We start from the raw sequence: 115,343 nt of genomic DNA, 5'->3' as shown, positions 1-115,343 counted from the left end.
TAATAAAAAAACGGCTAACAATTTAGCCGTTTATGATTGAAAATTAAACGTTGTCGATTTGACCTAAAAGTGAACGTAAACGATCTTGGAAATTTTGTTGCTCCACTTTTAATTGTTCATACTCATTGCGTAATGTTTCGTTTTCTTGTCTTGCTGTATCGTTTTTACCTTTTAATTCTTCAACTTCTAATTGAAGTAATTGAATAGTTTCAACAGCTTGTTTGATTTTTTCTTCTAATTGGTCTAAAACCGATAATGACATAATAAATTCCCTCTAAATGATGTAAAACTTGTAAAGATTATACTCTAAATCAGACCTTATTTTCATAAAAAAGTTTGGTTATTTATGAATTTTTATGCAAATGATGATTTTTTAGTAACGCAGGCTTCCCGTTACTGTTAAAATATAATCTCTCTTCTTTTAAAGTTTTTCTTTCAAGAAACTAAGGAACAAAAATGAAACGAACTCTTTCTTTTGAATTTTCTCGTGTAACAGAAGCTGCTGCACTTGCAGCTTATTCTTGGCTTGGGCGTGGTAATAAAAATGCGGCGGATGAAGCGGCTGTTAAAGCAATGCGTTTTATGCTAAACCAGATGGAAATACGCGGAGAAGTTGTTATTGGCGAGGGCGAAATTGATGAAGCTCCAATGTTGTATATTGGTGAAAAAATCGGTTTATCTCGTCTGGAAGATGAAGAAATCAGTATAGCAGTTGATCCGATTGATGGAACGCGTATTACCGCGATGGGGCAATCAAATGCACTGTCGGTACTTGCTGCAGGGGGGAAAGAAACATTCTTAAAAGCTCCTGATATGTATATGGAAAAGCTGGTTGTCGGTCCTGAATGCAAAGGAATGATTGATTTAAACCTACCGCTTGAGCAAAATCTTCGCCGTGTAGCCTCTAAAAAAGGCAAATTACTTTCTCAATTAACGATTGCTATTTTAGCGAAACCTCGCCACGAACAAATCATTGCTGATGTACAAAAACTTGGTGTAAGGGTTATAGCTATTCCAGATGGCGATGTGGCAGCAGCAGTACAGTGTTGTTTACCAGATGGTGAATTAGATCTGCTTTATGGTATTGGCGGAGCACCGGAAGGCGTTGTTGCCGGTGCAGCAATTCGAGCCTTAGGTGGCGATATGAATGTAAAACTCATTCCCCGTAACCAAGTAAAAGGTAATAGTCCGGAGCATTTAACCGCGACGGAAAAAGAGCTTTCTCGTTGTAAAGAGATGAATGTACCGATTAATACGGTGCTGAAATTAGAAGATTTAGTGCGTGATGATAATATTGTTTTTGTCGCAACAGGTATTACATCAGGCGATTTATTGAAGGGAATTAAGCGTAGAGGCAATATTGCTAGCACAGAAACCCTATTAATTCGCGGTAAATCACGAACTATCCGTAGAATCCAATCTGACCATTACGTTGATCGTAAAGATAATGAGCTACTTTCATTAATGGATTTATAATTTCCCTCATAAAATCGGGCAATACGCTCGATTTTTTTATGTTTTTCCAATACGTTGTAACGCTTATTCAGACTGATGGGTATTGATTGCACATAAATTAAATCCTAATGTTTCTGCAACCACACAAATTGTCTGAAATTTCACTTGGCTCGGGTCTTTAAATAAACGTTTAAGAGTAGAGCTTGAAACGCCTGTTTGCATCTCAAGCGTAGTAAGTTCGATCCCCAATAATTTCCTTTGTGCATTTAATTGTTTTCCAAAATGCTCCAAGTCATTAATTTTATTCTTCTCAAGTAATTTCTGTTCTTCTTGCTCCTGCTTTAACGCCTGTTTTCTGAGTTGATTTAACTGGTTAATCTGATTTTGTAATTCTACTGAAAGTTTCATAGTTATCTCTATAGTTCATATTAGGTCTTTTCTGATCTTATTATAAATAAAATGGATTGAAAAAGGTCTTTTTATTGTGTTAAAGGTTATATTTAATCTTAAATTATTTTTGAGAGACATTCAATATATCAAATATAAGCTTTAATTGATTTAAGCCAGGTTAAAAATATGGGATTATTTGTGTTAAAATAGCTGTACTAAAATGAAATAAAGAGAGGAATTTATGGATCTCGCTTATTTGGCAAAAATGCCGCAAGAGGAATTTACCGCACGCCGTGAACGTGTATTTGAGCAAATGCAGGATAACTCAGCATTATTGATTTTTACCGAGTCAGAAAAACGTCGTAACAATGATTGTGATTATTTATTCAGACCCGATAGCTACTTCTGGTATCTCAGTGGATTTGCTGAGCCTCAATCAGCCATATTATTGATTAAACAAGCAGATAAAACAGAAAGCATTATTTTTGTTCGGAAAAAAGCCCCTTTAATGGAAACCTGGAATGGGAAGCGATTAGGCATTGAAAATGCTCCTAAAACGTTACAGTTTCACGAAGCTTTTGATGTTGAGGAAATAAACTCCGTTCTTGCAAAAAAATTAGCAAATTTGACCGCTTGTTATTATGCAAGGGGCTTGCAGGAATGGGGCGATAACATTCTTTTTTCTACATTTGATGAAATGAACGCAAATCGTCAAAAAACACCTACTACATTGATTGATTGGCAGCCGATGTTATCTGAAATGCGATTAATTAAGTCAGAACTCGAAATTGCACTTATTCAACAGGCTTGCCATATTTCTTCGATGGCACATATCCGAGCAATGAAACAAACTCGTCCAAATCGTTATGAGTTAGAAATTGAGGGGGAAATGCAGCACGAATTTACCCGCTTTGGAGCAAGATTTCCTGCCTATAATTTTATTGTAGCAGGCGGAGAGAATGCTTGCATTTTGCACTATAATGAAAATGACCAAGTGTTAAATGATGGTGATTTATTACTGATTGATGCAGGTGCGGAATTTGCTTATTACGCCGGCGATATCACCCGAACGTTTCCGATTAACGGCAAATTTTCCAAGCCACAAAAAGAACTGTATGAATTAACACTTACGATGATAAAAGAAGCAACAAAGCTACTTGTGCCGGATAGTTCTATTAAGGCAGCTAATGATAAAGCAGTGCAAATTCTCACAGAAGGTTTGGTTCGTTTAGGTATTTTGACTGGAAATGTGGACGAATTGATTGAGCAAAAGGCATATCGTCAATTTTATATGCACGGCTTAGGGCATTGGTTAGGATTAGATGTGCACGATGTTGGCGATTATGGCACAGAGCGGGATCGTCCATTACAAATTGGTATGGTGCTGACAGTTGAGCCGGGTATCTATATTCCGAAAGAAGCAGATGTACCGGAGCAATATAAAGGCATTGGAATCCGTATTGAAGATAACCTGCTGATTACCGATTATGGTAATAAAAATTTAACCAGTGGTTGCCCGAAAGAAATTGCTGATATTGAGCAGTTGATGCAATCGGCACAATAAATTTGCAATTTTTTGTAAAGAAATGACCGCTTGCTTTGATATTTTTCTGAATTTCGCTTAAGCTAACTCAACCAAACACAGTGTTTGGGGTTAGCACATTAAGGAGTAATATATGTATTTTGAAATTTATCAAGATGCTAAAGGCGAATACCGCTGGCGTTTAAAAGCAGGTAACCACGAAGTAGTTGCAACAGGCGAAGCGTATAAAACCAAACAAAGTTGCCAAAAAGGTATCGAAGCAGTTAAAAAAGTAACCGCAGAAACAGAAGTTAAAGATTTAACTAAAGCTGAAGCATAATAAATAAAGCCCTGATATTTTGAATATTAGGGCTTTGTTATTTATGCAAAAAATATGACTAATTATTCAATTTAATAGTTGCGGATTTTTCTAAAAAAGCTAATATAGTGGCTACTATTACGAGGAAAATTATGCACAACACAGAATTAGCTTTAGCCCAGTGGTTTAGACAATCTACGCCCTACGTTAATATGCACAGGGGGAAAACCTTTGTGATTATGCTTGATGGCGATGTTATCGAAAGCCCAAATTTTATCAATATTATCAATGATATTAGCTTATTGCATAGCTTGAATATCAAATTAGTGATTGTGTTTGGGGCAAGACCGCAAATTAATCAGCTCTTAACCCAAAATAATATTGAGCCTGAGTATTACAATAATATCCGAATCACAAATCCGCAATCGCTAGAGTATGTTAAACAAGCGGTAGGGAAAGTGCATTACGACTTATTTGCCCGCCTTTCGTTGCGTTTACCGCATTCCGAAGTGATTAATGTAGTGAGCGGTAATATGATCTTGGCTCAGCCAATTGGCGTAGTTGATGGGGTAGATTATGCCTTAAGTGGCAAAATTCGTCGCATTAATGTGGAGAGCATCAAACAGCAGCTTGCTCAAAATTCAATCGTATTACTTGGACCTATAGCCCCTTCTGTAACAGGAGAGATGTTTAATTTACCGTTTGAAGATATTGCCACTCAAGTTGCAATTAAACTTCGTGCCGATAAATTAATCGGTTTTTGTGAAGAGCAGGGTATTTTAGATGAAGCAGGCAATGTCATTTCGGATATCTTGCCACAAGATGCACAAAAGGTACTGAACAATTTAATCGAGCAAGGGCAGTATCATACAGCAAAAGCCCGTTTTTTACAGGCAGCGATCAGTGTTTGTCGAGAGGGGGTAAAACGTTCCCATTTACTGAGCTATAAAGAAGATGGCTCACTACTGCAAGAGTTATTCTCTCGTGATGGTATCGGTACACAGTTCTCAATGGAAAGCTCGGAAAATATTCGCATTGCTACTGCAAGAGATATTCCGGGATTACTGGATTTAATTCGCCCACTTGAACAACAGGGCATTCTGGTTAAACGCTCTCGTGAACAGCTAGAAATGGAAATTGCTAACTATACCATTATTGAGCGGGATGGCGTAGTGATTGCGTGTGCGGCATTGAATGTCTATTCGGAAGAAAAAATGGCAGAAATGGCTTGCGTGGCGGTTCACCCGGATTATCGAGATTCCTCAAGAGGCGATATTTTATTGGAGAATATCCGCAAAAGAGCAGAGCAGTTAGGAATGGAAAAACTCTTTGTGCTTACCACTCGAACTACACAATGGTTTCAAGAACGTGGTTTTAGATTAGCAGATGCTCAAGATTTACCTCGTTATAAGCGAGAAAATTATAACTATCAACGCAGATCAAAAGTGTTGATATTGCCACTCTAAGATAAGAAAATCCCTTTATCTTTCAATAAAGGGATTTTGCAATTTTCAGCGGAAATTTAACCGCTTACAGGGCGTTTTTATCGCCACGAGAGAGGCTAATTACCCCGGAACGAACGATTTCAACGATTGAGGTTTCTTCTTTCACAGCCTCAATAAATGCGTTAAGTTTTTCACTCGAACCTGAGAGCTGAATGGTGTAAAGTTTCGGGGTTAAATCCACGATTTGTCCACGATAAATATCCACCATACGTTTTAATTCATCACGAGATGAACCTGTTGCACGTACTTTCACTAATAACACTTCACGCTCAACGTGTTCATAAGCACTTAAATTACTTACTTTAAACACATCAACTAATTTGTGTAATTGTTTTTCGATTTGCTCTAGTACTTTTTCTTCGCCTTGTGCCACAATCGTCATTCGTGAAAGGCTTGAGTCATCGGTTGGAGCAACAGTTAAACTTTCAATGTTAAAGCCACGTTGTGAGAACAGGGCAACCACACGAGATAACGCACCTGATTCATTCTCTAATAATACTGCTAATGTTCTACGCATTTGTTCTCTCCGTTTTACTTAACATCATTTCATTCATTGCACCGCCACGAATTTGCATTGGATAAACGTGTTCTGTTTCATCAATCAAAATATCTACAAAGACCAATTTATCTTTAATGCTAAAGGCTTGAGTTAATTTTTCTTCCAATTCAGACGGGTGATCAATTTGAATACCAACGTGTCCATAAGCTTCCGCTAATTTAGCGAAATTTGGTAGAGAATTCATATACACCTGTGAATGACGACCTGAATAGATAATATCTTGCCACTGTTTTACCATACCTAAGAAACGGTTGTTTAAGCTGATAATAACAACAGGGGTGTCGTACTGTTTAGCAGTTGAAAGCTCTTGAATATTCATCTGAATACTGCCATCGCCCGTTACACAAATAACCGTTGCCTCCGGGTGAGCAAATTTAACGCCCATTGCAGCCGGTAAGCCAAAGCCCATTGTACCTGCACCACCTGAGTTAATCCAACGGCGTGGTTTATCAAAGCCATAATGAAGTGCAGCAAACATTTGGTGCTGACCGACATCTGATGCAACATAGGCTTCACCATTAGTAAGTTTGTGGATCATTTTAATGACTTGTTGTGGTTTAATTACCTCTGAGCTTTCTTCAAAAGATAAGCAGTTACGAGCTTTCCATTCATCAATTTGTTGCCACCAAGCGGTCAAATCTGTCTGACTTTTTACAAGATTTTCATCATCTAATAATGATAAAAATTCATCAACTACATTTTTTGCACTGCCTACAATCGGAATATAAGCCGGTACGGTTTTTGAAATAGAGGCTGGGTCAATATCAACGTGAATTACTTTCGCATTAGGACAGTATTTGGCTAAATTATTTGTTGTACGATCATCAAAACGTACACCAATACCTAAAATTAAATCACTTTCGTGCATTGCATTGTTTGCTTCATAAGTACCGTGCATACCGAGCATTCCTAAGAATTGTCTATCAGAAGCAGGGTAAGCACCTAACCCCATTAATGAGGTTGTAACCGGAAGATTTAGTTTTTGAGCAAACTCTGTAACTTCTGCAGAGCATTCTGCATTAATTACACCACCACCAATGTAGAGAATAGGCTTTTTCGCAACCAATAAGGCTTTCAATGCTTTTTTGATTTGCCCTTTATGACCTTGTACTGTTGGATTGTATGAACGCATTGATACTGATTTCGGATACTCATACGGATATTTATTTAATGGGTTTACCATATCTTTCGGAATATCAATCACAACAGGACCGGGACGACCGGTTGAAGCAATGTAGAATGCTTTTTTGATGATATGAGGAATATCTTCCGTATTTTTTACCAAGAAGCTATGCTTTACTACAGGGCGAGAGATACCAATCATATCGCACTCTTGGAAAGCATCGCTCCCAATAAGGTTAGATGGAACTTGCCCTGATAGGATTACCATTGGGATAGAATCAGTATAAGCGGTTAAAATACCTGTAATGGTATTGGTTGCTCCCGGTCCTGAAGTAACCAGCACGCACCCCACTTTACCGGTAGAACGAGCATAGCCGTCTGCCATATGTACAGCAGCTTGCTCGTGGCGGACTAAAACGTGGTTTAAGCCAAGTGTATGAATGGCATCATAAATATCAAGTACAGAGCCACCCGGATAACCGAAAACGTATTCAACGCCTTCATCTTTAAGGGACTGTACCACCATTTCTGCACCAGAAAGTTTTTTCATTAAATCCTCCAACCAAAAATCGCATTAAGTTGGTTCGATTCTGCAGGATTTTTTTATAGCTGTCCAGCTATGTCTTTAACAAGAATTCTGGTTTTATCTGCTTTTTAAGCTAATAAAATCGGATTTTTATAAAGATAAAATTAGATAATAGTGGCATTATGATTTTATATGCTATATTTTATGCTTTTATCAAAATTTAAAACTTTATTACCAAAAACAATCATTTGAACAAAAAATGCTCATTAAAATAATTTAAAATTTGCAAAAAAGTAATGAAATATGACCGCTTGTAAGGTTAGGCTTCTTCAAGTAATGTTAGTTTTTCATTCGCATCGGTTGTAATCTTAGCGATAGCGTTGCGATAAGTTATTTCTAAAGTTTCTCGGCTGGTCGCAATTACACCTTGATCACTCAAAAAGCCATCTTTGACATCATAAACCCAGCCGTGTAATGAGAGCGATTTTCCTCTTTCCCACGCGGATTTGATAATAGAAGATTGTCCTAAATTATAAACTTGCTCTGCTACGTTCAATCGAGTTAGTACATTTGATCTCTCTTCATAAGGCAATTTACCTAATAAATGGCTATGTTTAAACCAAATATCTCGAATGTGGAGTAACCAGTTATTAATTAAACCAAGATCATTTTGTGCCATTGCAGCATTAATACCACCGCAATTGGTATGACCGCAGATGATAATATGTTCAATTTCTAGCACATCTACTGCATATTGTACGACGGATAAACAGTTTAAATCGGTATGAATAACCATATTCGCTACATTTCTATGCACAAATAATTCACCCGGTTCTAAACCTGTTAGTTTTTCAGCAGGAACACGGCTATCCGAGCAACCAATCCATAAATAGGTCGGCTTTTGGTGCTCGGCTAATTTTTTGAAATAATCGGATTGTTCGTCCTTCATCTGAGTTGCCCAAGCGTGGTTATTCGCAAACAGACGTTCAATTTTCTCCATAAATTCTCCTCTTTACTCTCTATGTTTTATCCGACTAAGATTATATGATTAAATTAAAAAGTAGGATAGGCAAAAATAAAAATGCCCTTTGCGTGAAAGGGCATTTATTAATCAATAATAAGTGAATTATTGTGTTGCTTGAATAGCGGTTAATGCGATTGTATAAACAATGTCATCAACTAAAGCCCCACGAGATAAGTCATTTACAGGCTTACGCATACCTTGTAGCATTGGACCGATAGAAACTAAATCGGCAGAACGTTGTACTGCTTTATAAGTGGTATTACCAGTATTTAAGTCTGGGAACACAAATACCGTTGCTTTACCTGCTACCGGCGAATTTGGTGCTTTAGAACGAGCAACATCTTCCATAATAGCCGCATCATATTGTAATGGACCATCAATGATTAAGTCCGGGCGTTTTTCCTTAGCAATACGAGTAGCTTCTTTCACTTTCTCAACATCGGCTCCCGAACCGGAAGTACCTGTTGAGTAAGAGATCATTGCAACACGAGGATCAATACCAAATGCTTTTGCTGATTCTGCTGATTGGATTGCAATTTCAGCTAATTGTTCAGCGGTTGGATCCGGGTTTACCGCACAGTCGCCATATACCAATACTTGATCAGGTAATAGCATAAAGAAGATTGAAGAAACAATTGAGCTACCCGGTGCAGTTTTAATAATCTGCATTGGTGGACGAATAGTATTGGCGGTTGTATTTACAGCACCTGATACTAAACCATCAACTTCACCGGCTTCAAGCATCATTGTACCTAATACAACATTGTCTAATAATTGCTCACGAGCAACGACTTCTGTCATACCTTTTGCTTTACGCAGTTCAACTAAACGATCAACATAGTTTTCACGAATAGTTGCAGGATCGATAATCGTAATACCTTTGCCTAATACCACACCTTGAGCTTCAGCAACACGTTCTACCTCTGTAGGTGGTGCGAGTAGTACACATTCTGCAATACCACGTTCAGCACACAATGCAGCAGCTTTTACTGTACGAGGCTCATCACCTTCCGGTAATACAATACGTTTTTTCGCTTGACGGGCATATTCTGTTAATTGATAACGGAATGCAGCAGGGGATAGACGACGAGTACGAGTACCGGCTTTAGACATTTCATCAATGAAGTTCACATTAAATTGGCTTGCCATATACTCTTTGATCGCAGCAATACGCTCTTTATCATCTACAGGTACTTCTAAGCTGAAACTTTGTAAGCTCAATGCAGTTTGCCACGTATTTCCTTCAATACGGAATACAGGAACGCCTGTTTCAAAAGCTTGTTGGCAAAGTTTAGCAATTGTACTATCAATTTTGTAACCGCCGGTTAATAAAATTGCACCAATTTTCACACCATTCATTACGGCAAGTGAAGCAGCAACTAATACTTCCGGACGATCAGCAGAAGTTACTAATAAACTCCCTGCTTTAAAGTGATCCACCATATGTGGCAAGCTGCGAGCACAGAAAGTTACACCACGAATACGGCGAGTTTTAAGTTCACCTTCATTAATAATTGAAGCACCTAAATGTTTAGCTACATCAATAGCACGAGTCGCAATCAGCTCTGCTTTCCAACTAATACAACCTAATAGTTCAATTGGGCTTTTCGCAAAAAGATTTTCTACTTCAGAAACATTATTATTAGAATGTTGGAATGAATCGAAGATTTCAGTTAAATCAGGGCGAGTTCTACCGGAATCATCAACAGGAGCATTGAATTTATTAATAATGACACCTAATAAATTCGGATTGTGGCGACCACCAAACTGTGAAGCAGCAGCTTCAATACGTTCTTTCAATTGAGCCGGTGTATCTGAAGCCGGAGCTGCAACTAAGATAATTTCAGCATCAAGTGATTGTGCAATCTCATAGTTAATGCTATTTGCATAAGAATTTTTACGGGTTGGAATTAAACCTTCAATAATGATAATTTCATTATTTTTAGACAGTTTTTGATGACGTTCTACCACTTTTTCCAATAACACATCTGTTTGGTTCTGACCAATCAATGCTTCTGCTTCGCTTAGCATAAATGGCTCACCAACTTCAGTAGTTTGGTCTGCACGAATAATTGTAGTTGAGCGGTCTAAAGTATCTTCGCCACTAATAGGCTGAGCAATAGGTTTTAAGAAACCAACTTTAGAGCCTTTTTGTTCTAATGCGTGGACTAAACCCAAGCTGACGCTGGTTAAGCCGACACCTGTTGAAATAGGAATAAGAATAATTGTTCTAGACATAATTATTTCCAATTAGAAAGTGAAAGGGCAGAAACTCTGCCCCTGTATCATTATAATGCTAATTTAGCGGTATCTTGTGCAATTACTAACTCTTCGTTAGTTGGGATTACTACAGCTTTAAACGTTGAGTCATCAGTTGTAATTACACCGTCTTTACCAAAGCGAGCAGCTAGGTTACGCTCATTATCTAATTTAATACCAAATAATTTTAAGTGATTTAACGTTAATTCACGCACTAAGCCTGAATTTTCACCGATACCACCTGTGAATGCGATAGCATCTAAGTGATCTGCACCTAAAATTGCCATATATGAACCAATGTATTTCGCTAAACGGTAGCTATAAACATCTAAAGCACGTTTTGCTTCAGGTTTAGATTCATCATTATAGTTATCTTCAGAATAACGGCAGTCGCTAGTTACATCTGTTAAGCCCAAAAGACCTGATTTTTTCACTAGAGTATCGTCAATCTCTTTCATTGACATACCTAAGTTATTGTATAAGAAGGTGATAATTGCCGGGTCAAGATCACCTGAACGGGTACCCATCACTAAACCTTCTAATGGTGTTAAACCCATTGATGTATCAATACATTTACCGTTACGTACAACAGAAACTGAACCACCATTACCTAAGTGGCAAATAATGGTGTTAGTTTGCTCAACCGATTTACCCGCAAGTGCAGCCACTTGAGAAGTAAGATAGAAATGACTTGTACCGTGAAAACCGTAACGACGAATACCGTGTTCTTTATAGAATTTATATGGAAGAGCATATAAGAATGCGTGTTCAGGCATCGTTTGGTGGAATGCTGTATCAAAAACAGCTACGTTTTTATCTTTTAATTCTGGGAAAATATTGAACGCTTCTTTGATACCGATTAAATGAGCAGGGTTATGTAACGGAGCGAATTGAACGGCTTCTTCAATACCTTTAATCACTTCATCTGTAATCACAACAGAAGATGTAAATTTCTCACCACCGTGAACAATACGATGACCGATAGCACCAATATTTGCTTTTAATTCATCAGACAATAATTTTTCAGCAATAAATGTAAGTGCTTCGCTATGTGCCGCACCTGCACCTAAATCGGCATTACCTTTCTCTCCATTTAACTTCCATTTGATACGTGCATCTTCTAAATGAAAAGCTTCCGCAAGACCTGATAATTTTTCATCACCGGTTTTAGGATCTAAAATAGCGAATTTAAGAGATGAACTACCGCAGTTAAGGATTAAGATTAAGTTTTTAGACATGGTCAAATTACCTTATTTTATGAAATGACTTTGAATAGCATACAAATTTTATCTGTATATTCAGGTACAAAGGATACACCTTTCAGCCATTAAAATAAATCCTTGAAGTTAAAGAAAGGTAAAAATATGATTAAAATTTGATATAACAGGGTATAAATGCGAAAAAACATAGCAAACAAGCGGTTATTTTTCTAAAATATTTTGCAATTTTGTTGTTCTATTTCATCTGGAGATTTTTTATGCTAAATAGAAGAAAATTTATTCAACTCGGTGCAAGTGCAATGCTTATTTTAGGTACTCAACCGTCGGCTTTTGCTAAAAATGCTCAAAATAAAGCTGCATTGCGTGTAATTGCTACAACCGATATTCACAGTTTCTTAACCGATTTTGACTATTATAAAGATGCCCCAACCGATAAATTTGGTTTCACTCGTGCTGCAACTTTAATTAAGCAAGCCAGAGAAGAAGTGAAAAATAGTGTACTGGTGGATAATGGCGATTTAATTCAAGGCAATCCGATTGCAGATTACCAATCCACCAAAGGTTCAAAAGAGGGCAGAGCAGAGCCTTCAATTATGGCATTAAATGCGATGCAATATGATGCAGGGACGCTCGGTAATCACGAATTTAACTATGGTTTAGCTTATTTAGATGATGCTATCAAACAAGCTAAATTCCCCATTGTGAATGCTAATATTGTAAAACCGGGTACAGACGATCCATTCTTCAAACCTTATGATATTCAAGAGAAAAAAGTCATTGATGAAAACGGCAAAGAACAAACCGTCAAAATCGGCTATATCGGTTTTGTACCACCACAAGTAATGGTTTGGGATAAGGCAAATCTTGAAGGTAAAGTTGAAGCACGAGACATTGTTAAAACCGCACAAAAATATATTCCACTTATCAAGGAAGCGGGGGCAGATGTGATTATTGCTCTAGCTCACACAGGTCCATCTGATGAACCTTATCAAGAGGGTGCGGAAAACTCAGCTTTTTATCTTGCTGATGTAAAAGGTATTGATGCAGTAATTTTCGGACATTCACACCGTTTATTCCCAAATAAAGAATTTGCACAATCGCCAAATGCAGATATTGAAAAAGGCACAATGAAAAATGTTCCTCAAAGTATGGCAGGTTATTGGGCAAATAATATCAGTGTGATTGATTTAAGTTTAGCCCAACATAATGGCAAATGGGGCGTGGTGGACGGCAGAGCAGAGTTGCGTCCAATTTATGATGCCGAAGCGAAAAAAGCAAAAGTTGAAAACCACCCGGAAATTGCGGCATTATTAAAAGAAACACACGAAGAAACGCGTAAATTTGTGGCTCAACCGATTGGTAAAGCAACAGATAATATGTACAGCTATCTTGCGTTAGTTCAAGATGACCCAACCATTCAAATTGTAAACCAAGCACAAAAAGCCTATGTGGAAAACGTAGTTAAAGGCTTGCCCGAACTTGCAGGTATTCCTATTTTAAGTGCCGGAGCACCATTTAAAGCGGGTGGTCGTAAAAATGATCCTACAGGCTATACTGAAGTAGATAAAGGCGAATTAACGTTCCGTAATGCGGCAGATTTATACCTTTATCCAAACACATTAGTGGTGGTTAAAGCAAGCGGTGCAGAGCTGAAAGAGTGGTTAGAATGCAGTGCAGGAATGTTCAAACAAATTGATACAACGAGTGATAAACCACAATCTTTACTTGATTGGACGGGCTTTCGCACCTATAACTTTGATGTGATTGATGGCGTAAATTATCAATTTGACTTAACCCAACCGGCTCGCTATGACGGCGATTGTAAGTTAATCAATGAAAACGCACACCGTGTAGTAAATTTCACTTTTGACGGTAAACCTGTTGAACCAAACCAAGAGTTTTTGATTGCAACGAACAACTACCGAGCTTATGGTGCTAAATTCCCGGGAACCGGCGATAAACATATTGTTTTTGCTGCACCTGATGAAAATCGCCAAGTGTTAGCGAATTATATTGCCTCAGAAAGTAAAGCTCACGGACAAGTCAGTCCAAAAGCGGATAACAACTGGAGAATCGCACCAATTAACGCAACGGTAAAACTGGATATTCGTTTTGAAACATCGCCAACGGAAAAAGCAAAAACTTTTATAAAAGAGAATGCACAATATCCGATGGAATATATTGAAAACGATGAAACAGGCTTTGCGGTGTATCGTATTGATTTAACTAAGTAAATAGTAAATAACAAGCGGTTGAATTTTATAGAAATTTTGCAAAAAATTTAAAAAATTCAACCTCTTGCTTTAGCTAAAACTGAGCAGAAATATTTTGACGGATTTCATCAAAATTTGTTTCTTTAACCAATTTACCGTTTTCAAAAACCAGCTCTAAAAGATCATCAGAAAAATCATCAAGAGCAGTTAAGCCATCAACATAGCTATCTAAAGTAATTACTTTTACTCGACCTTTTTGCGATTTTTTCAAACCATCATCAGTTTTTGGGGCTTTGAAAATGGCTTTCTCAACGCCATTAATTGTGATAGAAGTAGCTTTAATCGCAAAACCAAGCGTATCTCTTGTATTGCGTTGATAGGTTTGAGCCCCTACACCAAACACAATATTACTGGATGCGAAGCCTTTTGTTTCTAATCCTTCCAAAATTTTAACCATTTTTTCATAGGTTACGCCATCGCCATAAATAGCTCCAATATGCGGATTAAGTACTTTATAGCCTTTGTTATTGATTGTTCCACCAAAAATATCCCATAAACATTCAATTAATCCTTTACGTTCGTAGTCGGTTTCGGCTGTAACATCGCCACAAATAATGGCAAAGAAATCACCACTATCAGGACGAATAACAATTTTTGCCGATTCCGGGCGAGCGAGAATTTCTTCTTTGAGCAATGGTAAATTTACCGTGATGTTATGCCAAAAATCGGTGGTATCTGCCACAATAGAGAGCATATTATTGGGGTATTTACCCATTAAATAGCGGAATGTTGGTAATTCATCAACACCGTGCGAACTCATTACAGAATGCTCGGAAGCAGGAATGGACGTTCCGATAAGATTTTTTGAACCATAGTAGGCTTCAACAAATGAAATGGCGGGGATTGTATCTGTGCCTAAAAATGAGGTTAAATGCCCGGCTCCTGAGCTTTCAGCTGATTCTAACGAACTCATTCCACGCATTGAAAAATCGTGAGATTGGAAGGGGAGATGACTATTATTATCGCAAGTTTGCTCAGAAAATTGCATTAATGTTTTACGATAAGCAAAAGCAATAGATGCCGATGTTATCGGCTGCCATAGAGAAACATTAATCAATGTTTCCAAATAATTAGTGAGCCAAAAGAAATCAGGATGTGTGTTTTCGATAGTCATCATCGGCACTTTGATTGCAACCGATTTACCTTCAGGAATGGCTTTAATTCTAATCGGTAAATAGCCTAATTGATGTAATTGTGCAATATGTTCGCCGGAATCTTCAATTTGTAAGGTATCTGCAATAAATCTCGTATATTCAGTAACAACGTCAAATTCTGAGCGAGAGAAAAAGTTATCATTAAAATAATGGATTAAATATTTTACAATAAATGCTTGGAAACCAAATGAAACAATACGATGAAGAAAAGGTGCTTTTGCATTACTACGAGGCGTAAAGGTACTGTATAAAAATTGAGAGCCTTCCGGATATTGTATTCTGTGGGAAGTTTTATAAAAATCACACAATAATGATGGGATTGCAGTAGATTTGATTTTTTTATCTAATATGCTGTTCATTTAGTAAAGTCCTTATCTCATTTTAAGTTGCTAAAGCCTAACATAACTTGGTTGAAAATGGAAAGTATTTGTTACAAAAATGGCATAAATAAGTCATAAATCAAAATAATTTCCCAACACAAAAATTCGCATAACGTATATTATGTTAAATAAAGTATTAAAATAATGAATTTTATAAATCCAAAACATTTTCCTTTCAAATATCTATTCATACATTCAAAAAAACAAACGGTCATCTCTTTTGCAAAAAACACAAAAAATCTGACCGCTTGTATTATGTTAAATAAAGTATTAAAATAATGAATTTTATAAATCCAAAACATTTTCCTTTCAAATATCTATTCATACATTCAAAAAAACAAACGGTCATCTCTTTTGCAAAAAACACAAAAAATCTGACCGCTTGTAAGTTTAGGATGAACAACTACTTCAACTGTTTAAAGGCTTGTAGTAAATCCGCTTTAATATCTTCCACGTGTTCCAAACCGACTGAGAAACGTAACAAGGTATTAGTGATACCACGAGCGATACGTTCAGCTTCCGGAATATCCATATGGGTTTGGGTTGCTGGGTAAGTGATAAAACTTTCTGCTCCGCCTAAACTTTCTGCAAAGGTAATCAAGTTAATCGCTTTAAGGAATTTAGGTACCCACTCTTCTTTTTGCAGACGGAACGACACCATTCCGCTTTTGCCTGAATAAAGCACACTGTCAATTTCCGGCTGCTCTGCTAAAAATTTAGCAATTTCAGTGGCATTATATTGATGGCGTTCCATACGCAATGCTAAGGTTTTCATACCACGCACGGCAAGATAAGAATCAAATGGCGAAAGCACCGCACCGGCACAGTTTTGGAAATAGAATAAACGTTCGCTTAAATTTTGCCCGTTTACTTTAGTGGCTTCTGAATCTTTCGCCACAATTAAACCGGCTAAAACATCATTATGCCCGGATAAATATTTGGTCGCACTATGAATCACAATATCGGCACCGTGTTCAATCGGGCGGAATAATGCCGGCGTTAAGAAGGTATTATCCACAATCAGCATTAAATTGTGTTTTTTCGCAATTTTAGAAATTGCTGCAACATCACACTCTTCCATTAATGGATTGGACGGTGTTTCCACAAAAATCGCTTTGGTATTAGGGGTAATTGCTGCCTCAATCGCTGCTAAATCTGCGGTATTCACATACACAGGCTTTAAAGTGCCGTGATTTTTGTGGCTGAAATCGAATAAACGGTAAGAACCACCGTAAACATCACTTGAAATAATCCACTCATCAGGTGCTTTAAATAGCGACATCACTAACTGAATTGCAGCCATACCGGATGCCATCGCAAAGCCTGCATCGCCGCCTTCTAAATCGGCAATCCCCTGCTCTAGCACGGCACGGGTTGGGTTTTTGGTGCGGGTGTAATCCCAGCCTGTTGATTCGCCTAAGCCATCACGACCATAAGCGGTAGAAAGAATAATCGGCATTGCCACCGCTCCAGTGCGAGGGTCGGTGCGGTTGCCAATTTGAACTAAAGTGGTTTCGATGTTGTTGAATTTTGTCATTGTTATTATCCTTCATTTACATTTTATAGATTATTGAGATCTAACACGTCTGTCATATCAAACAGACCGTTTTGTTTGGTGTTTAACCATTTTGCTGCACGCACCGCACCGTTAGCAAAGGTCATTCGGCTTGAGGCTTTATGAGCAATTTCCACACGTTCGCCTTCATCTGCAAACCAAACAGAATGCTCGCCGATCACATCACCGGCACGAATGGTGGCAAAGCCGATTTCATCACGCTTACGTTCTCCTGTAATACCGTTACGCTCAAATACGCCGTGCGTTTTTAAATCACGACCGAGCGTTTTCGCAATATGTTCGCCCATTGATAACGCTGTGCCTGATGGTGCATCCACTTTGTGGCGATGGTGAGCTTCAATGACTTCGATATCGCAATAATCGCCCATCACTTTTGCCGCTTTTTCTAACAGTTTAAATACTAAATTTACTCCTACGCTGTAGTTGGATGCAAACACAATGCCGATTTTTTCAGCGGCAGCTTGAATCGCCGCTTTACCCGCATCATCAAAACCTGTGGTACCAATTACTATTTTCTTATTATTTTCCACACAGATAGCGATATGCTCTAACGTACCTTCCGGACGAGTGAAATCAATTAATAGGTCGAATTTATCGGCGTTTTTTGCCACATCATCTGACACCACAACACCTAAGCTGCCAATGCCGACTAATTCTCCGGCATCCGCTCCAACTAACGATGAACCCTTACGCTCAAACGCTGCACCTAGCTCTACCCCTTCAGCATTTTGCACTGCAGTGATAAGATTACGCCCCATTCTGCCGCCGGCACCGACAATTCCGATTCTTAATGTCATATTCTTTCCTTTTTGTTGTGTTTATTGGTTACAAGCGGTCTGATTTTACAAGAATTTTGCAAAATTTTGTGAAAATTTTACCGCTTGTGAGTTTATTTTTCCGATTTCCCCATCACAGCAATATGCACCGTGATTTCTTCACGATCGTGATAGAGATGTTTAGCTTGAATTTTGAACCAAAACCCTTGTTTTTCCAACTCTTCTTCTAAGTATTGCAAACAAAGTTGCACCTCTTGATAGCGTTTTTTCATTGGCAGTTTTAGGTTGAAAATCGTTTCTCGACACCAACCGTTAATCAGCCATTTCGCCATTAATTTGGCGATACGCATTGGTTGCTCCACCATATCGCATACGAGCCAATCAATTTGTTTACGTTTGGGTGGTTGGAATTTAAAACCATCTTCTGGGCAATGTTCAATTCGTCCTGTTTCGTGCAGGCTTGCTGCCATTTTGCCGTGATCGACCGCATATACAAACACCCCACGTTTGACTAATTGATAAGTCCAACCGCCCGGACAAGCTCCTAAATCCACGCCTGTCATCGTATCATTAAAACGTTTTTTCTCTTCCGCTTGTGGAATAAAAGTTAAAATCGCCTCTTCTAATTTTAAGGTTGAACGGCTTGGGGCTTCCGCAGGGAATTTTAAACGTGGAATCCCCATAAAAAACGGTGATTTATTGTGATTATAAGCGTAGCCCACATAGCACGCTCCGGAACGCACAAACAAAATGTGCAAGCTCACACTGCCCTTTGCATTTTCTGTTTTGGTTAGCCAACCTTGTTTTTTCAATGCAGAACGTAGAGGCACGGTAAATTTACGACAGAACGTTAATAATTCTTTTGCCTCATTGGTGTCGGGCGTTTCCACAAAAATCTCAGAACTGTTTCGAGGATTTAACTCTGTATATTGGTTTAAAATCGGTGAAATTCGGTCATTTTCAGGTAAATTTTGTAACAAATCCCCAACTACAACCATTTGGCGAACAAAAATGAGTTGTTCAAATTTTAGCTCTCGAGCTAAGCGGTCAGCATCGCCATTCTGATAACACTCAAAAATTACATAACCACTATTTTCTTTAAGATTAGCAAAGCCAAAAACGCCAAGTTGGGCGGCTTTGTCGCTGATCTCCCCTGCTACTTCTTTTTCAAAACCGGCACGGCAATAAAGGGCTAATTTATTAAACATTTTTACTTCTCACACTCACATAAATTAACGCAGCCCAGCCAAGCATAAAGCATAGCCCACCAATCGGTGTCAGCCAATGAATCGTTGGCACATCTAACGCTCGTAGATAGAGATTACCGCTAAAAAGTAAAATCCCTAATGCCCAGCTGCCGCCGATAATATTCAAGGCTTTGGCTCTGCAAGTGGGCGGATTTTGCGAGAAATTTGCAATTTGGAATAAGCCAAGTGCAAGAATAGCAATGGTGTGGAACATTTGATATTTAATGCCTGTTTCAATCCAGCCCAAAGCTTTCGGCTCTAAATGTTGTGATAACCCGTGGCTGGCAAAAGCCCCAAAGGCAACGGTGAAAAGTCCGCTAAGGGCGGCGATGGTAAGGAATTTGTTTTTCATAAGAATTATGGAGATGACTAAAAATAGCTTACTATACCATATTATGTGGGCTAACAAGCGGTGAAATTTTGCAAAAAAGTTACAAAAAAGCACCGCTTATATTACTTAAATTATAAGTTCGGTGAAATGGCTTTTAGATTGAAACCTGGATATAATGTTTTACTCCTAATTATATACTAGAGATATGTTTTATGAGCATTCGTTTATATCCTGTCAATGACGTTCAATTTTTATTACATAGCGGTCCGGATTATATTAGCCAACATTTACGTGAAGGCAAAAGTTGGGAACCTCTTTTGCTAGATATTATAGGGCTATTTTTACGTAAAATAGAACGTCCTATTTTTGTTGATATTGGAGCAAATTTAGGTGCAGTTAGTGTTCCTGTCGGCAAAATGATCCAAAAAAATGCCTCTAATCGGGGGGGGGGGGAAGTACACAGTATAGAAGCACAACGTAATGTGTACTACCAACTGTGTGGTAATATTTTTGCTAATGACCTAAGCCAACACTGTTTTGCCTACCATACTGCAATAGGAAATACAACTGGCAGTTTGAAAATTCCTTTTCTTTCTTTGAAAGACACTGGCAATGTGGGGGCTTTATCCTTAGATGAATTTATACGCCAAGAACAGGGCTGGAAAAATGAAGAATTTACTACTTATGAAAATGTTCCACTTACCACACTTGATGAATTGAATTTACCTGCTGCTAGCATAGTTAAAATTGATGTAGAGGGTATGGAATTAGAAGTCATCAGTGGTGGGTTGATGTGGTTGGAAAGAAGCGGTTTTCCTCCAATTTTATTTGAGGTATGGGATGACACGATGAAAAATCAAATTCCTAAACGAGAGGCTCTATTAGATTTATTAAAACAAGTAGGTTATGAATATGCAATATGTGGGGAGCTATGTATTGCTCAACATTATAAAAATCAGTACCTACAATTTATTTATAATGAAAATAATCAATTAGATAAGGTTAGTCTTCTTCCGTAGTCGCTATATAAATCAGGGAAATACAGTAATGTTGTATTTCCCTGATTTATTTAAATAGGTGGGTTAAACACTGCGACTTCGGGAGCTTCCATCTCAAATTTCTCTACCTGAACGGTTGTAGTATTCGGTGCATTGCCCTGCCCTAGTTTTGATGAACCATCATTTTTAGTTAGCACATTTGGATTACCGTTTAAGCATAAAGTGTTTGGTTGGCTTAAATCTTGTGGGTCGTACCAACCTCCTTCATAAAGAGCAACTGTGCCTTTGATAATGCCATCAGTAACCACCGCACCTGCCAATACTTGTCCGCGTTTGTTAAAAATTCGCACAATATCACCGCTTGTAATGCCTCGTTCAGCGGCATCTTGAGTATGAATCAACACCGGCTCTCGTCCGTTTACTTCGTAATATTGACGAAGTGAAGAATAGGCTAACTGGCTGTGTAATCGGTATTTAATATGTGGTGTTACTAACGCAAGAGGTTCAACTTCGTTTGTTTTGCCTGAATATTCTTGATGCTCAAACCACGTTGGATGTCCTTTGCAATCATCGTAATTCATATTCGCTACGGTTTCAGAGAAAATCTCGATTTTGCCTGATGGTGTTGCCAGTTTGTGCTTAATCGGGTCATTACGATAATCTTGATAGCGAATAAAAGTGTTATTTTGATTTTCTGTTTCAAAACTGAGTACTTTGTTTTCTGTCCAAAATTCATCAAAGGTTGGGAATGGCGTATTGATTTTTTCTGCAGCATCATAGGCTATTTGGTAGAACTCTTTCAGCCAATCCATTTCGCTCTTACCTTCGGTGAACTCTTGCTCTTTGCCTGCTCGTTTCGCCAACTCGGCAAAAATATCGTAGTCGTTTTTTGCCTCGAACTGCGGTGGAACGACTTGTTTCATTGGTATGATATGTTTCACCACATAATCCCCGGCTACGGTTAAATCATTGCGTTCATAGCTTGTGGTAGCCGGTAGTACAATATCTGCCATTCGGGCGGTTGGCGTCCAGTAACATTCATTAACGATCACGGTTTCAGGCTGATGCCACGCTTTTACCAAATAGTTGGTATCAGGGTGGTGAGCAAATGGGTTTCCTCCAGCCCAATAGACTAATTTTACATCAGGGTAAACTAAAGTTTGCCCGTTGTAATCGTAAGTCTGATTTGGGTTAAGTAATGCATCAGCAATACGAGCAACCGGGAAAAACGGCATATTCAGATTTGGCTTACCTGCATTTATTGCCCCTAAACGAATACCGGAATTAGCATTTAATCCGTTAGTGGAATAGCGATAATTTAAACCAAAACCACCACCCGGCAAGCCAATCTGCCCTAGCATTGCGGCAAGGGTAACTAACGCCCAATGGCTCTGCTCGCCGTGTTGCAAACGTTGCAAGCCCCAGCCTGACATCAGCATTGTTCGATTGGCGATAAAGGCGTGAGCCAATTCTTTAATTGTTTCAGCATCAATGCCACAAATTTTGCTCGCCCATTCAGCCGTTTTTGGTTGATTATCGGTTTTTCCTAACACATAATCGGCAAATTGCTCAAAACCGATGGTATATTTCGCTAAAAAGTCGTGATCGTGCTTGTTCTCACTAATTAAAGTATGAGCGATACCCAGTATCAATGCAACATCAGTACCTGTATTAATTGGCAACCACTCTGCCTCTAAAAATTGGCAGGTTTCACTTTTTACAGGGTCGATACAAATAATACGTTTGCCGCTGGCTTTGATTTTAGCCAGATAATCAATGCCTTCCGGTTCGGCAGATGTCCACGCAATGCGTAAAGTATTGAGTGGGTTAGACGACCAAATCACCAATAATTCTGTATTTTCTACAATTGTATGCCAACTGGTTTGTTGAGCATAAACTTCAATATTCCCTAGCACATAAGGCATAATCACTTGTACCGCACCGGTGGAATAATCGCCTTTGCTATTTATAAATCCCCCCGTTACATTTAAGTAACGTTGCAACAGTGTGCGAGAAGCGTGTAATGAGCCACAACTATACCAGCCGTAAGAGCCACCAAAAATCGATTCACTACCGTATTGTTGGCGAACACGTTGAATTTCATTTGAAACAAGCTCAAAGGCTTTATCCCAAGAAACTCGAACCCATTCATCTCGCCCACGCAAGGTAGTGTCTTTATCACCTTCTAAGTAGCCTTTTCTAACCATCGGACACTTAACTCGCACAGGGCTATAAAGCTGATCGGCAACCACATCTTGTAATTCGTTTTGATGATTTTTGGCTAAGCTACCTTCCGATTTCACTACTCTGCCATTTTCAAGGGTTACATTTAATGCCCCCCAGTGAGCTGCGGTCGTGATTGTGTTTTCTGGTTTGTCGAGAAAAACAAATTTGCCTTGTTCTAATGTTGTGTTCATTAATTCGTGCCTTTATTTTATAAAATTGAATGGAATTTACTGGATTAATTGGTAAGTTGCAACTGCAAGCGGTATAAAGCGGTTAAATTTCTGGAAAATTTTGCAAAATGGCATTTGGAAAATTTAATTTAAGAATGTAACTTTTGGTAAAAAATACAAAAGTTTCAATTATGATTGAAACTTTTTATATTTAAGCGTAAAGTTACAATCATAAAATAGAGAGGGTATAATGAAAAAAGATCTTATTTATCGCAAACGCTACTTAGAGCGAGTTCGTCCTTTTATCGGTAAATCACTAATTAAAGTATTTACTGGACAACGGCGGGTAGGAAAAAGTTACCTGCTATTTCAAATTATGCAAGAAATTCAGGCAAGTGATGAACAAGCAAACCTCATTTATATCAATAAAGAAGATTTAGCATTTAGCACCTTAAAGACTGCCAAAGATCTTGAGGAGTTTGTATTAGCTCAAAAAAAGAACGGGCAAAAAAACTACATTTTTATTGATGAAATCCAAGAAATCAGCGATTTCGAGGCTGCTCTGCGTTCGCTATTATTAGACGATGAGTTGGATTTATATTGTACGGGAAGTAATGCCCATTTACTTTCCCGAGATATTGTGGGAGCGTTGAGTGGTCGCTCGATTGAAATTAATGTCCACTCATTGTCCTATTTTGAATTTTTGGAATTTATGAAATTGGAAGATAGCAACAAAGCCCTTTCCCACTTCCTTAAATATGGTGGTTTGCCTTATTTGAAAGACTTGCCCTTGCAAGACAATATTGTATTTGAATATTTAAAGAATATTTATTCGACCATTGCCGTGCGGGATATTGTCAATCGCTATGCCCTGCGAAATGTACCTTTTTTGGAGCAATTAACGCTATTTCTTGCAGATAATATCGGGAATTTGTTTTCAGCTAAGAAAATTAGCGATTTTCTGAAATCACAAAAGATTTCGACAAGCAGCACGCAAGTCCAAAACTATGTGGATTACCTCACGAATGCGTTCCTAATACATAAAGTGCCACGTTATGATATTGAGGGAAAACGGATTTTTGAAATCGGTGAGAAATACTATTTTGAAGATATTGGACTGAGAAATGCTCTGATAGGTTATCGAGTACAAGACAGAAGCAAGTTGCTGGAAAATACCATTTTCAACCATCTGCAAATTGCAGGCTATAATGTCAAAATTGGTGGACTAAATAATCAAGAAATTGATTTTGTAGCTGAAAAAGCAGGCGAGCGAATTTATGTGCAAGCAACACTGACGATTAACGAAGAAAAAACACTAGAGCGAGAGTTTGGCAATTTACTCAAAATTCAAGATAACTACCCTAAGTATGTAGTTACAATGGACGAATTTGATGGCAATAGTTATGACGGTGTACAATGCTTAAGTTTGAGAGAATTTTTGAGAATGCTAGAGCAATAGTTTTAGGAATAGAAAAAATAATCCGACCATAAGGTCGGATTATTGCTTTAATGATGGGAATTACACCGCAGTTTGAATAATCACATTATCCGCTTTTTTCACATAGCTGTTAATTTGATCGAAGTTCATATAGCGGTAAATATCATCTTTCTCATTTTGTAAGCTGTTTACATAAGAAAGATATTCTTCCGGTGTTGGTAATTTGCCTAATAACGCCGATACAGCTGCAAGTTCTGCTGAAGCAAGGTAAACATTCGCCCCTTGCCCTAAACGGTTCGGAAAGTTTCTCGTCGATGTTGAAACTACGTTAGCATTATTCGCTACACGTGCTTGGTTACCCATACAGAGTGAGCAACCAGGCATTTCAACCCTAGCACCACTTTTACCGTAAATGCTGTAATAGCCTTCTTCGGTTAATAATGCTGCATCCATTTTAGTTGGTGGAGCAATCCAAAGTTTGGTTGGTAACTCCCCTTTTACTTGGCTGAGTAATTTACCTGCTGCACGGAAGTGCCCGATATTGGTCATACAAGAACCGATAAAGACTTCATCAATGTTATCGCCTTGTACTTGAGAAAGCAGACGAGCATCGTCAGGGTCGTTCGGCACACAGACAATCGGCTCTTTGATTTCATCTAAGTTGATCTCAATAACTGCCGCATATTCCGCATTTTCATCCGCTTCTAACAATTCAGGATTATCCAACCAGGCTTGCATATTAGCGATACGGCGTTCAAGGGTGCGTTTATCGTCATAACCTTCGGCAATCATCCATTTTAACAGCGTGATATTTGAGTTGAGATACTCAATAATCGGCTCTTTGTTGAGTTTGATGGTACAAGCTGCCGCAGAACGTTCCGCAGAGGCATCTGAAAGCTCAAAGGCTTGCTCGATTTTCAGATCTTCTAATCCTTCAATTTCAAGGATACGCCCTGAGAAGATGTTTTTCTTGCCCTTTTTCTCAACGGTTAGCAAGCCTTGCTGAATCGCATAATATGGAATGGCGTGAACTAAATCACGCAACGTAATGCCCGGTTGCATTGTGCCAGAAAAACGCACCAATACTGATTCCGGCATATCCAACGGCATCACGCCTGTTGCTGCAGCAAAAGCCACTAAACCTGAACCTGCCGGGAATGAAATACCGATTGGGAAACGAGTATGCGAATCGCCACCTGTGCCAACGGTATCAGGCAATAACATTCGGTTTAGCCAAGAGTGAATTACCCCATCACCCGGGCGAAGTGAAACACCACCACGATTCATAATAAAATCAGGCAAGGTGTGATGGGTAACTACATCAACAGGTTTTGGGTAAGCAGCGGTATGGCAGAAAGACTGCATCACTAAATCTGCGGAGAAACCTAAACAGGCTAAATCTTTTAGCTCATCTCTCGTCATTGGCCCAGTAGTATCTTGTGAGCCAACAGAGGTCATTCTTGGTTCGCAGTATTGACCCGGACGAACCCCCTCCACACCACAAGCACGCCCTACCATTTTTTGTGCAAGTGTGTAGCCTTTATCATTTTCAGAAACAGCTTGAGGTTTAATGAATACATCACTTTCTGGTAAACCTAATGCAACTCTCGCTTTGTGTGTTAAGCCACGCCCGATAATCAACGGGATACGTCCACCAGCTCGCACTTCATCAAGTAATACTTCAGTTTTTAAATCAAACTCGGCTAATACTTCATCAGAATTGTGCTTACGGATTTTGCCTTCGTAAGGATAAATGTCGATTACATCGCCCATATTGAGTTGGGTAACGTCCACCTCAATCGGTAAAGAACCTGCATCTTCGAGGGTATTAAAGAAAATCGGAGCAATTTTACCGCCTAACACAATACCACCGGCACGCTTATTCGGAATATAAGGAATATCTTCCCCCATAAACCAAAGCACCGAGTTGGTTGCTGATTTACGGGAAGAACCGGTTCCCACTACATCGCCTACATAAGCTAAAGGAAAGCCTTTTTCCTTCAACGCTTCTAACTGTTTAATTGGACCAATGTGTCCGTTGTCATCAGGGAAAATGCCATCACGTTCATTTTTAAGCATTGCTTGAGCGTGAAGTGGAATATCAGGGCGAGACCAAGCATCTTGGGCTGGGGAAAGATCGTCAGTATTTGTTTCACCTGTTACTTTAAATACGGTAACAGTCAGTTTTTCGGCGAGTTTCGGACGAGAAGTGAACCAATCGGCATTAGCCCAGGACACTAACACTTGTTTTGCAAATTGATTGCCTTGTTCTGCACGTTCTTTTACATCGTGGAAATTATCAAACATCAATAATGTTTTGGATAAGGCTTCTACCGCAATAGGGGCAAGCTCCGGTTTATCTAATGCCAGTAGCAAGGTTTCAATATTATAACCACCCTGCATTGTGCCTAATAATTTCACCGCGTGATCGGGTGAAATAAGCGGCGATGAAGTTCCCCCTTTTACAATATCGGCTAGAAAGGCGGCTTTCACGTAAGCGGCTTCATCTACGCCTGCAGGAATACGATTTGTAAAAAGATCTAATAAAAAGACCGCTTGTTCGGCAGGTGGATTTTTCAGTAACTCAACTAGCTGTGCAGTTTGTTCTGCATTCAATGGCTGTGGAACAACACCTAATTTTGCACGTTCATCAACTTGTTGTTGATAATTTTCTATAAAATTTGCCATAACTTACTCCTTATCCTTGAGTTACATATTTGCAATGATGTCTTGTGCAAACTCTGATGTTGAACGTAATGTTGCACCTTCTAGCATTTCAGCAAAATCAAAAGTTACTGTTTTATCTGCAATGGTTTTCGATACCGCTTTCACCACTAAATCTGCTGCTTCTGTCCAGCCTAAATGGCGTAACATCATCTCACCACTTAAGATTAAAGAACCCGGATTGCCTTTATTTTGCCCTGCAATTTTCGGTGCAGTGCCGTGAGTCGCTTCAAAAATAGCCGCTTCATAACCGATATTAGCCCCCGGAGAAATACCGATTCCGCCTACTTGAGCTGCTAAAGCATCTGAAATGTAATCGCCGTTTAGGTTCAAGGTGGCAATGACATCATATTCAGTTGGGTGTAATAAAATTTCCTGTAAGAAGGCATCGGCAATACTGTCTTTAATAATGATTTCTTCGCCTGTTTTTGGATTGGTTAAACTCATCCAAGGACCTTTATCTATTAATTTAGCCCCGAATTCTTCCGCAACTTGGTAGCCCCACTCTTTAAATGCCCCTTCGGTAAATTTCATAATATTACCTTTGTGAACTAAGGTGAGCGATTTACGGTTGTTATCAATGACATATTGTAAGGCTGCTCGTACCAAACGTTGCGTACCTTGCTTAGAAACAGGTTTAATGCCGATACCGCAATCTTCAGTAAAGCGAATTTTCTTCACGCCCATTTCTTTTTGTAAGAACTCAATTACTTTATTTGCTTCAGGCGAACCGGCTACCCACTCAACCCCAGCGTAAATATCTTCCGAGTTTTCACGGAAAATCACCATATCAATTAATTCAGGGTGTTTAACCGGACTTGGTGTACCATCGTAATAGCGGATTGGGCGAAGGCAGTTGTATAAGTCCAAACCTTGACGCATTGCCACATTCAGTGAACGAATTCCGCCACCGACCGGTGTCATTAACGGGCCTTTAATGGCAACGTGGTATTGACGAATCAGCTCTAAGGTTTCATCCGGCAACCAAGTATTTTCACCATAAAGGTTGTTTGCTTTTTCACCTGCGTAAATTTCCATCCAAGCAATTTTACGCTTGCCTTGATAGGCTTTTTCAACCGCAGCATCTAACACTACTTTCATCGCAGGGGTTACATCCACGCCGATGCCGTCGCCTTCAATAAAAGGAATAATAGGATTATCAGGAACTTGCAAAGAACCGTCTTGGTTCAGTTGAATGGTTTCGCCTTGTGGAATTTGGACTTGTGTAGGCATTTTCTCCCCCTCGAATGACGAAAAATGAAATTTACAGTTTAATAACAAATCAACTATAAACAGTAAATGTATAAATGTAAATAAAGAGAATTTCTCTAAATTAAGATTTGTGATCCAACGCACATTTTGTAAATGAATTATAAAAAAATATTGTTATTCTGTTAAAAATAATCTAGTTTATTGGCAAACCTAAAATAAAAAAGGAGCATATATGTCAGCAGCAACATTAACACTAGAGACTGGTGAAAAAATTGAACTTACTATGAAAAAAGGTACGCTAGGGTATCAAAACGTAGATATTCAGCCTTTTTTAAAACATAAATTGTTCGCTTACGATCCCGGTTTGGTTTCAACTGCCGTTTGTGAATCAAAGATTACCTATGTAGATGGCGATGAAGGGGTTTTACTTTATCGAGGCTACCCGATTGACCAACTGGCAAAACATTCTGACTATTTAGAAGTAGGCTATATGCTCTTATTTGGCGAGCGTCCAACTAAAGAAGAATATAAAGACTTTGTTCAACTTATCAAAAAACACACGTTGGTACACGAGCAACTCACTAAATTCTTCTCCGGTTTCCGTCGAGATTCTCACCCAATGGCAGTAATGTGTGGGGTAAGTGGTGCATTAGCAGCCTTCTACCACGACTCTATCGATGTTAATAATCAAGCCCACCGTGAACTTACCGCAATTCGTTTGTTAGCTAAAATCCCAACCCTTGCTGCGATGTGTTATAAATATTCCATCGGTCAACCATTTATGTTCCCACAAAACCACTTATCTTATGCAGGTAACTTCTTATATATGATGTTTGCTACCCCGTGCGAGCCTTACGTGGTGAACCCTGTTTTAGAACGTGCGTTAGATAAAATCTTCATTTTACACGCTGACCACGAACAAAATGCGTCCACCTCCACAGTGCGTACCGCTGCATCTTCCGGTGCAAACCCGTTTGCTTGTATTGCCGCAGGTATTGCTTCCCTTTGGGGACCTGCACACGGTGGGGCGAATGAGGCTTGTATCAATATGTTAGAAGAAATTGGTACAGTTGATCGCATTCCGGAATTTATCGCCCGTGCGAAAGATAAAAACGATCCATTCCGTTTAATGGGCTTCGGGCATCGTGTATATAAAAACTACGATCCTCGAGCGAAGGTAATGCGTGAGACCTGCCACGAAGTATTGAAAGAACTCAATATTGATAATCCATTGTTTGAAGTTGCGTTGGAGTTAGAGCGTATTGCGTTAAGTGATCCGTACTTTATCGAACACAAACTTTATCCGAATGTGGACTTCTACTCCGGTATCGTACTCAAAGCAATCGGTATTCCAACCTCAATGTTTACCGTAATGTTTGCGTTAGCTAGAACCGTTGGTTGGATTGCTCACTGGAAAGAGATGTATCTACAAGGTAATATCAAGATTGTCCGTCCTCGCCAAATCTACACTGGCGAAACTAAACGTGATTTTGAGCCAATGGATAAAGCATAACTTGCAAAAAATCGAAAAAATTAAACCGCTTGTTTCTACAAGCGGTTATATTTTGCATAAAATTTGCAAATCAGGCTAATTTATTTAGCAGCTGTGTTCTAACATCTTGACCATTTTCATCGCTTTTTACAGCCATAATAAATAAGCCTTTTCCTTGACTTAATTTCTCCCAAAGATTGCCAATTAAGGCTTTTTCTTTAGAATCTTCATTACTTTTTAATTGTTCCCCTTTATATTCCACAATTAAAATTCGACCATCAATAAGCTCTACAATAAAATCAGGATAAAAATTCTGATGAGCTAATGGTAAAGAAAACCCTCTTTTTACAGGATTTCTTACCCAATATTTCACTTGAGGCAATGAATCAATCGCAACGGCACAATCAAATTCTTCCCCACTTGCTTTCAACTCTTCAATTTGAGCAAAATAGTGTTTGTTGAATTTGTAACGTCCTACATAAAAAGGCGGTTGTGGTGCTAGTTTTTCTGGTGTAAAACTAAATTGATACTGCTCATTTAGGCAGATTTCTACTTCTTCATTATCACCAAATAGCGTTTGTTGATAGCAATTTTTTTGAGCTAAAGCCCGATAACGATTAATCAAATCTGAAATAGCCCGAGCCAATGCAAATTTATGTTGAACTAACTGAGTTAAAGTGATTTCTACATTTTTCAGTAAATCTGAAATCAATAATTGCAAAAATCTTAACATTATAGCTTGAGGAATATCAGTTAAACGCACTTGTTTATCCAACCAACGGATAAAATCTTGCTCGGTTAGTTCCAGCCAATCATCAGAAAAGCTAAGTTGTTGTTGATTAAAATGGTAAGAAACCCGTTTATCTTCCACATCAATTTCAAAACTTTGGCTATTCTCTTGTAATCTAAAACCATCAAGTTTGGCGGGGTAATCCAATAAATTCCAACTTTGGTAATCTAATAGCACTTGTGAATCAGCTAAATCTAACTCGCCTTGAATATTCATACAAAGTTGAGGTATTACTTTAAATATTTCACCTTTTTTGGCAGGAGAAGCGAATATTTCAACTCTATTTTGGTGAATTTGTAATTGTTGCTCAATTTGTTCTTTTTTCTTACCGGTTGCAGTTTGGATCAACGCTTTTTCTAACTTTTCACTTAAATTACCTTTTACTTGCACTAAAATGCTACCTTCTTGCTCGGTAATTTTGAGTTGAGAACGTTCTGCTTCACTTAAATCCGTCATTTCAGGGAATTGCGTTAATGCTAAAACTGTTGTCGGCGTATAGAATAAATCCCCTTCATTCTCACTAATCCAATTCTCTTGTTGTGGAATGCGGAGCATTTCAGCTACTTCTAATGCTTCAAACCCCATTCCAATCAATTTATCTTGTAAATTACGAGCCGTTTCGCCGAACGACTTAGAGGAAAGATGAGCATAAGCACGGTTTAAATCTTCAATTTGACGGCGTTTAGCATAAGGCATTCGCAATACTCGCCCTAACAACTGCTCCGCTTCCTTACTTGAGGAAACATTTTGCACGGAGCAAAAAATATAGGCAAACGGGCAATCCCACCCTTCTTTCAATGCCTCAACCGTGATGATGTAATTGATCTTACATTGTGGATTAAATAAATCGATATTATCTAATTCGTGCTGATTACCCGTAACAATAGCAATTTCTTCTTCATCAATTTTTAATTCATCAATTAAATACTGTTTTAAAACTTCTACTGTTACTTTGCCGTTTTTAGGCTCAGCTTGAAATAACACAAGTGGACGAACATAATCGCTCTCATACTGTGCTTTTTGTGCTAATGCTCCTCTGCTAATTACTGCTCCATCTATTGCTTGTTGCCAGTTGTGATGTTCGGTCAGCACAATCGGTAATTTGATCATCTCTTCTGATTTTAGATGACTTGCTGAAACGTGGTACAACACATTACTCCCTGTTTTTCTATCTGTGTTTGGTGTAGCAGTAAATTCTAAAATAGCCGCTGGGGAAAGTTGAGATAACACATCAAAAGAGAGTGAAGTTCGAGCGTTATGGGCTTCATCAACAATGATCAAAGGTTGATAGGCTCGCAACAAATTTGCAAAAGAACACTTAATTTTGCCCGCTTGTTTGGCGGCTAAACCGTTTTCTTGTAGATCTGTTGTTGAAATTTTTTCTAAATTTGTCTGAATATAGATTGGTAAACGCTCAAAATGAGCCGTTAATTTTTCATTAAAGGCATAAATTTTTCGCCCATCTTGATTTTCTACCCGAAAGTTTTGAATAGTAGAAACGATTACAATCGCCTTATTGCCAAAGTCTTGTGGGCGAAGTAAATCAAAATCTTCAGACTCAATAACCATTACTTCTCGGTTAAAGGTTTTATCAAGTGCCGCACGGTAAGGGTGTTGTGGATTTTTCAACGCTTCTGCGGTTTGGGTTTTAATGGTGCGAGAAGGCACTAGCCACAAAGTAACAGGGAAATCGCAATCCAAATACTGCCTTGCAATACGGGCAATGCTATGCGAGGCTAACAATGTTTTACCGCCACCCGTTGGAATTCGTACACAAACATAAGGCACATCACGCAAATTACTGTGTTCACTTGGGATCTTGTAACTATATTCAGGTTGGATTTGGCTAAAAGCGGTTTTTGCATCAGAATGTAAACAAGCCGAAAAATAGTGGCTGACACGGTTTAATGCCTCATTTTGGTAATTTTTTAATTTCATTTTTCCTCCCACCATTAACGAGCTGTTACATCATACGGAATTTGTTTAAATGTAATTTTCTTTTCAGCTAACTGTGCCTCTCCTAAACGACAGGCTTCGCCATATACCACAATATCCATTCCCTGTTGCATAAATTCAGTAAAGTATGGCAACTCTGCCATTAATTTTCGTGTCAGCACATTACCGCTCTGCGGACGTTTATCGCCTAAAATTCCGTTATATAACAAATAGTAGGCTTTGCCGTTGAAAGTACCGACAAGCGGTGATTTTTCGGTATTTTTTTGCAAAGGGAAATGATTTTCCAAGTACCAAATATGAGCAGCTAAATCTTCAAAACGAATGTTCGGATTAAGTGAACCGAATGCGTCAAATACTTCCTCTCCTAATTCACAAAAGCGAAACGATCCACCACCTTGCCAACCTACCGCTTTTGAAATACCACCTTGTTCTCCCTCAATCACTTTTTTCAAACGAGGTACTACGTGGGTTTTAGCGTGTTCGCCAATCTCAATACCGATATAACGACGGTTCATTTTATGAGCAACTGCTGCGGTTGTACCTGAACCAAGAAAACTATCGAGGACAAGGTCGTGTGGTTCAGTCGATGTTTCTAATACAAATTGAATTAATTTTTCAGGTTTAGGATAATCAAATGAATCTTCTGCAATATCCTCACCAAATAATTCTAGATGTTCACTAGCAGAGTCTTCATTTGTTGCCATATCATAATGAGTTCGACTAATTAAATTATGAATTTTTTTCTTTTCCGCACTTCGTTCAAATACTCTCCTTGGTCGAAAGTCTAAACTTTTTATAATATAGTAATCACCGTTTTTTAATTGCTCATTAACACTGTTTTGGCTATACCGCCACTCACCTTCAATTTCTACCGTATTTTTATTCCATTGTTCTTCAATAATTAATTCTGAAATCAACGTAATAGAACTCGTTTTTTTAGAAAAAATAGCAGGCTTATATAATCCATCATTGTGTTTTTTAAATTTTATAGAATGGGGTGGGAAAACCAAAATTTCTCTTGGATTTCCAGCATTGTATAATGGATAGGTTTCATCACCTGAAGTCTCAAGGTAAGTTAAGTCATTTAATTTATTTTTGTTTTTTGCATAACAAAATAAATTATCTGTAACTTTACCAACTTTGCCTAAAAAAGATGGTTTCCTTTTCTTTTCCCAAATTAAGTTAGAAATGAAATTCTTCCGCCCAAAAATTTCATCGAGCATAATTTTTAAATAGTGGCTTTCGTTATCATCAAGCGTGATCCAAATTGAGCCATCTTCAGCAAGCAATTCCCGTAAAATTTCAAGACGCGGATACATCATTGAAAGCCAAACGGAATGCTCTAAATTATCATCGTAGTGGGTAAAGGCAGATTTTGTATTATAGGGAGGATCAATAAAAATACATTTGACTTGCCCGGCATAAAAGGGCAAAAGAGATTTTAAGGCTGATAAATTATCACCTTGAATAATTAAATTTTGCTTGACATTAGATAAGGTTTCAGCAGAAGCTGAGCTGTCGGCTGTCGGCTGTCGGGCAATATTATGCGAAAAATCCGGCAACTCACGCAATAGACAATATGGGGTTTGTTTGGCTTTTTTTACGGCTTCTTCTTTGCCGTACCAAGTAAGGGTTGTCATAAAATACACCTGAAAAAATAAAAGTGCATTATTGTAACAAGCGGTCAAAAAAATAGAAAGATTTGCAAAAAATTGAAGAAATATAACCGCTTGTAAGCAAAAAAGCACAGAGTTTAAACTCTGTGCTTTTTTCGCTATTAAGCCTCTGTGTATTTAGGCTCTTTAAAGACTGTTACTTCCGGTGCTTCGCCGGTGAATTTCTCAACTTGCACTATTGCAGTATTTGGAGAGTTACCCTGTGCCAGTTTTGATGTGCCTTCATCACGGGTTAGTACGTTAGGGCAGCCAAACTTACATAATGGTTTTTCGCTTTGACCTGCATCTGCCGGGTCATACCAAGCCCCTTCGTGAATAGCAACTGTTCCTTTGATAATACCGTCGGTTACGACTGCCCCGGCAAGAACCTGACCGCGAGCGTTAAATACACGCACAATATCGCCATCAGCAATGCCTCGGGCTGCTGCATCATCTTTGTGAATTAAAACAGGCTCACGATCTTTTACTGTATATTTACTACGCAGAGAGGTATGAGCCAGCTGACTGTGTAAACGGTAGTATGGGTGCGGTGTAACTAAAGCCAGTGGTGCTTCAGCGGTTACATTACCTGCATACTCTTCCGGTTCCATCCAAGTTGGGTGTCCTTTACAGTCATCATAGTTCATTTTTGCAACAACATCAGAGAAGATCTCAATTTTACCTGATGGTGTACCGAGTGGATTGAGTAATGGATCGTTGCGGAATTCTTCATAACGTACCCATTTTTTCGCTTTATCACTTACTTTAAAGGTAACAGGTTTATTTTCTGTCCAGAATTTATCGAAATTCGGCATAATAACTCTGTTTTTGCGGGCTGCATCAAAGGCAGATTGGTAGAAACCTTTGAGCCAATCCATTTCCGATTTACCTTCGGTAAATTTATCTTCTACACCGGCACGTTTAGAAAGCTCCGCAAAAATATCGTAATCACTTTTCGCTTCAAATTGTGGTTCAACCACCTGTTTCATTGGGAAAATATTCATCATTGAATAGTCGCCTGACATTGTTAAGTCATTACGTTCGTAACTTGTTGTTGCCGGTAATAAAATATCTGCCATACGAGCGGTTGGCGTCCAATAACATTCATTTACGACAATCAAATCCGGTTTTTGCCACGCTTTTACCATCGTATTCGTATCTTGATGATGAACTAATGGATTACCCCCTGCCCAGTAAATGACTTTGATATCCGGATAAGTAATTTCTGTTCCGTTATATTGAATGGTTTTACCCGGATTCAGTAACGCATCGGAAATACGGGCTAATGGGAAAGAGGCTTTTGAAGTATCATCTAACCACGTTTTTTCACCTACATCACCGCCTGCATTAGCTGAAATTGCCCCAACAATACCGCCGGTTGCTGTTGGCACACCGCCATTTGCATAGTGGTAACTTAAACCGAAACCGCCTCCCGGTAATCCGATTTGCCCTAACATTGAAGCAAGAGTAACTAACATCCAGTGAGTTTGTTCACCGTGTCTTTGACGTTGCATACCCCAACCGCCCATTAACATCGTGCGTTTTGATGAGAAATCAGCGGCTAATTGTTTAATTTTCTCTGCAGATACACCACAAATTTTGGCTGCCCATTCGGCATCTTTCGGTTGGTTATCGTTTTTACCTAGTAAATACTCTTCGAATTTATCATAGCCGGCAGTATATTTTTTCAAAAATGCTTTATCGTGTTTATCTTCACTTACTAAGGTATGTGCAATACCTAACATTAATGCAACGTCAGTACCTGTATTCACCGGGAGCCATTCTGCATTTAGATATTGAGCCGATTCATTACGTTCAGGGGTAATACAGATAATGCGTTTACCTGTTTCTTTGAATTTTTTGAAATATTCAATACCTTGTTGATCGGTTGATGTCCACGCATTACGTAGCGTTGTTAATGGGTTTGCTGACCAAAGCACGATAATATCGCTACTTTCAAGTAAAACTTCCCAGCTGGTTTGTTGCTCATATACCTCAATAGTACCAAGTACGTGTGGCATAATAACTTGAGCTGCACCGGTCGAATAATCGCCTTTTACCCCAACAAAACCGCCGGTTAAGTTCATATAGCGATGTAATAATGTACGTGCTGCGTGTAATGAGCCTGAGCTATACCAACCATAAGAACCTGCAAAAATACTGGTTGCACCGTGTGTATCACGGGCTGATTTTATTCCTCCGTGAACTAATTCAAAGGCTTTCTCCCAAGAAACTCGAACCCATTCATCACGTCCACGTAAGGTTGTATCTTTATTACCTTCTAAGTAGCCTTTACGCACCATCGGATATTTCACACGAGCTTCGCCGTGAACTTGATCAGCCACAACGTGCTGTAATTCATTTGGTACAGAAATATCAATAGCCGAATCAGATTTCACCACTTTTCCGTTCTCAACCACAACGGCTAATGGTCCCCAGTGAGCGGCAGTTAGAACCGCATTCATTTCAGCTGCTTTTGCACTGGTTGATGCTAATGCACCCACTACCCCTGTGGTACCGGTTGAAAAACCTGCACCGGCAGCTAAGCTAAGTGATGATTTTTTTAGAAAACCACGACGACTTACGTCAATATTGTCTTGCTTTTTCATAATAAACCTCATTTGAAGTTAAGTTAAAAATAGACACCTTTCTGAAGTCGAGTGGATAAACCATTTCTCGCTTATCCATTGGTAAAGTTGCTAGGTTTTTTTGCAAAATTTTCGCAAAAAACGACCGCTTGTTCCGCTTCTTTACGGCTTGCTACCATATCTCACCTAGAGACTTAGGTTCACAAGCTCGGTATCCTCTAAGTTAAAAATTAATGTGAACTGCCTGCAATATCTTTAGCGTTACGTTGTAAATAAATGGTTACTGCACGTACATCATCTGCAGACATTGAAGTACGATCTTTCATTGAATTAACTACACCGATCCACTGGTTAGCAGTATAGTGATCAGCTCCTATTGCTGCGTGGCAACCACTACAATGTGTTTGGTTTAAGTTATTGCCAAATTGATTTAAGGCAGCAATATTTGCAGTTACTGCGGTTTTTGGAACGGTAACTTCAAAATTCACTTCTTTCCAATTAGAGTTAGTTACATTATCGAAAACCGTTTTTACGATATTAACTTTACTTTGTGCTTCATCAGGTAATAGCGCAACCATAATGCGTTTGCCTAAATCCATATACACAACAGACTCTGCCCCTTCTTGTTGCCAACCATTAATAGTTGCTTTTAGCTGTTCGCCATCTTCTTTCCATTGATGCAATTCAGCATAAGGCAATAAGCGAATCTCGCCACCTTGTGTTAGCTGAACGGGCGTCATTGCAAGAGCATAAAGCGTTTTATCATTTGCGGTAAACTCTGCACCGTGTTTTGCTAATTCACCTGCAGCGGCTGCATTGTCCACTTGAATATCAGGCATAAAATGAGCAATACCTTTATGGCAATCAATACAGGTTTGATTTGTTTCTTGAGCAAGTTTATGCATTTTCTGTGCGGCTTCTTTTTGCTCTGAAAGCACCATTGCATCAAAACTATGGCAAGAACGGCAAGTCGCGGAATCTGTTTCTTTCATATCCTCCCACACACGTTGAGCCATCTCTAAACGGTGAGCCTCATAGGCTTCTTGGTCAGGCAATTTGTTGGTAACAAAGGTATGCCAAACATCTTTTAAAGCAACCACTTTTGCTTTGAAATAGTGCAAGCCATCTTGCGGTACGTGGCAATCTGAACACTCCGCCCGAATCCCTTTTCGGTTGGAGAAATGCACACTTCCTTCCCATTCTGCTTGCGGGTGAGCCATTGAATGACAGCTGACACAAAATTCAGTCGAATTCGTGGTTTTCATCGCATATTGCGAACCACCTAAAACGGCAGCACCAAGCCCCATAATGCCAATAAAAGCGGCTATTTTTTTCATCTTAGACATATAACTACCCCCACTAAAAAACGCTAAAAATTAAAGACGAAGGCATTTTATTAACTCATTAGAGTTATAAACAATAAGTAAAAATACGTATTAACTCAAAAGAGTTAATGAAGTTTGATCTAAGGCAAAAATAACAAATAAAAAAGGGAGAAAACTCTCCCTCAATATCATTTATAAGAAAACCAAGCAGGTAGCACAAATTGTGAATCAGCAAATAACTCAGGTGCAATTACCGCACTTCTGCCTTGCTGAATTTGATAGATAAGCTGTGGCAAGCTAATTGATAAGTCTTTTGTTTCCGGGTAAGTTAAACCGATTTGGCTATCGGTATTAAAATAATAAGTACCGTTTACGCCATAATGCGGTTGCTGACGAATAATATTCGAAACCGCTTTAAAATGACGGGAGGAAACACTTTGCTTCCAAGCATTTGCTAGAATATTAGCTTGATCATAAGCAATGCTGGCTTGTGAATAAGTGGGTTTTCGCTCGAATAACTGTTCATAACATTGGCAAAATTGCCGCCCTAAATAGTTATCGCTTAAGCCACTATTGGTACTCCACAATACTCCTTCGCAAGGTTGTTCGTGTGGCAAAAATGCAGAAGGTGCATAAATACTGTAAATAATTGCATTAGTCGGATTTTCAATAAAGGCTTGATGAAAATGGACAATATCTTCCGCAAAATAAGAAGCAAGTACGATAATAGAAGGTGAAATATTATGAATTTGCTGCATCAGATGTTGATAAGCAGCAGGCTCTTTTTCTAGCTCTACATATTCAATATTCCAACCTTGTTTATGCAAATTGTGCGATAAAGTATCGATACCAATATCCACTTTTTGCCATTTCACACTTACGATCATTACCGTTTTATTTTGCATAAAATCGGCATAATAATAACGGTAATATTGCAGAAAATTTAAAATACCCAAGCTATAAGTAACATCGCTCGCACACACTTGGAACATATTCTCAATTCGCTTATTTGGCAAATTCTGTGCAAGTTTATTTGAACCGCTATGAGTAGCAATATGTAAATAAGGAATGCCTTCGGTTGCAATGAGTTCGTGAACTTCGGGCAAATAACAAGCATAGGCGGTAGAAATCGCATCAACTTCTTGATCCAACAACGCATTATAAGCATTTAATATGCTGGATTTATCCTCTACACAAAAACCGGCAGTGGCAATTTGTACTTCTCGCCCATTAATACCGCCTTGCCGATTTATATTTTCTACCGCAAGTTGCGTACCATTAAGTAATTCTTTGGTATCAATTTGTCCAATCCCCTGTTCCACATAGGGTACACCAAGAATAATAGGGCGATGGCTATAATTATTAATCGAAAAAGTTGCAGGTTCATTCATTACAAGCGGTTGTTTTTTATTTGCAATTTGCAAAGCAAGTTGTTCGATTTTAAAAGTAGCAAGAATAGATTGTTCTAGCTTACCCGGTGTTGGTAAGCAGATTAAATGCTCTGTAATGGCAAAAACAGCCAGCAAAGTTCGACTTTCTGTTTTCGTTTTAGAGAAAATATTTTCAATATGTTTATCAACGGTACGCTTGCTGATATTTAATTCATTTGCAATTTCTTCATTACTCAATCCACTGCTGACTAACGTTAATAACTCAATTTCTCGCTTACTCAGTTCAAATGGTAATTTGCTCTGCTCTGCGTGTATTAATGTAAACTCTTGATGGCGTTTTAGCAGAACCTTGAGCCAATGCTGATGAGGCAAACAATAGAAAAAAGATAATGAAGTCTGCTCTGAATAAAGAAATGCTTGAGCATAGAGGCAGAGTTGTTCTAGCTGCGTTAAATACTCTACTCCAGCTTTATTTTCCCATTCTAAAATCTCGCCTTGCTTATTAATCAAGCAAGACCATTGATTATTTTCAGTCATTCTTTTTCCTAAGTAAAAAAATTGTCAAATTAAAATAACAAAATTACCTATTCAAAAAAATGATATAAATCAAACCAACCTGATTTAGTTATGATCTGAGCTTAAAATATACCACTATATACCTCTTGCTTAATCAGCATTCTCCCCCTACAATAAAACCAATTTTATTTAAGACTCCGAGCATTATTTCCTAACTCTAAAAATTAAAGACAAATTTTTGATATGGAATTTATGCCAGTAACAGCTTTGTGATTCAGCTGTTCAAAGGATAACTTAGAAATGGGTTGTCCTCTCGTGTTTAGAAAGGTGTCAAATGCAATCTATTATCCCAATTAAGAACGTGGGTAATGATATCTCTGGGCTTGTTGATCGCTTTCAGCGTCAATATACCTATTTGAGATTATCCGTTACCGATGTTTGTAACTTCCGTTGTAATTACTGCTTGCCTAACGGCTACCAGCCGCCTTCGCACAAGCAGACATTTCTGAAAGTGGACGAAATCCAACGTATCGCTAAAGCCTTTGCTAATCTAGGTACAGAGAAAATCCGTATTACAGGCGGAGAGCCGACTTTACGCAAAGATTTTGCCGAAATTGCTCATACCCTTTCACAAACTGCCGGCATCCGCAAAGTCGCCTTAACCACTAACGGCTACCGAATGGAGCGTGATGTTGAACTCTGGCAGCAAGCCGGTATTACCGATATTAACGTGAGTGTTGATAGTTTAGATACTCGACAATTTCAACTGATTACAGGCGAAAACAAGCTGCAATCCATTTTAAACGGCATTGATAAAGCCTTTGAAATTGGCTATAAAAAAATCAAAGTCAATGCTGTGTTAATGAAACAATACACCGCCCACGAGTTAGATAAATTTTTAGCGTGGATTAAAGATAAACCGATTCAAATGCGTTTTATCGAGCTGATGGAAACCGGCGAAATGGACAGCTTTTTCAAAGAGCAGCATCTTTCAGGGCAATCTGTGATGGAGCGTTTGTTCAGAGAAGGCTGGCAGCTACAACCAAAAGCAGTATCTGATGGTCCGGCTAAAGTGTTATCCCACCCAGATTACAAAGGCGAAATCGGTTTGATTATGCCTTATGAAAAGAATTTCTGTGCCTCGTGTAATCGCCTGCGAGTGTCTGCCTTAGGAAAATTACACCTTTGCTTATTTGGCGAAGAAGGGATTGATATTCGGGATTTATTGCAGTCAGACGATCAACAATTACAGCTTGAAACTCGCTTGAAATCGGCTTTACAAGGTAAACGAGAACACCACTATTTGCATATTGGGGATAGTGGGGTGAGGAATAATTTATCCAGTATCGGTGGATAACAACCACCAAGCGTTGTTTCTGTTACTTTTCTTTGCTTCGCCAAAGAAAAGTAACCAAAAGAAAGGCGACCCGAACTTCGTTTGGTTGCGATTTCTTTCACGGAAAATTTGTAAACTCGCCGCAAGCGGCTCAAACAGTACAAATTTTCCTAGAAATCGCAAGTCGCTCAGACGGGCAAGCGGTGCATTTATCACGATTTTTTGCAAATTTTTAGTTCAATTTAACCGCTTGTAACGCTCCAACGGGTTCCCTTCTGAACCGCCTGAGCGACTTTGAATTTGTAGGAAAAATTGAGTGTTTGAGCCAACGAAGTTGGCGAGTCTTCAATTTTTCCGTCAAGCAAATTCAAATAAAGCGAAGACAGCGGTGAAGTAGGGTGTGCTTTCTTTGGTTACTTTCTTTGCACAAGCAAAGAAAGTAACAGAAAAACCTACGATATTAATTTTTTACCTAAATTTAAAGAGACAAAATAAATGACCAACTTCACCCACATCAACCAAAACGGCGAAGCCAATATGGTTGATGTTTCAATGAAACAAGAAACCGTCCGAGTGGCTCGTGCCGAAGCTTATGTACGAATGAACCCGGAAACCTTGCAGATGATCATCAGCGGTAACCACCATAAAGGCGATGTTTTTGCCACCGCTCGCATTGCCGGTATTCAAGCAGCAAAAAGAACGTGGGAACTCATTCCGCTTTGCCACCCACTACTGCTTTCTAAAGTGGAAGTGCAGCTTGAAGCGTTACCTGAAACCAACCAAGTTCGCATTGAATCACTTTGCAAACTCACTGGAAAAACTGGTGTAGAAATGGAAGCCTTAACCGCAGCAAGCGTAGCCGCTCTGACTATCTATGATATGTGCAAAGCCGTGCAAAAAGATATGGTAATTGAAAATGTTCGCCTATTACATAAAAGCGGCGGTAAATCAGGAGATTTCAACGTTGATTAAAGTATTATTTTTCGCTCAAGTGCGTGAACTTGTGGCAACCGATATGTTAGAAGTGCAAGCCAATTTCACTACGGCAGAAGAATTGCGTGAACATTTAAGCCAACAAGGCAAAAAATGGCAACTGGCATTGGAAAAAGGCAAATTATTAGTGGCAATCAATCAAACTATATCCCCACTAGACAGCCCGATTAAAGATGGTGATGAAGTCGCCTTTTTCCCACCGGTAACAGGGGGCTAAATGAACTCCACCTTAATTGAAGTACAAGAAAGAGAATTTGACCAAAACCATATTTACCGTTGGTTAAGCGAACATCATTCTGTTGGAGCAACCACACTTTTTATCGGCAAAGTGCGTGAAATGAATTTGGGAGATAATGTTTCAGGCTTATATCTTGAACACTACCCTGCAATGACGAAAAAAGCCCTACAAGAAATTGTAGATGAAGCTCGCACCCGTTGGGATATTCAGCGTGTTGCGGTTATTCACCGCATCGGACAACTCCACACCGGCGATGAAATTGTGTTGGTGGGGGTAAGTTCGGCTCATCGAGGCGATGCCTACCACGCCAATGAATTTATTATGGACTATCTCAAAACCCGAGCTCCATTTTGGAAACGTGAGCAAACTCAAGAGGGAGAACGTTGGATTGAAGGGCGTGAGAGCGATCAACAAGCGGTCGAAAAATGGCAATAATTAGCAAAGGATAAAAATGGAAAATTTATATATTGATTTGCAGATCGCCTGCGAAAACATCGAAAACTTACCAAGCGAACAACAATTTTATACTTGGGTACATAAAGCCCTAGCGGTTGAAGCCAAAACAGACGATTTCCCCGAAAGTGAAATCACCATTCGTATTGTAGATGAAGCCGAAAGCCACGAGCTGAATTTAACCTATCGAGGAAAAGATAAACCGACCAACGTGCTTTCTTTCCCATTTGAAGTACCAGAAGGCATTGAAATGCCATTACTAGGCGATTTAATTATCTGCCGTCAAGTGATGGAAAAAGAAGCTGAAGAACAACAAAAACCTTTAGAAGCTCATTGGGCTCATCTCGCTATTCACGGCACACTTCATTTACTTGGCTACGATCATATTGAAGAAGGTGAAGCGGTTGAAATGGAAAGCCTTGAAACGGAAATTATGCAAGCATTAGGCTATGAAGATCCGTATATTTCAGAGAAAATTTAAATAAAACAATGCGTTCGCTAGTTATTCTTACAAATCCACACACTTTTAGCCTTGCTCAACAAGGCTATTTTTACATTCCTGAAAATCACTCTTTTAAAGCTATTCCCTTTTCTAACGCAAAATCCATATTAGGAAACGAATACCCTTTTGCCATTTATGAGATGCGGACGGAAAACGGCATCAATTTTCATCTTGCGGCATTTGCCATTCTCGCCGGCACAATTCAAGAAAACGGTACTTTATTTTTGCTTTGTCCCCAGTGGAATAATTTAGAACACGAATTAGATTTCGATGCGTTACGTTGGAACGAAAATCACGCTATTGCCTGCCCGAATTTCTATCAGCATTTTAAACAATTAGTGGAAAAATTTGGTTTTGAAGTTAAGGCTGACTTGCCTGAGTTACCTACTACAAGCGGTCAAATTTCCTCAAAAATTGACAAATTAACGGAAGAACAGCAAAATATTTTGCAAAATCTGCCGCTTGATAATGCTAATATCCATTTAATTACTGCCCCTCGTGGACGTGGGAAATCCACTTTAGCAGGTTTGCTTGCTACAGAACTAGCAAAGCAGCACAATGTATTGATTACCGCTCGCTCTTTATCTGCTCTTCCGAGTTTTTGGCGTTCTGCTGTGCAACAAATCCCATTTTTCGCTCCTGATAATTTAATTGAGCGAATCAAAAACAAAAGCATTTCCCCTAATCAATGGCTATTTATTGATGAAGCCGCCAGCTTACCTTTGCCGCTCCTAAAGACTCTTTGTGATTATTTTGACAAAGTCATTTTAATCACGACTACGCAAAACTATGAAGGCACAGGGCGAGGGTTTGAGCTGAAATTACCGAAGATGTTAAATAAGCCGTTCAAGCATTGGACATTATCTCAGCCGTTACGGTGGGGCGAGAATGACTCCCTTGAGCAATTTGTGGCTGAATTGCTATTGTTAAATGACGATATCGTAGGGGCGAATTGCAATTCGCCTTTACAATCAACAAATATTGCTAACCAAATTGCCTTTTACAACCTGCTCGCCACCGCCCACTACAAAACAACCCCAACTGATCTACGCCGATTGTTTGATGGCGAGCAGCAAATTTTGTATCCAAAATATCAAGATAATCAGCTTATCGGTGGTATTTGGGCGGTAAATGAAGGCAATTTAGATGAAAATCTCACGCAAACCATTTGGTTAGGCGAACGTCGTCCACAAGGCAATTTGGTGGCTCAATATCTCTGCTTTCAAGGCAATCTGCCACAGGCGTGTCAATTACGTTCGGTACGGATTTCCCGTATTGCGGTTAAGCCTGAATGGCAAAATCAAGGCATTGGCAAGCGGTTAATTTCTGACTTTATTTTGCAAAATGCAGATAAAAAACCACCGCTTGATTTTATCTCTGTCAGCTTTGGGCTGACTGCTCCACTCTACGCTTTTTGGCAATCTTGTGGTTTCCGGCTGGTGCAAATTACACCGAATAAAGAAGCAAGTAGTGGCTACCGCAGTGCGATGATGATTTACCCGATTTCGCAGCAAGGCAAACAATTTAGCCAACAAGCTACCCAAGCTTTTGCCAGAGATTTCGCTCTTCAACCGTTTTTCACGGAAATTTGTGAGGAATTGCAAAATTTCGAGCAATTTCAACCGCTTGTAGAGATCTCTTTAGATGAGCGTGATTGGCAAAATTTAACCGCATTTGCAAATGGAAAGCGAGCCTTGCCTGCTGTTTATATTAGTTTAAAACGTTTATATTTATCTGCTCCGCAAACGCTGAACTCACTTGCTGTTTTTAACGAACATCAGCAAAAATATTCAAAAGTAGAAATTGAAAAGTATCGGAAAATTGTGAAAACATACTTAAAAAGTGTAAATCATTAAAATAATTTATGGCTTAACTTAATTTTTTTATGCTTTCCCTCTTGCTAAATTTTCCATTTAGCCGTATAAATTCACTGTTGTTTTTTAATTGTTAAGAGGATTTCCAATGTCAATGTTCAGTCATATTCAAGCAGCACCGGCAGACCCAATTTTAGGTTTGGGCGAAGCATTCAAAGCCGACACCCGTGAAGGCAAAATCAATCTTGGAATCGGTGTTTATATGACCGATGAGGGCAAAACCCCAATCGTTAAAGCGGTGAAAGAGGCGGAAAAACGCTTATTAGATACCGAAACAAGCAAAAACTACCTCACTATTGATGGCGTTCAAGCCTTTAATGCGGCAACACAAGCTTTATTATTCGGTGAAGGAGCTGAAGTGATTACCTCCGGTCGTGCAAAAACGGCTCAAAGCTTAGGTGGCACAGGGGCATTGCGTATTGCCGCAGAATTTATTAAACGTCATACTAATGCGAAAAATGTGTGGATTTCTACCCCAACGTGGCCAAACCACAACGGTATTTTTGATGCGGTTGGTGTGAATGTAAAAGGTTATCGCTACTACAATAAAGACACCAACGGATTAGACTGGGATAACTTAATTGCAGACTTAAGCCAAGCAGAAGCAGGCGATGTGGTGTTATTACACGGCTGCTGCCACAACCCGACAGGGATTGACCCAACGCCGGCACAGTGGGAACAACTTGCAGCATTATCCGCAGGAAAAGGCTGGTTACCGTTATTCGATTTTGCTTATCAAGGTTTTGCAAACGGTTTAGAAGAAGACGCTTACGGTTTACGTGCCTTTGCGAAAAACAACCGTGAATTATTAGTGGCAAGCTCATTCTCTAAAAACTTCGGTTTATACAATGAGCGTGTAGGTGCATTTACCTTAATTGCGGATAACGCAGATGATGCTAACCGTGCATTTACGCAAATCAAATCGATCATTCGTGTGCTTTACTCTAACCCGTCAGCTCACGGTGCAAGTGCGGTTGCAGTGGCATTAGCTGATCCTGAACTGAAAGCATTATGGATTGAAGAGTTAGATGAAATGCGTAACCGCATTAAAGATATGCGTACGCAATTAGTGGCAAAATTGAAAGAGAAAGGAGCAAATAAAGATTTCTCATTCATTACCGAACAGAACGGTATGTTCTCATTCAGTGGCTTAACGCCTGAACAAGTAGATAAATTAAAAGATGACTTTGCTATTTATGCAGTGCGTTCAGGTCGTATCAATGTTGCCGGTATTACCAGCAAAAATATTGATGCGTTAGCAGAAGCAATTGTAAAAGTGCTTTAATCTACTAAAAAACAAAAGGCGAACATAAGTTCGCCTTTATTTTCGCTTCAATTTGATTATTGTTCTAACCAAAGCATAAAATCGGCTACGGTATGGAATGAGCCAAACACCAGGACTATATCTTGCTTGGTTGCTTTCTCAAATAATACAAGGCTTGCTGTTGCCACATTTTCATAACTACAAGCGGTCGAATTTGGTAAAACTTTTACCAGTTTACTCAACACAGCTTCACCGCTTTGCCCTCGCCAGCAATCTAAACCAGCACAATGCCATTCATCAATCAAATGTTCTAACGGCTCAACAATACCTGATAAGTCTTTATCTTCCAATGCACTAAATACCGTATAGATTTTTTGATTTGTTTGCTTTAACTCTGCAAGTTTATCTGCCAAATAACGAGCAGCGTGTGGATTATGCCCCACATCAATAATCACTTTTGCAACCGGTTTTCGTCCTGAGAATTTCTCAAAATCCTTATCCGTTAGCGTTTGGAAACGCCCTATCATTTGAGCTTCAAGAAAGGCTTCTCGGATAATTTGCTCATCAATTTCAACGGGTAATTGCATTAATGCCGCAAGTGCTGTACCTGCATTTGGGATAGGAATTAATGGCACAGGTAAATCTTTAAAGGATCTTTCTTTAGAAGTCCAATGAAATAGATTGTTTTTAATTTCAAACTGCCAATCTTGATTTCGATAAAAAGCGTTACAGCTTAACGATTCTGCAATTTCTCTAATGGAATTAGGACAATCCGGCTCACCGATAATCACAGGAATCTTTTCACGGAAAATGCCTGCTTTTTCACGCCCGATATCTTCTCTGTTATCACCTAAAAAGGCAACGTGGTCAATGTCGATAGAGGTAATAATCGCAAGGTTTGAATTAACAATATTAGTAGCATCTAAACGTCCACCTAAACCGACTTCTAAAATCACAATATCTAATTGATTTTGCTTAAATAATTCAAAGGCAGAAAGTGTGCTAAACTCAAAATAAGTGAGTGAAGCGGTCTTTTTTTCATTAATTTTTGCAAATGATTGAACGTGATCGCTATCTGGCAGAAGATTGCCATTAACTCTTACCCGTTCATTATAATGAATTAAATGTGGCGAAGAATAAACACCGACACGAAAACCTGCTTTTAATAAAGCAACTTCCAATAATCGACAAGTTGAACCCTTGCCATTTGTTCCTGCAACGGTTATTACATAAGGTGCAGGATTAAGTAAATCCAACGCTTTTGCAACGGCTGTAATACGCTCCAAGCCCATATCAATCGGTTTACTGTGGGCTTGTTCTAAATAGGAAAGCCACGTCTCCAAAGAATCCGTGGCTTTAGGGGTAATTAATGTATTCATTCGTTCATTATTCTACATTTTCAACAATCAATTCTGCCGTTTTAAATGGCGTTGGCTGATTGGTTAATTTTGCACAAATACGAGCAAGAGCATCACGCATCTCTTTACGAGGAACGATCATATCAATTGCACCGTGTTCTAATAAGAATTCCGCACGTTGGAAGCCCTCCGGCAATTTTTCACGTACAGTTTGCTCAATAACACGAGGACCTGCAAACCCGATTAACGCTTTCGGCTCGGCAATATTAATATCACCTAACATCGCAAGACTTGCCGAAACACCACCTAAGGTTGGGTCAGTTAATACAGAAATAAACGGTACGCCCTGCTCTTTCATTTTCGCTAAAATTGCACTGGTTTTTGCCATTTGCATTAATGAAAATAATGCTTCTTGCATACGAGCTCCACCTGATGCGGAGAAACAGATGAATGGAATTTTTTCTGCTAAGGCTTTTTCCGCTGCTTTTACAAATTTTGCACCAACAACAGACCCCATTGAGCCGCCCATAAACTCAAAGTTAAAAGAGGCAGTAACAACAGGCATATTGTGTAATGTGCCTGAAAAAACAATAAAAGAATCTTTTTCGCCGGTCTGTTTCTGTGCCGCAGTTAAACGATCTTTATATTTTTTTAAATCCTTAAACTTCAGCACATCTTGCGGCTCCAAATCAGCTGCAATTTCAACCGCTGAATCTTTGTCTAATAAGTTTAATAAGCGTGTGCGAGCATCAATACGCATATGGTGATCGCATTTTGGACATACGTGTTGATTACGTTGTAATTCTTCGCTATAGAGAACTTGCTCACAGCTTGTACATTTTGTCCAAACTCCCTCTGGGATTTTTGATTTTGTATTACTTGATGATGAATCTCTACCTAAAATTCTGTCTAACCAGCTCATTTTTATTCCTTTTGGATTGAGTTGTGGGATAAATAAAATTCTTGCTATTAAAGCATAAATTACCGTTTTTTGATATGTTTTATTGACATATCAGATCTCTAACTATGCGTATATGTTCGATAAAAAAACGCAACAAGGAGAATAACAAGCATTATCACAATTTGAATTAAACGTTTCTTAGTTAATTTTTCTGCTGCCATTTCGTTCCTAGTTTTGCTAAAAATTACCTTATTATAAGCGAAAAGGTCGTTATTATGCTAGAATTTGCAAAATTTTCATAAAAATCGACCGCTTGTAAAAGGAAAAATATGGCAACTATCGACCAATTTCTTGAAGTTGTAAATCAACTTCGCCACCCCGAGCACGGCTGTCCGTGGGATTTAAAACAAAATTTCGACACAATGCTCCCCCATTTGCTAGAAGAAACTTATGAAGTTGCCGAAGCTATTCATACTAAAGATCGATCTGCTCTGCGTGAAGAGTTGGGTGATTTATTGCTTCAAGTGGTTTTTTTAAGTCAGCTTGCGAAAGAAGAAGGATCTTTTAGTTTTGATGATGTGGTAAACGATATTCACGATAAATTGATTTATCGCCACCCACATGTTTTTGGCGATGTGAAAGCAGAAAATAGTGAAGAGGCATTAAAAAGTTGGGAGCAGCAAAAAGCCAATGATGCTAAGCATAAAAATCAACAATCTATTTTAGATGATCTTCCGTTTGCACTACCAGCACTTACTCGAGCCGATAAATTGCAAAAACGTTGTTCCAAAGTGGGCTTCGATTGGGATAATCCGCAAGAGGTGTTAGAAAAAGTAGAAGAAGAACTTGATGAAGTAAAAGCAGAAATGGCTCAATATCCAAATCGCTCCAAAGAATTGGCTGAAGAATTAGGGGATTTATTATTTGCAATTGTAAATTTATGTCGTCATTATCATACTAATGCTGAAGAAAATTTACGAAATGCCAATCTTAAATTTGAAAAACGCTTTAGAAAAATCGAACAAGTAGTTAAAAATACAGGAAGAACTGTAAATGAGTGTAAATTAGCTGAATTAGATGCGATTTGGCATCAAATAAAAACAGTAGAATAATTTGTTTTGCTTGCTATAATAATGGACAATTATTACTTATAACAAAATAATCTATAGGAATTAGGCTATGTCAAAAATCTTATTAATAGATGATGATATTGAACTGACTGAATTATTAACAGAGCTGCTCTCATTAGAAGGATTTCAAGTAAAAGTAGCTCATAATGGTCAAGAAGGTTTAAATGAATTAGAGACTAATCAATATGATTTAATATTATTAGATGTGATGATGCCTGTATTGAATGGCGTAGAAACATTAAAACGAATAAGACAAAAATATGTATTACCTGTTTTAATGTTAAGTGCGAGAGATGACCAAATCGATCGTATTTTAGGTTTAGAATTAGGTGCTGATGATTATCTACCTAAACCCTTTAATGATCGTGAGCTAGTGGCTAGAATAAGGGCTATTTTAAGACGTACTGTTCCCCAACAACTTCAAGTAGATAATAGCCAAATTGAAACAGGTGTGGCTGAAGCTGCTTCTAAATTACTACAATTTGCAGGGGTACAATTACACTCAGGTCGCCAACAAGCATCCTACCAAGGTAACGATTTAGATTTAACAGGTACAGAATTTGCATTATTACAACTTTTAATGCGTAGCCCAGGTCAAATTTTATCCAGAGAGTTGTTAAGTTTGGAAGTTTTAGGTAAACAATTAACACCTTACGATCGTGCTATTGATATGCATATATCTAACCTTCGTAAAAAATTACCGGAACGAGAAGATGGTTTACATTGGTTTAAAACATTAAGAGGAAAAGGTTACTTATTAGTAACTGAATAATATTTTCCAAATCCCTAAATAATAGAAATTATTTTAGGGATTTTTATTCTACTATTATTATATATGCCAAATTTATTTAAAAAATATTTAAACTTTAGAAAACGCTTAGCCTATAAACTTGTTACTTATTACGGTTTATTGCTTAGCTTATTTATTATAATTACTTTTAATATTGATAAATTTGATTCAAGAAAATTTTCACCTATTTCGCAAAAAGACCAAGTCTATTTCAAACATGAAAGTCTTGAGACCGAGCAAAATTTAAATTTAGATGAAGTTTTTGAACGGAATTTATCGGTAGAAACAGCTAATGGTTACGATATTATATTAGAAGATGAAGAGACCGGTAATTTAAGTGGTGTAAACCAAAGTAATATTAAGTCATTACAATTCTTTATCTATCAGTCTCAACAAACTAAAGAGCCTTTGCAACGCCGTTTTGAAAATATTGAAATATATGGACCATTTGTTGTGCATTCTAGTACTCATACTTATAATCAATATTTTATTAAAGCTGTAGATGCTCAACAAGAATGGCTAAATACAATTTTAGACTCTCCATTATTAATAACATTAATACTCTTGTTTTTAGGTATGCCATTATTGGTGTTGTTATCCTTTAAAATCACCAAACCAGTTCAAAATCTAACCGCTTCTGCTAATGCTATTGCCACTGGACATTTAGAGCCTAATCCTAAACTTGAAAAAGAGGGAATTTATGAAATAAGAGAGGTTGGAAAAAGCTTTAATCATATGGTAACAAGTTTAAAAGACTTAACTGAACAACAACAGAGAATGATTTCTGACGTTTCTCACGAGCTAAAAACCCCTTTAGCAAGATTGCAATTAGCAACTGCTATTTTACGTCGCAAAGCAGGAGAGCTTCCTGAAATTAATCGAATTGAAAATGAAATTGGTAAACTTGACCAAATGATCAAAGATTTACTCGTCATTTCTCGACAAAAACTGAATTATCAAATTCATAAGAAAATATTTAAAATTAATGAAATCTGGCAAGATGTTATTGAAGATGCTAAATTTGAAACTTCACAAAATAATATTGTTCTTATTGTTAAACAAAATATTGAAAATCCGGCACTCTATTCTATTAATGGTTCTCAGGATTCCCTTGCTAGTGCATTGGAAAATTTAGTTCGTAATGCACAAAAATATGCGAATCAAATTATAGCTATTTCAATAGATATACAAGATAAAAAATTAATTTTAGTAGTTGAAGATGATGGAAAAGGTGTACCAGAAGATGAATATGAAAATATTTTAAAACCTTTCTATCGTGTAGATAAAGCCAGAACGAGAGAAACAGGCGGCACAGGTTTAGGCTTATCTATTGTGCATAATGCGGTACAACAACATCAAGGTGATATTCATTTAACAAAAAGCGATATGGGTGGTCTAAAGGTAGAATTAGCTATTCCGCTTTGGGCACAACATTCCTAAATTTGTAAAATTTATGAGAAAAACGACCGCTTGTATGAATTTAATCGAGATTGAAAATCTAAATAAATATTTCGGCTTGGGAGAAAACCAAGCCCATATTTTAAAAAATATTAACCTTATCATAGAACAAGGTGATTTTGTTGCGATCATTGGGGCATCAGGCTCCGGAAAATCCACTTTGATGAATATCATCGGTTGTTTAGATACCGCAAGTTCAGGTATTTGCCGTATTTCAGGCAAAGAAACTCAGCAAATGACCGCTGATGAGCTTTCTGACCTACGCCAACGTAAATTCGGCTTTATTTTCCAACGCTATAATCTATTGCCTGCTCTTACCGCCAATGAAAATGTGGCTCTACCTGCTATTTATGCAGGTATGGATACCACATCTCGCAAACAACGTGCCGATAATTTATTAGCTAAACTGGGATTAGATGATAAAACACACAATCGCCCCAATGAACTATCAGGTGGGCAACAGCAACGTGTGAGTATTGCTCGTGCATTAATGAACGGTGGCGAAATTATTTTAGCCGATGAGCCAACAGGTGCATTAGATTCAAAAAGTGGTGAAACGGTGCTGGAAATCTTACGAGATCTGCACCAAGAAGGTCATACCATTATTATGGTAACACACGATCCTAACATCGCCGCTCAAGCCAGCCGTGTGATTGAAATTAAAGATGGCGAAATTATTCGAGATGAACGCCAAAAACCTTATTCAACAGAACTTAAACTTAATAAAACACCCCATAAACAACCTCGTTTTTTTGACCAATTAATTGAATCCTTCAAAATGGCGAGCAGTGCTATTTTAGCTCATAAAATGAGAGCATTACTCACGATGCTTGGTATTATTATTGGTATTGCCTCAGTGATTTCCGTTGTTGCATTAGGACAAGGTTCGCAACAGCAAATTCTTGCGAACATCAATAATTTAGGCACAAATACAATGGATATTCTCAACGGTACAGGCTTTGGCGACCGACGAGCCAATCTTACTAAAAACCTAACCATTAGTGATGCATTAGCATTAAGCCGACAAAGTTATGTTGAAAGCACAACACCATCAAGTAATGTGAATGCAACCTTAATCTATGGCAACAATGCGGTAACTGGTTCTGTGCGTGGTGTCGGCGAAGAGTTTATGGACGTAAAAGGGCTGAAGCTCATTTCAGGGCGTTTTTTCACGACAGAAGAAGTGAAAAATGTTGCTCAAGTGATTGTGATAGATCCCAACACGCAAAAAGATTTAGGCTTACCTAATCCGGTGGAAGGCGAAATTATTTTAGTGGATAAAAAACCACTTCAGATTATTGGTGTGGCTCAACAAGCCAATGCAATGAATCAAACCAGTCTAACGCTTTGGTCGCCTTATACCACGATTATGCAACGTGTTTCAGGGGCAAAACAGATTGATTCTCTTACCGTTAAAATTAAAGATAATGTCGAAAGCCAAACGGCGGAAAAAAGCATTACTGAGCTACTCACTGCCCGACACGGCAAAAAAGATTTCTTTATTATTAACAGTGATAGCATCAAACAAACCATTACCGATACTACTAATACAATGACATTACTCATTTCCTCTATTGCCCTGATTTCATTGATTGTAGGTGGTATTGGCGTAATGAACATTATGTTAGTTTCGGTAACTGAACGAACCCGTGAAATCGGTGTGAGAATGGCAATTGGAGCAAAACAACGTAACATTTTGCAACAATTCTTGATTGAAGCCGTTGTGATTTGCTTGATTGGAGGCGTAATTGGTATTTTATTGGCAAGTAGCATTATTTGGGCGTTTAATAATTTAGGCTCAAACTTTAAAATGATTCTTTCGCCGGAATCCGTCATTATTGCAGTACTCTGCTCTACCCTTATCGGCATTGTGTTTGGCTATATCCCGGCTCGCAATGCATCAAGGCTTAATCCGATTACAGCTCTTGCTCAAGAGTAATGATAAATCGTAAGGGCAAATTGCAATTTGCCCCTACATAATTATTTCATTTTGGAGGAAATTAAAATGACAATAACCAATATTGAACTAGAAAAAATTCTCAACACAAAACTAGACAGCTCTGCGATTAATGACTACGCCCCAAACGGTTTACAAGTTGAAGGCAAAAAAGAAATCAAAAAAATCATTACCGGCGTAACTGCCTCACTCCCTCTGATTGAAAAAGCGATTGAGAAAAATGCAGATGCAATTTTAGTCCATCACGGTTATTTTTGGAAAAGTGAAAACCCGTGCATTCGTGGTATGAAAGGTAAACGCATTAAGCAGCTGTTAGTGAATGACATTAATCTGTTTGGCTACCATTTACCGCTTGATATCCACCCGGAACTAGGTAATAACGCTCAACTAGCGAAGCATTTAGGCGTAGTAAATTTACAAGGTTTAGAAAATACCCCAAGTTCTATTCCAATGTATGGCGAATTAGAAACACCGATTTCTGCGGAAGAACTGAAGCAAAAACTCGAAAAAACGTTACAACGCACCGTTATTTTATGCAATGAATTTACTTCATCGCCACAAAAATTGATTAAAAAAATCGGTATCTGTTCAGGTGGCGGACAAGGCTATATTGATCTCGCTTTTGAAAAAGGCTGCGATGCGTTTATTAGTGGTGAAATTTCCGAACAGACTACCCATTCTGCTCGTGAACAAGGCATTTACTATTTCGCCTGCGGACACCACGCCACAGAACGGGATGGGGTAAAAGCTCTCGGCGAATGGCTGGCTCAGCAATATGGATTAGACGTAGAATTTATTGATATTGATAATCCTGCATAATTCAAAACAAATACAAGCGGTTGAATTTATTTCATTTTTTGTAATATAAATTCAACCGTTTTTATTTCTGCTTATATATTAATTTTGCGATCTAGTTCGAAAAACTTAACACTAAGACTTGCCTTCCTTTTTATAAAGGTTATCTTATTTTTATTACCATTTTTGTTTACATTTGCAAACAATTTTTATACTATGTGAGTCTAAACACCCAAATAAACATATACAAGCTGCTTTAGATTACGCAGTACAGAATGGTTGGGAAATCTTGAAATCAGGCAAATCAGCCCATTCATATTGCCGTTTACGCTGTGTCTTAGGACATAGCGAACACCAGATGAGTGTATGGAGTACGCCGAGATCACCAGAAAACCACGCTAAACAAATTATTCGTAAAGTTCACGAATGTGGAGAAAAACAATGACACTTTATCACTTTTCTATATTAATTCGAGATGCAGAGAAAGCGATGCCAAATTTAGAAGATATCTTATTTGAAGCCGGTTGTGATGATGCCTTAATCTGTTTTTATAATCAAAGTGTCTATTTAGAATTTGATCGTGAGGCAAAAACAGCACAAGAAGCTATTCAATCTGCTTTTAATGATATCCGTCAAGCGGGATTCTCAGACTTAGTGTTACAAGAGGCCGGAGTTAGCTCATTAAGTGAAATTGCTGCTAGAACAGGGCTAACACGTGCAGCAATTTCTAACTACGCAAATGGTAAACGAGAAAAAGATTTCCCTCGCCCAATTTATGGTGTTGCTAGTGGTTCAGCACTTTACTCTTGGAAAGAAGTCGCAAATTGGCTCTATCAACGTAAAAAAATTTCCAAAATGCAATGGGAAGTAGCAGAGTGCAGCATTAACTAGTGGATTTATTTTCCTTCCCTTCCACATAAGTAATATAAACTGTTGCAGCAATAATAATGGCAGCTCCTAGCCATAATTTACCCGGTGGTACCCAGTTAAAAACGAGCCAGCCGGCTAATACATTGAGCGGTAACTTAATAAAATCAAACGGTTGAATGTAAGAAGCATCTGCTAAATTATAGGCTTTTGCTACTGCTAATTGAGCGAGAGCGGTTAAAAAACCGAGTAAAATTAAAAAGCCGAAATCGCTCCACGAAGGAAGGCTAAATCCGCTTGGGCTAAGATTAGTTAAAGCAATCAACAAGTTAAACGGCGTGATTAAAATAAACAGATAAGCAACCATTGTTGTTGGGCTGTCATAACGGGAAAGTTTTTTAACCATCAATGAATAGCCCGCCCAGAAAAAGGCTGCGGCAAGTGGTAATAATGCAATCAAGTTAAAATTATCGCTCCACGGTTCTAAAATAATCATTGCACCGACAAAACCAAGTGCGGTAGCAACCCAGCGTCTTTTGCCGACGTGTTCTTTTAAAAATAACCCAGAACCGATAGTAACAAAGAGCGGGGATGTCATCAGTAACGCAATCCCCTGCCAAATCGGCAATTGGTTAGCTAATGCCATTGTCCAACACTGAATACCGATTGCGGAAAGAAAAATACGAAAACAATGTTGCCCAAAATGTGCCGTCTTTAATGATGAGAAAAAGCCGACATTATTCATACTTGGCACAAGAAACACAAACGCAATCAGATATTGCACTAATGCAATCACACTAGAGTCAATCGGCGAGATGGAAGTCAGCTTTGGAATAAGCGTATTAATGCAGGCAAACAACACACCTGCGGTGATAATTGCAATTGCCCCTTTAATCGGTTGATGGTTTTTCATAGATTTAATAAATTCTATTTAGTGAGATAAAATGAATACGTATTTTGGCTGATCTGTTCTGCCACCACTTTTTCTGGCAACTGCTTAATTTCCGCTAGTTTTTGGATTATGGCAACGAGTTGCTGAGTAATTTCTACAGGCTTAAATCCCTCGTGTTGCCAAGGGGCATCAGTTTCAATTAAAAGCCGCTCTAACGGAAACGTCTGAGCGACTTTTTGCGTTTTCGGGTTAGCCAAAATATCGGGCGTAAGACTAACAAAATAAGGGGTTAAAAGCAATTTTTCCAACGTTTCATTACTTGCTTTAAACCAATGGAAATGGGCTTTTTGAATTTGATGTCTTGCCAGCAATTCAAGGGCAATTTCCGTATCCTCATACACAATATGCAAATTTAACGGCAAATCATACCGCTTGCTTGCCACAATAAAACGCTCTAACAAATCAATATAAGGCTGATAATCTAATGCCGGATTTTCTCGCTTCAGATAATGCGGCAGTCCCACTTCGCCACAAGCGGTCAATTTATGATGATTTTTTGCAATGAAATCGAATAACTTTTCAATTTCATTCTGCAAAGGTAACGCCTGCTCAGGGTGAAAACCTGCGGCAATGTAGAGATTAGAATACTGCTCTTTTAAACACAATAATTTTTCACAACTGGCTAAATCTGTTGCCACAGCAAGTACACCTTGTAAATTAGACTGCTGCAAAATTTGCTTGATTTCTTCATCTGAAAATTGATTGAGATGGATATGGGTGTCGAAAAGCATTTTTTCTCCTTTGAGAACAAAGATTTCTTCACAGAATAAATCTAAAATCAAGTAATAAAAACAATTTTTTATAACCAAAGTGTCTATTTAGAATTTGACCAAGAAGCCGAAACGGCACAAGTAGCGATACAATCCGCCTTTGATAATCTCCGCCAAGCCGGATTTTCAGATTTAGTGTTACAGGAAGCGGGTGTCAGTTTGTTAAGTGAAATCGCTACCCGAACAGGCTTAACCCGTGCAGCTATATCTAACTATGCCAATGGCAAACGAGCCAAAGATTTTCCCCGCCCTGTTTACGGTGTGGCAAGTGGCTCAGCACTCTATTCGTGGAAAGAGGTTGCAAATTGGCTTTATCAACGAAATAAAATCTCCAAAATGCAGTGGGAAGTGGCTGAGTGTGGAACATTGAGTTAATTTGTAAAAAATGGAAGAAATTTGACCGCTTGTTAGATTGAAGAAGGATGTTGATAGTCCCCGTCTCCTGACGGGTACTAAACAAAATTAAGATACTCGTCAGAGACGAGTAGCGAGTAGAGAATACGGAAAATAAATAACTCTATTTATTCTTGGAGTTTGGAACTGTAATATCTCCTAAATTATTTATTGAATTAGATGTTCTATAATTATTACCTGTTAACGCAATTTTAGTAATAATTATGAAGTTTCTCATTTGAGAATCACTATACTCACTATTTTCTGGAAAATCTTTAGGGTTTCTAATTCTATGAATAACCTTTCTAATATAAAATAAAAAAGCTATCGTAGGCATCATTAATGTTATATTTTGTAACACCTGAACCATATAGCTATTATCTTGTTTCATGATATTCCACACTTCTAATTCAGGATTATTAAAATGCATAATAAGTAGAATCAAACCACTAATAGGAGATCCTAGAGTTAGAATAATTAAAAATAATGCTCCTATCCTTTCTAGGATACTAACCTTCGAATCACCTAAGTTGTTTCTAGAACTAAGATTCAAATCACAAATCCTACCTTCCAAAGATATAGGCAAATTGGGATCATTTTTCACAAAAAAATCACAAACAATCCATTCATCAGGATTTAAATAATCAAAATCCACTATAAAGATATTATCCTGGTTTTTATTATTCATAAAAAAATCAATCGAATTATTATATATAATTGGGTTGCCTATCATAATTAAATCATCATCTAACTTAATCCTTAAAGGATCTTTATCAGACAGGTCATTTTTTCTTATAGCTTCAACTCCATTATTCCATATCCTAGCCCGAATACAATATACTGAATCTAACTCCTTATCCGTATATTTATCCACAACCTTAAAGGGATAACCAATATCTTTACCATTACATCTTGTTTCAATAACTATTCCTCTATGAATAACATCAAATCTAATAGATTTTTTACTCTTTACATTCCTAGCTATAAAATATCCAACTATGAAACTAACAATAATTCCTAGAGTGAAAATTATGATATCTTTTAAAGTAATACTAAATATAATTTCATTATTCATTTTTAAATCTCCAACAAATACGCCTTCAACTGCTGCAACTTATCCCTCGTCGCAGCTGCTTTTTCAAACTCTAAATTCGCTGCAAATTCTCGCATTTGTTGCTCTAACACTTTCAACTCTTTTTCCAATTCTTTACGGGACTTCGGTTTGTAGTCGTTTGCAGAATTTTCCGCTTTTTTGACCGCTTGTTTGCCTCGTTTTGGTTTGTCGGATTGCCCGATGTCGAGCAATTCGCCCACTTTTTTGTTCAACGCTTGTGGGGTGATGCCGTGTTCTTCGTTATATTTCATCTGCTTTTCACGGCGGCGTTCGGTCTCAGTAATTGCTTTTTGCATTGAGTTGGTAATGCGGTCGCCGTATAAAATCGCTTTGCCGTTGAGGTTTCGGGCGGCACGTCCGATGGTCTGAATTAACGAGCGTTCGGAACGTAAAAAGCCCTCTTTATCCGCATCAAGAATGGCAACCAGCGACACTTCCGGCATATCCAAGCCTTCTCGCAGTAAGTTGATACCGACCAGCACATCAAACATTCCCATACGAAGATCGTGAATGATCTCTACCCTCTCTACAGTATCGATGTCGCTGTGTAAATAACGCACTCGCACGCCGTGCTCATCCAGATAATCGGTTAAATCTTCCGCCATTTTTTTGGTGAGCGTCGTAACCAGCACTCGTTCGTCCACTGCTACTCGCTTGTGAATTTCGGAAAGCAAATCATCCACCTGCGTAGCCACCGGGCGGACTTCGATAATCGGATCGAGTAAGCCTGTTGGACGAACGACCTGATCGACAACATCAGGATTTTTCTCTAATTCATAGGCTCCCGGTGTTGCCGACACATAGATCGTCTGTGGCGAAAGGCGTTCAAACTCTTCAAATTTAAGCGGTCGGTTGTCAAGAGCAGACGGCAAACGGAAGCCATACTGTACCAAAGTTTCTTTTCTCGCTCGGTCGCCCCGATACATTCCACCGATTTGTGGCACAGTAACGTGGCTTTCATCAATCACCAAAATACCATCTGTCGGCATATAATCAAACAAAGTCGGCGGTGCTTCGCCCTCTTTTCTTCCAGACAAATAGCGTGAATAGTTTTCAATACCTGAGCAGTAGCCTAGCTCGTTCATCATCTCAATATCAAACTGAGTACGTTGAGCAATGCGTTGCTCTTCCAGCAATTTATTTTCTTGAATAAAGTAAGTTCGGCGTTCGGCAAGCTCTTCTTTAATCTGCTCAATCGCATCTAAAATTCGTTCTCGCGGCGTAACATAGTGCGTTTTCGGGTAAATCGTGTAGCGAGGCACTTTACCGAGACTATGCCCCGTAAGCGGATCGAACAATGAGAGATTTTCAATTTCGTCATCAAACAACTCAACTCTTAAAGCCACTTCATCACTCTCGGCAGGGTAAATATCAATCACATCACCACGAACACGGAAGGTTGAACGCTGGAATGCCTGATCGTTGCGTGTGTATTGTAACTCGGCAAGGCGAGTGAGAATTTCACGTTGCCCAATCATTGCTCCTACTTGCAAATGCAACATCATCTGCATATAGGCATCAACATCACCCAAGCCGTAAATTGCCGACACGGAGGCAACTACAATGGTATCTCTGCGTTCTAAGAAAGATTTAGTGGCGGAAAGCCGCATTTGCTCGATCTGCTCGTTGATGGAGGCATCTTTCTCAATAAAGGTATCACTTGCCGGCACATAAGCTTCGGGCTGGTAGTAGTCGTAGTAGGAGACGAAATACTCCACCGCATTTTCAGGAAAAAAAGCTTTCATCTCGGCATAAAGCTGAGCGGCGAGCGTTTTATTTGGAGCAAGTACCATCGCAGGGCGATTAAGTTGTGCAATGACATTCGCAATCGTGAATGTTTTCCCCGAGCCCGTTACACCGAGCAAGGTTTGATGAGCCAAGCCGTCATTTAAGCCTTCCGTTAGCTTGGCAATCGCCGTCGGCTGATCGCCTGAAGGTTTGAATGGAGAATGGAGAATAAAAGGTTTGTGCTGTTTGCTCATATCGTTCCTACCTGAAAATTTAGTTTATTTTAGCATAAGCAAGCGGTCTTTTTTCGCTAAAAATTTACAAATTAAAATGTGAAGTTGCTCACAAAATTTTTATTTTATTTTTGAGAATAATTCGCAACAGTATTATTATTCAGTTCAACATATTTCATTTTAGGAGATTTTATTATGCGTTTAACCAAACTTGCTTTTGCCCTTTCTAGCTTTTTTATCGCCGCTCACGCAGTGGCGTTAGATTTAAGCAAAGAAACCGAAACTTACAAACAATTTGTGATTGAAGAAATCGACCAATTAGTAACAGGCACAGAAAAATTTGTTGGTTACCTAGAAAAAGGCGATGTGCAAAAAGCAAAAGAAATTTACCCGCTTGCAAGAATGCATTTCGAGCGTTCAGAGCCAATTGCAGAGAGCTTTGGTGATTTAGATCCGCGTATTGATGCCCGCCTGGCTGATTTAGCTGAAGAAGGTAAAACGGAAAAAGATTGGTCCGGCTTCCACAAAATCGAAAAAGTGTTGTGGGAGAAAAATACTACTAAAGGAACGAAAGAAACTGCTGACCAATTACTCAATGACGTAAAAGAGCTACGAGCTAAAATTCCAACCGCAGAAGTTACACCTGAGTTAATGATTACAGGGGCGGTAGATTTGCTAAACGAAGTTTCTACTACTAAAGTAACGGGCGAGGAAGAAATTTTCTCAAAAACCGATTTGTATGATTTCAAAGCCAATATTGAAGGTGCTGAGAAAATTTATCACATTTTCAAACCTCAGTTAGAAAAAGTAGATGCACAACTTTCGGCTGAAATTGCAAACCGTTTTGCTGCTGTAAATGGGTTGCTGGAAAAACATAATAAATCCAAAACAGGCGGGTATGATTATGTAGGCTATGATACTCTTTCAAAAGCCGATATCAAAGCTCTTGCAGAAGCCGTGAATCAACTGGGTGAACCATTAGCTCAATTAGGTGTACTTTTAACTAAATAATGGGGTAAAAATGATGGCAGAAAATCGTTCTCGCCGTGATTTCTTAAAACACTCCGCATTAATAGGAGCAGGCTTATTGTCTGCTCCTGCTTTTGGTTTAGAATCACGTCAAATTCCACAAAAAGCACAAAATCAATACGCTTTTTATGGCGAACATCAGGCTGGTATCACAACACCGGCACAGAAGCATATCTACTTTCTAGTACTTGATTTAGACACTCAAAATATTGATAAAGTGAAAAGCATTTTCCAAAACTGGACGACCTACAGTAATAACCTCACGCAAGGTAAAAATGTGAAGCCTTATAGTGAAAATGCTTTTCTCCCACCTAATGACACAGGCGAGGCAGATAGTTTATCGCCGCAAAATCTGACATTGACTTTTGGTGTTAGCCCAAGCTTTTTCAGTAAATTAGGCATTGAAAAATTCAAGCCTACTGAACTAAAAGAACTCCCCCATTTTCCTCGAGATCAACTTCAAGCTGAATACACTGGTGGCGATATTTGTATTCAAGCCTGTGCTGATGACCCGCAAGTCGCCTTCCACGCAGTGCGGAATTTAGTTCGTGTAGCTCGAGGCGAGGTAAAAATGCGTTGGTCGCAAATGGGATTTAACTCTTTTATTGATGAGAGAACGCCTCGTAATCTGTTTGGCTTTAAAGATGGTACAGCGAATGCGGATACCTTAAAAGAACAGGAAAATACCATTTGGGTACAAGATAGTTGGTTGAAAGGTGGCTCTTATTTAGCCGTTCGCCGTATTAAAATGTTTTTAGAAACTTGGGATCGCACCCATCTCCGCTCGCAAGAAGAGACCTTTGGTCGCCATCGGGATTCAGGAGCCGGGCTTGGACATCAGCACGAATTTGAGGCTTTAGATTTAGAGAAAAAAGATGAAAAAGGAAATCTTGCGATCCCTGACATTTCCCATACTCATCTTGCGAATAAGACAGGACTTAAAATACTTCGTCGGTCATTTTCCTACTCTAGCGGTATTGATGATAAAGGACAATTTGATGCAGGCTTGCTGTTTATTTCATTCCAACAAAGTCCCGAGCAATTTATTAAAATCCAAAATGCGTTAGGAAATATAGATAAAATGAATGAATATATTACCCATATCGGCAGTGGCTTATTTGCCTGTTTTGCGGGTGTAAAAAATGAAAACGACTACTTGGGTAAAGCCCTTTTTGATTTAATTTGAGGAGGATAAATGAAATTTAAAAATTGGCTACTTCTTTCGTTGCTTTTCTCAGCAAATCAAATTCCAGCTAAAGTGAATGTTAACCCTTTATTTGTGCAACTTTCTGATGCAATGACAGAAGCAAAAAAGGGCGAAATTGCAAAATCTCAGCAAAATTTGACCGCTTTACAGCAAAGTTTTATCAATCTTGAACAAAATGAGTCTGTTGCTGGCATTCAAGTAAAACACTCCCTTCAATCAGCGATTGGTAACCCAAATGTGGAAACCTTAGAGCAACTTGCAAAAGATCTCTATGCCTTTGAAAAGGAGCAAAATCCTGTCAATTACGGTGCAAAACATCAAGATTTCATCGAAAAAATGACACCGCTTTATGTGGAGCTAAAATTGGCTACTCAAGAAAAAGAGCTCACAAATATTAAAAAAGCAGCTCGCCAGTTTGGGCGAAATTGGGCAAAACACGAAAAGGCGGTGAGAGAAATCAGCTTAATCCATTATGGCAAATTTGAACGTATTCTAGGTTTACTACGAATTGCGGTTAATGCGGAAAAAACTGCTCTCGTCAAAATTGAAGAACTTGTGGCAGAATTAGGTATTGTAATGGCAGAATTCAACCAACTTGAGGTTAAATAATCTCACAAGGATAATTTACTCTTGAATATGGCTTTAGCTTCTATATTGCTTAAATTTGAGTTAAAATATTTGAGAATTATTTTCAATAAAACAGGGAGTTGTTCAATGTTCAAAAAAGCACTATTTACTTTAACCACAATAGCATTATTTACCGGCTCTGTACTTGGAGCAGAAGTTACCATTCCAACTGCTCGTGGCGATGTTACCTTTACTGAAAGCCCGACTAAAATTGCGGTATTTGACACAGGCAGCCTTGATACTTTACAAGCCTTAGGCGTAAAAACTGACGGTATGCCGGAGGTTAAAGTGATTCCTTATTTAAAAACAAGTGCTGAAAAAGCAACTAATGTCGGTACTTTATTTGAGCCAAATTTAGAAGCCTTGCATAGTTTACAACCTGATTTAATCATTGTAGGTACTCGCAGTGCAAAAAAATTTGATGAGGTAAGTCAAATCTCAAAAACCATTGATATGACCGATAATGGCGATAAACTCATCGAAAGTGGGTTACAACGTATCGATTCTTTCGGCAAATTATTTAATAAAGAAGCTGAGGCTGAAAAACTTAAAACCGAAATTAATACATTACTTGAGCAAACAAAAAATGCAGTAAAAAATAAAGGAAATGGACTTATTGTTCTGGTGAACGGTGGTAAAATTTCAGCATTCGGTTCAGGTTATCGTTTAAGTTGGATTCACGAGAACTTAGGTATTCCAATGGCGGATGCAAGCATTAAAAATGCAGGACACGGTCAGCCGATTTCATTTGAATTTATTCAAAAGTTAAATCCTGATTGGTTATTTGTGCTGGATCGTATTGCGGCTATCGGTCAAGAAGGACAATCTGCTCAACAAGTATTAGATAATGAATTGATCCGCCAAACTAAAGCTTGGAAAAACGGTAATGTCGTTTATTTAAGCGGTGCATCATATTTAGCACCGGGTGGCTATGAGCAAATGAAAACCGACTTACAGACCATTAAATCAGCGTTTGAGAAAAAATAATTAACCTTACAAGCGGTCGTTTTTTATAAAAATTTTGCATCATTGTATTGCAAAAAATCAGTAAAAAATGACCGATTGCATTTATATCTTATGTTCTCTTTTTTTAGATTAAATCTTCTTATTTTATTGTTACTCATTCCAATCAGTACCAGTGTGGGTGTTGCTGATTTTAACTGGAGTGAGATATTCAGCTCTGCCGAGCAAAGTAAGCTCTTTTTTGTCAGCCGTTTACCAAGAACTCTTGCGGTATTGTTAGTAGGAGCAACGCTCGCCGTTGCGGGAATGGTATTGCAGATCGTCTTAAAAAACCGCTTTATTGAGCCAAGTATGATTGGAGCAAGCCAAAGTGCAGCTATTGGTATTCTTATTGCGAGCTTAATGTTTCCAGCCTCTACATTGATGCTGAAAATGTCTATTGCTACAGTCAGCACATTAATCGGAATCAGTATTTTTATACTACTTATTCGTAACTTACCGCCTTATCAACAATTGATGTTACCATTAATCGGTATTGTATTTGGCAATGTGATTGAAGCAATTTCCACTTATATTGCTTACGAAAACGATAGCCTACAAGTTTTATCTGTTTGGTTCTCAGGCGACTTCTCGGGCATTTTAGCTGGTCGCTATGAATTACTCTGGCTTACTGCAATTTTAGCAGTGGTTGTATATGTGATGGCAGATAAATTAACGATTGCCGGGCTAGGCGAGAATATTAGTACAAATTTAGGCATAAATTATAAACAAATGACGTGGTTAGCATTGATCGTTGTTGCGATGATTACCTCTATCGTCGTGGTAACCGTTGGGCAAATCCCTTTTATTGGTTTGGTTGTACCTAATATTGTTTCTCGTATTGCCGGTGATAGACTACGCCAAAATCTGCCTACTGTGGTGGTATTGGGTGCAAACTTGGTGCTCTTTTGTGATATTTTAGGGCGTTCAATTAATGCCCCTTATGAAGTGCCGATATCCACTATTTTTGGTATTGTTGGAACTGTTATTTTCCTCTATTTATTAATAAGAGAAAAACGTATTGAAGGAAAATATCGTGGTTAAATCTCGTTTTATTATTTTAGTCCTGAGTTTAATGTTATCCATACTCTTTTACCTTACTTATAATGCTAAAGGGAATTGGGATTTCATTTTAACTTTTCGAGGTAAAAAATTAATTTTACTCTGCACTATTGCCTATACAATTGGGGTTTCAACCTTATTATTCCAAACGCTTACACATAACCCTATTTTAACCCCCAGTATTTTAGGTTTTGATGCTCTCTATCTGCTATTGCAAACATCATTAGTCTTCTTTTTTGGTGGAATAGGCTTTACTCAACTTGATCCTAGTCATAAATTTTTCTTTGAAACATTGCTAATGTTAGGAGCATCTTTATTACTGTTTAGCTCATTAACTCAAAATAAATCGGATTTACCCCGAATGATTTTAATTGGGGTCATTTTTGGTGTTCTGTTTAGAAGTTTAAACAATTTATTACAACGAATGATTGATCCAACGGAGTTTGCTGTTGCTCAAGGCTCATCATTTGCTTCATTTAATATCACAACACCAACTTTACTTTGGATTGGTTTAGGCATTGCTCTTTTATGTTCTATCTGGGTTTGGAGGCAACGCCATAAGTTAGATATCCTTTTGTTAGGTCAAGATAAAGCTGTTGGACTTGGATTAGAATACTCTCGTTTTTCTCGCCAATTACTCATCTGCTGTGCCTTGTTAGTTTCAATTTCGACTGCATTAGTTGGACCTATTCTATTCTTAGGATTACTGGTTTGTGCAATTGTTAATGCAATTACTCCAACTATTCACCACAGTGTACGCATTCCGATGACGTTTTTAGTTTCGGCGATTACGCTTATTTTAGGGCAAGCCATTTTTGAGCAAGTACTGAAAATACAAGGTGTACTCAGTGTAGTGATTGAGTTTGTAGGGGGAATTGTCTTTATCTATCTCATTTTAAAACGGAAAAAATAATATTAATAAGGAATAAAATGATAACAGTAAAAAATATTCACCATAAAATTGGTAACACTACCATTTTGAATAATATCAATTTAACTATTCCAAATGGCGGTATTACTGCATTAATCGGAGCAAATGGAGCGGGCAAATCAACCTTACTTTCCCTTATTGCACGTTTAAAAGATATTCAAGAAGGCGAAATTCACTTAAATAATCTTAATATTGCAAGAACGCCTTCTCAAAAAGTGGCTAAGCAGTTAGCAATTCTAACGCAAGACAATGTTATCCATAGCAGAATCACAGTAAAAGATTTACTAATGTTCGGGCGTTATCCTCATCATCAAGGCAGAATAACACAACAAGATCACAATATTGTGGAAGAAGCCCTTGAACGCTTTGATTTAGTTGATTTTTCTCATCGTTTCTTAAATGAATTATCTGGCGGGCAACGTCAGAGAGCGTTAATTGCAATGACTTTTTGCCAACAGACTAATTATATTTTATTAGATGAACCACTTAATAATTTGGATATGTTTCACGCTCGTGAATTAATGAAACTACTACGTCAATTAACTGATGAACTAGCACTAACCGTAGTAATGGTAGTTCACGATATTAACATCGCTGCCGCTTATGCAGATACCATTGTGGCAATGAAAAACGGCACTATTGAAAAGATAGGCTCTCCACAACAAATTATTACAAATGAAAATCTGAAAGCCGTATTTAATCTTGACGCTGACGTTGTGGAATATCAAGGAAAACCCTTAGTTATTCATCATATCTAAGCTTATAAGATGTAGGCAAAAGACTAAAAGCATATAGGGTAAAAAGTGGCTTAACGCTTTATATTGTACTAATATACCATTTTAACCATAAAAAAAGCCCCACTTCTGGGGGCACTCGGAAAGCAAATTTATGTGTTAGGTTGCTAGATACAACACTTATTCTTGTTGCGTTAAGATTAAGTGAATTTTTGAATGCTTTCAAACAAATTTTGTGAAAAATGCTAACTAATGTTTAAAATTGTGATCTACTTCATATTTTTCTTATTTAATGCAGTAAAACTCCAATATAAAAAGCCCTCAATAATGAGGGCTAAATAATAAAGTGGATAGGGATTAAACGATACCTTGCTCTAACATTGCATTTGCCACTTTTTTGAAGCCTGCAATGTTTGCACCATTTACATAGTTGATAAATCCGCCTGATTCAGTACCGTTTTCCACACAGTTTTCGTGAATAGATTTCATAATATTGAATAAACGTTGATCAACCTCTTCACGACTCCAAGATAAGCGAATTGCATTTTGGCTCATTTCTAAACCAGATGTCGCAACACCACCGGCATTTGCAGCTTTACCCGGTGCATAAAGGATTTTTGCATCAATGAAAACTTCTACACCACCTAGTGTTGTTGGCATATTTGCACCTTCTGCCACGCAGATACAGCCGTTTTTCACTAATTCTTTCGCATCTTCAGTATCTAACTCGTTTTGCGTTGCACAAGGTAGTGCGATATCACATTTAACACCCCAAGGTTTTTGACCTTCAAAGTATTTTAACCCTTGCTCTTTTGCATATACTGACAAACGTTCACGACGTTCATTTTTAATTTCTAATAATGCATTGAATTGCTCTGCTGTCATACCTGATTCAGGGAATAACACATAGCCATTTGAGTCAGAAACAGTCAATACTTTACCACCTTTTTGGATCACTTTTTCAGCCGCATATTGTGCTACATTACCTGAACCTGAAATTACGACTGTTTTGCCTTCAATTTTCTCGCCTTTAGTTGCAAGCATTGATTCTGCGAAGTAAACCGTACCGTAACCTGTTGCTTCCGGACGAATTAAGCTACCACCCCAAGTAAGAGATTTACCTGTTAATACAGAAGTAAATTCATTGCGTAATTTTTTGTATTGACCGAACATATAGCCGATTTCACGACCGCCTACGCCAATATCGCCTGCCGGTACGTCTGTATCTGCACCAATATGGCGATATAACTCGCTCATAAACGCTTGGCAGAAACGCATTACTTCCGCATCAGATTTACCTTTAGGATCAAAATCAGATCCCCCTTTACCACCACCCATTGGTAATGTTGTTAAGGCATTTTTGAATACTTGTTCAAACGCTAAGAATTTTAATACACCTAAATCTACTGTTGGATGGAAACGAATACCACCTTTGTATGGACCGATTGCTGAGTTCATTTGCACACGATAACCACGATTTACCTGCACTTGACCTTTGTCATCTACCCAAGTTACACGGAAACTAATCACACGCTCCGGCTCAACAATACGCTCTAATAAACCTTGTTGAGTATATTTTGGATTTTTTGCTAAGAATGGAGCAAGACTACCAAATACTTCTTCAACTGCTTGGTGAAAAGGTGCTTGGTTAGGATCGCGTTGTTTGATTTTTTGGAAAAGGGCGTTTAAATCGCTCATTTGATACTCCTGAAATTTTTATATGATGTTGTGTTTTAAGATGTGTGAAGTCTAACAAGCAAATTTATGTTTGAAAAGAGGAATTAGAAAAATTTATTATAAAAATTAGAAAAATTAGGTGTAAATGCTTGTTTTTTACCCAAAACAGAAAGCCCACCTTATTTAAAAGGTGGGCTTTCTTTAATTTTAGTATTAGATTTTGTTATTTCTGCTCTGCACTTGCATTGCTGTCATCAATTTTTGAAACTAATCCATTCGCATCAAAATAAACAAATAAATTACGTTGCTCCGGGTCTTTATAACCTTCACGTTTAATAAAGACATAATCCCAACGATGTGTATCAAAAATATTTTTAAGCACTGGTGTGCCAAGTAAATATTCTACTTGCTCGGGTGTCATACCCACTTGAAGCTGTGCAATTTTATCTTGTTCTAAGTAATTGCCTTGTGGCACATCAATTCGATACACCACTTTTTCTACTGTTGAGCAGGCAGTTACACTCATTACAACTAAAAGTGTTGCTAAAAGAGATTTCATTTTCATAGATTTGACCTTTTGATAATACAAAATTCAGATAATTAGATAATACCTAAACTGATAAAAATTTTCCATTATTTATTACGTTCCAGCTGATCACGCAAGTTAGCCGGTAATCCTTTGATTGTTAAAGTATCGTTTAGTTCATCCCAAATCAAACGTTCGCCTAACAATTCTGCATTAAAACTAATGGTAACGCCTTTCCCTGAACCTGAAAACTTAGTAAGCGTTTTTAAGGCATTACGCATTGGTGGAATATTTTCTTCCAAACCATATTCCTGTTCTTGAGTAAATTGAGCAAAATCTATTTCATTTAATGTTGGCATTGCATTTGAAAGCTCATCTAGTGCAATTTCTTCACCACTATTAATTTGCCCTTTGCAATAGTCAAATACTTGTTTTTTAACTTCTCTGGTTTGCGGGGCAGAGAGCTCCCCCTGCTCGCAATAGTCGCTCACCGCTTGCAACAAAGTTTGATTTTGCACTTGAGGATTAAAACCTTCTTCCGCACTCAAGAAATCCATAAAGAAATCAGCAATTTTACGCCCCACTCTCCCTTTTACAAAGGTTAAATAACGGTTTGATGTTGCATCAAGTTTCAACTCCGTTAAATTAATGCGACAAGCGATATCATATTGTGCAATTTCTAAATATTGCGTACGTTTAATTTCTAACTTCTCATCAACTAGCATCGAATTACGGCTGTCAATTAAGGCAATAAATAGATATTCCGTAGCTAAGAATGTATAACGGCAGAGAATAAAAGTACCGCCATCAGCAAACGGATACTTCGCCAACTCTGTCGCCAACATTTTGGCACAACTATGACTAAACGGCAGAAAATCAGTCTCTTTTTCCAATAAACGATTAAGTTGCTGAGCAAATATTGATTCCGGCTTGAATATACCATAAGCCTTCGCTTTACTTTGGTAAGCTTGATGTAATTGCAACATCATTTGATCTACCTCAGGCGTAATTGCCAATAAATTCTCACGCAAAAAAGTATTGAGTTCCGGATTTTCACCCTCTGTTTTATTTAACTGATGTAATACGATTTCTGAAACATTAATGCTCATTTATTCACTTCTCTTTATTCCAAATAATAGAAAAAGATATTATCATTAATCCATTCATTTTTCATTATGAAGGAGATAAAGATGACAACTGCAATTCAAACAGAAAATGCACCAGCCGCAATCGGACCTTATGTACAAGCCGTTGATTTAGGGAGCCTTGTGATAACCTCCGGGCAAATTCCGGTGAATCCTGAAACGGGTGAAATTCCAACTGATATTGTTCAACAAACCCGCCAATCTCTCAATAACGTGAAAGCAATCGTTGAACAAGCCGGCTTAACTGTTGCGGACATTGTCAAAACCACCGTGTTTGTTAAAGATTTAAATGATTTCGCTATTGTGAATGCGGAATACCAAGCTTTCTTCCAAGAACACGAACACCCAGACTTCCCCGCTCGCTCTTGCGTTGAGGTAGCTCGTTTACCAAAAGATGTAGGTATTGAAATCGAAGCTATTGCCGTGCGTAGATAACAAGCGGTTGTTTTTTGGAGATTTTTTGCAAATGGATAACATTATCCCAAATTGGAATATTCCCAAGCATATTCACGCATTTACTACTGTTAGAACCGGTGGAGTAAGTAAGCCGCCTTTTGATAGTTTTAATTTAGGCGATCACGTCAATGACTCCCCTGAAGATGTTGCTCAAAACCGTGCATTGCTTGTGGAGAAATTTCATTTACCACAATCTCCGCTATTTCTAACACAAACACATAGCACAAGAGTGCTTGAACTTCCCTACTCAGGCAAAGACATTGAGGCAGATGCAGTTTATACCAATCAGCCTAACCAAGTCTGTTTAGTGCTGACCGCAGATTGTTTGCCCGTACTTTTTGTCAGTAAAGATGGAAAAGAAATTGCAGCCGCCCACGCAGGCTGGCGAGGATTATGCGATGGCGTGCTAGAAGCAACCGTTGAAAAATTCCAATGTCCAAGCAACGAAATTTCAGCTTGGTTAGGTCCTGCAATCGGAGCAAAAGCCTTCCAAGTCGGAAAAGAAGTAATTGAGCAATTCTGTGCGTTTGATCCGAGAGCGGAAGAGGCTTTTATTCAAGATAACTCTACAAGCGGTAAGTTTTTGGGAAATCTTTACCAAATTGCCACTCAACGCCTCAAAAAACTTGGTATTACCGAGGTTTCAGGCGGAGAATACTGCACCTACACCCAAGAAGATTTATTTTTCTCTTATCGTAGGGATAAACAAACAGGACGAATGGCAACCTTAATTTGGAAAGAAGAATAATATTCCAGCTCGCTTAATAATTAACCGAGTAATCTTCTGCTACTAGACGACTACTCGGTTTTTCTCTATAATCCACATCACTTTATCCCCCCATAGCTCAGTGGTTAGAGCAGGCGACTCATAATCGCTTGGTCGCTGGTTCAAGTCCGGCTGGGGGGACCATCTATACTATTAATTACTCTTCAATCACCACTTTCCCGATATAATCTAAATTACGGTATTTTTGAGCATAATCAATGCCATAGCCAACTACAAATTCATCCGGAATTTCAAAACCTACCCATTTTACAGGAACATCTACTTCACGACGGGAAGGTTTATCAAGTAAAGTACAAATTGTAAGAGAATTTGGATCGCGTAATTTGAGAATTTCCCCTACTTTGCTTAAAGTGAAGCCGGTATCAATAATATCTTCTACAATCAAGACATCTTTTCCTTGAATATCGCCATCTAAATCTTTCAGAATTTTTACATCACGGCTGGATTCCGTACTACTTCCATAGCTTGATGCAGTTAAAAAATCCACTTCCACAGGTAACTCAAGCTTTCTCACTAAATCTGCCATAAACATAAATGAGCCACGTAACAAGCCGACCACAACAAGATTTTGGCACTGTTTTTGTTGATAATATTGATTGATTTCTTTTGCTAACTCATTAATGCGAGTTAATACTTCATCTTTAGAGTATAAGGTTTCGATATGGTGTTTTTTCATTGATTTCTCCAAATAAAATTGATTACAAGCGGGCTTTTTTACTAAAAATTTTGCAAATTATTCGCCCGAAACCATCATTTTTTCTAATAAAATTGATCCGGTTTGAATGTTTGAGCGGTATTCAATGTCATCGCTCACAGCCACTAAATGTTTATACATATCCTGTAGCTGTCCTGCAATAGTGATTTCCGCCACAGGGTATTGAATTTCGCCGTTCTCGACCCAGAAACCTGCAGCACCACGTGAATATTCACCTGTAACGCTATTAATTGCCGAGCCAAGCATTTCTGTTACTAATAAGCCCGAACCCATCTCTTTGAGTAAAGCATTTAAGCCACCTTGACGATTAGGCTTAACTAGCCAGTTATGAATGCCGCCTGCGTGTCCTGTGCTTTTCAAGCCCATTTTTCGTCCGGAGTAACTGGTCATTAAATAAGTTTGTAGCACACCATCAGTAATAATTTCACGGTTTTGCGTGATAACGCCTTCGCTATCAAAAGCAGAAGAGGCTAACTGACGTAGCAAGTGTGGACGTTCTGAAATCGCAAACCAGTCAGGCAGAATTTGCTCACCTAATTTATCTAATAAGAAACTGGATTTACGGTATAACGCCCCGCCGCTAATTGCTGCTGCCAAGTGCCCGATTAAGCCTGTTGCTACATCATTGTAAAAAATCACCGGCATTTCGGCAGTATTAATTCGTTGTGGGTTAAGTCTCTCTACCGCTTTAATTGCCGCTTGTTCACCCACACATTTTGCAGGCTGCAATTTACCAAACTCACGGGAAATGGTGTACTCATAATCACGCTCCAGTTGGTCTTGATATTCTGAAATAAGGCTACAAGAAAGTGAATAGCGGCTGGAAAGATAGCTCTGTAGCATTCCGTGCGTATTGCCATAAACGCGTACGCCACTATGAGAATTAAAGGTTGCTCCCTCACTGTTTACAATGTGATCATCAGTATTCAAACCATAATGTTCAGCTTCAATCGCAAGTTCTACCGCTTGATCAACAGAAATATCGGCTTGATGATAAAGATCTAAATCAGGAGCGTCAAACGCTAACATCTCTTTATCAGCAAGTCCTGTACAATCATCCTCTGACGTATATTTTGCAATAGCTAATGCCGCTTCTACCGTTTTTTGAATAGAGGCTGGTTGTAGATCAGATGTTGAGGCATTGCCTTTACGTTTACCTAAATAGACCGAAATCCCAAGCGAGCCATCATTATTGAATTCAATGTTTTCCACTTGTTCCAAACGGCTTGAAACCGAAAGCCCAGCCACTTTTGTAATGCCAACTTCTGCTTCTGCACCTGCTTTTTTTGCAAAATTTAAGGCAAATTCAACCGCTTGTTGTAATTCCTGTTCTTGCTGTTGTAAAGTTTGTTTATCTGTAATCGACATTCTTTTTCCATTAATGATTTCAATTTGTTGGAATATATTCTAACTCAAATTTCTGCTAGAATATGGCATTTTTTAGAATTTATACGAAAAAGGATAGAGAATGGCTAGAAAACGTAGCAAAAATGAGATTGACTGGACAGATGATGAAGAAGAAATCATCTGGGTCAGTAAAAGTGAAATTAAACGAGATTCCGAGCATTTAAAAAAAATTGGAGCAGAGTTAATTGAATTAACACCGCAAAATTTAGAAAAAATTCCGCTTGATGATGAGCTAAAAGAGGCAATTCGCCAAGCACAAGGGTTTAAAATGGAAGCTCGCCGTCGCCAAATTCAATTTATCGGGAAATTATTGCGAAATCGAGATCCTGAACCTATTCAAGAAGCGTTAGATAAAGTGAAAAATCGCCATAATCAGCAACAGGCGTTGTTGCATAAACTAGAATTAGTGCGAGATCAACTCATTGCAATGGGTGATGCTTCCCTTGATAATTTGTTAAATGAATATCCGAGTTTAGATCGCCAGCATTTACGCAATTTAATTCGTGGGGCAATTAAAGAGCGTGAGACGAATAAACCGGCTAAAAATTATCGTGAAATTTATCAATATTTAAAAACTGAAATTGCGGAGTAATTATTATGGAGTGCCTATCAACTATTCTTAAAGCCCATTTTGGCTTAGCTTACATCAGCTTAGTATTATTGCTAGTGCGTGGTTTTTTAGCCGCTAAAGCGGTTGATTGGAGACAATATGCCGTTTTACGGATTGCACCGCATATTGTTGATACCATTTTATTGGTAACCGGTATTGCTGCGGTCGTTATTTTTCTCTCATATGAATTTTTTACCTTAGCACAATTTAGCTGGTTATTACCTAAAGTGTTATTTTTAGTGCTATACATTGTTTTTGCTACTAAAGCCTTCAAAAAAGGACAGCCGTTCTCATTAAAATTCTATTTACTTTCAGTATTCTCATTTATGATGATTATGCTTACTGCAACATTTAAATAGGATTATTATGCTCGGACCTTTTGTTAATGCAGGAGCAGTTATTTTAGGCGGTTTATTAGGGGCTTATTTAGGTAGTCGCCTGCCTGAACGGCTTCGCATCACATTACCGCTGATCTTTGGTTTATGCTGTTTCGGCTTAGGAATGATGCTAACTGCTTCGGTAAAATATATGTCTGCCGTTGCACTAGCCTTAATTCTTGGCACAATTATTGGCGAGTTAATCTATCTTGAAAAGAAGATCGGAAAAGCCGCGAGCTCAGCACAAAGTATAATCAATAATATTTTTCCGCCAAGACATTCACTTTCTCAAGAAGAATTTCTGGAAAAATTTATTGCGATTCTCGTGCTTTTCTGTGTAAGTGGAACAGGCATTTTTGGTGCAATAAACGAAGGGATAACAGGCGATCCAAGTATTCTATACATTAAATCTATCTTGGATTTCTTTACGGCAATGATCTTTGCTACATCATTAGGTTATGTTGTTACGACCGTTGCCCTACCACTTGTGATTATTCAAGTGATATTGGTTTTGCTTGCATCAATTATAATGCCGCTTACCACACCGAATATGTTAGCTGATTTCTCTGCAACAGGGGGATTACTCCTCTTTGCAACAGGTTTTCGCATTTGTGGAATTAAAACATTCCCGGTGGCAAATATGTTGCCTGCATTACTTTTAGCGATGCCAATCTCTTATCTTTGGGAACAATTAGTGAGTTAATAATGAAAAAGCGTATTATTGTCGGCATTAGCGGTGCAAGCGGTTTTCAATACGGCTATAAAGTGCTTGAGTTACTCAAGCCTTTTGACGATATTGAAACCCATCTGGTCATCACAAAAGGGGCTGAACTTACCCGAACACTGGAGACAGATTATGAACGGGAAACCTTATACCATTTAGCGGATGAAGTGCATTCTCTGCACAATGTAGGAGCAAGCATTGCAAGTGGCTCATTTAAAACCGCAGGTATGATTATTGCTCCTTGCTCTATGCGAACACTTGCCTCTATTGCTAATGGCTTTAGCGATAATTTGCTTACCCGAGCCGCTGATGTGGTCCTAAAAGAACGCCGTAAACTGGTATTAATGGTAAGAGAAGCCCCATTTAATCTAGCTCACATTGATAATATGCGAAAAGTTACAGAAATGGGCGGAATTATTTTCCCTCCTATTCCTGCATTTTACCAAAAACCAACCAGCCTTGATGAAATGGTAACGCATAGCGTTGCTCACGCTCTTTCACTGTTAGATATTGAAATTCCTAATATCCCACATTGGGGGGAGTAGATGCTCTCTCTACCCCAAAATATTGTTGAATTTATTCAATCTCATCACGTTGTGAATTTTGCTGCTCATAACCAAACTGATTTTTGGGCTGCAAGCTGTTTTTACGCTTTTGATGCCGAAAATGTCCGCTTGATTATTTTAACCGCCAAAACGACCCAACACGCAATGTTGATGTTAGATAATCCGCATATTGTCGGCACGATTTGCAATCAAGTGGAAAATATCAGCGAAATTGAAGGCGTGCAGTTTTCAGCTATTGCAAACTGCTTGGAAGATGAGCATACAAGAAACATCGCTTTGCAAATTTATTACCAAAAACACCCGCTTGCACGCTTAAAACCAAGTGATGTGTGGGAGCTTTCTTTTAATACGATCAAACATACAAGCAATAAAATAATATTTGCAAAAAAGACGATTTGGGAAAGGCATAAAATCTGAGATTCAAATACTCCCTCTAGCTCTATTACGTTTAATCTGGCTAGGTGTTATCCCAAAAGTTCGTTTAAATGCCGTTGAAAAATTCTCCGAATTTGAATATCCGGCAAATTCAGCCGCTTGTGTAACACTCAATCCTTGTAATAATAATTTATAAGCTTGTTCTAATTTAGAACGCCTTAAATAGGCAAAAATAGACGTTTTGTGGTAATGCTGAAATTCATTTTGTAATGTTGTTACATTGGTATGGAAATACATTGCGATCTGCTTCAAATTCCAACCGTCAAATTTACCGTTATCTAATGATTCCGTTAGCTGTTGTACTCGATCTTTTTTTAACCGGGGAGCTTGCGTTAGCTGCGAAAAAGCATTTGCTAATAAAGCTAATAATTTCCCTTCTTTTTCAAGTAGCCCAAATGGTTGTATTTCCTGTTCTGACACAATATCGTGAATAAGCTTTAACATATTCTGAGTCAAAATAATTTGGTGAGCTTTTAAATGCTGTTTAAAGTGATGATGGCTAGCTAAATTCAACTGACTTTCTATTATCCATTTAGGGTATAGAAAGATAACAACCTCTTTTTGAAGTTGCCCTTTCCTAAAAATTTTACGCCCCATTTCAGCTCTATTTAGAGATAAAAATGCTGCTTGAGGTTTTAAACTTGCATCTAATTCAAATAACCCTGAATTAAACTCAATTTCCGAACGCCCACTCAATAATATAACCAATCTTAGTCCAGCTTCAAATTCTGCGTATTCTTGTTCTAGTGTTTCGGTTACTAAAACCTCTGTATATTTGAGCATAAGATCTGAACGCAGTCGGTATAAATGTGAAAAACCTTTCATTCTATTGGCTTCATCAATCAATATTGTTTTCATAAAATTAAAAACTTTTTTTCTCACAGTAAAAATTTTATTTTACAAAGGTTTTTTGCATAAAAACAAGATATTATTATATTCAATAATCATTCTTATTTAAGGGTAGGCATAATGAAAATAACAAAATATTCACTCTCTTTAATCACTTTAGCTATTGTAGCCCCTCAAGTATTAGCACAAACAGTATCTGAAGCAGAATTAGATGCTATTGATGTCAAAGAAAAGTTAGCGGCTACTACCGGTTATATTCCTGTTTATACTAATGTAGGAACGAAAACATTGACCTCTTTGGCTCGCACACCCTTTAGTATCAACGTTGTCTCTGATGATTTAATGAATGATCAAGCTGTTCGTTCTGTTACTGATGCTGTGGCTTATACCTCCGGTATGATGGGTGGTTATCGTGGTAACAATGCTCTTATCGAAATATCTATTCGTGGCATTGGTAATAAAAGTGATGGTGGTACAATCCCTACCTATTTAAATGGTTCTCGCTACCAAACCGCATTTGAAATTGATCCGTTCTTCTTAGAAAGTATCAATGTGATTAAAGGTCCAAATTCTATTTTATACGGGCAAGCTAATCCCGGTGGTGTAATGGATATTATCACCAAAAAAGCGAGTGGCAATCCACATCGCCATTTGCAATTTATTGTTAGCAATCACAACCACTACCAAGTAGGGCTTGATGTGGAACAAAATCTTTCTGAAACGCTATCCACTCGTTTAATTAGTCAATTGGAAAGAGCAAATTGGAATACACAATTTGTGAAAGAAAAAGGTGGAGCTTTTGCTCCAAGCCTTTTATGGAAACCAACTACAAATACAGAACTTAATGTTTATGCTTACTATGCGAAAAAACCAAAAGCAGGTGATCGTAATTTCTTACCAAAAGAAGGGACGATTAATAGCGTAAACGGGAAAAAGCTCCCGTATGATATGTTCCTAAGCGATCTGAACTATCACGGTTTAAAATCAGAGCAAATGCAAGTGGGTTACAATTTGTCACATAAATTCTCACCAAACCTGACGTTCCGTCAGAATACAAGTTACCATAATGGGGAGGAGAATTTTAAAAATTTAGTGTATTGGGGTGATACCGGCTCAGTTCTAGAACGTAGAGCTCGCCGTTGGGATGTAAAAACCCAAGAAATCAGCTTAGATAACCAATTAGAATTTGTATTTAACACTGCAAATATAAATCATACCTTGTTATCCGGCATTGATTATAAACGAGTACGTGAAGATCTTGATAACTATATGGGGGTTGCCCCTGATTTTGATTGGCAGAACCCGGTTTATGGCGTGACTATTGCAGAGCCTAGCTTATTTTCAAGTGAAGTAAAGCATTTAAAACAACTTGGCGTTTATCTACAAGATCAAATAGAAATTGGTAACTTTGACTTCCTATTAGGTGGTCGTTACGATCAAGCAAAAAATAGCAATCAAGATCGCCTGAACAATAAAACAACTAATAACAAAGAAGGGAAATTTACTTGGCGTACCGGGTTAGTTTACAACTTTGAAAACGGTATCGCCCCGTATATCAGCTATAGTACCTCCTTTGTACTATCAGCCGAAAAAGATGCTCAAGGAAATTTCTTAAAACCCACTACTGCTGGACAATGGGAAGTGGGAATGAAATACCAACCAACCCAAGACACCTTGCTCACCTTGGCAGGATTCAAAATTACCCAAAAGGATTTAGCAAATTATCAATGGCAAACTCGCTCTTACGAACAAATTGGTGAAGTAGAAACCAAAGGAATTGAAGTAAGTTTAAATCAGCAATTATCCGATAAATTTTCAATAGCAGCTTCTTATGCTTACTTGAAAAAAGAAATTACCGCAGATAATGATGGTACGACGATTGGAAAAACACAATGGGGAGTTCCTCGCCATCAAGCATCACTTTGGGCAAAATATAAATTCTTTGATAAGCTAACCGCCGGTGTAGGTGTACGCTATATGGGAACGACTTTTGGTAATAACCAAAATAATTTCACTGTACCGGCATACACACTTTATGATATGTCGCTGGCTTATGATTTTATGCCTAATTTGAACTTACAGCTCAACGCTCAAAATCTGACTAATAAAAAATATGTCGCAAGTTGTGCCAATAATTTTTCCTGTTTCTATGGAAAAGATCGCAATTTAAGTGCAACCTTAAACTATCATTTTTAATCTTTAACAGCCCTCAAATGAGGGCTTAAACTTTTGCAAGAAATATGAAAAAAACGACCGCTTGTATTCTTAGTTTCTTAATTTCATCTGTGCTTTATGCTAACAATATGACAATTGAGCTTAAACAAAATGATTTTGTTCAAGGAAAATTAATTCAGAAGGCTGAGCAGCCTCTTTCATTATCTATTGTTTTCCCTGATAAAAGCTCTCGCCTACTGGCTAAAAATGTCTTTGGCGAACAAGATTTTATGTTTAAATCCGAACAAAACGGCACTGCTACTTTTTCTATTTTAGGGAATGACTCAACTGTTTCAGATCAAGATTTCACAGTAACGATTGAACGTCATATCCCAATCTCGGCACAAATTGCTCAACCTAAAGCAATTGAAAATGTACAGCTTGAAGAACTCAAACAAAAAATTGCAAAAAATCCTGAAAAACAGACCGCTTTAATTAACGATTTTTGGGATAAAGTAAAACAAGTCGGTACACCACTGATTGAACCATTGGACGAACAACAAAGCCGAGTAACCTTTTTATGGCGTGGAGCAAAACAAAATGTTCGTATTTGGGGTGGTGTTTCAACCGAACACGATTTTATGGAACGCTTTGGCGAAACCGATTTATGGTATAAAAGCTATATCGTGCCTAATGACACTTTGGTTGAATACCGCCTTTCGCCAGATATTCCAACTTTACCTGTAGATGAATATACCCAGCGCAGAGCCTTACTTGCAACAGCCCAAGCCGATCCGCTGAACAAAACACCCTACTTTGAGAAAATAGGGCAAAATCTACAAAATACAGATAAGTTTAACTACTACTCTCTTGTTAAATTAGCAAAAGCCCCAACACAGTCTTATCTGCTTGAGGAGTCAAATACCGCAAAAGGCACAATGCAAGAATTGGTTTTCGATAGTGCAACACTTGGAAATAAACGCCGATTATTTGCCTATTTGCCAGCGAATTTTAGTGCGGAAAACACCTATCCGGTTCTCTACCTGTTTGATGGTGTAGAATATACCGAACGTGTGCCGACAAAAACGATTTTAGATAATATGATCGCTCAGAAAGCGATTCCGCCTACAGTGGCAGTTTTTATTGAAAACCCATCGAGTGAATCAAGACGCATTGAGCTACCAGCCAACCCAAATTTTACCAAAATATTAGCAGAAGACATCGTCCCCTTTGCCGAAAATTCCATTGGTGTGAAAGCAAAAGAGCGGATTATCAGCGGTTCTAGCTACGGCGGATTATCTTCGGCTTATACAGTGCTAAATTATTCTCATATATTTAACAAAGCATTGATTTTATCGGGCTCATTTTGGTGGAATCCTAAAAATACACCGAGTGAAAATAGTCACTACATCGCACACGAATTTGCGATAAAAGAAAAATTGCCTGTTTGCTTTTTTATCAGTGCCGGATTTTATGAAAGTGGAAGATCTAATATATTGGAAACCTCTCGCCATTTAAAAGATGTTTTACTGGCAAAAGGCTACCCTGTTACTTATATGGAACAATCTACTTCCCATGGCTATTTAGCGTGGCAAGGGTTAATTAGTGATGGATTAAAAGCTTTATTAGGGAAAGAGGCTTGCCAACATTCTCACTAAGGAATTGCAAAAATCACCCGATTTTCGACCGCTTGTTCGATAATTTCAAATTGCCAATTCTGCTCTTGAGCAAGCAATTCAAAATCAGTAAGACTACTCTGCTGATTAAGCACCAGCTCTAAACTATCTCCTTTTTTAAGATCGTTCATCGCTTTTTTAGCCATCAACAATGGGAGCGGGCAAGCATAGCCGGTTAAATCTAAAGAATATTTCATCGTTTTGATATACAAAAGGCGAACTCAACGTTCGCCTTATTCATTGAAATTATAATTTACGGCGGTCTGCCATAATTTTACCCATCGCCGAGAGCTTTTCTTCCGCTAAATGCTCACGCCCTAGCTCGAAAAGTGGCTCTTCAATCGCAATATGCACGTCATAACCTGCCACAAAACGCTCGATTAAGTCTCTATCGATATTTTCTCGTTCGCCTGCGAGCAAAGCTTCAAGCTGTGCAGATAAATCGTCCCAGTTTTTATGCAAATGAACGTGCTGGCGTTCTAACTCATCCACATCAGCTTGAGCTTGAGGCTGCACTTTAATCAACTCTGGGAAGAAATCATCTTCTTCGTCTTCGTGATGAAGAGGAGCGGATATGTTGAAGTAATTTAAGATCTGCTGAACATCATTTTTTACTGCCTGGTTTACCCCATTCTTTTCAAGGTAATCAGGCAAAATTTGCAATTGTTTGCAGAAACTTTTTACTTTGCTATGGCAAGCATACAACATATCAATGGGTTCAGCCCAGCTTGCAAAGGTTTGCGGTTCAAGTTGTTGCATATAAACTCCTTGTTACTCCTGATTATTCACTTCAGATTGTAAAGGTGGCACGTCTTTGCCAATTCGGGCATAGAATTCAACTACAAAATCATCAAATCGATCATCTTCAATAGCTTGACGAATTTCTGCCATTAGGCGTTGATAATAGCGTAAATTGTGAATGGTGTTTAATCTTGCCCCTAAAATTTCACCACATTTATCTAAATGATATAAGTAGGCTTTAGTGTAATTTTTACAAGTGTAGCAATCACATTCCGGATCTAACGGTGTAGTATCCTCACGATATTTTGCGTTTCGGATTTTTACAATACCGTTAGTAACAAATAAATGACCATTACGAGCATTACGAGTTGGCATTACACAGTCAAACATATCAATACCACGACGAACGCCTTCCACCAAATCTTCCGGTTTACCTACGCCCATTAAGTAGCGAGGTTTATCTGCCGGAATTTGCGGGCAAACGTATTCTAAAATACGGTGCATATCTTCTTTTGGCTCGCCTACTGCCAAACCGCCCACCGCATAGCCGTCAAAGCCGATTTCAACTAATTTTTCTACTGAAACCTTACGTAGTTCTTCATATACTCCGCCTTGAATAATACCAAATAACGCATTTGGGTTTTCTAATTCATCGAAGCGATCACGTGAGCGTTTTGCCCAACGTAATGACATTTCCATTGATTTTTTCGCATAATCAAAGGTTGCCGGATAAGGCGTGCATTCATCAAAAATCATTACTATGTCTGAACCAAGATCGTATTGGATCTCCATTGATTTTTCAGGCGAAAGGAAAATTTTCTCACCACTAATCGGGTTTTGGAACGTAACGCCTTCTTCTTTAATTTTACGCAATTTGCCTAAACTAAATACTTGGAAACCGCCTGAGTCAGTTAAAATCGGACCGTGCCATTGCATAAAGTCGTGCAGATCGCCGTGCATTTTCATCACTTCTTGACCCGGACGAAGCCAAAGATGGAAAGTATTACCCAACAGAATTTGAGCTCCTGTTGCCGCCACTTCTTCAGGGGTCATTCCCTTAACTGTGCCGTATGTTCCAACAGGCATAAATGCGGGAGTTTCAACGTGAAATTCTCCTCTCGGACGGCTGAATGTCAGACGCCCACGACGAGCGTTACCACTTGTTTTTTTTAATTCGTACTTCATTTTCTATCCACAAATAAACAGTTCGTGAAAGCGGTCAAAAACCGCTAAAAATTTACAAATTAGAATCTAAAGCCTGTGCCAACGCCTAAGCCGATTCCAACACCATTTGAGCCACCACCGACTCCTACATTACCCCCAACGCCAGTTGATGAGCAAGCAACAATAGTTAAAATGCTAACGCATAATAAGAATTTTTTCATTTTTTGTATGTCCTAACATAAAATATGGGCTATGATAGCCAAGTACATTTTACCTTGTTTAAACTATTAAACCTAATTTTAAAGAATAAATTATGAAAATTTTACGCAAATTTACCGCTTTATTTATTGCATCAGCCGCAATACTTTCGGTTAATGCCAATATGCTGAGTATTAGTGAACAGGAAATTAATGATTATTTAGCAACTAAATTAAGTGAAAAAGTACCTCTTCAAGATAAAGTCGGTATTCCCCAGTTATTTGAATTAGATTATCGCCTTCATTCACTCACTAGCCAAATTGGTAGAACAAAAGAAAAGAAAGTTGCCATTTCAGGGGCAGTGGATGGCATTTTAAAAGCCAGAGGCAAAAAATATGATGCTTCGATTCATTTAAATATGGACACTACGCCCTACTACGATCCACAAAGAGGTGCATTATTCTTAAAAGATGTACGATTGCTGAGCTGGTCTGCAACGCCAGCCAAATATCAGTCTGAGCTTCAAATGTTCTTACCGATGCTTGCAGAAGGATTAGCCGGTTTTTTAAACAGCACACCTGTTTACACCTTAGATGAAAGTAAAATGAAAGAAGCGATGGTTAAAAAATTTGGTAAAGCAATAGTCGTTGAAGATGGGAACATCAGATTAGAAACATCAATTTTCTAAAAATTTTTGTGATCTCTGTCTAATTTCCACACTTTGATAGTTGAGCTTTTAAGCATTTTATTTACAATCCGATTATCGTCATTCATTTATTTAGGGAGATTTATATGGATATCGGTATTGTTAAATGGTTTAACAATGTAAAAGGATTTGGTTTTATTACATCGGATGTATGTGAGGGTGATATTTTCGCTCATTTTTCTGAAATCAAAACAGAAGGCTATCGCTCATTAAAAGTGGGGCAAAAAGTACAATTTGAATTAGTACAAGGCGATAGAGGTGCATCAGCTACCAACATTACCCCTCTTGATGAAAAAACATCATAATCTGCTGTAAAATAACCACTTTTCTTGCTATTCTACGCACATTTCTTATGCCTTAACGCTCGGTGTTAAACCGAGCTATATGTAATTTATGCCTCTTTCTCATCAGTTAATCTTCACTAATCTGCTCTATGTTTTGGGTATTGGTTTAAATATCGTATTGCTGCGATTTTTAAGCCTACATTTTGATCCGCTTAATAACAATGGTGTTAGATTTCTTGTAGGTGGTTTAGCCTTATTATTGTTGATTCTATGGAAATTCCGTTCATCACTCACTCAGTTTGTTAGAAGCCCAAAACTGATTGCAATTGCGTTATTTGTTGGATTAATGATGTCTGCCAATATGTATTTTTGGTTAAAAGGAGTAAAAATTACCAGTGCAGTTACCGCCTCAATTTTTGGCGTATTAGCAATGCCCTTCGGCGTAATCATTGCAGCTCTATTCTTTAAAGATGAAAGGGAAAGGATTAAAAATAAACGTTTTTGGTTTGGCTCAGTATTAACCATTCTTGGTTCATTAAGCTTTGTCTGGTATGGCAAAACTATTTCTGTAGGAGAAGGGTTTGTTTTAGGCTCATTTTTCCTATTTCTTTCGATTATTATCCGCAATATTCAAAATTTAGTCGTTAAATTCAGCCGAGAGCTCAACGTTTTTACGCTAAGCTGTGTAACCTCATTAACCACCTCCATTTCAAGCCTGTTACTAAGCCTACAAGCGGGCAAAATTGATGAAATTTTTGCAACGCCAAGCTGGCTTTTATTCACGCTAATGGCTGTGGGTATTTATGCTATTGTTGCTGGAATGGTGCTTACATTTCATATAATCCAAACTCAAGGTCTGGTAACTTATCAAGTCTTGGAGCTATTAATGCCCGTTTCAACTGCCATTATTGCTTACATTGTACTCGGCGAACGCATTTCTATGGCACAAATGAGCTTTGCCTGTGTTGTTATTTTTGGCTCAAGTGTCGCATTAAAATTAGTAAAATTTAAGAAAAAATAGACCGCTTGTAATATGAGAAAACCTTTGGCTAATCAAATTAACCAAAGGTTTTCTTATTTAAGTCTAGCCTTTAACTCTCTGCTCTAAAATCACGTTCAAGGTTTTTTGTTTTTGTTTTAAGGCATTTTCAGGCTCTGCTTTTACTAACAAGGTGTAAATTAAATCCAATACAAAAAGTTGCGACATTTTTGTACCGATAGAATCCCCTTGCATATGCCCTTGTCGATTACCATTAATTAATACATAATTTGCTTCTTCCGTTACAGGGGAACGCAAGTTATGCGTAATTGCAACTGTAGTGGCTTTATTAGCCCGAGAGAAACGGAGTGATTTCACCACTTCCTCAGAATACCCCGAGTGGCTTATACCAATGACTAAATCACCTTCTTCAACAAGAGCAGCTTGCATATACATAAAATGGTTGTTGGTTACTGCATCAGTTTGTAGCCCTATACGCATTAATTTATGCTTAGCATCTTCTGCCGTTAACCCTGAAGAGCCTACACCGAATAAAAATATTCTTTTGGCTTTTCGTAGCTCCTGTACAACTTTTTCCAGTACATCAAAATCAAGTAGATTAATGGTTTCACTAATTGCACTATCCAAGCTGTTTTTTAGTTTATTAGCAATATCTTTTGATGTGTCTCCTTCAGATACATCTGTATCTAACAAAACACGTTTATCTTGATTTTGAGTAGCAAGTTCTATTGCCAATTCCAATTTGAAATCGGTATAGCCTTTAAATCCTAATGTACGACAAAAACGAATAAACGTTGCCTCACCGACATCTAAGTGCTTCGAAACTTCAGATAAAGAACATTGGCTCAGTAATTCGGGTTGAGATAAAATTACCGCTGCTATTTTCTTTTCCGTTTTTGTCAAACTGCTTTGTAGAGAACTAATTGTATTCAGAATTTTTCCTCTAGCAGACATTTTCGCCTCCTATAGTAATTCCACAGGTACTTTTACCACTAATTTTTTTAATACGTTGTTACTATTTACTGAATTACCCGGTTTATGTGGTTCGTAAGGTAAGAAAATAGCAAACATATTTGGTTTAAGTACAACTTCATTTTTATCATCAATCGCATCGGTGAGCTGGTAGTCATCTTCATCACGGTATTCATCATATTTTGATAAATCAGGCTGGCTTAAGCCGTATTCAATCATCTCTTCACCTTCAATCAATAATTGAATATCCACAAATTTTCGGTGCATTTCCGCTTTTTTACCTTCTGCCGGAGTGGTTTCAAATGACATCACATTCATACGAATGCCTTCTTCTAAGTCCTGCCAGCCCAGTTCTAAATTAGCTAAATCTAAACTTTTTAATTTGCCGCAAAGTCTTGCAAATACAGGTGGTAATGATTTTGCGTAATCATCTCTTGATAAATCGGCTAATAACATAAGATTTCCCTCAATCTATTCATAAAATATGCTATGACGTATTACTCCACAAACACTCATTTATGAAGATATACTCCAATAAAAGAAGAATAATGGCTTAACAGAATAATCTCAATAAGAAAATTTCAAAAATGCGAAGTAGATCAAATTTTATTGGCAAAGGAAATCATTAACGCCTTAATGGCGTTAATGAAAATAGTGAATGAAGATTAAGAAATAGTTAAAGAAAGATCTACCGTAGATAATGTCTTTTGCTCATCTTCTAGATCAGCTAATACTAATGGGTTCTGGCTTAAAAAACTCTCATTAAATACTAAATTCCAATCGTTATTTTCAATGGTAAGAAAAATCTGCTTTGGCTCAATCGTGGCTTGACGGGAACGATTAAGCAGCACCGCTAACCTAAATAAACGAACTAGGGTTAAGATATCACGATATTGGTAGCGATTAATGCTACGAATATCAGAACGTTTGAATCCTTTAAGATGATACCGCATTAACACCGCTAACAATGTCTGTTGTTCAAAATCAAAACCCGGTAAATCTCTATTTGAAATCAAATAAGCGGAGTGGCGATGAACATTATTATGATTAACTACAATACCAATTTCGTGCAATAGACTTGCCCACTTCAGCATAGAACGAAAATCTTCAATTTGGCGACGATTTTTCCAACATCTAATTTGGTCAAAAAGTATAAATGCTGTTTTTTCTACTCTTTCGGCTTGTTTTTTATCTAAATCAAACTGCTCAACTAAAGCTTCGGCAGTGCGTTGGCGAATATCGCCTACTTGGAAACTTTTTTCCAACCCATACATCACCCCCTCTCGCAAAGCACCGTTAGAATAACGCAAAGTCTCAATTTTAAAAGTATGGAAAAGTGCTAATAAAATAGCTAAACCAGGCACTAATACATCTGCTCGTTCTTCCAATAGCCCACGCATTTTTATGTCGTGTAACGATTTAAATTCCAAACATAAATCAATCATTTTTTGCAAACGAGGCTCGGTAATTAATCCATCACGATAGCCATTAGCAATGAGAACTTGATGAACGGTTTTGATTGTGCCTGAAGAACCCAGTGCGTGTTCCCAGCCTAATTCTTGATATTCCCACATCAAGTCCTCAATTTTTTCCATTGCAAGTTGATAAGCACTATCAAAAAGCTCAATAGTTAGTTCACCTTTTGGGAAAAAACGTTTAGCAAAACTTACACACCCCATATGACGGCTTTCCGCCCGAATTGGATTAAAGTTGTCGCCAATGGTAATTTCTGTTGAACCACCACCAATATCTACTACGAGCTTTCTACCCGTTTCAGGTTGTGTGTGGCTAACCCCTGAATAAATCAATCGGGCTTCTTCTTGCCCCGAAATAATAGAAATAGAATAAGGAAAAACCGCTTTTGCTTGGTCAAGAAAATCTTGTTTATTTGAAGCTCTTCGTAGCGTATAAGTACCGACGACCTTCACATTCTCCGGAGAAAAGCCTTTTAAGCGTTTAGCAAATAATGCCAAGCAATCGACACCTCTGTCGATAGCTTCTTGACTAAGTATTAAATTTTCATCAAGCCCATCAGCTAATCGGACACGGCGTTTAAGACGAGAAAGGACTTGAATTGAGCCATTCACAATACGGGCTACAATCATATGAAAGCTGTTTGAGCCTAAATCAATTGCAGCAAATTCACGAGGAGCGATATTTGATGACATAACAAAATCCCTTAATAACTATAAATGATAAGATATTACCATTTTTAAGCTAAATATCACTACAAAATTTAACGAACTTTTTGATAACAGATTTAAATCATAAAATTAACACAAAATTTTTTGACGAATTGGCAGAAAAAGACTAGGATTTACTTAATTATTTTCAATAAAACTCAACTAAGAGAGGTCTTTATGTCTGAAGTCAATAAATCATTCCACGATATGTTGGAATATGTGCATCTTTATCGTCTAAAAAACAAATTACACCGAGAAACTGCTGATAACGATCGCAAAATTCGTGATAACCAAAAACGTGTATTGTTATTGGATAATCTAACCCAATACATTACAGATGAAATGTCTATTGAAGAAATTCGAGCTATTATTGCCAATATGCGTGATGACTACGAAAACCGTGTTGATGATTATATGATTCGTAACGCAGAACTGTCAAAACAACGCCGTGAAATTCGCCAAAAAATGGCTGCTCATAAACAAGCACCAACGAATAAAAAAGCATAAAATTCAAGCGGTCAATTTCTTGCAAAATTTTGCGAAAAATTGACCGCTTGTTTATTGATTCAGTTTTAAAGTTTCTTCATTGCGTCTGCAACAAATTCCGCTTCTGTTCCCAAAATCACTTGGAACGCATTTTCCCCTAATTTGATATTGCCTTTCGAGCCAAGGGCTTTTAATTGAGCCTCATTAACTTTAGACACATCAGCTAAGGTTAAACGTAAACGTGTAATACAAGCATCAATATTGAGCAAGTTTTCTTTACCGCCTAAAGCATCAATAAACTGTTTTGCTCGTTCTTGATGAGATGTGGTATTGACCGCTTGTGTTTCGGCATCGTCTTCGCGTCCCGGGGTTTTTAAGTTAAACGCACGAATTACAATGCGGAATAACGCATAGTAAATCACAGCGAACACTAAACCTTGCACCAACAACATATACCATTGAACGGCAAGCGGGTTGCGGCTTGATAGTACTAAGTCCACTAAACCTGCACTAAAGCCAAAGCCTGCAATCCACTCCATTGAAGCAGCGATATACACCGAGATACCGGTTAATAATGCGTGAACCACATAAAGCACTGGTGCTACAAACATAAAAGCAAACTCAAGTGGCTCAGTAATACCGGTGAAGAATGAGGCTAAAGCCGCCGCAAACATAATTGATGCAACTTGCACTTTTTTAGCCGGTTTTGCACTATGATAAATCGCTAATGCCGCTGCCGGTAAACCAAACATCATCACAGGGAAGAAGCCGGCTTGGTACATACCGGTTACGCCTACTACTGCTTTGCCTTCCGCTAACGACTTCGCTCCGCCTAAGAAGTTTGGTATATCGTTAATACCTGCTACGTCAAACCAGAACACAGAGTTAAGTGCATGGTGTAAGCCAACAGGAATTAATAAACGGTTGAAGAAAGCATAAATACCTGCACCGACTGAACCCATATCTTTGATTGATTCACCAAAAGATACTAATCCACCAAAAATCACCGGCCATACGTACAATAGAATAAACGCAACCACGATCATCACAACCGATACAACAATCGGCACTAAACGTTTACCGCTAAAGAAGGATAACGCTTTCGGCAATTCCACTTGGTAGAAACGGTTATAAAGTTCCGCTGAAATCACACCCACTAAAATCCCGATAAATTGGTTATTGATTTTACCGAATGCCGCCGGTACTTGATCGACTGCAATGCCTTGTAATTGAGCCACCGCTCCCGGTGCAAGCAAGGTGGTAATCACTAAATAACCAACTAAACCGGATAATGCGGCTGCCCCATCTTTTTCTTTAGACATACCAAAGGCAACACCCACCGCAAATAAAATGGACATATTATCAATGATTGCCGCCCCTGATTTGATCAGTAACGCTGCCAGCTGGCTATTTACTCCCCAGCCGTCCGGGTCAATCCAATAACCAATCCCCATTAATAGTGCCGCTGCCGGTAACGCCGCCACCGGCACCATTAAGGCTCTACCGATTTTTTGTAGATAACCTAAAACACTCATACAAACCTCCAATTAATTAACTCATATTGAGTAGAAATAGAATAGAAAAAAAGCATTTTAAAGACAATCACCTAAATTAAGTTTTGTGATCCATTTCAAAAAAATTTTAGAGTAAAATTTCAAACTCACTATTCAAGCGGTCAAATTCTTGTAAAATTTTACGAAAAAATAACCGCTTGTTTTCACTGCTCCCCCTAAGTTTTTTCAAATATTCATTGACAAAACTCAGATAAAAAGGTATTTCTATACCGTTTTTTCAATCCATTGAAAAAAGAGTAATGGAATTGCCATTACAGGAGAGGTGCAACACTCAGGCAACTTAATTTGAGGTAACTAGGACCGTTTGAAAATTAAGTGATGGGAGTGATTGCCGAGGTGTGAATTCACTAGACTGGAATTAACATCGGCTGAGCAGGTTGAATCCTATCAGCTGTCATTTAATAGCAAATATTAAATGGAGTGCTCTGATTAATTGGTTCTCTAATCAAACCGTATAATCTACTCAAATTTCCTTTCCGAATATCCCCTAACACAACATTTATCTATTTTGTTTTAAGGAAATTTTATTATGTCTCATCTTTCTGTGGCTAAATTTGGTGGTACCAGCGTTGCTAATTTTGATGCAATGACCTCATCGGCAAACATCGTGATTGCAGATGCCAACACTCGTGTCGTGGTACTTTCTGCTTCTGCCGGTGTTACAAACTATTTAGTTGAGCTCGCAAATGGTTGTGAAAAAGAAAAACGTGATGAAATCATTACAGCCGTTCGCCAGATTCAATACAACATCATTGAAAAACTGCAACACCAAGACAGCGTTCGTGCTGAAATTGACGAATTATTAGATCGTATTGAAACCCTAGCAGAATCTGCAAGCCTTGCGACCTCTGCGGCATTAAGCGATGAATTAATCAGCCACGGCGAGATGATGTCCACCAAAATCTTTACCCAATTACTAATTGAGCGTGGACACCCAGCCGTATGGGTTGATGTGCGAGACATTGTAGCGACGGATAACCACTACGGTAAAGCTGCCCCAAACGACGAAAAAACCCAACAACAATCCGATAAAGTTATCAAACCACTTATTGAAGCAGGTAAAATCGTAGTTACTCAAGGTTTTATCGGTCGTGATGATGAAGGCAAAACCACAACTCTAGGTCGTGGTGGTTCAGATTACTCTGCCGCCTTATTAGCCGAAGTATTAAATGCTAATGATGTATTAATTTGGACGGATGTTCCGGGCATCTACACAACTGATCCACGAGTTGTACCAAATGCACAACGTATTGATACAATGGCATTTAACGAAGCAGCAGAAATGGCGACTTTCGGTGCAAAAGTGCTTCACCCGGCAACATTATTACCGGCAGTGCGTAGCAATATTCCTGTATACGTAGGTTCAAGTAAAGCTCCTGAACAAGGCGGCACTTGGGTAACCCGAGATCCTCAACCACGCCCAACGTTCCGTGCACTTGCGTTACGTCGTAACCAAATCTTATTAACGCTTTCAAGCCTTTCGATGCTACACGCTCAAGGTTTCTTAGCCAATGTATTTGCAATTTTAGCTAAACATAAAATTTCAGTTGATGTGATTACAACCTCTGAAGTTAGCATTGCCTTAACATTAGACAAAACCGGCTCAGCATCTTCAGGTGCAGATATGTTATCTAAAGAGTTATTAGATGAATTAAACGCTTACTGCAACGTTCAAGTAGAAAATGATTTAGCGTTAGTCGCGATTATCGGAAACAATTTGCACACACAGTCCGGTGTAGCAAAACGTCTATTCCAAACCCTTGAAAACTATAATGTCCGTCTCATCAGCTATGGCGCAAGCACAAATAACGTTTGTACCTTAGTGAAAAATGAAGAGGCGGATGACGTTGTTCGCTCACTCCACAAAGGTTTATTCGAGTAACATCTAGTGTTTACAAGCGGTTATTTTTGGTAAATTTTTTACTAAAATGACCGCTTGTTTTTTTATATTTTTCTATGAAATATTTAAAAATGAATAAATACGCTCTCTTAGCTCTACTTTGGTTTGTCATTAGCATTTACAGCTTAATTTTTCGTGAAAGCAGTAACGAACTACCGCCCTTTCCCCATTTTGATAAAATCGGGCATTTTGTCATCTTTTTTATACAGATTTGGCTAATGGCAAGAGCGACTATCCAATCAAATAGAGCCATACCTTATTTAGGATTGATGATTTTTGCACTATTTTATGCATTTGGAACGGAATTAGGACAAGCAACTTTTACTGAAACCAGACAAGGTTCTTGGTTAGATGGATTAGCTGATTTATGCGGTGCAGGAATTGCACTATTAATGGTGAAATATCTTTATAAAAGATAGTGTTATAAATAATAAAAAAGGCAGGAATTCCTGCCTTTTTTGCTGAAAACGAAAATAAAATTAACGTTTTGAGTATTGTGGACGACGACGTGCTTTGTGTAAACCCACTTTTTTACGTTCAACGCGACGTGCGTCACGAGTAACGAAGCCTGCTGCACGAAGTGCTGGGCGTAGAGTTTCATCGTATTCCATTAATGCACGAGTGATACCGTGACGGATTGCACCCGCTTGACCAGAAATACCACCACCGGTTACAGTGATGTATAGGTCTAATTTATCTGTTAATTCAACTAACTCTAATGGTTGACGAACGATCATACGTGAAGTTTCACGACCGAAGTAAACCTCTAAAGAACGTTGGTTAATGGTAATGTTACCACTGCCCGGTTTGATAAATACACGAGCTGAAGAGCTTTTGCGGCGACCTGTGCCGTAGTTTTGATTTGCTGCTGTCATTTTTCTGCTCCGTGATTAGATGTCTAAAACTTGTGGTTGTTGTGCAGCGTGGTTATGTTCGTTACCTGCGTAAACTTTTAATTTACGGAACATTTCACGACCTAAAGGACCTTTAGGTAACATACCTTTAACTGCGATCTCGATCACTGCTTCCGGACGACGTGCAATCATTTCTTTGAAGGTTGCATCTTTGATACCACCTACATAGCCAGTGTGCCAGTAGTAGATTTTATCAGTTTCTTTTTTGCCAGTTACTGCTACTTTCTCTGCATTGATAACGATGATGTAATCACCTGTATCTACGTGCGGAGTATATTCAGCTTTATGTTTACCGCGTAAACGGCGTGCTAATTCAGTAGCTAAACGACCTAAAGTTTTACCTGTCGCATCTACTACATACCAGTCACGTTGTACTGTTTCTGGTTTTGCTACAAAAGTTTTCATTAATTAAATACCAAAATATAAAGTTTATAACCCAATTCCTTAAAAAGGAATTACCTATGACGGTAGAATCCAACCCCTTCGAGTCAATTCTGACCAAACTGCTTGGCGGGAAACTCCAAGCAAAACAGGGTGGCAAAATTATACAGACTTTTTAGCCAAAAATCTAATATTTTTTAGACTTATTCTTTAAAATTGAACCTATATCACATTTTAATCATTTGGAGCTTTTCAAATAAAAGCCGAAATGTTAAAAATAGAACCATAAATTCACTACTTAAACATAAGGAGTTTATGATGGAACAATGGACAAGTGATGTTTGGGCAGCAATTGCCGCTGCATTTATTGTGGGAGCTGTGGTAGGTTGTACCCTAGTGCGTGTATTTAATAGTAATGTAAGGAAACAACACGAATTAGAGCGAGAACTTAAACAAACCAAAACACAATTTGATGAACAAAAACAACAACTTGAGCAACATTTCGAGCAATCCGCTCAATTACTTTCAACGTTAGCGGCTGATTATAAAAAACTGTATGCCCATTTAGCTCAAAGTTCTGAAAAGTTATTACCGGAAAATGCTAAAAGTATTGAGTTTTTCCAACAAGCTCAGCTGCCTGTTCAACCTCAAAAAACAGAAGAAGATCAACCAAGGGATTACTCTGAAGGTTCTTCCGGCTTATTAAAATCGTAAAATTTTTACTAAAAACAACCGCTTGTCGTAATGAATTACAAGCGGTTTTTACTATTCGTTATCCAGTTCTCTCATTATTGTTTCTTGAAGTACCAACTGCTCTTGTTCCGAGAGTGCTTTTCCTTCAGCATTATTTACTACAAAGAAATCCTCTACTCTCTCGCCAATCGTAGTAATTTTCGCATTTAATAAATTCAAGTTTAGTCGATTAAAAATATAGCCAACTTGAGCCAATAATCCATCTCGATCAAGGGTAAATAATTCAAATTCAGTTTGCTGTTTTGATGATTGAGGAAGAAAACGTAACCTTGTTTTGCGTTTAAATGACGCGTGCTTAACAGGCTTTTTAATAAACCTCACCTGATTGTTCGGCATTGCTAACATTTTTATCAAAGATTGCTGAATTTGTAGACTTCTTTCGTCGGTTAAATCTTCTCCATTACGTTCAGTTACAATAAAACTATCTAGCACTAAGCTGTTTTCGCTGGTAATAATTTGAGCATCGTGAATGCTGATTTTCTTTTGGCTTAATAAATGAGCGATACGGGCAAAAAGTTGAGGCTGATCTTGGCAACAAACAAAAATTTCTGTTCCGCCCCTTGCATACTCGTTGCTGATTAACACCATTGGCAGTTCGCGATTTTTAATATAACTTAATGCGTGCCACACCAATTGAGTGGGTTTATGGCGTAAAAAATAGCTTTGCGGGCAAGGTTGCCAAAAGGTTGTTAATCGCTTTCTTTCATCAGCAGAAAGTACCAATTTCATCAATTCTAATGCTTGCAAGCGATGTTCTTTTGCTACCGCTTCGTAATCTAAATTTTCCGCTAATTGCTGCAACGTGAATTGGTAAAGTTGGGTAAAAAGTGAGGCTTTCCAATCATTCCATAAACTCTCGCTGGTTGCACAAATATCGGCAACCGTTAAACAAAGCAATGAAGATAAAGCGGTCGAATTTTTCACTTTTTTTGCAAATGCACGCACTACTTCCGGATCGTGAATATCACGCCGTTGAGCCGTAATCGACATCGTCAAATGTTCTTCCACAAGCCAAGTCATATAATCAGTTTGCTCTTGGTTAAATGCGTGTAGTTTGGCGAATTCACGCATATCCTCCGCCCCTACTTTAGCGTGATCGCCGTCTCTGCCCTTTGCAATATCGTGAAAAAGTGCGGCAAGATAAATCAAGCCGTGCTTATCTGATAACTGTGAAAATAAACTTTTAGCGAGAGGAAAAATAGAATCTTGCGTATTCTCAGCAAAGTTTTCTAAATTCAGCATTACCCGAACCGTGTGTTCATCTACGGTATAAATATGGAACAAATCAAACTGCATCAGCCCTTCAATGCCTTTCCATTGTGGTAAATAGGCTGTCAAAAAACCTAATTGGTGCATTGGCAAAATCGCTCTGGATATCACTTTAGGTTGGTGGAAGAGTTGCACAAATTTTTCTCTCATTTTCTCATTGTCACAAAGAGCTTGCTCTTGCTGCTGGAGAGATAAACGCAGCTGCCTTAACGTATCTGCACTTGCAGCTAACTGCGGGAAATGCGTAAGATGGAAGAATAAATCTAACATTGTAGAGGGATGATTTTTGAAAATGCGACGATCTTCAATAAATATCATCTGATTTTGCTGATAAAAATAAGGATCAAGCGGTTGTTTTTCACCTGTTTTTTGCAAATTGAATAAATGGGTTTGCTCAAAACCATTCAGTATGAGCTGGCTGAGTTGAGAAATGGATTTTGTAGCTTGGAAGTAATCACGCATCATCATTTCAACCGCTTGATTACCATCGCCTTGATAGCCTAAAAATTCACTGAGTTGTAGCTGTCTATCAAACCTCAAACGATTATCGTAACGTTTAAGCTGCAAGTGAAGTGCAAAACGCATACGAAAAAGCACCGCTTGTGCTGCCATTAATTCTTTATATTCTTCGGAATAGAGTAACCCTTTATTGAGCAAATCAATGAATGAATGTACACCGTATTGACGTAGCATAATCCAAGAGATCAAATTCAGATCTCGCAACCCTCCTGGGCTGTGTTTTAAATCAGGCTCAAGGTTGTAACTGGTATTATGATAGCGGGCATAGCGAGCGTTTTTTTCGTCCATTTTTGCTTTAAAAAATGCATCAATTTCCCAAAAATCCGGCTGATATATTGCCTCTTTTAATCTAATCCAAAGCTGATGATTGCCGAATAGAAAACGCCCTTCCAACATATTGGTAGCAACTGAAATTTCAGCTTTCCCGATCGCAATACATTCATCAAGGGTTCGAACACTTGTTCCTAACTGCAATTTACTATCCCACAGCAAATTAAATAATTCATTTAGTAATTGTTGTGTGGTTTCATCTAATGTCTTTTCAGACAGCACTAAAATATCAAGATCAGAGAGCGGAAACATCTCCTCCCGCCCATAACCGCCAACCGCTAATAATACAAGATCTTCACGCTTTCCCAGCCCGTATTGTTGCCAAAGCGTGAGCAAAATTTCATCGCAAAAACGGCTACGCTCAGTAATGAGCTCCATTACATCTGTAGTTGGAAATACCTGTTTTTGCTTTTCCGTAAATTCAGCTAAAAGCGTTTTTAATTCGTTGCTATTTTTCATATTTACTCGTCCAAATTTTTCAAAATAATAGGCGATTTATTTCGCTTTGCCTATATTTATTTTTACACAACAAGCTATAATGCACTTTCATTTTGTAATAGAAGGATAATTTATGACTCTTGCTCTTGCTGCCATTATCGGTGGCTTAATTGTGTTAGTTTGGAGTGCTGACCGTTTCGTTGATGGGGCAGCATCTACGGCTAAACATTTTGGTATGACACCATTATTAATTGGAATTGTCGTAATCGGCTTTGGTACATCAGCCCCAGAGATGATTGTTTCAGCTTCATCTGCATTAAGTGGCTCTCCCGGCATTGCACTTGGTAATGCTTATGGCTCAAATATTACCAATATTGCTCTTATTTTAGGTTTAACCGCCCTTATTAAACCATTAATGGTAAATTCCGAAGTATTGAAAAAGGAATTACCTATTTTAATGGCAGTTACGCTACTTTCAGCCTATTTACTTTATGATGCCGATGTTACCCGCTTAGATGCGATTATTTTACTTGCTGTATTTGCAGTTTATATGGTTTGGACAGTCATTACCGCAATGAAAAGTAAAAATGATGCGTTAGCAATTGATGTTGATGCTGAATTAGAAAGTAGCTCAGAAATGAGTTTAGGCAAATCTATTTTATGGCTGATTATTGGCTTAGTGCTTTTAGTTGTAAGTTCTCAATTTTTGGTTTGGGGAGCAGTTGAAGTTGCAAAATTCTTTGGTGTAAGCGATTTAGTGATTGGTTTAACCATTGTAGCAGTGGGTACATCGTTACCTGAATTAGCATCATCTATTGCTGCTGCTCGTAAAGGCGAGGTGGATTTAGCATTAGGCAACATCATCGGTTCTAACTTATTTAATACCCTAGCGGTGGTCGGTATTGCCGGTGCAATTGAACCAATGCAAGCAGCTGCAGAAGTATTCTCTCGTGATATTGTGATTATGTCTGCTCTAACCTTCTTACTTTTTGTGTTTGGCTTGAATATCTATCGCCGACCGGAAGGTGGAAGAATTAACCGCTTAGAAGGATTTATTCTTTTCATAGCCTATGTAGGTTATAACTTCTATCTGTTTAAAACTGCTATCTGATAAAACGAAAAGAGCCACAAATGTGGCTCTTAATCTTTCTATTTAAGCATTACGTTGTTCAAATTCTTTCATAAACTCAATTAACGCTTTAACCCCTTCAATTGGCATTGCGTTATAAATTGAAGCACGCATTCCACCTAACACTTTATGTCCTTTCAAGGCTTGTAAGCCACAAGCGGTCGCCTCACTTACAAATTTTGCATTTAATTCATCATTACCCGTGGTAAAGGTTACATTCATCAATGAGCGGTTTTCTTTTGCAACTGTGTTGTAATAGAATTTTGAGCTATCTAAATAATCATATAACAACGTTGCTTTCGCTAAGTTACGCTCTTCTGTAGCTTTTAATCCACCTTCTACCAGTAAATGTTTGAATACTAATGAACACAAATACCAAGCAAAAGTGGGTGGCGTATTAATCATTGAATCCGCATCACGCTGAACCGCATAATTCCAAATAGAAGGCGTGTCTTTGCGGGCATTGCCGATTAAATCATCACGAATAATCACGATCGTAATACCTGCTGGTCCTAGATTCTTCTGAGCACCTGCATAAATTACCCCAAACTTACTAATATCAATACCACGAGACAAAATATTTGATGACATATCTGCCACTAACGGTGTGTTACCTACATTCGGAATATCAACAATTTCAACACCGCTAATAGTTTCGTTTGTGCAGTAATGCACATAATCATATTGATCAGCAATATCGCTAAAATCTAAGCGGTTTACTTTTAATTGCGGATCGGTCTCTAAAATATTAATTTCATCAATTTCCGTGAAGTTACGAGCTTCTTTTGCCGCAGTTGCAGACCAATGCCCTGAATTTAAATAAAGAGCTTTGCCTTTTTTGCCAATCAAATTCATTGGAATAGCCGCAAACTGACCTCTTGCTCCGCCTTGTAAAAAGAGAATGCGGTAATTTTCCGGTATATTATAAAGTTTACGCAAATCAGCCTCAGATTGAGTCGCTAACTCCATAAACAATTTACCACGATGGCTTACTTCCATTACCGAAGTGCCTTGATCTAACCAATTTAATAATTCGTTTTGTGCTTTTTCTAACACTTTTTTCGGCATCATTGCCGGACCTGCACTGAAGTTATAAACCTCTGTCATTTTTCACCTCTTGTATTAAAAATAATGATTATATTCTATCCGAAAAATAGGGAAATGGTAGAGTGATAGGGAAATTATTTTACCCGGCAAGCGGTCGTATTTTCTAAAAAATTTGCAAAATAAAACCCCTAACAAAAATTTGTTAGGGGTTAAACTAGATTAGCAAATCAGTAATTACCAGTTTACGCGTAAACCAACACCGATTGCTTGTTCTGTTGTTTTAGCTGAGCTGTGATTACCTTGTGAATCGTATGATCTACCTTTCACATATGCACCTTCAACGAAAGCAACTACGTTTTTATGGAATTTGTAGTCAGTACCAACTAAGAAACCGTGTTCTTTATCTTTAGAACCGCCTTCGTATTTAGTTTGAGCATATTTATAGTTACCATAGATAGATGATTTATCAGTTACTTGAACTTTAACCATTGGACCAACATAGAAAGATTTATCTTTGTCTGAACCGGTTTTTTCAATTTGGTAACCACCATCAACACCTACTAACACAGCATCATTGATGTTATAGCCAACTGCTGCATCAAATGCGTTTGCACGAATTTTATCTTCTGAGTCTGTTTTATAGTGTGTGCGACCGTAAGCACCTTGGAAGATCCAGTTGTTTACTTCATAAATTGCACCGAAACCGTAACCGTTTTTGATTGCTTTATCTAAAACCTTACCGTCATTTTTTTGATTTTGGCTAAAGTTATAGTTAGCACTTAATGTTAAACCTTCAATACCGTTATAGTCATAACGAATGGCACTTGTGCTAGAAGTTGGCACATAGTCATTTAATAAACCGTATGCGTAGTCATTTGCTAAACCTACATCATCAGCAATTACTGCTTGTTTACCGAAAGTAAGCTGACCATACTCTTTTTGACCTAAACCAACATACGCTTGGTGAGCATATAAATCACCAAAGCCAGCATCTTGGTTGCCTTTTAGACGAACTTGTAATGCACCTAATGCGTAGAAACCGTTGTCATTTAATGCGTGGTTTACTTTCACACCAAAGCGAGTACCTGCATTGCGTAATTTGGTATCGCCGTTATCTTCACCGGCATCTTTTTTACCATCTGTTTTTGATGTTTGGTTATCTACGATTAAACGTAAAGAACCCCAGAAATCTACTTTTGTACCATCTGCATCATAAACTACTGTTGCTGATGCTGACGCTGCGAACGCTGTTAATGCTAATGCAACTAATGTTTTTTTCATAATTTTCACCTTAGATTTTTTATGTTATATAATAGCTGTTACCCTCGTTAAGGTGTAAGAGCAACAATCCAATCACAGTGTATCAGCTATTGCCTCACACTGCTTGCAGGTGCATAATTGCAAAAACAAAACTTAATGTCAATAGTCCAAATGCTATTCTTATAAAGAGCATTTCCTTATAAATCAATAAGTTAAATTCACTTAGTTTCATTTGGAGAAATTTGCTCATTTGAATTGATTTTGGTTGCATCACATAACCACTTGAAAAATAAAGATTTTTATCCAGTCAAAATCAAGTGTTGCAACATTTTGAAAAAGTTCATTTATTTTGTGATGTAGATCACATTTTTGAAATTTTATTTAAACTTAGATTGATTTTTACTCAAAAACATTCTGTATTTGAGAAATATAAATCGCTTGCAGATGAACATTTTGCTTCTAGCATAAATTTATATAAAATGAATTCATTGCCTAAATTTCTATTACAAGCTAATAAATATGCATAAACACTTTTTTCTTACCCAGATAAAACAAAATTTAGCTACACTGCATCCTCTTTCTGAGCAAAAAATTACACTTAATTCAACTTATTTTTCCAAACAATCTGGTTTAGTAAAATTCTTTGTTGCCGAGATTGAAAAAACAGCAGAGCAACTACTCGCTCAGGAAGATGTTTCATATAGTGAATTTTACGCCGAAAAACTGATTAAGCAATTTGATGCTCTTAATAGTGCAATTAAAAACACTCATCAGCAAAAAAAAGTAGCACAGTTTCATTCTTCCTTTCAATTTCCGTCGAATATTCACGCTCTTTCACCGAATAAACGTTTGCAAGAATATCGTAAGGCATTAAGGGCATTAAATGAAAAGATGAGTTGGTTAATGGAGAAAAATTATAATCAGGAAAATGAGATATTAAAGCAAGAGCTGCAAAATCAAATTATAGAAACAGAATACCGCAAAAAGAAATGTATCCAAGCGATTGAAGATTTAGAACAGGAATTATTATTTAAGTAAACGGGCACATTAAATATGTGCCCATTTTCATTACAACGTTTAGTTAGTTACAGTGATTTCGCTAAGTCTTTAATAAATGCCTTAAATTCTTTTCCGCATTTATCGTGGTTTAAGCTGTATTCAACGAAAGCCTTCATATAACCGACTTTATCACCACAGTCAAACGAGCGACCTGTCATATTGAAAGCTTCAACCGTTTCTTGGTGAATAAGCATATCAATCGCATCAGTAAGCTGAATTTCATCACCCACACCTACTGGGGTTTTCTCCAGTAATTCCCAAATATTTGCTGAGAATACATAACGCCCAACAACGGCAAGATTAGAAGGAGCTTCTTCTACGCTCGGCTTTTCTACCATTTTTGCAATCGCAGCTGAACCACCTAACGGGATATCAACCCCATTACAATCAGCCACACCGTAGCTGCTCACATTTTCCATCGGTACAGGTGCAACCATAATTTGGCTATAACCGGTTTCCTTAAAGCGTTTAACCATCGCGGCTAGGTTTTCTGTATTTTGGTCTGCTGTGAATTCACCTAATAATACGTCAGGTAATACTACCGCAAATGGCTCATTACCCACTACTGCTCTGCCACATAAAACCGCGTGTCCTAAGCCTTTTGCTTGACCTTGACGGACGTGAATCAAACGCACATCTTTTGGAATAATAGAACGAACTTCATCTAATAATTGACGTTTAACGCGCTTTTCAAGCATCGTTTCAAGCTCAAAAGAAGTATCAAAGTGGTTTTCGATAGCATTTTTTGAAGAATGTGTTACCAGCACAATTTCTTTGAAACCTGCTGCTACACATTCATTAACAATGTATTGAATTAAAGGCTTATCTGCAAGAACAAGCATCTCTTTTGGGATAGCTTTTGTTGCAGGTAACATACGAGTACCAAGACCTGCAACGGGGATAATCACTTTCATTTGAAATCCTTATGATATGTGAAGTTTTATTGAAAATAGACCGTTTGTAGTATATCGCAAGCGGTCATATTTTTTCATTTTTTTACAAAACTTTAAGCATTATTGGCGTAATAAGGCTAAAATTTCATCGGTTTTTTGTTGCATTAAGACTTTATCACCACGCGTCTCTAAATTTAAGCGAACTACTGGTTCAGTATTAGAACTGCGTAAGTTAAAACGCCAGTTGTCAAATTCAACGCTAATGCCGTCTAAAGTTTCTAGCTTTCCGTCTTTGTAGGCTTCTTTTACGCGAGCAATTGAGGCTTGTGCATTAGTTAATTTACTGTTAATTTCGCCCGGCGATGGGAATTTATCTAAACGCTCGCCAACTAACTCACTGAGTGATTTGCCGGTAGTACATAATAACTCTAGCGTTAGTAGCCAAGGGATCATACCACTATCACAATAGAAGAAATCACGGAAGTAGTGATGTGCTGACATTTCACCACCATAAATCGCATCTACTTCACGCATTTTCTCTTTAATGAATGAATGCCCTGATTTAGACATTACCGGCTCACCGCCTGCTTCACGAACAAGTTCTTCTGTATTCCAAATCAAGCGAGGATCGTAGATAATCTTCGCCCCTTTATTTTTAGCTAAGAAGGCTTGCGATAGTAAACCTACCACATAATAACCTTCAATAAAGCCGCCCTTTTCATCAAAGAAGAAACAGCGGTCAAAATCACCGTCAAAGGCAATACCAATATCGGCGTTGTTGTCTAAAACGGCTTTAATAGAATCTTCACGGTTTTCGTGCAGAATTGGGTTAGGAATACCATTTGGGAAATTGCCATCCGGATTATTATGAACTTTAATAAATTCAACCGGCACTTGTTGAGCTTTAAATTGTGCTTCAATCGCATCGATGATTTGCCCTGCAGCTCCATTACCTGAATTAATGACTAATTTTTTCGGTGTCAGCTTGCTTAAATCAATGTAAGAAAGTAAATGCTCAACATACTCACCTTGTACTGATTTTTGTGTGTATTTACCACGTTTTTCAACGGCTGGGAAATTATTCTCCTCTGCTAAACGTTGAATATCGGCTAAGCCTGTATCGGCACTAATCGGGCGAGAACCTTCACGCACTAATTTCATACCGTTATAATCCATCGGATTATGACTTGCCGTTACTTGAATACCACCATCGGTTTTCAAGAAAGAGGTAGCAAAATAAACCTCTTCTGTACCGGTTAAACCTAAGTCGATAACATCAACGCCTGAATCCAATAATCCGTTTGTAACTGCACTTTTTAGTTCGTTACTGGTTAAACGAACATCTCCACCTACTACGATTGATTTTGGCTTTAGATATTGCCCAAAAGCACGTCCGATACGATATGCAATATCCGTATTCAATTCAGTGCCTAATTGACCGCGAATATCATACGCTTTAAAACAAGTGAGTTTTCCCATAGTATGTTCCTTGTGAGGTTAATAAATAATCAGAATTTATCCTCTTCTGCTGAGGCTTTAATCCTTTCATAGATCTCTTGACGGTGAACTGAGATTTCTTTTGGTGCATTCACACCTAATTTCACTTGGTTTCCTCGAATGTTGAGTACCGTGATCTCAACATTGTCTCCTACGAGTAAAACCTCCCCAATCTTACGAGTTAGAATAAGCATAATTGTCTCCTACTGGGTTAAAAACTCTTTTTTATAGAGTAAATTTTTGAAGGCGAGTTTATCCCGCCTTGTTATTATTTTATTAAATTCTTTGAACAATCCATTCTTGAGCAAGACTCAATGCTTGTGGAATATTTTGTGGTTCAGAACCACCAGCCATTGCCATATCCGGACGACCGCCACCTTTTCCACCAACTGCGGCTGCCATTACACCAACTAATTCACCTGCATTTACTTTTGCTGTTAAATCTTTAGTTACACCTACAATAAGGCTTACCTTACCTTCAGTTTCAGTAGCAAAGGCAATTATTCCGGAACCAAGTTGATTTTTCAGATCATCCACCATTGTGCGGAGTGCTTTACTATCCACATCATCCAGTTTTTCAATGATGACATTCACACCATTAATCTGTTTTGCCGATTTTGCTAACTCTCCACCCGCTTGTGCAGCTTGCTTTTCTTTCAGGCTTTGTAGCTCTTTCTCTGCTTTTTTCGCTTTATCTTGTAATTGCTGAATTTTCTCCACAATTGAAGCTTGATCTGCTTTCAGAAGTTCCGCAATTTGATTTAGCACTTGTTGTTGGCTATGTAATAATGCAATCGCTTTTTCACCTGTTACTGCTTCTACACGACGAATACCGGCTGCGACTGCCCCTTCAGATACAAATTTAAATAAGCCGATATCACCAGTTTGTCTGACGTGAATACCACCACACAACTCAATTGAGAATGGTCCCATTTCAACCACGCGAACTACATCACCGTATTTCTCGCCAAATAGTGCCATTGCCCCTTTTTCTTTTGCTTGTTCAATACCCATCGTTTCAATTTGAACTTGGATATTTTCACGGATCTTCGCATTAACAATACGCTCAATTTCTTCTAAATCAGCTTTTGCAATTGCTTCTGGTTGAGAGAAGTCAAAACGCAAGCTATCTTCAGACACTAAAGAGCCTTTTTGTGCAACGTGGTCGCCTAATACTTGACGAAGTGCTGCGTGCAGTAAATGTGTTGCACTGTGGTTTGATGTGATTTCCTGACGACGCTCTACATTTACCAATGCAGAAACCACATCACCAACTGCTAATACTCCGCCGTTAAGTTGCCCAATATGCCCCCAAACTTGACCGTATTTTTGGGTATCATTCACTTGGAATAAACCTAATGGCGAGCTAATTTCACCTGTGTCGCCTACTTGACCACCTGATTCAGCATAAAATGGCGTTTGGTCTAAAATCACAACCGCATTATCACCTGATTCGATTTTTTCAACCGCAACACCATTGCAGAATAAACCCACTACTTTTGCGTTATAAGCAGTTTGCTCATAACCTAAAAACTTGGTTTGCCCTTCTACTTTAATCACATTATTGTAATCTACACCGAAATTACTGCTGGCTTTCGCTCGCTCACGCTGTGCGGTCATTTCTGCCTCAAAGCCTTTCTCATCAATCACGATGTTTCTCTCACGACAAACATCAGCGGTTAAGTCAAGAGGGAAACCGTAGGTATCGTAAAGTTTAAATGCCACATCGCCGGAAAGTGTGTTGTTTTCCACTTTCGCTAAGGCTTCTTCTAATAAATTTAAGCCACGCTCCAATGTGCGAGCAAACTGCTCTTCTTCTGCTTTTAATGTTTTTTGAATATGGGCTTGCTTTTGTGCAACAACTTCGCCGGCTGCTCCCATCACTTTTGCCAATGTCGGCACTAATTGATAGAAAAATGCTGATTTCGCACCGAGTAAGTTCCCGTGTCGAACTGCACGACGAATAATGCGACGCAACACATAACCGCGACCTTCATTAGATGGTACAACACCATCAGCAACTAAGTATGAACAAGCACGGATATGATCAGCAATAACACGCAGTGATTTATTATCTAAATCTTGTACATCTAACAGATTTGCGGTTTCTTTAATAAGCGTTTGGAAAATATCGGTTTCGTAGTTAGAATTGACGTGTTGCATCACAGCCGTCATACGTTCTAAGCCCATACCGGTATCCACAGACGGTTTTGGTAGTTTTTCCATTGTACCGTCTGCTAAGCGGTTGAATTGCATAAATACGATATTCCAAACCTCAATATAACGGTCGCCGTCTTCTTCAGGTGAACCTGGTAAGCCGCCCCAATGATCTGGTCCGTGATCGTAGAAAATTTCCGTACAAGGACCGCACGGACCGGTATCACCCATCGCCCAGAAGTTGTCTGACGCATAAGGAGCACCTTTATTATCACCAATACGAATAATATGATCTGTTGGAACACCTACTTCTTTATTCCAAATCTCATAGGCTTCATCATCGGTTTCATAAACGGTAACGTATAATTTTTCTTTTGGTAAACCTAGCCATTGTGGAGATGTTAAATATTCCCAACCAAATTTAATCGCATCTTGTTTGAAATAATCGCCAAAGCTGAAATTTCCCATCATTTCAAAGAAAGTATGGTGGCGAGCGGTGTAACCTACATTTTCTAGGTCATTATGTTTACCACCGGCACGCACACAACGTTGAGCGGTGGTTGCACGAGTGTAAGGGCGTTTTTCTAAACCGAGAAAAACATCTTTGAATTGGTTCATACCCGCATTTGTAAATAGTAATGTCGGGTCATTTTCAGGCACAAGTGAACTGCTTGGAACAATGGTATGCCCTTTTGTTTGGAAAAACTCTAAAAACGATTGTCTGATTTCTGAAGTTGTTTTCATTAAAAATACTCTTTTGAAAATAGAAGTTAAACTTTGATCTACCTTCTATTTTACACATTTTTTATGCCATTTTGTTAGTTTAGTTCGGCTTATTTGTTAGATAGTAAAAATATTTTGCAAATTTTTGCTAAAAAATAACCGCTTGTAGAGCAGTTTTCGCCTCAAGCGGTTCATTTTCTTTAAAAATTTGCAACTACTCTTCTGATAGTGGCACAACAAGCATATCAATTGTAATATTATTCATTACTTGACGAGTTGAAGACATAAATTTACTCCAAAAGTCTTGATGATGCCCTGTAATCAATAAATCAACATTATGTTTATCCACTGCTTCTTCCAGTACCTGACTGAAATCACCTGTACCATTTAAACAATCAGAAACCGGATAATCTACCTTCGCTGCTAATTCTGCCAAAGCTGTATTGGTTTCTGCAGCCGCACTATCTTGCACCGAAGACATATTAATATCAATTAATCCTGTATATAAGTCAGAGAAATTGACATCAACGTGAATAAGTGAAAGTTTAGCTCCACATTTTGCCGCTAATCCTGCACCTTTACGCACTAGCACCAAACTTTCTTCTGAAAGATCAACTGCCACTAAAATATGTTTATACATAATAATCTCCTTATTTAGACTTATCTTAATGGTTTAGGGCATACTAACACACTCTGAAACATAAAAACTTGAAGTAGATCGCAAAAATAGAAATTTGTCGCTATTTTTTCTACTCATTCCTACTCCTTTTGAAGTATTAATTTTTTCGCCTCTACTTTGCTTCATTAAAATTTAATGGTAAACTTTGTTCTAAATCAAATTTAGAAATGTTTTTCTAAGCTTCTAGGGTTGAATAGAATGAAAATTGTATCAGAATCGAAAATTAGTGGTCGCCACGCTTGCACAATTCATTGTCAGAATTGTAGCATTAGCCAGCTCTGCTTGCCTTTTACACTCAATGAAAATGAGCTAACACAACTCGATAATATTATTGAGCGGAAAAAACCGGTTCAAAAATCACAAGTGATTTTTAAATCCGGCGATGAGCTTCGTTCACTTTATGCCATTCGTTCCGGTACATTAAAAGCCTATACATTGAGCGAAAGCGGTGAAGAGCAGATTACAGGTTTTCATCTACCCGGCGATTTAATCGGTTTTGATGCTATTACTAATATGCAACACGAAGGTTATGCACAAGCATTAGAAACCTCGATGATTTGTGAAATCCCTTTTGATATCTTAGATGATCTTGCAGGCAAAATGCCTAAAATCCGCCACCAAATTATGCGTTTAATGAGTAATGAAATTAAAAGCGATCAAGAAATGATTTTGTTACTCTCTAAAATGAATGCAGAAGAAAAATTAGCCGCTTTCTTATATAACCTTTCCCAACGTTATTCCGCTCGTGGTTTTTCAGCAAAAGAGTTCCGCCTAACGATGACACGTGGCGATATCGGCAACTATTTAGGGCTTACCATTGAAACTATTAGCCGTTTACTTGGACGTTTCCAGAAAAGCGGTATGATTTCCGTACAAGGCAAATATATTCATATTAATCGTATGGAAGAGTTAGCCGAACTAGCCGGTGCAATTAAACCACAGCAAAATATTATTGCTCAAACTACTGCATAATTTCTCTCAAAATCCCTTCTTAGATAATCAGTCAAGAAGGGATTTCTGATCCGATGAGCCATTAACTCCATTTGCCCACATTCACTATATCCGCTATAATCGACACAATTTTGACCCCGATTAATACAAATAGAGGAATTTTTATGGGTATCTTAACTGGCAAACGCATTTTAGTAACAGGTTTAGCAAGTAACCGTTCAATCGCTTACGGTATTGCAAATGCAATGAAGCAACAAGGTGCGGAATTAGCTTTCACCTACTTAAACGATAAATTAAAACCACGTGTTGAAGAGTTTGCCAAAGAATTTGGTTCAGACATCGTACTTCCATTAGATGTAGCAACCGATGAAAGCATCACAGAATGCTTCACTGAATTAAGCAAACATTGGGAAAAATTTGACGGTTTCGTTCACGCAATCGCATTCGCCCCGGGCGACCAATTAGACGGTGATTATGTAAACGCTGCCACCCGTGAAGGCTACCGCATTGCTCACGACATCAGTGCATACAGCTTTGTGGCAATGGCTCAAGCTGCACGCCCATTCTTAAATGAAAACGCTGCATTATTAACTTTAACCTACTTAGGTGCAGAGCGTGCAATTCCGAACTACAACGTAATGTGTTTGGCAAAAGCATCATTAGAAGCGGCAACTCGTGTAATGGCAGCGGATTTAGGTAAAGATGGCATTCGTGTAAATGCAATTTCAGCAGGTCCGATCCGCACATTAGCGGCATCAGGTATCAAAAACTTCAAGAAAATGCTTGCTGCATTTGAGAAAACTGCCGCTTTACGCCGTACCGTTACTATCGATGATGTGGGTAATTCAGCTGCGTTCTTATGCTCAGATTTATCATCAGGTGTAACAGGCGAAGTATTACACGTTGATGCAGGCTTCAGTGTAATGGCAATGGGCGAATTAGGCGAAGAAGAATAATTTGCAAAAAATTAAAAAAATGTAACCGCTTGTCCCTCTTTCCGGAATTTTCTTGAAAGAGGGCTTGTTTATTTATAAAAGAATTCAAAATATGTTTCAAGACAATCCTCTTTTAGCTCAACTCAAACAACAAATTGAAGCAAGCAAAGAATATGTAGAAGGCACAGTTAAAGCCTCTGATAAAGCATTTGGTTTTTTAGAATGCGATAAAAAAAGCTATTTCATTCCACCGATGGAAATGAAAAAAATAATGCACGGCGATTTAGTCAAAGCGGTGGTAAAACGTGATGGCGATAAAGAACAAGTAGAAATTGACTCCCTGCTTGAACCTATGCTTGACAGATTTATTGCTCAAGTGCGTTTAAATAAAGAAGGAAAATTGCAATTAGCAGTCGATCACCCAAGCATCAAGCAAAATATCCCTGCGAATACACACAAAAAAGTAACCGAAAAATTAGAAAATGGCGATTGGGTTGTTGCACAACTTAAAACACACCCTTTGCGTGATGACCGTTTTTTCTTTGCCCAAGTAACTCAATTTATTTGTAAAGAGGGCGATAATTTTGCCCCTTGGTGGGTAACACTCGCACGCCACGAGCAGCCTCGTGAACCTGTTGCCAATGAAAAAAGCTACGAATTGCACGATGAATTAGCCCGTGAAGATTTAACTCATCTTTACTTCACCACGATCGATAGCCCAAGCACACAAGATATGGACGATGCATTATACATTGAGCCAATCAAAGAAAATGATGTTCAAACTGGCTGGCGTTTAGTCGTAGCGATTGCTGATCCAACTGCTTATATCCCTGAAAATTCTAACATCGAGAAAGCGGCTCGCCAACGCTGTTTCACAAACTATTTACCGGGCTTTAATATTCCAATGTTACCGCGTGAGTTATCTGATGATCTCTGTTCGCTTGTGCCAAATGAAAAACGCCCGGCATTAGTTTCTTTTATTGAAACGGATTTGGAAGGCAACTTCACTAAAGATGCAACCTTTACCTCTGCTTGGATTGAGTCAAAAGACAGGCTGGCTTATGACAATGTATCTGACTACCTTGAAGGTGCAACAAATGCGTGGCAACCAGAGTCAGAAGAAACCAAACAACAAATCGACTTATTACATCAATTTACGCAAGCCCGTATTCAATGGCGTGCCAAAAATGCCCTTTTATTCAAAGAGCAAGGCGATTATACCTTTGAATTAAATGAAGATGGCTCGGTGAAAGACATTCACATTGAATATCGTCGCATTGCAAATCAGATGATTGAAGAATCAATGATTATCGCCAATATCAGTTGTGCCAAATTCTTAAGCCAGAACGCACAAACAGGTGTATTTAACACTCACTCAGGTTTTGATCCGAAAAACTATGAATTGGTAAAATCATTTTTGCTTCAAACCTTAGCGACAGATGAAAATCGTGATGAACTAGCGGAACGCTACTCAGCAGAATGTTTAGCAACACTAGAAGGCTATTGTGAAATGCAGCGTGATATTCAAGATTTCCCGGAAAAATTCTTAGAACTTCGCTTACGCCGCTATCTCACTTTTGCAGAATTTAAATCTGAGGTTGCTCCACATTTTGGCTTAGGTATCAGCCACTATGCCACTTGGACATCACCAATCCGTAAATATGGCGATATGGTAAACCATCGCTTAATCAAACAAGTGTTATTAGGCAGACAAGCCTCAGCTGTGGAAGAAAGCGTACTCACTCGTTTGCAAGAAGCCCGTCGCCAAAATCGCTTGGTGGAACGTGATATTGCCGATTGGCTCTACGCCCGCTACTTGTTCCCAATGGTAGAACAAGCGGTCGAATTTGAGTGTGAAATTGCAGATGTTTCTCGTGGTGGCTTACGTGCCAAAGTCATTCAAAATGGGGCTCAAATTTTTGTTCCATTCTCAACGTTACACGACAATAAAGATGAAATGGAATACCGCCAAGAAGAACTGGCAATTTACATCAAAGGCGAAAAAGCCTATCAAATCGGGCAAGAGGTTAAAGTGAAACTCACCGAAGTTCGCTTAGAAACACGTTCGATTGTAGGGAATATCATCTAAACTTGTAAGGGCTAATAGCAATTAGCCCTTACCCTATTTTGGGGAAATCACTAATGGCAACCTATATCGTTGGCGACTTACACGGCTGCTTTAACGAATTCCAACTTTTATTAGAAAAAGTGAATTATGACCCTAAGCAAGACGAACTTTTTTTAACGGGCGATTTAGTTGCCCGTGGCGAAGATTCTCTCGTTTGCCTTCGTTTTGTAAAAGATCCTGCCAACAATGCTAAAACTGTTTTAGGCAATCACGATTTACATTTACTTGCTACGTTACTCGGTATAAAACGAGTAAAGCCGAACGATAAAGTCGATCCTATTTTTCAAGCAGAAGATCGCCTTGAATTGCAAAATTGGCTGAGAAATCAACCGCTTGCAATCTATCATCCAACCCATAAATTTCTGCTCGTTCACGCTGGTATTAGCCCGGAATGGGATTTAGCAACCACATTAAATTGTGCTAAAGAAGCCGAAACTTTGCTGCAAAGTTCACAATACGCCAATTATATCGCCCAAATGTATGAAAATAATCCTCAACGTTGGTCTGATGAATTACAAGGCATTGAACGCTGGCGTTATATCATCAATGTATTTACTCGTATGCGTTTTTGCTACACTGACAAGCGGTTAGATTTTGAATGTAAATTACCAGTTGAAGAAGCTCCTAAAGAACTTGTAGCTTGGTTTGAATTAGATAACCCACTCTATAAAAAGCAAGAAATTATTTTTGGACATTGGGCAAGTTTAATGGGGAAATGCTTTTATCCAAACATTCACGCTTTAGATACAGGCTGTGCGTGGGGAAGCCATTTAACAATGCTCCGCTGGGAAGATAAACAAATTTTCACGCAAAAGCGTTTAAAATAAAAGCATTCAAGAAAAAGCATATTGCATAGCACTATTTTTTCCAATAGAATGCATCCCATCAATGCGACTATAGCTCAGTTGGTTAGAGCACCACCTTGACATGGTGGGGGTCACTGGTTCGAGTCCAGCTAGTCGCACCATTAATTCCAAAACAAAAGGCTATCAAATTTGATAGCCTTTTGCCGTTTTAGTCTGTGTTTATTTTGCTGATTTTGCCTTTTTCTTTCTATACCATTGCCAGCCGAAGAACAAAATAACAATACCAAGAATGGCAAAAATAGCGTGTTGCCCATTACTAACTTGCTCTTTTAACCAATCTAAGTTAGATGCACCATAATCACCTAAATAGACCCAAATTGGAACAGAAATAATTGCGGCAAAGAAATCAACGAGTAAGAACTTTCCAAAGCTGACTTTTCTCGTAATTCCTGATACTAGATAAACGACTGCTCGTAAACCCGGTAAAAAGCGAGCCATAAACAGTAATTTCAGACCCTGTGTTTCAAAACGTTCTTGCACCATAGCAAACCGCTCGGGCGTAGCAATCTTTCGAATAAACGGAAATTGTAGAATTTTTTCGCCATAGATTCTGCCTAACCAATACATCGTACTATCGCCAATAAGTACGCCTAGCATACTGACAACAAGCATCCAATGCACATTGGTATAACCTAACCCTGAAATTACCCCTCCTGAAACTAAAGTTATATCTTCCGGGATCGGTAAACCAAAACCACACGCAAGTAAAACCAGAAATACCGCCCAGTATCCATAGCTACTAAAAAACTCAATTAACGTTTCCATATTACTCCTTAATTGTTAAATTTCTTACTGATTTGCGTTTTACTAATTCAGGGAAGAACTCTAAAACTTTAGGTTCTTTTGCTTTTTCATTATTCTCTATACGCTCTAGTAATAGTTCTAAAGCAGCTGCTCCTAAACGTGATTTTGATTGATGTACTGTAGTTAGCGGTGGTGCATAAAAGCGAGAGCTATGCACATTATCATACCCGATCACAGAAATATCTTGCGGTACATTTAACCCTTTTTCGGTAATAGCTGAAATTGCCCCCAATGCCATCACATCGTTAAAGCAAAATACCGCTGTCGGTAATTCTTTATTTTTAAGGAGATTATTCATACACTCATAGCCGCCTTCCGGCTCGAAGTCGCCTTCTTGAATCCATTCAACTCGCAGAGGTAAACCCGCATCGGATAATGCTTTTTTTACCCCCTCGAAGCGAGTTCGTGCAATTTCTTTATCCAGATTACCTGTAATCACCGCAATCTCTTTATGTCCACTTTCAATTAAATATTGGGTAGCTAAATAACCGCCATCAAAACCGTGATCTAAAATCATATCAGCTCGAGAATCACTCATTCCCCAATCCATAATAACCTTTGGTATATTAGTCGTTTCAAAAATATCGAAGGAATTATCGGTATATTCAGAACACATTACTAAAATTCCGTCCACTCGTTTTTTAATTAGCATATCTAAGTGGTTTTCGATTTTTTCCGGTTTATTCTGGGTGTTACATAAAAATAGCGAATAGCCTTTACTGTAGCAAAATTCCTCTACTGCCAACACAATTTCTGCAAAAAATGGCGATTCACTGGTTGTGATGATCATACCAATAGATTTAGTGGTATTAATTTTTAAGCTACGAGCCACCGCACTAGGAGAATAATTTAATGTTTTAATTGCCTCCCAAACAGCTTTAGTGGTGTCTTCTGCCACAAAACGGGTTTTATTAATAACGTGTGAAACCGTTGTGGTTGAGACCCCAGCCTGCTTAGCGACATCTTTTATTGTTGCCATTCTCTTTTCCTCAAATTAAGTAAGGGTACATTATAACCGATTCTACCTAACTTTTGTTATAAAGAAAAAAATGAAGTACAAGCGGTTGTTATTTATCAAAAATTTGCAAAAAATAATTAAAAATTATTCACAATCCTTAAAAAGGATGCTTTTTGTTACCGCTTGTTAAGATTTAATTGCAATCATTGAGCCGAAATTAAAACATTGAAACCACAGTTCTATTTGTTCAAAGCCAGCTTCTTTTAAACGTTTTTTATGGGTGTCAATACTGTCTGTTCGCATCACATTTTCCAACGCATTACGCTTTTGGCTTACTTCTAATTCACTGTAGCCGTTTGCTCGTTTGAAAGTATGGTGAAGATCGATCAATAACTCATTCATCACATCACTTTCAAAAGTAAATTTTTCGGATAACACCAGAATCCCCTTCGGATTTAATCCTTGATAGATTTTTTGTAATAACGTGAGACGATCTTCTCTCGGTAGAAATTGTAGCGTGAAGT

At 38.3% G+C, this 115,343-nt stretch carries 105 protein-coding genes, 2 tRNA genes and 3 riboswitches (1 of these 110 only partly in view); of the genes, 54 read left to right on the top strand and 53 right to left on the bottom strand.

Going from position 1 to position 115,343, the window contains the following annotated elements:
• Positions 1–43: 43 nt before the first annotated feature.
• A complete protein-coding gene (zapB, locus tag V6W77_RS04980; protein ID WP_025236000.1) occupies positions 44–262 on the bottom strand; it encodes a cell division protein ZapB in 219 nt (72 codons plus the stop codon).
• A gap of 194 nt (positions 263–456) precedes the next feature.
• Here zapB and glpX point away from each other — a divergent pair, with 194 nt between their 5' ends.
• Positions 457–1,476 (top strand): class II fructose-bisphosphatase, encoded by a 1,020-nt coding sequence (gene glpX, locus V6W77_RS04975; protein WP_283385864.1) that lies wholly within the window; start codon positions 457–459, stop codon positions 1,474–1,476.
• Between the two features lie 63 nt (positions 1,477–1,539).
• On the opposite strand, the gene V6W77_RS04970 is transcribed toward glpX, so the two are convergent.
• Positions 1,540–1,863, bottom strand: a complete 324-nt coding sequence (locus V6W77_RS04970; protein WP_334253973.1) for a transcriptional regulator — start codon at positions 1,861–1,863, stop codon at positions 1,540–1,542.
• Positions 1,864–2,086: 223 nt separating this feature from the next.
• Here V6W77_RS04970 and pepP point away from each other — a divergent pair, with 223 nt between their 5' ends.
• From pepP to argA, 3 genes are all read left to right on the top strand, one after another.
• Positions 2,087–3,409, top strand: coding sequence for a Xaa-Pro aminopeptidase (gene pepP / locus V6W77_RS04965; protein ID WP_334253972.1), 1,323 nt, complete (start codon positions 2,087–2,089; stop codon positions 3,407–3,409).
• A gap of 112 nt (positions 3,410–3,521) precedes the next feature.
• On the top strand, positions 3,522–3,707 hold the full coding sequence (locus V6W77_RS04960; RefSeq protein ID WP_025235997.1) for a YegP family protein: 186 nt from the start codon (positions 3,522–3,524) through the stop codon (positions 3,705–3,707).
• Between the two features lie 131 nt (positions 3,708–3,838).
• A complete protein-coding gene (argA, locus tag V6W77_RS04955) occupies positions 3,839–5,152 on the top strand; it encodes an amino-acid N-acetyltransferase (RefSeq protein ID WP_334253971.1) in 1,314 nt (437 codons plus the stop codon).
• A gap of 64 nt (positions 5,153–5,216) precedes the next feature.
• Here the strand turns inward: argA and ilvN are convergent, their stop codons facing one another.
• The 5 genes from ilvN to V6W77_RS04930 all read right to left on the bottom strand — a co-directional run bounded on the left by ilvN (position 5,217) and on the right by V6W77_RS04930 (position 11,919).
• Complete coding sequence (ilvN, locus tag V6W77_RS04950; RefSeq protein ID WP_025235995.1) at positions 5,217–5,708, bottom strand: acetolactate synthase small subunit; 492 nt, start codon at positions 5,706–5,708, stop codon at positions 5,217–5,219.
• On the bottom strand, positions 5,701–7,422 hold the full coding sequence (locus V6W77_RS04945; protein ID WP_334253970.1) for an acetolactate synthase 3 large subunit: 1,722 nt from the start codon (positions 7,420–7,422) through the stop codon (positions 5,701–5,703). Before V6W77_RS04945 ends, ilvN begins: the two co-directional genes overlap by 8 nt.
• Before the next feature lie 295 nt (positions 7,423–7,717).
• Positions 7,718–8,398 (bottom strand): carbonate dehydratase, encoded by a 681-nt coding sequence (can, locus tag V6W77_RS04940; RefSeq protein WP_334229243.1) that lies wholly within the window; start codon positions 8,396–8,398, stop codon positions 7,718–7,720.
• A 126-nt stretch (positions 8,399–8,524) separates the two neighbouring features.
• Complete coding sequence (gene pta, locus V6W77_RS04935) at positions 8,525–10,660, bottom strand: phosphate acetyltransferase (RefSeq protein WP_283385870.1); 2,136 nt, start codon at positions 10,658–10,660, stop codon at positions 8,525–8,527.
• Between the two features lie 50 nt (positions 10,661–10,710).
• Entirely contained in the window at positions 10,711–11,919 is a 1,209-nt protein-coding gene (locus tag V6W77_RS04930; protein ID WP_334253969.1) for an acetate kinase, read from the bottom strand.
• A 239-nt stretch (positions 11,920–12,158) separates the two neighbouring features.
• Here V6W77_RS04930 and cpdB point away from each other — a divergent pair, with 239 nt between their 5' ends.
• Positions 12,159–14,135 (top strand): 2',3'-cyclic-nucleotide 2'-phosphodiesterase, encoded by a 1,977-nt coding sequence (gene cpdB, locus V6W77_RS04925; protein WP_334253968.1) that lies wholly within the window; start codon positions 12,159–12,161, stop codon positions 14,133–14,135.
• 73 nt (positions 14,136–14,208) lie between these two features.
• Here cpdB and V6W77_RS04920 read toward each other — a convergent pair whose 3' ends face one another.
• The 5 genes from V6W77_RS04920 to V6W77_RS04900 form a co-directional block, all read right to left on the bottom strand.
• Positions 14,209–15,687, bottom strand: a complete 1,479-nt coding sequence (locus V6W77_RS04920) for a nicotinate phosphoribosyltransferase (RefSeq protein WP_334253967.1) — start codon at positions 15,685–15,687, stop codon at positions 14,209–14,211.
• Between the two features lie 424 nt (positions 15,688–16,111).
• Positions 16,112–17,245 (bottom strand): methionine biosynthesis PLP-dependent protein, encoded by a 1,134-nt coding sequence (locus V6W77_RS04915; protein ID WP_334253966.1) that lies wholly within the window; start codon positions 17,243–17,245, stop codon positions 16,112–16,114.
• A gap of 23 nt (positions 17,246–17,268) precedes the next feature.
• Complete coding sequence (gene dapB / locus V6W77_RS04910; protein ID WP_334229248.1) at positions 17,269–18,081, bottom strand: 4-hydroxy-tetrahydrodipicolinate reductase; 813 nt, start codon at positions 18,079–18,081, stop codon at positions 17,269–17,271.
• Positions 18,082–18,173: 92 nt separating this feature from the next.
• The gene (gene rlmM / locus V6W77_RS04905) at positions 18,174–19,268 is read right to left on the bottom strand and encodes a 23S rRNA (cytidine(2498)-2'-O)-methyltransferase RlmM (protein WP_334253965.1); all 1,095 of its coding nucleotides are present in this window, start codon (positions 19,266–19,268) and stop codon (positions 18,174–18,176) included.
• Positions 19,261–19,659: a DUF423 domain-containing protein gene (locus V6W77_RS04900; RefSeq protein WP_334253964.1), complete on the bottom strand. Its 399-nt coding sequence runs from the start codon at positions 19,657–19,659 to the stop codon at positions 19,261–19,263. The genes rlmM and V6W77_RS04900 overlap by 8 nt, the downstream gene beginning before the upstream one ends.
• 191 nt (positions 19,660–19,850) lie before the next feature.
• On the opposite strand from V6W77_RS04900, the gene V6W77_RS04895 reads away from it, so the two are divergent.
• Entirely contained in the window at positions 19,851–20,657 is an 807-nt protein-coding gene (locus tag V6W77_RS04895; protein WP_283385878.1) for an FkbM family methyltransferase, read from the top strand.
• 50 nt (positions 20,658–20,707) lie between these two features.
• Here V6W77_RS04895 and V6W77_RS04890 read toward each other — a convergent pair whose 3' ends face one another.
• Positions 20,708–23,053, bottom strand: a complete 2,346-nt coding sequence (locus V6W77_RS04890) for a molybdopterin guanine dinucleotide-containing S/N-oxide reductase (protein WP_334253963.1) — start codon at positions 23,051–23,053, stop codon at positions 20,708–20,710.
• Positions 23,054–23,282: 229 nt separating this feature from the next.
• On the opposite strand from V6W77_RS04890, the gene V6W77_RS04885 reads away from it, so the two are divergent.
• Positions 23,283–24,491 carry an ATP-binding protein gene (locus V6W77_RS04885; protein WP_334253962.1) on the top strand — a complete coding sequence of 403 codons (1,209 nt, stop codon included), beginning with the start codon at positions 23,283–23,285 and terminating at the stop codon, positions 24,489–24,491.
• A 60-nt stretch (positions 24,492–24,551) separates the two neighbouring features.
• Here the strand turns inward: V6W77_RS04885 and acnB are convergent, their stop codons facing one another.
• Both acnB and icd read right to left on the bottom strand, forming a co-directional pair.
• Positions 24,552–27,158 (bottom strand): bifunctional aconitate hydratase 2/2-methylisocitrate dehydratase, encoded by a 2,607-nt coding sequence (acnB, locus tag V6W77_RS04880; RefSeq protein ID WP_334253961.1) that lies wholly within the window; start codon positions 27,156–27,158, stop codon positions 24,552–24,554.
• 21 nt (positions 27,159–27,179) lie between these two features.
• On the bottom strand, positions 27,180–28,427 hold the full coding sequence (gene icd, locus V6W77_RS04875; protein ID WP_334253960.1) for an NADP-dependent isocitrate dehydrogenase: 1,248 nt from the start codon (positions 28,425–28,427) through the stop codon (positions 27,180–27,182).
• 211 nt (positions 28,428–28,638) lie between these two features.
• Here icd and V6W77_RS04870 point away from each other — a divergent pair, with 211 nt between their 5' ends.
• The gene (locus V6W77_RS04870) at positions 28,639–29,919 is read left to right on the top strand and encodes a citrate synthase (RefSeq protein ID WP_334253959.1); all 1,281 of its coding nucleotides are present in this window, start codon (positions 28,639–28,641) and stop codon (positions 29,917–29,919) included.
• A gap of 70 nt (positions 29,920–29,989) precedes the next feature.
• Here the strand turns inward: V6W77_RS04870 and V6W77_RS04865 are convergent, their stop codons facing one another.
• The 5 genes from V6W77_RS04865 to V6W77_RS04845 all read right to left on the bottom strand — a co-directional run bounded on the left by V6W77_RS04865 (position 29,990) and on the right by V6W77_RS04845 (position 40,140).
• Positions 29,990–32,626, bottom strand: coding sequence for a DEAD/DEAH box helicase (locus tag V6W77_RS04865; RefSeq protein WP_334253958.1), 2,637 nt, complete (start codon positions 32,624–32,626; stop codon positions 29,990–29,992).
• Positions 32,627–32,640: 14 nt separating this feature from the next.
• Positions 32,641–34,284 carry a site-specific DNA-methyltransferase gene (locus V6W77_RS04860; protein WP_334253957.1) on the bottom strand — a complete coding sequence of 548 codons (1,644 nt, stop codon included), beginning with the start codon at positions 34,282–34,284 and terminating at the stop codon, positions 32,641–32,643.
• A gap of 137 nt (positions 34,285–34,421) precedes the next feature.
• Positions 34,422–36,908, bottom strand: coding sequence for a trimethylamine-N-oxide reductase TorA (torA, locus tag V6W77_RS04855; RefSeq protein WP_334253956.1), 2,487 nt, complete (start codon positions 36,906–36,908; stop codon positions 34,422–34,424).
• A gap of 18 nt (positions 36,909–36,926) precedes the next feature.
• Positions 36,927–37,113: riboswitch (molybdenum cofactor riboswitch) on the bottom strand.
• Positions 37,114–37,117: 4 nt separating this feature from the next.
• Positions 37,118–38,233 (bottom strand): NapC/NirT family cytochrome c, encoded by a 1,116-nt coding sequence (locus V6W77_RS04850; RefSeq protein WP_428981774.1) that lies wholly within the window; start codon positions 38,231–38,233, stop codon positions 37,118–37,120.
• Between the two features lie 167 nt (positions 38,234–38,400).
• The gene (locus V6W77_RS04845; RefSeq protein WP_334253955.1) at positions 38,401–40,140 is read right to left on the bottom strand and encodes a LuxR C-terminal-related transcriptional regulator; all 1,740 of its coding nucleotides are present in this window, start codon (positions 40,138–40,140) and stop codon (positions 38,401–38,403) included.
• Between the two features lie 162 nt (positions 40,141–40,302).
• A riboswitch (molybdenum cofactor riboswitch) is annotated at positions 40,303–40,465 on the top strand.
• Between V6W77_RS04845 and moaA the strand changes: the two genes are divergently transcribed.
• From moaA to V6W77_RS04810, 7 genes are all read left to right on the top strand, one after another.
• Positions 40,454–41,476 (top strand): GTP 3',8-cyclase MoaA, encoded by a 1,023-nt coding sequence (gene moaA, locus V6W77_RS04840; protein WP_334253954.1) that lies wholly within the window; start codon positions 40,454–40,456, stop codon positions 41,474–41,476. It overlaps the preceding riboswitch by 12 nt.
• Positions 41,477–41,950: 474 nt before the next feature.
• Complete coding sequence (gene moaC / locus V6W77_RS04835; RefSeq protein ID WP_334235313.1) at positions 41,951–42,427, top strand: cyclic pyranopterin monophosphate synthase MoaC; 477 nt, start codon at positions 41,951–41,953, stop codon at positions 42,425–42,427.
• Positions 42,420–42,665 carry a molybdopterin synthase sulfur carrier subunit gene (moaD, locus tag V6W77_RS04830; RefSeq protein WP_025235971.1) on the top strand — a complete coding sequence of 82 codons (246 nt, stop codon included), beginning with the start codon at positions 42,420–42,422 and terminating at the stop codon, positions 42,663–42,665. Before moaC ends, moaD begins: the two co-directional genes overlap by 8 nt.
• Positions 42,666–43,121 (top strand): molybdopterin synthase catalytic subunit MoaE, encoded by a 456-nt coding sequence (moaE, locus tag V6W77_RS04825; RefSeq protein ID WP_334253953.1) that lies wholly within the window; start codon positions 42,666–42,668, stop codon positions 43,119–43,121.
• A gap of 16 nt (positions 43,122–43,137) precedes the next feature.
• Positions 43,138–43,620, top strand: a complete 483-nt coding sequence (ybeY, locus tag V6W77_RS04820; protein WP_283385891.1) for an rRNA maturation RNase YbeY — start codon at positions 43,138–43,140, stop codon at positions 43,618–43,620.
• Positions 43,621–43,628: 8 nt separating this feature from the next.
• Positions 43,629–45,497 (top strand): GNAT family N-acetyltransferase, encoded by a 1,869-nt coding sequence (locus V6W77_RS04815; RefSeq protein ID WP_334253952.1) that lies wholly within the window; start codon positions 43,629–43,631, stop codon positions 45,495–45,497.
• Positions 45,498–45,603: 106 nt separating this feature from the next.
• Positions 45,604–46,800: an amino acid aminotransferase gene (locus V6W77_RS04810; protein ID WP_334253951.1), complete on the top strand. Its 1,197-nt coding sequence runs from the start codon at positions 45,604–45,606 to the stop codon at positions 46,798–46,800.
• Positions 46,801–46,856: 56 nt separating this feature from the next.
• Here the strand turns inward: V6W77_RS04810 and folC are convergent, their stop codons facing one another.
• Entirely contained in the window at positions 46,857–48,158 is a 1,302-nt protein-coding gene (folC, locus tag V6W77_RS04805) for a bifunctional tetrahydrofolate synthase/dihydrofolate synthase (RefSeq protein WP_334253950.1), read from the bottom strand.
• Positions 48,159–48,165: 7 nt separating this feature from the next.
• Positions 48,166–49,059 (bottom strand): acetyl-CoA carboxylase, carboxyltransferase subunit beta, encoded by an 894-nt coding sequence (gene accD / locus V6W77_RS04800; protein WP_334235319.1) that lies wholly within the window; start codon positions 49,057–49,059, stop codon positions 48,166–48,168.
• A gap of 308 nt (positions 49,060–49,367) precedes the next feature.
• Between accD and mazG the strand changes: the two genes are divergently transcribed.
• The 7 genes from mazG (at position 49,368) to V6W77_RS04765 (ending at position 56,059) form a co-directional block, all read left to right on the top strand.
• Positions 49,368–50,150 (top strand): nucleoside triphosphate pyrophosphohydrolase, encoded by a 783-nt coding sequence (mazG, locus tag V6W77_RS04795; protein ID WP_283385896.1) that lies wholly within the window; start codon positions 49,368–49,370, stop codon positions 50,148–50,150.
• A gap of 67 nt (positions 50,151–50,217) precedes the next feature.
• Positions 50,218–50,940, top strand: a complete 723-nt coding sequence (locus V6W77_RS04790; protein WP_334253949.1) for a response regulator — start codon at positions 50,218–50,220, stop codon at positions 50,938–50,940.
• A gap of 63 nt (positions 50,941–51,003) precedes the next feature.
• On the top strand, positions 51,004–52,398 hold the full coding sequence (gene cpxA, locus V6W77_RS04785) for an envelope stress sensor histidine kinase CpxA (RefSeq protein ID WP_334253948.1): 1,395 nt from the start codon (positions 51,004–51,006) through the stop codon (positions 52,396–52,398).
• Positions 52,399–52,432: 34 nt separating this feature from the next.
• Entirely contained in the window at positions 52,433–54,355 is a 1,923-nt protein-coding gene (locus V6W77_RS04780; RefSeq protein ID WP_334253947.1) for a MacB family efflux pump subunit, read from the top strand.
• Positions 54,356–54,421: 66 nt separating this feature from the next.
• Entirely contained in the window at positions 54,422–55,192 is a 771-nt protein-coding gene (locus tag V6W77_RS04775) for a Nif3-like dinuclear metal center hexameric protein (protein WP_334253946.1), read from the top strand.
• Positions 55,193–55,364: 172 nt separating this feature from the next.
• Positions 55,365–55,613 (top strand): hypothetical protein, encoded by a 249-nt coding sequence (locus V6W77_RS04770; RefSeq protein WP_334253945.1) that lies wholly within the window; start codon positions 55,365–55,367, stop codon positions 55,611–55,613.
• Entirely contained in the window at positions 55,610–56,059 is a 450-nt protein-coding gene (locus V6W77_RS04765; RefSeq protein ID WP_334253944.1) for a helix-turn-helix transcriptional regulator, read from the top strand. The genes V6W77_RS04770 and V6W77_RS04765 overlap by 4 nt, the downstream gene beginning before the upstream one ends.
• Here the strand turns inward: V6W77_RS04765 and V6W77_RS04760 are convergent.
• Together V6W77_RS04760 and V6W77_RS04755 are read right to left on the bottom strand one after the other, a co-directional pair.
• Positions 56,052–56,948, bottom strand: coding sequence for a DMT family transporter (locus tag V6W77_RS04760; RefSeq protein ID WP_334253943.1), 897 nt, complete (start codon positions 56,946–56,948; stop codon positions 56,052–56,054). The two genes, V6W77_RS04765 and V6W77_RS04760, sit on opposite strands and share 8 nt — an antisense overlap.
• A 14-nt stretch (positions 56,949–56,962) precedes the next feature.
• Complete coding sequence (locus V6W77_RS04755; RefSeq protein ID WP_334253942.1) at positions 56,963–57,718, bottom strand: TatD family hydrolase; 756 nt, start codon at positions 57,716–57,718, stop codon at positions 56,963–56,965.
• A gap of 174 nt (positions 57,719–57,892) precedes the next feature.
• On the opposite strand from V6W77_RS04755, the gene V6W77_RS04750 reads away from it, so the two are divergent.
• Positions 57,893–58,132: a helix-turn-helix transcriptional regulator gene (locus tag V6W77_RS04750; protein ID WP_334253941.1), complete on the top strand. Its 240-nt coding sequence runs from the start codon at positions 57,893–57,895 to the stop codon at positions 58,130–58,132.
• 142 nt (positions 58,133–58,274) lie between these two features.
• Here the strand turns inward: V6W77_RS04750 and V6W77_RS04745 are convergent, their stop codons facing one another.
• Positions 58,275–59,225, bottom strand: a complete 951-nt coding sequence (locus V6W77_RS04745; RefSeq protein WP_334253940.1) for a hypothetical protein — start codon at positions 59,223–59,225, stop codon at positions 58,275–58,277.
• Positions 59,226–59,227: 2 nt separating this feature from the next.
• On the bottom strand, positions 59,228–61,246 hold the full coding sequence (uvrB, locus tag V6W77_RS04740) for an excinuclease ABC subunit UvrB (protein ID WP_334253939.1): 2,019 nt from the start codon (positions 61,244–61,246) through the stop codon (positions 59,228–59,230).
• Positions 61,247–61,420: 174 nt separating this feature from the next.
• Here uvrB and efeO point away from each other — a divergent pair, with 174 nt between their 5' ends.
• The 7 genes from efeO to V6W77_RS04705 all read left to right on the top strand — a co-directional run bounded on the left by efeO (position 61,421) and on the right by V6W77_RS04705 (position 67,841).
• On the top strand, positions 61,421–62,236 hold the full coding sequence (gene efeO, locus V6W77_RS04735) for an iron uptake system protein EfeO (RefSeq protein WP_334253938.1): 816 nt from the start codon (positions 61,421–61,423) through the stop codon (positions 62,234–62,236).
• A 10-nt stretch (positions 62,237–62,246) separates the two neighbouring features.
• Complete coding sequence (gene efeB, locus V6W77_RS04730) at positions 62,247–63,440, top strand: iron uptake transporter deferrochelatase/peroxidase subunit (RefSeq protein WP_334253937.1); 1,194 nt, start codon at positions 62,247–62,249, stop codon at positions 63,438–63,440.
• Between the two features lie 9 nt (positions 63,441–63,449).
• Positions 63,450–64,070, top strand: coding sequence for a Fe2+/Pb2+ permease (locus V6W77_RS04725; RefSeq protein ID WP_334253936.1), 621 nt, complete (start codon positions 63,450–63,452; stop codon positions 64,068–64,070).
• Between the two features lie 105 nt (positions 64,071–64,175).
• Entirely contained in the window at positions 64,176–65,075 is a 900-nt protein-coding gene (locus V6W77_RS04720; protein ID WP_334253935.1) for a siderophore ABC transporter substrate-binding protein, read from the top strand.
• 90 nt (positions 65,076–65,165) lie between these two features.
• Complete coding sequence (locus V6W77_RS04715) at positions 65,166–66,134, top strand: ABC transporter permease (RefSeq protein ID WP_334253934.1); 969 nt, start codon at positions 65,166–65,168, stop codon at positions 66,132–66,134.
• 31 nt (positions 66,135–66,165) lie between these two features.
• On the top strand, positions 66,166–67,065 hold the full coding sequence (locus tag V6W77_RS04710; protein ID WP_334253983.1) for an iron chelate uptake ABC transporter family permease subunit: 900 nt from the start codon (positions 66,166–66,168) through the stop codon (positions 67,063–67,065).
• Positions 67,066–67,082: 17 nt separating this feature from the next.
• On the top strand, positions 67,083–67,841 hold the full coding sequence (locus V6W77_RS04705; RefSeq protein ID WP_334253933.1) for an iron ABC transporter ATP-binding protein: 759 nt from the start codon (positions 67,083–67,085) through the stop codon (positions 67,839–67,841).
• Positions 67,842–68,174: 333 nt separating this feature from the next.
• Here the strand turns inward: V6W77_RS04705 and gdhA are convergent, their stop codons facing one another.
• From gdhA to yejK, 3 genes are all read right to left on the bottom strand, one after another.
• A complete protein-coding gene (gene gdhA, locus V6W77_RS04700; protein ID WP_334253932.1) occupies positions 68,175–69,515 on the bottom strand; it encodes an NADP-specific glutamate dehydrogenase in 1,341 nt (446 codons plus the stop codon).
• Positions 69,516–69,717: 202 nt separating this feature from the next.
• Positions 69,718–70,059, bottom strand: a complete 342-nt coding sequence (gene bamE, locus V6W77_RS04695; RefSeq protein WP_025235950.1) for an outer membrane protein assembly factor BamE — start codon at positions 70,057–70,059, stop codon at positions 69,718–69,720.
• Positions 70,060–70,127: 68 nt separating this feature from the next.
• Positions 70,128–71,129: a nucleoid-associated protein YejK gene (gene yejK / locus V6W77_RS04690; RefSeq protein ID WP_025235949.1), complete on the bottom strand. Its 1,002-nt coding sequence runs from the start codon at positions 71,127–71,129 to the stop codon at positions 70,128–70,130.
• An 81-nt stretch (positions 71,130–71,210) separates the two neighbouring features.
• Here yejK and V6W77_RS04685 point away from each other — a divergent pair, with 81 nt between their 5' ends.
• The 3 genes from V6W77_RS04685 (at position 71,211) to V6W77_RS04675 (ending at position 72,531) form a co-directional block, all read left to right on the top strand.
• A complete protein-coding gene (locus tag V6W77_RS04685; RefSeq protein WP_025235948.1) occupies positions 71,211–71,600 on the top strand; it encodes a RidA family protein in 390 nt (129 codons plus the stop codon).
• Between the two features lie 31 nt (positions 71,601–71,631).
• Complete coding sequence (pgeF, locus tag V6W77_RS04680; protein WP_283385914.1) at positions 71,632–72,369, top strand: peptidoglycan editing factor PgeF; 738 nt, start codon at positions 71,632–71,634, stop codon at positions 72,367–72,369.
• Positions 72,370–72,455: 86 nt separating this feature from the next.
• Positions 72,456–72,531, top strand: a tRNA-Ile gene (locus V6W77_RS04675).
• A 13-nt stretch (positions 72,532–72,544) separates the two neighbouring features.
• Here the strand turns inward: V6W77_RS04675 and hpt are convergent.
• Positions 72,545–73,084, bottom strand: coding sequence for a hypoxanthine phosphoribosyltransferase (hpt, locus tag V6W77_RS04670; RefSeq protein WP_025235946.1), 540 nt, complete (start codon positions 73,082–73,084; stop codon positions 72,545–72,547).
• Positions 73,085–73,141: 57 nt separating this feature from the next.
• Positions 73,142–74,491 (bottom strand): metalloprotease PmbA, encoded by a 1,350-nt coding sequence (gene pmbA, locus V6W77_RS04665; protein ID WP_334253931.1) that lies wholly within the window; start codon positions 74,489–74,491, stop codon positions 73,142–73,144.
• 100 nt (positions 74,492–74,591) lie between these two features.
• On the opposite strand from pmbA, the gene yjgA reads away from it, so the two are divergent.
• Genes yjgA through V6W77_RS04640 form a run of 5 tightly spaced genes read left to right on the top strand, consistent with a single transcriptional unit; the run spans position 74,592 to position 77,224 of the window.
• Positions 74,592–75,122: a ribosome biogenesis factor YjgA gene (gene yjgA, locus V6W77_RS04660; protein ID WP_334233473.1), complete on the top strand. Its 531-nt coding sequence runs from the start codon at positions 74,592–74,594 to the stop codon at positions 75,120–75,122.
• Between the two features lie 5 nt (positions 75,123–75,127).
• Positions 75,128–75,499 (top strand): SirB2 family protein, encoded by a 372-nt coding sequence (locus V6W77_RS04655; protein WP_334253930.1) that lies wholly within the window; start codon positions 75,128–75,130, stop codon positions 75,497–75,499.
• A 7-nt stretch (positions 75,500–75,506) separates the two neighbouring features.
• Positions 75,507–76,220 carry a DUF554 domain-containing protein gene (locus tag V6W77_RS04650; RefSeq protein ID WP_188156357.1) on the top strand — a complete coding sequence of 238 codons (714 nt, stop codon included), beginning with the start codon at positions 75,507–75,509 and terminating at the stop codon, positions 76,218–76,220.
• 2 nt (positions 76,221–76,222) lie between these two features.
• Positions 76,223–76,786 carry a UbiX family flavin prenyltransferase gene (locus tag V6W77_RS04645; RefSeq protein WP_334253929.1) on the top strand — a complete coding sequence of 188 codons (564 nt, stop codon included), beginning with the start codon at positions 76,223–76,225 and terminating at the stop codon, positions 76,784–76,786.
• The gene (locus V6W77_RS04640) at positions 76,787–77,224 is read left to right on the top strand and encodes a hypothetical protein (RefSeq protein ID WP_334253928.1); all 438 of its coding nucleotides are present in this window, start codon (positions 76,787–76,789) and stop codon (positions 77,222–77,224) included.
• 3 nt (positions 77,225–77,227) lie between these two features.
• Here V6W77_RS04640 and V6W77_RS04635 read toward each other — a convergent pair whose 3' ends face one another.
• Positions 77,228–78,100, bottom strand: a complete 873-nt coding sequence (locus V6W77_RS04635; RefSeq protein WP_334253927.1) for a helix-turn-helix transcriptional regulator — start codon at positions 78,098–78,100, stop codon at positions 77,228–77,230.
• Positions 78,101–78,211: 111 nt separating this feature from the next.
• Between V6W77_RS04635 and V6W77_RS04630 the strand changes: the two genes are divergently transcribed.
• The gene (locus V6W77_RS04630) at positions 78,212–80,287 is read left to right on the top strand and encodes a TonB-dependent siderophore receptor (protein WP_334253926.1); all 2,076 of its coding nucleotides are present in this window, start codon (positions 78,212–78,214) and stop codon (positions 80,285–80,287) included.
• 44 nt (positions 80,288–80,331) lie between these two features.
• Positions 80,332–81,903 (top strand): alpha/beta hydrolase-fold protein, encoded by a 1,572-nt coding sequence (locus tag V6W77_RS04625; RefSeq protein ID WP_334253925.1) that lies wholly within the window; start codon positions 80,332–80,334, stop codon positions 81,901–81,903.
• On the opposite strand, the gene V6W77_RS04620 is transcribed toward V6W77_RS04625, so the two are convergent.
• Genes V6W77_RS04620 through V6W77_RS04605 form a run of 4 tightly spaced genes read right to left on the bottom strand, consistent with a single transcriptional unit; the run spans position 81,900 to position 84,047 of the window.
• Positions 81,900–82,118, bottom strand: coding sequence for a sulfurtransferase TusA family protein (locus V6W77_RS04620; RefSeq protein WP_334253924.1), 219 nt, complete (start codon positions 82,116–82,118; stop codon positions 81,900–81,902). The two genes, V6W77_RS04625 and V6W77_RS04620, sit on opposite strands and share 4 nt — an antisense overlap.
• 49 nt (positions 82,119–82,167) lie before the next feature.
• Positions 82,168–82,680 carry a hemerythrin domain-containing protein gene (locus tag V6W77_RS04615; protein WP_334253923.1) on the bottom strand — a complete coding sequence of 171 codons (513 nt, stop codon included), beginning with the start codon at positions 82,678–82,680 and terminating at the stop codon, positions 82,168–82,170.
• Between the two features lie 12 nt (positions 82,681–82,692).
• Positions 82,693–83,847, bottom strand: coding sequence for a tRNA guanosine(34) transglycosylase Tgt (gene tgt, locus V6W77_RS04610; protein WP_334248036.1), 1,155 nt, complete (start codon positions 83,845–83,847; stop codon positions 82,693–82,695).
• Positions 83,848–83,906: 59 nt separating this feature from the next.
• Positions 83,907–84,047, bottom strand: coding sequence for a hypothetical protein (locus V6W77_RS04605; RefSeq protein WP_200865324.1), 141 nt, complete (start codon positions 84,045–84,047; stop codon positions 83,907–83,909).
• 92 nt (positions 84,048–84,139) lie between these two features.
• Between V6W77_RS04605 and V6W77_RS04600 the strand changes: the two genes are divergently transcribed.
• The 3 genes from V6W77_RS04600 to V6W77_RS04590 all read left to right on the top strand — a co-directional run bounded on the left by V6W77_RS04600 (position 84,140) and on the right by V6W77_RS04590 (position 86,035).
• Positions 84,140–84,712 (top strand): YceB family lipoprotein, encoded by a 573-nt coding sequence (locus V6W77_RS04600; protein ID WP_334237408.1) that lies wholly within the window; start codon positions 84,140–84,142, stop codon positions 84,710–84,712.
• 104 nt (positions 84,713–84,816) lie between these two features.
• Positions 84,817–85,035, top strand: a complete 219-nt coding sequence (gene cspD, locus V6W77_RS04595; RefSeq protein ID WP_025235935.1) for a cold shock domain-containing protein CspD — start codon at positions 84,817–84,819, stop codon at positions 85,033–85,035.
• Between the two features lie 88 nt (positions 85,036–85,123).
• Positions 85,124–86,035 carry a DMT family transporter gene (locus V6W77_RS04590; RefSeq protein WP_334253922.1) on the top strand — a complete coding sequence of 304 codons (912 nt, stop codon included), beginning with the start codon at positions 85,124–85,126 and terminating at the stop codon, positions 86,033–86,035.
• Positions 86,036–86,098: 63 nt separating this feature from the next.
• Here V6W77_RS04590 and V6W77_RS04585 read toward each other — a convergent pair whose 3' ends face one another.
• The 3 genes from V6W77_RS04585 to ppx form a co-directional block, all read right to left on the bottom strand.
• Positions 86,099–86,968: a MurR/RpiR family transcriptional regulator gene (locus V6W77_RS04585; protein ID WP_025235933.1), complete on the bottom strand. Its 870-nt coding sequence runs from the start codon at positions 86,966–86,968 to the stop codon at positions 86,099–86,101.
• 9 nt (positions 86,969–86,977) lie between these two features.
• On the bottom strand, positions 86,978–87,442 hold the full coding sequence (gene nanQ / locus V6W77_RS04580) for an N-acetylneuraminate anomerase (protein WP_283385924.1): 465 nt from the start codon (positions 87,440–87,442) through the stop codon (positions 86,978–86,980).
• Positions 87,443–87,651: 209 nt separating this feature from the next.
• The gene (ppx, locus tag V6W77_RS04575; RefSeq protein ID WP_334253921.1) at positions 87,652–89,154 is read right to left on the bottom strand and encodes an exopolyphosphatase; all 1,503 of its coding nucleotides are present in this window, start codon (positions 89,152–89,154) and stop codon (positions 87,652–87,654) included.
• Between the two features lie 192 nt (positions 89,155–89,346).
• Here ppx and V6W77_RS04570 point away from each other — a divergent pair, with 192 nt between their 5' ends.
• Complete coding sequence (locus V6W77_RS04570) at positions 89,347–89,676, top strand: DUF496 family protein (RefSeq protein ID WP_025217386.1); 330 nt, start codon at positions 89,347–89,349, stop codon at positions 89,674–89,676.
• A gap of 65 nt (positions 89,677–89,741) precedes the next feature.
• On the opposite strand, the gene nagE is transcribed toward V6W77_RS04570, so the two are convergent.
• A complete protein-coding gene (gene nagE / locus V6W77_RS04565; RefSeq protein ID WP_334253920.1) occupies positions 89,742–91,190 on the bottom strand; it encodes an N-acetylglucosamine-specific PTS transporter subunit IIBC in 1,449 nt (482 codons plus the stop codon).
• 288 nt (positions 91,191–91,478) lie between these two features.
• Positions 91,479–91,663, top strand: a riboswitch (Lysine riboswitch).
• Between the two features lie 95 nt (positions 91,664–91,758).
• Between nagE and lysC the strand changes: the two genes are divergently transcribed.
• Complete coding sequence (gene lysC, locus V6W77_RS04560; protein ID WP_334233451.1) at positions 91,759–93,111, top strand: lysine-sensitive aspartokinase 3; 1,353 nt, start codon at positions 91,759–91,761, stop codon at positions 93,109–93,111.
• A gap of 89 nt (positions 93,112–93,200) precedes the next feature.
• On the top strand, positions 93,201–93,548 hold the full coding sequence (locus tag V6W77_RS04555) for a VanZ family protein (protein ID WP_334253919.1): 348 nt from the start codon (positions 93,201–93,203) through the stop codon (positions 93,546–93,548).
• A 60-nt stretch (positions 93,549–93,608) separates the two neighbouring features.
• On the opposite strand, the gene rpsI is transcribed toward V6W77_RS04555, so the two are convergent.
• Entirely contained in the window at positions 93,609–94,004 is a 396-nt protein-coding gene (gene rpsI / locus V6W77_RS04550) for a 30S ribosomal protein S9 (RefSeq protein ID WP_025217229.1), read from the bottom strand.
• A 15-nt stretch (positions 94,005–94,019) separates the two neighbouring features.
• Positions 94,020–94,448, bottom strand: a complete 429-nt coding sequence (rplM, locus tag V6W77_RS04545; protein WP_025217228.1) for a 50S ribosomal protein L13 — start codon at positions 94,446–94,448, stop codon at positions 94,020–94,022.
• Positions 94,449–94,742: 294 nt separating this feature from the next.
• Here rplM and V6W77_RS04540 point away from each other — a divergent pair, with 294 nt between their 5' ends.
• Positions 94,743–95,138, top strand: a complete 396-nt coding sequence (locus V6W77_RS04540) for a Z-ring associated ZapG family protein (RefSeq protein WP_334253982.1) — start codon at positions 94,743–94,745, stop codon at positions 95,136–95,138.
• A 51-nt stretch (positions 95,139–95,189) separates the two neighbouring features.
• Here V6W77_RS04540 and glnD read toward each other — a convergent pair whose 3' ends face one another.
• Positions 95,190–97,754: a bifunctional uridylyltransferase/uridylyl-removing protein GlnD gene (gene glnD, locus V6W77_RS04535; protein WP_334253918.1), complete on the bottom strand. Its 2,565-nt coding sequence runs from the start codon at positions 97,752–97,754 to the stop codon at positions 95,190–95,192.
• Between the two features lie 112 nt (positions 97,755–97,866).
• Between glnD and V6W77_RS04530 the strand changes: the two genes are divergently transcribed.
• Positions 97,867–98,844 (top strand): calcium/sodium antiporter, encoded by a 978-nt coding sequence (locus V6W77_RS04530; RefSeq protein ID WP_025235924.1) that lies wholly within the window; start codon positions 97,867–97,869, stop codon positions 98,842–98,844.
• A 42-nt stretch (positions 98,845–98,886) separates the two neighbouring features.
• Here the strand turns inward: V6W77_RS04530 and serC are convergent, their stop codons facing one another.
• Together serC and V6W77_RS04520 are read right to left on the bottom strand one after the other, a co-directional pair.
• Entirely contained in the window at positions 98,887–99,969 is a 1,083-nt protein-coding gene (serC, locus tag V6W77_RS04525; RefSeq protein ID WP_334253917.1) for a 3-phosphoserine/phosphohydroxythreonine transaminase, read from the bottom strand.
• Positions 99,970–100,143: 174 nt separating this feature from the next.
• Entirely contained in the window at positions 100,144–101,190 is a 1,047-nt protein-coding gene (locus V6W77_RS04520) for a porin (protein ID WP_334253916.1), read from the bottom strand.
• A gap of 498 nt (positions 101,191–101,688) precedes the next feature.
• Here V6W77_RS04520 and priC point away from each other — a divergent pair, with 498 nt between their 5' ends.
• Positions 101,689–102,207, top strand: a complete 519-nt coding sequence (gene priC, locus V6W77_RS04515; protein WP_334253915.1) for a primosomal replication protein PriC — start codon at positions 101,689–101,691, stop codon at positions 102,205–102,207.
• A gap of 47 nt (positions 102,208–102,254) precedes the next feature.
• Here priC and galU read toward each other — a convergent pair whose 3' ends face one another.
• The 5 genes from galU to V6W77_RS04490 form a co-directional block, all read right to left on the bottom strand.
• The gene (galU, locus tag V6W77_RS04510; protein ID WP_283385932.1) at positions 102,255–103,142 is read right to left on the bottom strand and encodes a UTP--glucose-1-phosphate uridylyltransferase GalU; all 888 of its coding nucleotides are present in this window, start codon (positions 103,140–103,142) and stop codon (positions 102,255–102,257) included.
• 99 nt (positions 103,143–103,241) lie between these two features.
• Positions 103,242–104,600, bottom strand: coding sequence for a phosphohexomutase domain-containing protein (locus V6W77_RS04505; protein ID WP_334253914.1), 1,359 nt, complete (start codon positions 104,598–104,600; stop codon positions 103,242–103,244).
• Between the two features lie 29 nt (positions 104,601–104,629).
• A complete protein-coding gene (gene csrA, locus V6W77_RS04500) occupies positions 104,630–104,812 on the bottom strand; it encodes a carbon storage regulator CsrA (RefSeq protein ID WP_025235917.1) in 183 nt (60 codons plus the stop codon).
• Between the two features lie 82 nt (positions 104,813–104,894).
• Positions 104,895–107,519, bottom strand: a complete 2,625-nt coding sequence (alaS, locus tag V6W77_RS04495; RefSeq protein WP_334253913.1) for an alanine--tRNA ligase — start codon at positions 107,517–107,519, stop codon at positions 104,895–104,897.
• A gap of 193 nt (positions 107,520–107,712) precedes the next feature.
• Positions 107,713–108,138, bottom strand: coding sequence for a universal stress protein (locus tag V6W77_RS04490; RefSeq protein ID WP_038643938.1), 426 nt, complete (start codon positions 108,136–108,138; stop codon positions 107,713–107,715).
• A gap of 237 nt (positions 108,139–108,375) precedes the next feature.
• On the opposite strand from V6W77_RS04490, the gene V6W77_RS04485 reads away from it, so the two are divergent.
• From V6W77_RS04485 to V6W77_RS04465, 5 genes are all read left to right on the top strand, one after another.
• Positions 108,376–109,149: an FNR family transcription factor gene (locus tag V6W77_RS04485; protein ID WP_025235914.1), complete on the top strand. Its 774-nt coding sequence runs from the start codon at positions 108,376–108,378 to the stop codon at positions 109,147–109,149.
• Between the two features lie 143 nt (positions 109,150–109,292).
• Entirely contained in the window at positions 109,293–110,084 is a 792-nt protein-coding gene (locus V6W77_RS04480; RefSeq protein ID WP_025235913.1) for an enoyl-ACP reductase FabI, read from the top strand.
• 91 nt (positions 110,085–110,175) lie between these two features.
• Positions 110,176–112,152, top strand: coding sequence for an exoribonuclease II (locus V6W77_RS04475; protein WP_334253912.1), 1,977 nt, complete (start codon positions 110,176–110,178; stop codon positions 112,150–112,152).
• A gap of 53 nt (positions 112,153–112,205) precedes the next feature.
• A complete protein-coding gene (apaH, locus tag V6W77_RS04470) occupies positions 112,206–113,018 on the top strand; it encodes a bis(5'-nucleosyl)-tetraphosphatase (symmetrical) ApaH (protein WP_334253911.1) in 813 nt (270 codons plus the stop codon).
• A 63-nt stretch (positions 113,019–113,081) separates the two neighbouring features.
• Positions 113,082–113,158: transfer RNA gene (locus V6W77_RS04465), tRNA-Val, on the top strand.
• A 58-nt stretch (positions 113,159–113,216) separates the two neighbouring features.
• On the opposite strand, the gene V6W77_RS04460 is transcribed toward V6W77_RS04465, so the two are convergent.
• From V6W77_RS04460 to cmoA, 3 genes are all read right to left on the bottom strand, one after another.
• Positions 113,217–113,822, bottom strand: coding sequence for a DedA family protein (locus tag V6W77_RS04460; protein ID WP_334253910.1), 606 nt, complete (start codon positions 113,820–113,822; stop codon positions 113,217–113,219).
• Between the two features lies 1 nt (position 113,823).
• Positions 113,824–114,840, bottom strand: coding sequence for an HTH-type transcriptional repressor PurR (gene purR, locus V6W77_RS04455; protein WP_334253909.1), 1,017 nt, complete (start codon positions 114,838–114,840; stop codon positions 113,824–113,826).
• 165 nt (positions 114,841–115,005) lie between these two features.
• Positions 115,006–115,343: the 3' portion of a carboxy-S-adenosyl-L-methionine synthase CmoA gene (gene cmoA, locus V6W77_RS04450; protein WP_334253908.1), read on the bottom strand. 391 nt of this gene lie beyond the right edge of the window; 338 of the gene's 729 nt are visible here — the last part of the coding sequence; its start codon lies beyond the right edge, outside the window; its stop codon occupies positions 115,006–115,008.

This window comes from Mannheimia indoligenes, from assembly GCF_036880405.1.
In the GTDB taxonomy this organism is placed as follows: Bacteria; Pseudomonadota; Gammaproteobacteria; order Enterobacterales; family Pasteurellaceae; genus Mannheimia; species Mannheimia indoligenes.
Note: the sequence above shows the minus strand (reverse complement) of the source record. Positions and strands in the feature narration are given on the sequence as shown.

Bases quoted from the DNA above. Each gene is read 5' to 3' on its own strand.
- zapB (WP_025236000.1), bottom strand. From the start codon at position 262: ATGTCATTATCGGTTTTAGACCAATTAGAAGAAAAAATCAAACAAGCT.
- glpX (WP_283385864.1), top strand. From the start codon at position 457: ATGAAACGAACTCTTTCTTTTGAATTTTCTCGTGTAACAGAAGCTGCT.
- V6W77_RS04970 (WP_334253973.1), bottom strand. From the start codon at position 1,863: ATGAAACTTTCAGTAGAATTACAAAATCAGATTAACCAGTTAAATCAA.
- pepP (WP_334253972.1), top strand. From the start codon at position 2,087: ATGGATCTCGCTTATTTGGCAAAAATGCCGCAAGAGGAATTTACCGCA.
- V6W77_RS04960 (WP_025235997.1), top strand. From the start codon at position 3,522: ATGTATTTTGAAATTTATCAAGATGCTAAAGGCGAATACCGCTGGCGT.
- argA (WP_334253971.1), top strand. From the start codon at position 3,839: ATGCACAACACAGAATTAGCTTTAGCCCAGTGGTTTAGACAATCTACG.
- ilvN (WP_025235995.1), bottom strand. From the start codon at position 5,708: ATGCGTAGAACATTAGCAGTATTATTAGAGAATGAATCAGGTGCGTTA.
- V6W77_RS04945 (WP_334253970.1), bottom strand. From the start codon at position 7,422: ATGAAAAAACTTTCTGGTGCAGAAATGGTGGTACAGTCCCTTAAAGAT.
- can (WP_334229243.1), bottom strand. From the start codon at position 8,398: ATGGAGAAAATTGAACGTCTGTTTGCGAATAACCACGCTTGGGCAACT.
- pta (WP_283385870.1), bottom strand. From the start codon at position 10,660: ATGTCTAGAACAATTATTCTTATTCCTATTTCAACAGGTGTCGGCTTA.
- V6W77_RS04930 (WP_334253969.1), bottom strand. From the start codon at position 11,919: ATGTCTAAAAACTTAATCTTAATCCTTAACTGCGGTAGTTCATCTCTT.
- cpdB (WP_334253968.1), top strand. From the start codon at position 12,159: ATGCTAAATAGAAGAAAATTTATTCAACTCGGTGCAAGTGCAATGCTT.
- V6W77_RS04920 (WP_334253967.1), bottom strand. From the start codon at position 15,687: ATGAACAGCATATTAGATAAAAAAATCAAATCTACTGCAATCCCATCA.
- V6W77_RS04915 (WP_334253966.1), bottom strand. From the start codon at position 17,245: ATGACAAAATTCAACAACATCGAAACCACTTTAGTTCAAATTGGCAAC.
- dapB (WP_334229248.1), bottom strand. From the start codon at position 18,081: ATGACATTAAGAATCGGAATTGTCGGTGCCGGCGGCAGAATGGGGCGT.
- rlmM (WP_334253965.1), bottom strand. From the start codon at position 19,268: ATGTTTAATAAATTAGCCCTTTATTGCCGTGCCGGTTTTGAAAAAGAA.
- V6W77_RS04900 (WP_334253964.1), bottom strand. From the start codon at position 19,659: ATGAAAAACAAATTCCTTACCATCGCCGCCCTTAGCGGACTTTTCACC.
- V6W77_RS04895 (WP_283385878.1), top strand. From the start codon at position 19,851: ATGAGCATTCGTTTATATCCTGTCAATGACGTTCAATTTTTATTACAT.
- V6W77_RS04890 (WP_334253963.1), bottom strand. From the start codon at position 23,053: ATGAACACAACATTAGAACAAGGCAAATTTGTTTTTCTCGACAAACCA.
- V6W77_RS04885 (WP_334253962.1), top strand. From the start codon at position 23,283: ATGAAAAAAGATCTTATTTATCGCAAACGCTACTTAGAGCGAGTTCGT.
- acnB (WP_334253961.1), bottom strand. From the start codon at position 27,158: ATGGCAAATTTTATAGAAAATTATCAACAACAAGTTGATGAACGTGCA.
- icd (WP_334253960.1), bottom strand. From the start codon at position 28,427: ATGCCTACACAAGTCCAAATTCCACAAGGCGAAACCATTCAACTGAAC.
- V6W77_RS04870 (WP_334253959.1), top strand. From the start codon at position 28,639: ATGTCAGCAGCAACATTAACACTAGAGACTGGTGAAAAAATTGAACTT.
- V6W77_RS04865 (WP_334253958.1), bottom strand. From the start codon at position 32,626: ATGAAATTAAAAAATTACCAAAATGAGGCATTAAACCGTGTCAGCCAC.
- V6W77_RS04860 (WP_334253957.1), bottom strand. From the start codon at position 34,284: ATGACAACCCTTACTTGGTACGGCAAAGAAGAAGCCGTAAAAAAAGCC.
- torA (WP_334253956.1), bottom strand. From the start codon at position 36,908: ATGAAAAAGCAAGACAATATTGACGTAAGTCGTCGTGGTTTTCTAAAA.
- V6W77_RS04850 (WP_428981774.1), bottom strand. From the start codon at position 38,233: ATGTCTAAGATGAAAAAAATAGCCGCTTTTATTGGCATTATGGGGCTT.
- V6W77_RS04845 (WP_334253955.1), bottom strand. From the start codon at position 40,140: ATGACTGAAAATAATCAATGGTCTTGCTTGATTAATAAGCAAGGCGAG.
- moaA (WP_334253954.1), top strand. From the start codon at position 40,454: ATGCAATCTATTATCCCAATTAAGAACGTGGGTAATGATATCTCTGGG.
- moaC (WP_334235313.1), top strand. From the start codon at position 41,951: ATGACCAACTTCACCCACATCAACCAAAACGGCGAAGCCAATATGGTT.
- moaE (WP_334253953.1), top strand. From the start codon at position 42,666: ATGAACTCCACCTTAATTGAAGTACAAGAAAGAGAATTTGACCAAAAC.
- ybeY (WP_283385891.1), top strand. From the start codon at position 43,138: ATGGAAAATTTATATATTGATTTGCAGATCGCCTGCGAAAACATCGAA.
- V6W77_RS04815 (WP_334253952.1), top strand. From the start codon at position 43,629: ATGCGTTCGCTAGTTATTCTTACAAATCCACACACTTTTAGCCTTGCT.
- V6W77_RS04810 (WP_334253951.1), top strand. From the start codon at position 45,604: ATGTCAATGTTCAGTCATATTCAAGCAGCACCGGCAGACCCAATTTTA.
- folC (WP_334253950.1), bottom strand. From the start codon at position 48,158: ATGAATACATTAATTACCCCTAAAGCCACGGATTCTTTGGAGACGTGG.
- accD (WP_334235319.1), bottom strand. From the start codon at position 49,059: ATGAGCTGGTTAGACAGAATTTTAGGTAGAGATTCATCATCAAGTAAT.
- mazG (WP_283385896.1), top strand. From the start codon at position 49,368: ATGGCAACTATCGACCAATTTCTTGAAGTTGTAAATCAACTTCGCCAC.
- V6W77_RS04790 (WP_334253949.1), top strand. From the start codon at position 50,218: ATGTCAAAAATCTTATTAATAGATGATGATATTGAACTGACTGAATTA.
- cpxA (WP_334253948.1), top strand. From the start codon at position 51,004: ATGCCAAATTTATTTAAAAAATATTTAAACTTTAGAAAACGCTTAGCC.
- V6W77_RS04780 (WP_334253947.1), top strand. From the start codon at position 52,433: ATGAATTTAATCGAGATTGAAAATCTAAATAAATATTTCGGCTTGGGA.
- V6W77_RS04775 (WP_334253946.1), top strand. From the start codon at position 54,422: ATGACAATAACCAATATTGAACTAGAAAAAATTCTCAACACAAAACTA.
- V6W77_RS04765 (WP_334253944.1), top strand. From the start codon at position 55,610: ATGACACTTTATCACTTTTCTATATTAATTCGAGATGCAGAGAAAGCG.
- V6W77_RS04760 (WP_334253943.1), bottom strand. From the start codon at position 56,948: ATGAAAAACCATCAACCGATTAAAGGGGCAATTGCAATTATCACCGCA.
- V6W77_RS04755 (WP_334253942.1), bottom strand. From the start codon at position 57,718: ATGCTTTTCGACACCCATATCCATCTCAATCAATTTTCAGATGAAGAA.
- V6W77_RS04745 (WP_334253940.1), bottom strand. From the start codon at position 59,225: ATGAATAATGAAATTATATTTAGTATTACTTTAAAAGATATCATAATT.
- uvrB (WP_334253939.1), bottom strand. From the start codon at position 61,246: ATGAGCAAACAGCACAAACCTTTTATTCTCCATTCTCCATTCAAACCT.
- efeO (WP_334253938.1), top strand. From the start codon at position 61,421: ATGCGTTTAACCAAACTTGCTTTTGCCCTTTCTAGCTTTTTTATCGCC.
- efeB (WP_334253937.1), top strand. From the start codon at position 62,247: ATGATGGCAGAAAATCGTTCTCGCCGTGATTTCTTAAAACACTCCGCA.
- V6W77_RS04725 (WP_334253936.1), top strand. From the start codon at position 63,450: ATGAAATTTAAAAATTGGCTACTTCTTTCGTTGCTTTTCTCAGCAAAT.
- V6W77_RS04720 (WP_334253935.1), top strand. From the start codon at position 64,176: ATGTTCAAAAAAGCACTATTTACTTTAACCACAATAGCATTATTTACC.
- V6W77_RS04715 (WP_334253934.1), top strand. From the start codon at position 65,166: ATGTTCTCTTTTTTTAGATTAAATCTTCTTATTTTATTGTTACTCATT.
- V6W77_RS04710 (WP_334253983.1), top strand. From the start codon at position 66,166: ATGTTATCCATACTCTTTTACCTTACTTATAATGCTAAAGGGAATTGG.
- V6W77_RS04705 (WP_334253933.1), top strand. From the start codon at position 67,083: ATGATAACAGTAAAAAATATTCACCATAAAATTGGTAACACTACCATT.
- gdhA (WP_334253932.1), bottom strand. From the start codon at position 69,515: ATGAGCGATTTAAACGCCCTTTTCCAAAAAATCAAACAACGCGATCCT.
- bamE (WP_025235950.1), bottom strand. From the start codon at position 70,059: ATGAAAATGAAATCTCTTTTAGCAACACTTTTAGTTGTAATGAGTGTA.
- yejK (WP_025235949.1), bottom strand. From the start codon at position 71,129: ATGAGCATTAATGTTTCAGAAATCGTATTACATCAGTTAAATAAAACA.
- V6W77_RS04685 (WP_025235948.1), top strand. From the start codon at position 71,211: ATGACAACTGCAATTCAAACAGAAAATGCACCAGCCGCAATCGGACCT.
- pgeF (WP_283385914.1), top strand. From the start codon at position 71,632: ATGGATAACATTATCCCAAATTGGAATATTCCCAAGCATATTCACGCA.
- hpt (WP_025235946.1), bottom strand. From the start codon at position 73,084: ATGAAAAAACACCATATCGAAACCTTATACTCTAAAGATGAAGTATTA.
- pmbA (WP_334253931.1), bottom strand. From the start codon at position 74,491: ATGTCGATTACAGATAAACAAACTTTACAACAGCAAGAACAGGAATTA.
- yjgA (WP_334233473.1), top strand. From the start codon at position 74,592: ATGGCTAGAAAACGTAGCAAAAATGAGATTGACTGGACAGATGATGAA.
- V6W77_RS04655 (WP_334253930.1), top strand. From the start codon at position 75,128: ATGGAGTGCCTATCAACTATTCTTAAAGCCCATTTTGGCTTAGCTTAC.
- V6W77_RS04650 (WP_188156357.1), top strand. From the start codon at position 75,507: ATGCTCGGACCTTTTGTTAATGCAGGAGCAGTTATTTTAGGCGGTTTA.
- V6W77_RS04645 (WP_334253929.1), top strand. From the start codon at position 76,223: ATGAAAAAGCGTATTATTGTCGGCATTAGCGGTGCAAGCGGTTTTCAA.
- V6W77_RS04640 (WP_334253928.1), top strand. From the start codon at position 76,787: ATGCTCTCTCTACCCCAAAATATTGTTGAATTTATTCAATCTCATCAC.
- V6W77_RS04635 (WP_334253927.1), bottom strand. From the start codon at position 78,100: ATGAAAACAATATTGATTGATGAAGCCAATAGAATGAAAGGTTTTTCA.
- V6W77_RS04630 (WP_334253926.1), top strand. From the start codon at position 78,212: ATGAAAATAACAAAATATTCACTCTCTTTAATCACTTTAGCTATTGTA.
- V6W77_RS04625 (WP_334253925.1), top strand. From the start codon at position 80,332: ATGAAAAAAACGACCGCTTGTATTCTTAGTTTCTTAATTTCATCTGTG.
- V6W77_RS04620 (WP_334253924.1), bottom strand. From the start codon at position 82,118: ATGAAATATTCTTTAGATTTAACCGGCTATGCTTGCCCGCTCCCATTG.
- V6W77_RS04615 (WP_334253923.1), bottom strand. From the start codon at position 82,680: ATGCAACAACTTGAACCGCAAACCTTTGCAAGCTGGGCTGAACCCATT.
- tgt (WP_334248036.1), bottom strand. From the start codon at position 83,847: ATGAAGTACGAATTAAAAAAAACAAGTGGTAACGCTCGTCGTGGGCGT.
- V6W77_RS04605 (WP_200865324.1), bottom strand. From the start codon at position 84,047: ATGAAAAAATTCTTATTATGCGTTAGCATTTTAACTATTGTTGCTTGC.
- V6W77_RS04600 (WP_334237408.1), top strand. From the start codon at position 84,140: ATGAAAATTTTACGCAAATTTACCGCTTTATTTATTGCATCAGCCGCA.
- cspD (WP_025235935.1), top strand. From the start codon at position 84,817: ATGGATATCGGTATTGTTAAATGGTTTAACAATGTAAAAGGATTTGGT.
- V6W77_RS04590 (WP_334253922.1), top strand. From the start codon at position 85,124: ATGCCTCTTTCTCATCAGTTAATCTTCACTAATCTGCTCTATGTTTTG.
- V6W77_RS04585 (WP_025235933.1), bottom strand. From the start codon at position 86,968: ATGTCTGCTAGAGGAAAAATTCTGAATACAATTAGTTCTCTACAAAGC.
- nanQ (WP_283385924.1), bottom strand. From the start codon at position 87,442: ATGTTATTAGCCGATTTATCAAGAGATGATTACGCAAAATCATTACCA.
- ppx (WP_334253921.1), bottom strand. From the start codon at position 89,154: ATGTCATCAAATATCGCTCCTCGTGAATTTGCTGCAATTGATTTAGGC.
- V6W77_RS04570 (WP_025217386.1), top strand. From the start codon at position 89,347: ATGTCTGAAGTCAATAAATCATTCCACGATATGTTGGAATATGTGCAT.
- nagE (WP_334253920.1), bottom strand. From the start codon at position 91,190: ATGAGTGTTTTAGGTTATCTACAAAAAATCGGTAGAGCCTTAATGGTG.
- lysC (WP_334233451.1), top strand. From the start codon at position 91,759: ATGTCTCATCTTTCTGTGGCTAAATTTGGTGGTACCAGCGTTGCTAAT.
- V6W77_RS04555 (WP_334253919.1), top strand. From the start codon at position 93,201: ATGAATAAATACGCTCTCTTAGCTCTACTTTGGTTTGTCATTAGCATT.
- rpsI (WP_025217229.1), bottom strand. From the start codon at position 94,004: ATGACAGCAGCAAATCAAAACTACGGCACAGGTCGCCGCAAAAGCTCT.
- rplM (WP_025217228.1), bottom strand. From the start codon at position 94,448: ATGAAAACTTTTGTAGCAAAACCAGAAACAGTACAACGTGACTGGTAT.
- V6W77_RS04540 (WP_334253982.1), top strand. From the start codon at position 94,743: ATGGAACAATGGACAAGTGATGTTTGGGCAGCAATTGCCGCTGCATTT.
- glnD (WP_334253918.1), bottom strand. From the start codon at position 97,754: ATGAAAAATAGCAACGAATTAAAAACGCTTTTAGCTGAATTTACGGAA.
- V6W77_RS04530 (WP_025235924.1), top strand. From the start codon at position 97,867: ATGACTCTTGCTCTTGCTGCCATTATCGGTGGCTTAATTGTGTTAGTT.
- serC (WP_334253917.1), bottom strand. From the start codon at position 99,969: ATGACAGAGGTTTATAACTTCAGTGCAGGTCCGGCAATGATGCCGAAA.
- V6W77_RS04520 (WP_334253916.1), bottom strand. From the start codon at position 101,190: ATGAAAAAAACATTAGTTGCATTAGCATTAACAGCGTTCGCAGCGTCA.
- priC (WP_334253915.1), top strand. From the start codon at position 101,689: ATGCATAAACACTTTTTTCTTACCCAGATAAAACAAAATTTAGCTACA.
- galU (WP_283385932.1), bottom strand. From the start codon at position 103,142: ATGAAAGTGATTATCCCCGTTGCAGGTCTTGGTACTCGTATGTTACCT.
- V6W77_RS04505 (WP_334253914.1), bottom strand. From the start codon at position 104,600: ATGGGAAAACTCACTTGTTTTAAAGCGTATGATATTCGCGGTCAATTA.
- csrA (WP_025235917.1), bottom strand. From the start codon at position 104,812: ATGCTTATTCTAACTCGTAAGATTGGGGAGGTTTTACTCGTAGGAGAC.
- alaS (WP_334253913.1), bottom strand. From the start codon at position 107,519: ATGAAAACAACTTCAGAAATCAGACAATCGTTTTTAGAGTTTTTCCAA.
- V6W77_RS04490 (WP_038643938.1), bottom strand. From the start codon at position 108,138: ATGTATAAACATATTTTAGTGGCAGTTGATCTTTCAGAAGAAAGTTTG.
- V6W77_RS04485 (WP_025235914.1), top strand. From the start codon at position 108,376: ATGAAAATTGTATCAGAATCGAAAATTAGTGGTCGCCACGCTTGCACA.
- V6W77_RS04480 (WP_025235913.1), top strand. From the start codon at position 109,293: ATGGGTATCTTAACTGGCAAACGCATTTTAGTAACAGGTTTAGCAAGT.
- V6W77_RS04475 (WP_334253912.1), top strand. From the start codon at position 110,176: ATGTTTCAAGACAATCCTCTTTTAGCTCAACTCAAACAACAAATTGAA.
- apaH (WP_334253911.1), top strand. From the start codon at position 112,206: ATGGCAACCTATATCGTTGGCGACTTACACGGCTGCTTTAACGAATTC.
- V6W77_RS04460 (WP_334253910.1), bottom strand. From the start codon at position 113,822: ATGGAAACGTTAATTGAGTTTTTTAGTAGCTATGGATACTGGGCGGTA.
- purR (WP_334253909.1), bottom strand. From the start codon at position 114,840: ATGGCAACAATAAAAGATGTCGCTAAGCAGGCTGGGGTCTCAACCACA.